The sequence below is a fragment of the Pseudomonas sp. NyZ201 genome (assembly GCF_049860765.1).
Lineage (GTDB): Bacteria > Pseudomonadota > Gammaproteobacteria > Pseudomonadales > Pseudomonadaceae > Aquipseudomonas > Aquipseudomonas bharatica.
On sequence record NZ_CP187557.1, the window covers coordinates 1794280 to 1909622 of the forward strand.

General features: G+C 63.8%; 58 protein-coding genes and 3 pseudogenes (1 of these 61 running past the window's edge). 33 read left to right on the forward strand and 28 right to left on the reverse strand.

All coding sequences use genetic code 11. The annotated features are described in order from the left end of the window. The 4 genes and pseudogenes from ACPFMA_RS08300 to ACPFMA_RS08315 form a co-directional block, all read left to right on the forward strand. Positions 1 to 7717, forward strand: a pseudogene (locus tag ACPFMA_RS08300) (non-ribosomal peptide synthase/polyketide synthase) (its annotated part extends 10976 nt beyond the left edge of the window); the annotation flags it as partial. A 12-nt stretch (positions 7718 to 7729) separates the two neighbouring features. After that, positions 7730 to 9598, forward strand: a pseudogene (locus tag ACPFMA_RS08305) (amino acid adenylation domain-containing protein); the annotation flags it as partial. A gap of 194 nt (positions 9599 to 9792) precedes the next feature. Next, positions 9793 to 11187, forward strand: a complete 1395-nt coding sequence (locus ACPFMA_RS08310; protein WP_425929950.1) for an aspartate aminotransferase family protein — start codon at positions 9793 to 9795, stop codon at positions 11185 to 11187. Positions 11188 to 11239: 52 nt separating this feature from the next. Further along, complete coding sequence (locus ACPFMA_RS08315) at positions 11240 to 11461, forward strand: MbtH family protein (RefSeq protein WP_009403109.1); 222 nt, start codon at positions 11240 to 11242, stop codon at positions 11459 to 11461. 150 nt (positions 11462 to 11611) lie between these two features. Here ACPFMA_RS08315 and ACPFMA_RS08320 read toward each other — a convergent pair whose 3' ends face one another. Together ACPFMA_RS08320 and ACPFMA_RS08325 are read right to left on the reverse strand one after the other, a co-directional pair. Further along, a complete protein-coding gene (locus tag ACPFMA_RS08320; RefSeq protein WP_425929951.1) occupies positions 11612 to 12151 on the reverse strand; it encodes a thiamine pyrophosphate-binding protein in 540 nt (179 codons plus the stop codon). After that, positions 12148 to 13338: a PepSY-associated TM helix domain-containing protein gene (locus tag ACPFMA_RS08325; RefSeq protein WP_425929952.1), complete on the reverse strand. Its 1191-nt coding sequence runs from the start codon at positions 13336 to 13338 to the stop codon at positions 12148 to 12150. The genes ACPFMA_RS08320 and ACPFMA_RS08325 overlap by 4 nt, the downstream gene beginning before the upstream one ends. 225 nt (positions 13339 to 13563) lie before the next feature. Between ACPFMA_RS08325 and ACPFMA_RS08330 the strand changes: the two genes are divergently transcribed. After that, complete coding sequence (locus ACPFMA_RS08330; protein WP_064304817.1) at positions 13564 to 14541, forward strand: TauD/TfdA family dioxygenase; 978 nt, start codon at positions 13564 to 13566, stop codon at positions 14539 to 14541. 152 nt (positions 14542 to 14693) lie between these two features. Here the strand turns inward: ACPFMA_RS08330 and ACPFMA_RS08335 are convergent, their stop codons facing one another. Further along, positions 14694 to 15632, reverse strand: a complete 939-nt coding sequence (locus ACPFMA_RS08335) for a hypothetical protein (RefSeq protein WP_425929953.1) — start codon at positions 15630 to 15632, stop codon at positions 14694 to 14696. Beyond that, complete coding sequence (locus ACPFMA_RS08340) at positions 15629 to 18451, reverse strand: toxin VasX (protein WP_425929954.1); 2823 nt, start codon at positions 18449 to 18451, stop codon at positions 15629 to 15631. The genes ACPFMA_RS08335 and ACPFMA_RS08340 overlap by 4 nt, the downstream gene beginning before the upstream one ends. 377 nt (positions 18452 to 18828) lie before the next feature. Here ACPFMA_RS08340 and ACPFMA_RS08345 point away from each other — a divergent pair, with 377 nt between their 5' ends. The 4 genes and pseudogenes from ACPFMA_RS08345 to ACPFMA_RS08360 all read left to right on the forward strand — a co-directional run. Further along, entirely contained in the window at positions 18829 to 22200 is a 3372-nt protein-coding gene (locus ACPFMA_RS08345; RefSeq protein WP_425929955.1) for an amino acid adenylation domain-containing protein, read from the forward strand. Continuing rightward, positions 22197 to 33005, forward strand: coding sequence for an amino acid adenylation domain-containing protein (locus tag ACPFMA_RS08350; protein ID WP_425929956.1), 10809 nt, complete (start codon positions 22197 to 22199; stop codon positions 33003 to 33005). Before ACPFMA_RS08345 ends, ACPFMA_RS08350 begins: the two co-directional genes overlap by 4 nt. 1 nt (position 33006) lies before the next feature. Beyond that, positions 33007 to 45183 carry a non-ribosomal peptide synthase/polyketide synthase gene (locus tag ACPFMA_RS08355; protein ID WP_425929957.1) on the forward strand — a complete coding sequence of 4059 codons (12177 nt, stop codon included), beginning with the start codon at positions 33007 to 33009 and terminating at the stop codon, positions 45181 to 45183. A 152-nt stretch (positions 45184 to 45335) separates the two neighbouring features. Next, positions 45336 to 49295 (forward strand): annotated as a pseudogene (locus ACPFMA_RS08360) (amino acid adenylation domain-containing protein); the annotation flags it as partial. Between the two features lie 195 nt (positions 49296 to 49490). Here ACPFMA_RS08360 and ACPFMA_RS08365 read toward each other — a convergent pair. The 3 genes from ACPFMA_RS08365 to ACPFMA_RS08375 all read right to left on the reverse strand — a co-directional run bounded on the left by ACPFMA_RS08365 (position 49491) and on the right by ACPFMA_RS08375 (position 56376). Continuing rightward, complete coding sequence (locus ACPFMA_RS08365) at positions 49491 to 51728, reverse strand: TonB-dependent siderophore receptor (protein WP_009403121.1); 2238 nt, start codon at positions 51726 to 51728, stop codon at positions 49491 to 49493. 265 nt (positions 51729 to 51993) lie between these two features. Further along, entirely contained in the window at positions 51994 to 54384 is a 2391-nt protein-coding gene (locus tag ACPFMA_RS08370; protein ID WP_425929958.1) for a TonB-dependent siderophore receptor, read from the reverse strand. Positions 54385 to 54711: 327 nt separating this feature from the next. Then, complete coding sequence (locus tag ACPFMA_RS08375) at positions 54712 to 56376, reverse strand: cyclic peptide export ABC transporter (RefSeq protein WP_425929959.1); 1665 nt, start codon at positions 56374 to 56376, stop codon at positions 54712 to 54714. Between the two features lie 203 nt (positions 56377 to 56579). On the opposite strand from ACPFMA_RS08375, the gene ACPFMA_RS08380 reads away from it, so the two are divergent. Beyond that, entirely contained in the window at positions 56580 to 57440 is an 861-nt protein-coding gene (locus ACPFMA_RS08380; RefSeq protein WP_064303510.1) for a DUF2242 domain-containing protein, read from the forward strand. A gap of 361 nt (positions 57441 to 57801) precedes the next feature. Here the strand turns inward: ACPFMA_RS08380 and ACPFMA_RS08385 are convergent, their stop codons facing one another. After that, entirely contained in the window at positions 57802 to 58842 is a 1041-nt protein-coding gene (locus ACPFMA_RS08385; RefSeq protein ID WP_064303511.1) for an AraC family transcriptional regulator, read from the reverse strand. A 4-nt stretch (positions 58843 to 58846) separates the two neighbouring features. After that, positions 58847 to 59956 (reverse strand): carbon-nitrogen hydrolase family protein, encoded by a 1110-nt coding sequence (locus ACPFMA_RS08390; protein WP_420059353.1) that lies wholly within the window; start codon positions 59954 to 59956, stop codon positions 58847 to 58849. 183 nt (positions 59957 to 60139) lie between these two features. On the opposite strand from ACPFMA_RS08390, the gene ACPFMA_RS08395 reads away from it, so the two are divergent. Together ACPFMA_RS08395 and ACPFMA_RS08400 are read left to right on the forward strand one after the other, a co-directional pair. Further along, complete coding sequence (locus tag ACPFMA_RS08395) at positions 60140 to 62176, forward strand: FAD-dependent oxidoreductase (protein WP_425929960.1); 2037 nt, start codon at positions 60140 to 60142, stop codon at positions 62174 to 62176. A 118-nt stretch (positions 62177 to 62294) separates the two neighbouring features. Next, complete coding sequence (locus ACPFMA_RS08400; RefSeq protein ID WP_425929961.1) at positions 62295 to 63155, forward strand: 1-aminocyclopropane-1-carboxylate deaminase/D-cysteine desulfhydrase; 861 nt, start codon at positions 62295 to 62297, stop codon at positions 63153 to 63155. On the opposite strand, the gene ACPFMA_RS08405 is transcribed toward ACPFMA_RS08400, so the two are convergent. Further along, positions 63152 to 63700: a cytochrome b gene (locus ACPFMA_RS08405; RefSeq protein ID WP_009403131.1), complete on the reverse strand. Its 549-nt coding sequence runs from the start codon at positions 63698 to 63700 to the stop codon at positions 63152 to 63154. The genes ACPFMA_RS08400 and ACPFMA_RS08405 overlap by 4 nt on opposite strands. Positions 63701 to 63811: 111 nt before the next feature. After that, positions 63812 to 64762 (reverse strand): DUF1853 family protein, encoded by a 951-nt coding sequence (locus ACPFMA_RS08410; protein WP_425929962.1) that lies wholly within the window; start codon positions 64760 to 64762, stop codon positions 63812 to 63814. 115 nt (positions 64763 to 64877) lie between these two features. Here ACPFMA_RS08410 and ACPFMA_RS08415 point away from each other — a divergent pair, with 115 nt between their 5' ends. The 11 genes from ACPFMA_RS08415 (at position 64878) to ACPFMA_RS08465 (ending at position 76887) form a co-directional block, all read left to right on the forward strand. After that, positions 64878 to 65768 (forward strand): NAD(+) kinase, encoded by an 891-nt coding sequence (locus ACPFMA_RS08415; protein ID WP_009403133.1) that lies wholly within the window; start codon positions 64878 to 64880, stop codon positions 65766 to 65768. After that, a complete protein-coding gene (locus tag ACPFMA_RS08420) occupies positions 65765 to 66739 on the forward strand; it encodes a metallophosphoesterase (protein WP_170394686.1) in 975 nt (324 codons plus the stop codon). The genes ACPFMA_RS08415 and ACPFMA_RS08420 overlap by 4 nt, the downstream gene beginning before the upstream one ends. Next, the gene (locus ACPFMA_RS08425) at positions 66736 to 67611 is read left to right on the forward strand and encodes a rhomboid family intramembrane serine protease (RefSeq protein ID WP_420059357.1); all 876 of its coding nucleotides are present in this window, start codon (positions 66736 to 66738) and stop codon (positions 67609 to 67611) included. The genes ACPFMA_RS08420 and ACPFMA_RS08425 overlap by 4 nt, the downstream gene beginning before the upstream one ends. Before the next feature lie 13 nt (positions 67612 to 67624). Continuing rightward, the gene (locus tag ACPFMA_RS08430; protein ID WP_009403136.1) at positions 67625 to 67885 is read left to right on the forward strand and encodes a YeaC family protein; all 261 of its coding nucleotides are present in this window, start codon (positions 67625 to 67627) and stop codon (positions 67883 to 67885) included. Next, entirely contained in the window at positions 67882 to 68712 is an 831-nt protein-coding gene (locus ACPFMA_RS08435) for a DUF2797 domain-containing protein (protein ID WP_425929963.1), read from the forward strand. The genes ACPFMA_RS08430 and ACPFMA_RS08435 overlap by 4 nt, the downstream gene beginning before the upstream one ends. A gap of 28 nt (positions 68713 to 68740) precedes the next feature. Further along, positions 68741 to 71398 carry an aminopeptidase N gene (gene pepN, locus ACPFMA_RS08440; protein ID WP_425929964.1) on the forward strand — a complete coding sequence of 886 codons (2658 nt, stop codon included), beginning with the start codon at positions 68741 to 68743 and terminating at the stop codon, positions 71396 to 71398. A 269-nt stretch (positions 71399 to 71667) separates the two neighbouring features. Beyond that, a complete protein-coding gene (locus ACPFMA_RS08445) occupies positions 71668 to 72717 on the forward strand; it encodes a WD40/YVTN/BNR-like repeat-containing protein (protein ID WP_425929965.1) in 1050 nt (349 codons plus the stop codon). A gap of 20 nt (positions 72718 to 72737) precedes the next feature. Next, positions 72738 to 75113, forward strand: a complete 2376-nt coding sequence (locus tag ACPFMA_RS08450; protein ID WP_064303549.1) for an efflux RND transporter permease subunit — start codon at positions 72738 to 72740, stop codon at positions 75111 to 75113. Positions 75114 to 75221: 108 nt separating this feature from the next. Beyond that, on the forward strand, positions 75222 to 75515 hold the full coding sequence (locus ACPFMA_RS08455) for a DUF5629 family protein (RefSeq protein WP_064303521.1): 294 nt from the start codon (positions 75222 to 75224) through the stop codon (positions 75513 to 75515). Next, positions 75481 to 76590: a lactonase family protein gene (locus ACPFMA_RS08460; protein WP_425929966.1), complete on the forward strand. Its 1110-nt coding sequence runs from the start codon at positions 75481 to 75483 to the stop codon at positions 76588 to 76590. Before ACPFMA_RS08455 ends, ACPFMA_RS08460 begins: the two co-directional genes overlap by 35 nt. Positions 76591 to 76707: 117 nt before the next feature. Beyond that, on the forward strand, positions 76708 to 76887 hold the full coding sequence (locus tag ACPFMA_RS08465; RefSeq protein WP_009403143.1) for a hypothetical protein: 180 nt from the start codon (positions 76708 to 76710) through the stop codon (positions 76885 to 76887). A 111-nt stretch (positions 76888 to 76998) separates the two neighbouring features. On the opposite strand, the gene ACPFMA_RS08470 is transcribed toward ACPFMA_RS08465, so the two are convergent. The 9 genes from ACPFMA_RS08470 to ACPFMA_RS08510 form a co-directional block, all read right to left on the reverse strand. Beyond that, a complete protein-coding gene (locus ACPFMA_RS08470) occupies positions 76999 to 77586 on the reverse strand; it encodes a glutathione S-transferase (RefSeq protein WP_425929967.1) in 588 nt (195 codons plus the stop codon). Next, positions 77583 to 81230: an AAA family ATPase gene (locus ACPFMA_RS08475; protein ID WP_425929968.1), complete on the reverse strand. Its 3648-nt coding sequence runs from the start codon at positions 81228 to 81230 to the stop codon at positions 77583 to 77585. The genes ACPFMA_RS08470 and ACPFMA_RS08475 overlap by 4 nt, the downstream gene beginning before the upstream one ends. Beyond that, positions 81227 to 82468, reverse strand: coding sequence for an exonuclease SbcCD subunit D C-terminal domain-containing protein (locus ACPFMA_RS08480; RefSeq protein WP_425929969.1), 1242 nt, complete (start codon positions 82466 to 82468; stop codon positions 81227 to 81229). The genes ACPFMA_RS08475 and ACPFMA_RS08480 overlap by 4 nt, the downstream gene beginning before the upstream one ends. A 159-nt stretch (positions 82469 to 82627) precedes the next feature. Next, the gene (locus ACPFMA_RS08485; RefSeq protein WP_425929970.1) at positions 82628 to 84244 is read right to left on the reverse strand and encodes a BatD family protein; all 1617 of its coding nucleotides are present in this window, start codon (positions 84242 to 84244) and stop codon (positions 82628 to 82630) included. Next, the gene (locus ACPFMA_RS08490) at positions 84241 to 85965 is read right to left on the reverse strand and encodes a VWA domain-containing protein (RefSeq protein ID WP_425929971.1); all 1725 of its coding nucleotides are present in this window, start codon (positions 85963 to 85965) and stop codon (positions 84241 to 84243) included. Before ACPFMA_RS08490 ends, ACPFMA_RS08485 begins: the two co-directional genes overlap by 4 nt. Then, positions 85962 to 87050, reverse strand: coding sequence for a vWA domain-containing protein (locus tag ACPFMA_RS08495; protein WP_279900714.1), 1089 nt, complete (start codon positions 87048 to 87050; stop codon positions 85962 to 85964). Before ACPFMA_RS08495 ends, ACPFMA_RS08490 begins: the two co-directional genes overlap by 4 nt. Then, positions 87043 to 87537 (reverse strand): DUF4381 domain-containing protein, encoded by a 495-nt coding sequence (locus ACPFMA_RS08500; protein WP_009403150.1) that lies wholly within the window; start codon positions 87535 to 87537, stop codon positions 87043 to 87045. Before ACPFMA_RS08500 ends, ACPFMA_RS08495 begins: the two co-directional genes overlap by 8 nt. Next, positions 87534 to 88478 (reverse strand): DUF58 domain-containing protein, encoded by a 945-nt coding sequence (locus tag ACPFMA_RS08505; RefSeq protein ID WP_009403151.1) that lies wholly within the window; start codon positions 88476 to 88478, stop codon positions 87534 to 87536. The genes ACPFMA_RS08500 and ACPFMA_RS08505 overlap by 4 nt, the downstream gene beginning before the upstream one ends. Positions 88479 to 88482: 4 nt before the next feature. After that, complete coding sequence (locus tag ACPFMA_RS08510; protein ID WP_064303528.1) at positions 88483 to 89442, reverse strand: AAA family ATPase; 960 nt, start codon at positions 89440 to 89442, stop codon at positions 88483 to 88485. A gap of 393 nt (positions 89443 to 89835) precedes the next feature. On the opposite strand from ACPFMA_RS08510, the gene ACPFMA_RS08515 reads away from it, so the two are divergent. Together ACPFMA_RS08515 and ACPFMA_RS08520 are read left to right on the forward strand one after the other, a co-directional pair. Further along, positions 89836 to 91206, forward strand: coding sequence for an RHS repeat domain-containing protein (locus ACPFMA_RS08515; RefSeq protein ID WP_425929972.1), 1371 nt, complete (start codon positions 89836 to 89838; stop codon positions 91204 to 91206). Between the two features lie 54 nt (positions 91207 to 91260). Continuing rightward, positions 91261 to 92400, forward strand: a complete 1140-nt coding sequence (locus ACPFMA_RS08520) for an RHS repeat-associated core domain-containing protein (RefSeq protein ID WP_425929973.1) — start codon at positions 91261 to 91263, stop codon at positions 92398 to 92400. On the opposite strand, the gene ACPFMA_RS08525 is transcribed toward ACPFMA_RS08520, so the two are convergent. Beyond that, positions 92395 to 92760 carry a hypothetical protein gene (locus ACPFMA_RS08525; protein WP_425929974.1) on the reverse strand — a complete coding sequence of 122 codons (366 nt, stop codon included), beginning with the start codon at positions 92758 to 92760 and terminating at the stop codon, positions 92395 to 92397. The genes ACPFMA_RS08520 and ACPFMA_RS08525 overlap by 6 nt on opposite strands. A gap of 298 nt (positions 92761 to 93058) precedes the next feature. Between ACPFMA_RS08525 and ACPFMA_RS08530 the strand changes: the two genes are divergently transcribed. Next, positions 93059 to 97924, forward strand: a complete 4866-nt coding sequence (locus ACPFMA_RS08530) for an NAD-glutamate dehydrogenase (RefSeq protein WP_009395515.1) — start codon at positions 93059 to 93061, stop codon at positions 97922 to 97924. Between the two features lie 565 nt (positions 97925 to 98489). On the opposite strand, the gene ACPFMA_RS08535 is transcribed toward ACPFMA_RS08530, so the two are convergent. Genes ACPFMA_RS08535 through ACPFMA_RS08555 form a run of 5 tightly spaced genes read right to left on the reverse strand, consistent with a single transcriptional unit; the run spans position 98490 to position 104654 of the window. Then, positions 98490 to 99335, reverse strand: coding sequence for a hypothetical protein (locus ACPFMA_RS08535; RefSeq protein WP_425929975.1), 846 nt, complete (start codon positions 99333 to 99335; stop codon positions 98490 to 98492). Positions 99336 to 99339: 4 nt separating this feature from the next. Then, positions 99340 to 100980 (reverse strand): AAA family ATPase, encoded by a 1641-nt coding sequence (locus ACPFMA_RS08540; RefSeq protein WP_425929976.1) that lies wholly within the window; start codon positions 100978 to 100980, stop codon positions 99340 to 99342. Positions 100981 to 100997: 17 nt separating this feature from the next. Beyond that, entirely contained in the window at positions 100998 to 102593 is a 1596-nt protein-coding gene (locus tag ACPFMA_RS08545) for a restriction endonuclease subunit S (protein WP_425929977.1), read from the reverse strand. After that, complete coding sequence (locus tag ACPFMA_RS08550) at positions 102586 to 104064, reverse strand: N-6 DNA methylase (RefSeq protein ID WP_425929978.1); 1479 nt, start codon at positions 104062 to 104064, stop codon at positions 102586 to 102588. The genes ACPFMA_RS08545 and ACPFMA_RS08550 overlap by 8 nt, the downstream gene beginning before the upstream one ends. Then, on the reverse strand, positions 104061 to 104654 hold the full coding sequence (locus ACPFMA_RS08555; protein ID WP_425929979.1) for a hypothetical protein: 594 nt from the start codon (positions 104652 to 104654) through the stop codon (positions 104061 to 104063). The genes ACPFMA_RS08550 and ACPFMA_RS08555 overlap by 4 nt, the downstream gene beginning before the upstream one ends. 796 nt (positions 104655 to 105450) lie before the next feature. On the opposite strand from ACPFMA_RS08555, the gene ACPFMA_RS08560 reads away from it, so the two are divergent. Together ACPFMA_RS08560 and ACPFMA_RS08565 are read left to right on the forward strand one after the other, a co-directional pair. Beyond that, on the forward strand, positions 105451 to 105693 hold the full coding sequence (locus ACPFMA_RS08560; RefSeq protein ID WP_425929980.1) for a hypothetical protein: 243 nt from the start codon (positions 105451 to 105453) through the stop codon (positions 105691 to 105693). Between the two features lie 163 nt (positions 105694 to 105856). Continuing rightward, positions 105857 to 106858, forward strand: a complete 1002-nt coding sequence (locus ACPFMA_RS08565; protein ID WP_425929981.1) for a restriction endonuclease — start codon at positions 105857 to 105859, stop codon at positions 106856 to 106858. Between the two features lie 130 nt (positions 106859 to 106988). On the opposite strand, the gene ACPFMA_RS08570 is transcribed toward ACPFMA_RS08565, so the two are convergent. Both ACPFMA_RS08570 and ppsR read right to left on the reverse strand, forming a co-directional pair. After that, positions 106989 to 107792, reverse strand: coding sequence for an HNH endonuclease (locus tag ACPFMA_RS08570; RefSeq protein WP_425929982.1), 804 nt, complete (start codon positions 107790 to 107792; stop codon positions 106989 to 106991). A gap of 149 nt (positions 107793 to 107941) precedes the next feature. After that, entirely contained in the window at positions 107942 to 108760 is an 819-nt protein-coding gene (gene ppsR, locus ACPFMA_RS08575; RefSeq protein ID WP_425929983.1) for a posphoenolpyruvate synthetase regulatory kinase/phosphorylase PpsR, read from the reverse strand. A 188-nt stretch (positions 108761 to 108948) separates the two neighbouring features. Between ppsR and ppsA the strand changes: the two genes are divergently transcribed. From ppsA to ACPFMA_RS08600, 5 genes are all read left to right on the forward strand, one after another. Then, positions 108949 to 111324 carry a phosphoenolpyruvate synthase gene (gene ppsA / locus ACPFMA_RS08580; protein ID WP_425929984.1) on the forward strand — a complete coding sequence of 792 codons (2376 nt, stop codon included), beginning with the start codon at positions 108949 to 108951 and terminating at the stop codon, positions 111322 to 111324. Between the two features lie 434 nt (positions 111325 to 111758). Next, entirely contained in the window at positions 111759 to 112757 is a 999-nt protein-coding gene (locus ACPFMA_RS08585) for an alpha/beta fold hydrolase (RefSeq protein ID WP_425929985.1), read from the forward strand. 45 nt (positions 112758 to 112802) lie between these two features. Beyond that, positions 112803 to 113102, forward strand: a complete 300-nt coding sequence (locus tag ACPFMA_RS08590) for a Rieske (2Fe-2S) protein (RefSeq protein WP_037061725.1) — start codon at positions 112803 to 112805, stop codon at positions 113100 to 113102. Positions 113103 to 113199: 97 nt separating this feature from the next. Continuing rightward, positions 113200 to 113688, forward strand: coding sequence for a ribonuclease E activity regulator RraA (rraA, locus tag ACPFMA_RS08595; protein ID WP_009404503.1), 489 nt, complete (start codon positions 113200 to 113202; stop codon positions 113686 to 113688). A gap of 27 nt (positions 113689 to 113715) precedes the next feature. Next, positions 113716 to 114711, forward strand: coding sequence for a zinc transporter ZntB (locus ACPFMA_RS08600; RefSeq protein WP_064303540.1), 996 nt, complete (start codon positions 113716 to 113718; stop codon positions 114709 to 114711). The last annotated feature ends 632 nt before the right edge of the window (positions 114712 to 115343 follow it).

The window sequence follows — 115343 nt, forward strand, 5'->3', positions numbered from 1 at the left end:
GCTGGCGGAGTTCAAGCGCCTGCTGCTGGCGCTGGTGGAAGGCTTCCACGGCGATATGGCGGCGCTGCCGCTGCTGGGTGACGATGAGCGCGAGTTCCTGACCCGCGGCGTCAACCAGAGCGCCCGCGAATATCCGCTGGAGCGCAGCTATGTGGCGCAGTTCGAGGAGCGGGTTGCGACCCATCCCGAGCGGATTGCGGTCAGCTATCTGGCCGACCGGATCAGTTACCAAGCACTCAACGACGCCGCCAACCGCCTGGGCCATGCCCTGATCACGGCGGGCGCCGGCTTCGACCAGCCGATCGCCCTGCTGGCCGAACGCGGCCCGGATCTGCTGGGCATGATTATTGGCAGCTTCAAGGCCGGCGCAGGTTACCTGCCGTTGGACCCGGCGCTGCCGAACCAGCGCCTGAGCGGCGTGATCGGGCAGAGCAGGGCGCCGGTGCTGGTGTGCAGCGCCGCCTGCGAAGCCCAGGCCCGTGAGCTGCTGCTCGGCAATGAAGCGGTGCAACTGCTGGTCTGGGAACAGGTCCAGCAAAGTACCGAAACCACCAATCCCGGTCGCTACAGCAGCCCGGACAACCTGGCCTACGTGATCTTCACTTCCGGCTCCACCGGCCTGCCGAAGGGCGTGATGGTCGAGCAGCGCGGCATGCTCAACAACCAGCTGAGCAAGGTCCCGTACCTCGACCTGAGCGACAAGGACGTGATCGCCCAGACCGCTTCGCAGAGCTTCGATATTTCCGTCTGGCAGTTCCTCGCCGCACCGCTGTTCGGCGCCCGGGTGGATATCGTGCCGAACGATATCGCCCGTGATCCACAAGCACTGCTGGCGCACGTTCAGCAGCAAGGCATCAGCGTGCTGGAAAGCGTGCCGTCGCTGATCCAGGGCCTGCTGGCCGAAGAACGGGTCAGCCTGGACGGCCTGCGCTGGCTGCTGCCGACCGGCGAGGCGATGCCGCCGGAACTGGCGCGCCAGTGGCTGCTGCGTTATCCACAGATCGGACTGGTGAATGCCTATGGTCCGGCCGAATGCTCGGATGACGTGGCCTTCTTCCGCGTCGATCTGGCGTCCACCGAAAGCACCTACCTGCCCATCGGTACCCCGACCGACAACAACCTGATCTACCTGCTGGACGATGCGCTGGAACTGGTCCCTATCGGCGCCGTAGGCGAGCTGTGCGTCGCCGGTACCGGCGTCGGCCGCGGCTATGTCGGCGACACCCGCCGAACCGTTCCTGTCTTCGTTCCCAACCCGTTCGGCGCCCCGGGCGAGCGCCTGTACCGTACCGGCGACCTGGCCCGGCGCCGTGCCGATGGCGTGCTGGAATACGTCGGCCGTGCCGACCACCAGGTAAAGATCCGCGGCTACCGCATCGAACTGGGCGAGATCGAAGCGCGCCTGCTGGAGCATCCGGCGATCCGCGAAACCGTGGTGCTCGATATCGATGGCCCACGGGGCAAGCAGCTCGCCGCCTATGTGGTCACCCGCAGCGCGCTGGATGTCGATCAGCTCAAGGCTTCGCTGAAAACCAGCCTGCCGGACTACATGGTTCCGACCCACATCGTGCAGTTGCCGGCCATGCCGCTGACGCCGAACGGCAAGCTCGACCGCAAGGCCCTGCCGCAGCCGGATACCAGCCTGTCGCAGACGGCCTATGTCGCGCCTGAAACCGAGCTGGAACGGCAACTGGCTGCGATCTGGGCCGAAGTGCTGAAGATCGACCGGGTCGGTCTCGACGACAGCTTCTTCGAGCTGGGCGGGCACTCGTTGCTGGCGACCCAGGTGATCTCCCGTGTCCGTCAAAGCCTGAAGATCGAGCTGGCATTGCGCAGTTTGTTCGAGGCCCGGGACCTGCGCGGTTTCGCCCGCCAGGTCGCCGCCGCCGAAAGCAGCCAGCAGCAGGCGATCACCCTGGCCGACCGCAGCCAGCCGCTGGCGCTGTCCTATGCCCAGCAACGCCAGTGGTTCCTCTGGCAACTGGAGCCGCAGAGCGCCGCCTACAACATGCCGGCCGCCCTGCGCCTGCGCGGCGCGCTGGATATCGCTGCGCTGGAGCTGAGCTTCGAAAGCCTGGTCGCCCGCCACGAAACCCTGCGCACCACCTTCCGCCAGGACGGTGCCCAGGCCGTGCAGGTGATTCACGCCCCGGCGCCGTTCGTGCTGGAAGCGGAACAGTTGCCGGCGTCCGGGCTGCCCCGTGATGAACAGGTGCGCCTGTTCATCGAGGCCGAGACCCTGCGCCCGTTCGATCTGGAACAGGGGCCGTTGCTGCGCGTGCGCCTGCTGCACCTGGGCGCTGATGAACATGTGCTGGTGCTGGTCCAGCACCATATCGTCACCGACGGTTGGTCGATGCCGATCATGGTCGATGAACTGATGCGCCTGTACGCCGGCTACAGCCAGGGCGAGGCAGTGCGCCTGGCGCCGCTGGCGATCCAGTATGCCGACTACGCGCTGTGGCAACGTGAATGGCTGGAGGCGGGCGAGAAAGCCCGGCAACTGGTCTACTGGACCGCACAACTGGGCGGCGAACAACCGGTGCTGGAACTGCCGACCGACCATCCGCGGCCGCCGGTACAGAGCACTGCCGGCGCGCAGTTCAGCTTCAGCCTCGACCCGCAACTGGCGGCCGCACTGAAAACGCTGGCGCAAGGGCAGGGCGTGACCCTGTTCATGCTGTTGCTGGCCTCGTTCCAGACCCTGCTGCACCGCTACTCGGGCCAAGGCGACGTACGCGTCGGCGTGCCGATCGCCAACCGCAACCGCGCCGAAACCGAGCCGCTGATCGGCTTCTTCGTCAACACCCAGGTGCTCAAGGCCGAGCTGGATTCGCAGACCCGCGTCGTCGAGCTGCTGCAACAGGTCAAGCGCCATGCCCTGGAAGCCCAGGCCCATCAGGACTTGCCGTTCGAGCAACTGGTGGAAGCCCTGCAACCGGAGCGTGACCTGAGCCGCAGCCCGCTGTTCCAGGTGATGTACAACCACCAGAGCGAAGCCGCACACCTGTTGCCGCAACTGGCCGGCCTGCAACTGGAAGCGGTGCCGTCCGATAAGCACACCGCGCAGTTCGACCTGATGCTGCATACCGTGGAGCACAGCGACGGCCTGAGCGCCTCGCTGACCTACGCCACCGCCTTGTTCGAAGCCGACACCATCGCGCGCATGGCCGGGCACTGGCAGCAATTGCTGCGCTCGATCAGCGCCGATGTGCAGCAGCGCATCGGTGAGCTGGCCCTGCTCGACGCGACCGCCCAGCGCCGTATCGTCCAGCAGTGGAACGCCACCGCCGCGCCGTTCCCCGGCGATACCGGCATCCACCACCTGTTCGAAGCCCAGGTGGCGAAGACCCCGGACGCCCCGGCGCTGGTCTTCGCCGGCCAGCAACTGAGCTACGCCCAGCTCAACCGCCGGGCCAACCAGCTGGCGCACAAGCTGCGCGAACGGGGGACGCGTCCGGATGCGCTGATCGGCCTCGCCGTGGAACGCAGCCTGGAAATGGTCATCGGCCTGCTGGCAATCATGAAGTCCGGCGGCGCCTATGTGCCGCTCGACCCGGATTACCCGAGCGACCGCCTGGCCTACATGATCGAGGACAGCGGCGTCGAACTGCTGCTGACCCAGGAAGCCCTGGTGGAGCGCCTGCCGATCCCGGGCCATGTCCGGTCCCTGAGCCTCGATCGCCTGTCGCTGGAGCACTACAGCGACGCCAACCCGGTGCCGGTGAGCCTGGCCGACAACCTCGCCTATGTGATCTACACCTCGGGCTCCACCGGCAAGCCGAAAGGCGCCGGCAACAGCCATCGTGCGGTGATCAACCGCCTGCACTGGGGGCAGAAGGCCTATGGGCTGGAGGCCAGCGACACCGTGCTGCAGAAGACCCCGTTCAGCTTCGACGTCTCGGGCTGGGAGTTTTATTGGCCGCTGCTGTGCGGCGCGCGCCTGGCGGTAGCCCTGCCGGGCGACCACCGTGACCCGGACCGGCTGCTGGCAACCATCCGCCAGTACGGCGTCACCACCGTGCATTTCGTGCCGTCCATGCTCCAGGCCTTCATGACCCATGAAGACGTCGAGACCTGCACCAGCCTGCGCCGGGTGATGTGCAGCGGCGAGGCGCTGCCGGTGGAACTGGCGGCCCAGGTACTCAAGCGCCTGCCCCATGCCGACCTGCACAACCTGTACGGGCCGACCGAGGCGGCGATCGAGGTCACCCACTGGACCTGCAGCCTCGATGACCTGAACGTACCGATCGGCCATCCGATCGACAACATCAAGACCCATATCCTCGAGGACGGCCTGCTGCCGGCCGCGCCGGGTTGCGCTGCCGAGCTGTACCTGGGCGGCGTCGGCCTGGCCCGCGGCTACCACAAGCGTCCGGCGCTGACCGCCGAGCGCTTCGTGCCCGATCCATTCTCCACCGACGGCGGCCGCCTGTACCGCACCGGTGACCTTGCCCGCTATCGCGGCGAAGGCATCGTCGAATACGCCGGGCGTATCGACCACCAGGTGAAGATCCGCGGCCTGCGCATCGAACTGGGCGAGATCGATGCACGGCTGCAGGAGCACCCGGCGGTGCGCGAGGCCAGCGTCATCGATATCGACGGCGCCAACGGCAAGCAACTGGCGGCCTACCTGGTTGCCCGCGATCCGCAGCAGAACACTGACGAGCTCAAGGAAATCCTCAAGGCCCACCTCAAGGTGCACCTGCCGGAATTCATGGTGCCGAGCCACTTCCTCTGGCTGGAGCGCATGCCGGTGAACGCCAACGGCAAGCTTGACCGCCGGGCCCTGCCGAAGCCCGACCTGAGCCAGAACGCCTCGTCCGGCGTGGCCCCGAGCACTCCGCTCGAGGCGGAACTGGCGGCCATCTGGCGCGACGTGCTGAAGCTGGAGCAGGTCGGCGTGACCGACAACTTCTTCGAACTGGGCGGCGACTCGATCATCTCCATCCAGGTGGTCAGCCGTGCGCGGCAGGCGGGGATCCTGTTCACCGCCAAGGACCTGTTCCAGCGCCAGACCATCCAGGGCATCGCCCAGGTGGCCAGCCGCGCGCCGGCGGTGCGCATCGAGCAGGGGGCCCTGAGCGGGCCGACGCCGTTGCTGCCGATCCAGCAGCGTTTCTTCGCCAGCCCGGTGCCCGAGCGTCATCACTGGAACCAGTCGGTGCTGTTCACCCCGACCGTCGCACTGGAGGCAGGACGCCTGGAAGCTGCGCTGCAACGCCTGGTGGCACATCACGATGCGCTGCGCCTGAGTTTCGTCGACGCGCGCGCCAGATTCCGCGATGCGGTCAGCGGTGAACTGTTGTGGGTACGCGATGTGGAGTCTCGCGAGGGGCTGCGTGCCCTGTGCGATGAAGCGCAGCGCAGCCTGGACCTGGTCGAGGGCCCGCTGCTGCGCGGCCTGTTGGTGAACCTGCCGGAGGGCGAACAACGCCTGCTGCTGGTGATCCATCACCTGGCGGTGGATGGCGTGTCCTGGCGCATCCTGCTGGAAGACCTGCAGACGGCCTATAACGGCACCGCACTGGCGGACAAGACCCATTCGGTGAAGGTCTGGGCCGAGCAGTTGCAAGCCTGGGCCGCCACGCCGCAACTGGCCGCCGAACTGGGCTGGTGGCAGGCGCAGTTGCAGGGCGCCAGCGACGAACTGCCGCTGGACCACGCCGACGGCGGCCGCCAGCACCAGCATGAAGTCACCGTCAGCAGCCGCCTCGATGCCGGCCTTACCCGGCAACTGTTGCAGCAGGCTCCGGCGGCTTATCGCACGCAGATCAACGATCTGCTGCTGACCGCCCTGGCCCGGGTGATCGGCCGCTGGACCGGGCGCAGCGACACCCTGGTACGCCTGGAAGGCCACGGGCGTGAAGAGCTGTTCGAGGGCATCGACACCCACCGCACCGTCGGCTGGTTCACCAGCCTGTACCCGGTCAGGCTCAGTGCCGCCGACGACCTTGCTACGTCGTTGAAGACCATCAAGGAGCAGTTGCGCGCAGTGCCGCACAAAGGCCTGGGCTACGGTGTGCTGCGCTGGCTCGGCGACGAGCGGGCGCAACGCACCCTGGCGGCGCTGCCCCAGGGCGAGATCGTGTTCAACTACCTTGGCCAGCTGGACGGCAGTTTCGCCGCCGACGACGCGCTGCTGGCGCCATCCGGCGAAGGCAGTGGCCAGGGCCAGGGCGACGAAGCACCGCTGGAGAGCCTGCTGGCGATCAACGGGCAGGTACTCGACGGCCAGTTGGAAATGCTCTGGAGCTTCAGCGGCGAACTGTTCGAACGCAGCACGGTGCAAGGGCTGGCCGACGCCTACGCCAGCGAACTGCGCCTGCTGATCGAGCATTGCCTGTCGGCCAATGCCGGTGGGGCGACGCCGTCGGACTTCCCCCTGGCCGGCCTCGACCAGCGCCAGCTTGACAGCCTGCCGCTGCCGGCGGCGCAGATCGCCGATATCTACCCGTTGTCGCCGATGCAGCAGGGCATGCTGTTCCACAGCCTGTACGAGCAAGACAAGGCCAGCTACGTCAACCAGATGCGCGCCGAAGTGCGCGGTATCGAGGTCGAGCGTTTCATCGCCGCCTGGCAGGCCGTGGTGGATAACCACGAGGTGCTGCGGGCCAGCTTCGTCAGCAGTTTCGGTCAGCCGTTGCAGTTGATCCGCAAGCAACTGGTGGTGCCGTTCGAACTGCAGGACTGGCGCGGGCGCAAGGACGTCGATGCCGCACTGGTCGAGTTCGCCGAAGCCGATCGCCAGCGCGGTTTCGATCTGCAACACGACGCCCTGTTGCGCCTGAGCCTGCTGCATACCGACGAGGGCGTGCATCAACTGGTCTTCACCTGCCACCACATCCTGCTGGATGGCTGGAGCAGCTCGCGGATGTTCGGCGAGGTGCTCCAGCGTTATCACGGCGAGGCGGTGCCGGCGGCCAGCGGTCGCTACCAGGACTATATCCACTGGCTGCAACGCCAGGACGTGGCGCTGGCCGAGCACTTCTGGCGCGGCCAACTGGCCGAGCTGGAAGCACCGACCCGCCTGGCACCGTGCTTCCGCGCAGCGGGGCAGGGTCATGGCGAGCTGCGCCACGACTTCGCCGTCGAGGTGAGCGCACAACTGGGCGAGTTCGCCCGGGACCAGCGCGTCACCCTCAACACCCTGTTGCAGGCGACCTGGATGCTCCTGCTGCAACGCTATACCGGGCAGGCCACGGTCACCTTCGGTGCCACGGTGGCGGGGCGTCCGGCGGACCTGCCGGGTGTCGAGGAACAGCTCGGCCTGTTCATCAACACCCTGCCGGTGGTCGGCTGCCCGCGTGCCGAGCAGCGCGTCGAGGACTGGGTGCAGGAAGTCCAGGCGCTCAACCTGGTACTGCGCGAGCACGAGCACACCCCGCTCTACGAGGTGCAGCGCTGGGCCGGCTGGGGCGGCGAGGCGCTGTTCGACTCGATCATGGTGTTCGAGAACTACCCGATCGCCGAGGCCCTGCAACAGGCTTCGCCGCGTTCGCCAAGCTTCGCCAAGGTGGTCAACCAGGAGCAGACCCACTATCCGCTGACCCTGGCGGTGGAGGCGGGCGAGCGCCTGTCGCTGGCGGTAGGCTATGACCTGGCGCACTTCGACCGGGCCGCCATCGAACAACTGCTGCGGCACTTCGAGCACCTGCTGCTGACCCTGGCTGCCGACAGCCAGGCGCTGCTCGGCGAACTGTCGCTGCTCGACGAGAGCGAGCGCCAGCACCGGCTGCATGACTGGAACGCCACGGCCACCGACTACAGCGAAGCCTGCATCCACGAGCTGATCGAACAGCAGGTCCAGGCCACGCCGGACGCTGCCGCGCTGATCCTCGGCGAGCTGCAACTGAGCTACGCCGAATTGGACCGCCAGGCCAACCGTCTGGCCCATCGCCTGCGTGACCTGGGCGTCGGCCCGGATGTGCTGGTGGGGATTTCCCTGGAGCGCAGCCTGGAAATGGTGGTCGGCCTGCTGGCGGTCCTCAAGGCCGGCGGTGCCTATGTGCCGCTGGACCCGGCCTACCCGCGCGAGCGTCTGGACTACATGGTTCGCGACAGTGGGATCCGCCTGCTGCTGACCCAGTCGTCGTTGCTCGCCGACCTGCCGATCAACGACGGCCTGACCAGCCTGAGCCTCGACGAACTGATCGACTGGCAGGACCTCGCCGAGGCCGCGCCGCCGCAGGTCCGGGTGAATGCCGACAACCTCGCTTACGTGATCTACACCTCCGGCTCCACCGGCCGGCCGAAAGGCGTGGAAATCCGCCACGGCGCCCTGACCAACCACATGCTGTGGATGCAGGACGAGCTGCAACTGCTACCGAGCGACCGCGTTCTGCAGAAGACCGCCTTCAGCTTCGACGCCTCGGTGTGGGAATTCTGGCTGCCGCTGCTCAACGGTGCGCAACTGGTCCTCGCCAGCCCGGCGCTGAGCGATGACCTGACCCTGCTGTGGCGCGAAGTGGCCGGACAGGCGATCAGCATCCTGCAACTGGCGCCGTCGGTTCTTCAGGCGCTGCTGCCGGAAGTACGTGCAGGTCAGCTGGATTCGCTGCGGACCCTGGCCTTCGGTGGCGAGGCCCTGAGTGCGGCGCTGGTCGGGCAGTTGCGCGAACAGTGGGGCGGCCAGGTCTACAACCTGTACGGCCCGACCGAGGCGACCATCGATACCAGCAGCCTGCTGATCGACGGCCCGCTGGACACCGCGATCGCTGCCATCGGCCGACCGATCGGCAACGTGCGCACCTATGTCCTGGATAGCAATCTGCAGCTGTGTCCGGTGGGCAGTGCCGGCGAGCTGTATGTCGGCGGCGACTCCCTGGCGCGCGGTTACCACCAGCGTCCGGAGCTGAGCGCCGAGCGCTTCGTGCCGGATCCGTTCACCCCGGGCGCACGCCTGTATCGCACCGGCGACCTGGTGCGCTACCGCGCCGATGGCGTTATCGACTACCTGGGGCGGATCGACCATCAGGTGAAGATCCGCGGCCTGCGTATCGAACTGGGCGAGATCGAGGCCCTGCTGCTGCGTTTGCCAACGGTGCGCGAGGCGGTGGTGCTGCCGCGGGAAAGCGCCAACGGCACGCAATTGGTGGCCTGGATAGTGGCGGAGCAGGGCGTGGTCACGGGCGACGAGCTTGTCCACGAACTGAAAGGGCTTCTGGCCCATGACCTGCCGGGCTTCATGGTGCCGACGCAGTGGCTGTTCCTGGAACGGTTGCCGCTCACGCCGAACGGCAAGCTCGATCGCCGGGCCCTGCCGCAGCCGGACATCGGCCACGCCCACGCCGCCTACGTGGCGCCGCAGGGCGAGCTGGAAGAGCAGCTCGCAGCGATCTGGGCCGAGGTGCTCAAGGTGGACAAGGTGGGCATGAGCGACGACTTCTTCGAACTGGGCGGGCACTCGCTGCTGGCGACCCAGATCGTCAGCCGTGTGCAGAAGGAACTGGGACACCACGTGCCGCTGCGCGCCATGTTCGAGCTGAACACCTTGCAGGCCCTGGCGGCCTACATCGAAGGCCAGCAGGACAAACGCATCGACGAGGCCAAGGTGGATCGCCTGTCGGACCTTATGGCCGAGCTGGAGGCCCTGTAAACACGGACCCTGTGGGAGCGGGTTCACCCGCGATGACGATGGTGGATTCACCGGCGCAATCGCGGGTGAACCCGCTCCCACACGGCCCCCGCAAACTGGAAAAAAACCTGTTCCACCCGGTAAATCCCCACCGCGCTGGTGCGTTTCTCCTGCAAGGAAACCCACCTCATCCATCTTTCTTGAGGGTTGCACAGATGTCAGTCGCTATCAGGTTTGCCGAAGGCCAGGAGGCCGGCGAAACGCTCTACCAGTTCGACGAGTCGCCGCTGCTGGCCCGGCAAAGCCGCCAGGAATCCAACGCACGCAGCTATCCGCGGCGGATTCCGCTGGCGCTGAAACGGGCCAAAGGCATCCATGTCGAAGACATTGAAGGCCGGCGTTTCATCGATTGCCTGGCCGGTGCCGGAACCCTCGCCCTGGGCCATAACCACCCGGTGGTGATCGAGGCCATCCAGCAGGTGCTGGCGGACGAACTGCCGCTGCACACCCTGGACCTCACCACCCCGGTCAAGGACCAGTTCGTCCAGGACCTGTTCAGCATCTTGCCGCCGGCACTGGCGACCGAGGCGAAGATCCAGTTCTGCGGCCCGACCGGCACCGACGCGGTGGAAGCCGCGCTGAAACTGGTGCGCACCGCCACCGGGCGCAGCACCGTGCTGTCGTTCCAGGGCGGCTACCACGGCATGAGCCAGGGTGCCCTGAGCCTGATGGGCAGCCTGGGCCCCAAGCGCCCGCTGGGTGCGCTGCTGAGCAATGGCGTGCAGTTCATGCCCTATCCCTACGACTACCGTTGCCCGTTCGGCCTCGGTGGCAAGGCCGGGGTCAAGGCCAACCTAGCCTATCTGCACAACCTGCTGAGCGATCCCGAAGCCGGCGTGCAACTGCCGGCGGCGGTGATCGTCGAGGTGGTGCAGGGCGAGGGCGGGGTGATCCCGGCGGACCTGGAGTGGCTGCGCGGGGTACGCGCCATCACCGAACAGGCCGGGGTGGCGCTGATCGTCGATGAAATCCAGAGCGGTTTCGCCCGCACCGGCAAGATGTTCGCCTTCGAGCACGCCGGGATCATTCCCGACGTGGTGGTGATGTCCAAGGCCATCGGTGGCAGCCTGCCGCTGGCGGTGGTGGTCTATCGGCAGTGGCTGGACAGCTGGGCGCCGGGTGCCCATGCCGGGACCTTCCGTGGCAACCAGATGGCCATGGCGGCGGGGTCGGCGGTGATCCGCTACCTCAAGGAGCACGATATCTGCGCCCACGCCGCCGCCATGGGCGAGCGCCTGGCCGGGCATCTGCGCGAGCTGCAGCAGGACTACCCGCACCTGGGCGATATCCGCGGGCGCGGGCTGATGCTTGGCGTCGAACTGGTGGACCCGCAGGGCGAAGTCGATGCCCTGGGCCATGCCCCGTACTTCCCGCGCCTGGCGCCGCTGGTGCAGCGCGAATGCCTCAAGCGCGGGCTGATTCTCGAACTGGGTGGGCGTCACGGCAGCGTGGTGCGCTTCCTGCCGCCGCTGGTGATCACCGCCGAGCAGATCGACGACGTGTCGGCGATCTTTGCCCGGGCGTTGGCCGCGGCGGTGTCCAGCCTTTAATTTTTCGGCGTCCCCGGACGTCTAGGTACATATCAACTTTCGGAGAACAGCAATGACTTCAGTTTTCGACCGCGACGACATCCAGTTCCAGGTGGTGGTCAACCACGAGGAGCAATACTCCATCTGGCCGGACTACAAGGAAGTCCCGGCGGGCTGGCGCACCGTGGGCAAGAGCGGGCTGAAGAAGGACTGCCTGGCCTACATCGAAGAGGTCTGGACCGACATGCGCCCGCTGAGCCTGCGGCAGAAGATGGACGCGCAGGCGGCGCAATAACGAAACAGCCCCGGTGAAAGCCGGGGCTTTTTTGTGTTGTCTGTCCCGGCCCTATCGCTGGCAACGCCAGCTCCCACAATGACCGCGTACACCGCCGGACCCTGTGGGAGCTGGCTTGCCAGCGATAGGGTCCTGAAGGTCACCGCATTATCATCTGCCAGCCTGCGCTTGCAGCCACTCCACCGTCCGCGGCGAAGCCTGCGCCAACGGAATCGCCGCCTGATGCACCGCCCCGTCCCAGCCCTCCATGGTGATCCACAGCTGCGCATCCACCGGCGTGTTTTTCGGCACCGGCAAGCTCGCCCCCAGCCGATGCGCCGAACCAAAGAAAATTACCCCCGCCGCCCGCAGGCTGCGCGGCTTGCCGATCCTCAAGTAGGTCGCCTTGACCCGCCTGGCGCAGGCTTCGCACAGCTCGGCATTGAAGCTCTTCATAAAGCCGGATGCGCCATCCAGCTCCGGCCCGCGCTCCTTCAGTTCGGCCAGCGTCAGGCTCCAGGGCCCGACCTGGATATCGCCGACCACCCGCTGCCCCAGCCCGCGATCCCCACGAAACAGCGCGGTCTCGGCGAAGTACCGCGGCATGAAGCCCAGCGGAATCAGGATCAGCAGGATATTCAAATGGAAGCGCCACTTGCGCCAGAAGCGCCCGGGCGACGATTCCGGTCGGGCAGCGAGGTCCTTGGTCACAGGGTGTTCTCCACGGTGTTGACGGGGCGCGGCTTGCGCCCTTCCCGGGCTTCGCGCTTGAGCGCGGCGGCGGTGGCCAGGGCGGTGCGCTTGGTCCAGATCAGCAATCCGCTGAGCACCATCAGGCTCAATACCAGGCCGAAGAAGGCCCAGATCGCCTTGATCCAAAAGCCGCCGAAATCCCCGGTATGCAGCGGTCGCATCGACTCGGTGAGCAGCTCCACGCCGGTGCGGTCCGAGAGCAGCCGCGACGCAGCGATCTCGCCGGTGTAGGGATGGATATCCACCAGTTGCGGAATCAGCGGATACCAGCTACGCCCACCCACCTGCAGGGTGCCGTAGGTGTTGCTGGGCATGATGATATTGCTGGTGTCCAGGCTGGGGATCTTCTCCCGGGCGATCGCTACCGCGCGGTCCAGGCTGATCATCGGCGGCGGCTCGCCGTTGGCGGTGAGCGGCACGCTGTTGTGGGCCATCACCAGGGTCGCCGGGGAGTAGCTGGAAATGCTCACCTGGTTGTCCTCCAGCAGCGCCTGGACCAGGAACCAGGTGCCGGTGATGGAGATGGTCGCGATAAACCAGATCGACCAGATGCCGCTGAGCCGATGCAGGTCGCCCCAGAAGATCCTCGCGCCGTGGCGCAGGCGCAGCACCGGGTTGAAGAAGCCTTTCCAGAAGCGCTTGTAGACCACCAGCCCGGTAACCAGCGAGCCAAGCAGCGGCAGGCCGAGGAAGGACACCAGGTACCAGCCCCAGGAATGCCCGTTGGTTGCCGGGATCAGCCACCAGCCGTGCAGGGCACGGGTGAAACGGCGGAAATCGAACGATGGGGCAAAGCCCTGGATCTCGCCGCTGTACGGGTTGACGTAGGCCATGCTGGTGCGTCCGCCGGGCAGGCTGATGGTGGCGTTCAGGGCGAAATAGTCGCCGTCCGGCTGGTACAGCGCCGCGATGATCGCCTCGGGATGCTTCTGCGCCAGGTGATCCTTGATCTCCTCGAAGCTCAGGCGCCGGGCATCCTCCGACGGCGCGGTGGCGCGCATCTCCGGGTAGGCCAGCCACATGATTTCCTTGCTCACCACCGCCAAGGTCCCGGTGACGCAGACGATCAGGACGAAGAACCAGATCGGCAGGGCCAGCCAGCTGTGCACCAGAAACCAGAGTTTCGAGCGGGACTTCTTCGACATGGGTAACGCTCTCGCTGCAAATCCGTGAAGGACATCCATTTCTTTACGAACAGGCACGGGACGTTTTTAGGCAAAACCTGCAGCGAAGATGCAAGCAAATGTTTCTGCGTATGGGGGCGGGCGCCGGCCGGGCTAATTTTCCGTTCCGGCCAAACGTTCCCTCAGCAGACGAGGCGTGCCCTGCCGTTGGGGCTTGGGTGGCCACAGCCTTCAGGGAGAACCTTCATGAGTCATGCGTTGAGTTTGGATATCCGCCCCTTGTTGGCCGGGTCAGGCACCTTGCCCATGCTGATCGAGGCACCGGAGCCGGGCCTGGACCTGATGGAAGCGCTGGGCGAATTCAAGCCACTGGTGGCGCAGCACCTGTACAGCGCTGGCGGCATTCTCTTCCGCGGCTTCGAGGTGGGTGGCGCCGAACGCTTCCGCGAATTCGCCGCCGGCTTCGGCGACCCGCTGCTCAGCTACGAATTCGGCTCGACCCCGCGCAGCAACGTGACCAAGGGCGTCTACACCTCCACCGAGTACCCGGCGCACCAGAGCATCCCCCTGCACAACGAGCAGGCCTACACCCTCGACTGGCCGATGCGCATCTGGTTCTACAGCATGATCGCCGCCGAGACCGGTGGCGAAACGCCGATTGCCGACAGCCGCGAAATCTACCGACGCATCCCGGCGCGGATCCGCGAGCGTTTCGTCGAAAAGAAACTGATGTACGTGCGCAACTACGGCAACGGTCTGGATGTGGAATGGAGCCAGGTGTTCAACACCGAGGACGAAAGCGTGGTCGAGGCCTACTGCCGGGCGCACGCGATCCAGTGCGAATGGAAGGATGACGGCGAACTGCGCACCCGGCAGATCTGCCAATCGGTGGCCACCCACCCGGTCACCCAGGACCGGGTCTGGTTCAACCAGGCGCACCTGTTCCACGTCTCCAACCTTCCGCCGGAAGTGCGCGAAAGCCTGCTGGACGTGGTGGACGAGGAAGACCTGCCGCGCAACGTCTACTACGGCGACGGCTCGCCGATCGAGGTGGACCTGCTGGATGAAGTGCGCGGTGTGCTGGACGACTGCACCATCAAGTTCCCGTGGCTGGAAAACGACGTGATGATGCTCGACAACATGCTCGCGGCCCACGCGCGGTCGCCGTTTACCGGGAAGCGGAAGGTGGTGGTGGCGATGGCGCAGGGGCATTCGGAGCGGTAGCCCTTGTGCTTTATCGCTGGCCAGCCAGCCTCCACAGGTCCGGCGGTGCACGCAGTCACTGTGGGAGCTGGCTTGCCAGCGATTAGGCCATCTGCAGCAACATGGATCTTGTTGTCTGTCAGGCGCTAGAGCATTTCTTCTCTGTGAAGAATTCAGGAATCACCACCCGATTCAAACCCGCATATGACATCGATCTCTTCGGGAAACCGGATCTCGGGGATTGAGTAATCGAGATAGGCGCCGATACTGTCGGGAAACACCATAGTGATCAGCCACAACACCTTTGCAGGTGCCCACAACATTGCCCAGCGTTTGCCTTTCGGGGTGGATAAGTCCTCCCGGAATTGCTTTCCCCACTGTCGGTAGCCATGCAGAAAGGTGTCTTTGCGGGACATCGGTGGAGGCAACGGATCGGGCAGCGGCAGCCCATCCAGCCCGTAGTCCATAAAATGCTCTATGTAGCTCAACAGCTGACGGGCAGACTCACCGCTATCGCGCCATCCCAGATTTCCGCATGAAACCGAAGCCTCTCGTGGAGGTGATTGGGTCCAGTCAACGCCCACCAGCAGAAGAGGGTTGAGAACTGTGCTGCCAGCAGTTCCGCTGGCGATATGCAGATAAGCCACCATGGGATGTATCTCCTGCCAGTCCAGTGTAACCAAGTGCAACTCGCCGGGGATGATGCAATAGATTTTTCCTGTTTTTCTACTAATGCGGACATGTCCGCCCTGTGAGTTTCTGGTAATCAGGTATAACAAGCCTCCCACGGCAGCAGCAACCATCGGAGCCGCAAAAAATGCAATCCACATTTCTCTGGGGTAAGGCCCGGGGATAACGCTATAAATGACTATGTCAGCAATTATTCCAGCCAGAAATAACGCTCCGATTGCACTAGAATACGCGTTTTTTATCATTTTCCCTCCCGAAAAAACCTCCAGGCAAGCTTCATTAGCTCTACGTACACCAAGATCCTCGCTCACGCAGTCCTGGCTTATGTTTTTATTGAAGCTCATGGTCCGGTAGCGCTTTATCGGAATAGCATTCGCCAATACATTTTGAGGAAGTTTTTTTACCCTGGCCCGTGAGTTCATACCGCTTTCCTCACGGGAGCCAAGATTGCCGGGTCAATCGTTTCAGAAAACCATCCAGAAGATTTGAAAAGCAATGGCTCTGGCGCCCCCGGCTGCTGTAGAACCAAGGTTGGCTGTGCTTTTACGTCGGGCCTGTAAAGATATTCGAGCTCGACTTGCGCGTCCTCATGCATGGTTATAATCCAGCCTCTCTCTACTCCCAGATCGTCCGTTAGTGAAGAGTATAGGAAGTGAGTATCCAGGCTTACTGCGTTGCCAGAGTATGCAATTACCTCGTCGGAGCGAAGTCCGGACAACGTCTTTCCGTTCAGGCGCACGTTTAAATCTGCGCGGAAGTCAGTTTTCAGATGATCCTGAAGAGGGAGAATGCAATTTAGACGCAGCTTTCCTGCCGAACCATGCACTTGCTCCCATGCCGCCCTGATTTGAGGACTGTATTGGACACTACGCCAAGCGGACATTTCATCCTCAAGAGAAAACTTCGGTGTTGACTTACCCCAAGCGGAATGCTTCAAGAGGATTTCCATCGGCCCATGCTCTGCATCGCCGGCTAGCCCTACCAGGTAAGCTGTGAGCACTACCGCTGCCACAGCCACAAGCAGCCAGACGACCGGGATCACACCTAAAGTCCAAAGCGCAAAACCTGCCCCCCCGATAGTTGACAGCGCCAATGAACCAGACGCCGCTGTTGCATACGCAATCAGTCCGCCAGAAAGAGAAGCGCCTAGATACAGCCAAGCCTGCTCTGGATTGTCCTCTCCCCAAGCCTTGCCTGCCTTGAACAGGTCAACGATGGAGAGAATGGCTGCCGAACCGGCTCCGAACATCATTGAGCCGAATTTTATACCGCGGATTTTTAAATTTTTGGCTAGAGCTGCATTTCCTTTCATACCTGCGATATGTGAGGCGGTAAAGAGTCCCACCTCGATCGAGGCTCCGATTAGTGCGGTTATCCATCCCATTGTCGCTAAAAAATTTACAAAGCTCTTATCCTTCCTAAGGTCCTCGGTAGAGTTTCTCAACCCCCACATCGCGAGAGCCGCACCCAGCCCCGCAAAAGCGATGCCCGCGGGTTCCTGCAGTTTTCTCCACATACGTAATAGCGGATTTCCCTCAGTTGGCATCGCATGAGGTTCACCCAATATCGTGCTCGGCGTTACTTTCTCCCACTCCCAGATCTCAATGCGCTGAGTGATTGATTGCTGTCTGGTATCTGGCAGCGGGCCTGGGCCTTCATCCAGACGTATATTCCAGCGTTTCTGGATATCCCCAAGTTCCGTGTAACCCTGAAGCTCCAGCGCCCATTTCTTGTATTGCTCCAAGGGGACATCGCGACGGCCCAGTACGATCCCGAATCGCATTTCTGCGACATGCCTGAGCCGCCGCACGTAGACGTCGGAAGTATGAGGCGGTGCACTGGACAGCGTTGGCCACAGGAGGCGAGTCAACAAATCGGTAATTACAGTTCCAGGGCGTTCGTCCAGCACCTTGTCGACCAGATCGTAAATACGCTTCGCGATAGTCAGCGGGTTATTGAGCCTGCTCATCAGTGAGGCACTTCCAGCACTCAATGCACGCCAAAGCGGACTGTCTTCGGGATTTGCTTCAATTTGCTCGCTCAAAGCCGCCAGACCCGCGTCCGTATAGGTGCTCACCGCCAGGCAATCGAGCACCGCCTGTTCATAATCACTCGCGTTGCTGGCACACGATAGATCGAACAACTCCAGTGCCTTGCCCACCAGGCCGGACTTGTTCATCAATCGAGCCCAGACGGTTGCGTCGCCTCCTGTTCGGCTGATTGCCTCATTGAAAACCTTCAACTCCTTCTCGTAGATGGCCGTGAAACCTCGGGCACCATAGAGGTCGACCAATTTGCGCTGGCGCTCCAGCGCCTCGTAAATCTCCTGCTTCTTGCCGCCCTCGTTGTAACTTTTCTCGGCATGCTTGAAGTAGCTGGTCACCAGTGCCGCGCTTTGTAGGCGATGCTTGTTGCTGGCTTGATACCGGTCACGCTTGGCGACATCCACTGCGCAGATCTGGTTGAGTTCGCTGGCCATGCCGAGGAAGTCATTCAGCACTACCGCCAGTGGCTTGATGTCCTTTCGCGGTAGCAGCGCTCTATACATCGCGTTGAAGATGAAGTCGGTGCTCGCCATCCTTTCCGGTAACACGACTTCACTCCAGGGAAATTGCCTGGGCCGCTGACTCAGCCCCGGCGAAAGCAGTTCGCTGGTGGAAGAGCCCAGTAGCACCGCATCGAAGGCATTCCTCTGCTCCGTCCCGCCCTCCGGCCTCACCTCGGTTGCCAAACGCCTCCGCAGCCCGTTGGTGTCCTGCTCGATCTTCCACAAGGTGGCGTGGGTGAGAAGGGTGTCGCTCATCAGCAGGTAAACCGTCTGGGCAACACTGGCTTCCGGAGCCAGGAGATACAGGGTCGAACCCGCAATATCGGGAGGTACATGCCGTCCCGGCGCCTCGTCGTTGTAGTCCGCCTCGCTCCACCAGAGCGGTGCGAAACGCACATCCATGGTGACCTGGTAATGGCGGGTCAGCATGCGACCGTCCCGGAAGTAGAACAGGTAGACGTAGCTGCTGGGCCTCAGCACTCGCAGCCCATAGGCCTTGCCCGCCTTCAGCTCCGGGTAACCCTCCACGCTCAGCGTGGGGTAGATCGCGGCATTGATCGGTTGATCCGAAACGCCGTAGCGCAGCGGATACAGCGGCACGCCGCGCTCACACGGCGGAGGAGAAATTGCACTGAGCGTTTTGCAACCAGGCCGGTCGGGCTGTATGGCCTTCTTGAAAATAGATCGGGTCACTTGGTGAATTCCTAAAAGGGGCTTAAGACGGAAAGTTCTGAAAAGCCTTCTGTAAGGCGGAGTTCGACAGCTAGGAACGGACCAGTTTCTGCTTTGAAGGTAAGGCGCATATCGGACTGGACGGCCATTCAGTGCTTCCTGCGATTTCCAAGGGAATCAATTCCGCAGTGATGCTGAAGACCGGCCAGCTACGGGTATATAGGAAAAGTCTTAACTGGGGCGGTGAAACATCCGTACGTTTGCAGGCGTCGCATCCCGTTTCTCGCTAGATCCCCACCCATCCCCCAATCCCCAATCCTTGCTAAATATTTCCCTCCCAGTTCGTTCTTGTTGATACGACCAAACCACGGTCACGCCGATCAGCAAGGACCCACCGCATGAATGCCGAACAAGCCCGGACACTCGCCCGCCGTTTCGTCGAGTTGCCTGCCGCCAGGCGCAGCCTGTTCCTTGACGCGCTGCGTCGGGAAGAGGTGGACTTCGCCCAGTTTCCGATTCCGTCCTGCGCCGGGCTCGCCGAGCGCGATGGCCTGTCCCATGCCCAGCAACGCATGTGGTTCCTCTGGCAGTTCGATCCGCAGGGCGCGGCCTATAACCTGCCGGTCTCGGTGTGCTTGAACGGTCCCTTCGACCTTGGCGCCCTGGAGCGCGCGTTCAACCGCTTGATCGAGCGCCATGAAAGCCTGCGCACCACCTTTGCCCAGGAGGGCGAACAGGCGATCCAGCAGGTCGCCGCAAGCGGCAGCGTGGATATCGCTTTGCGCGACTTGGGTGATCTCCCCGAGGCGCAGCAGTGGCCCGCAGCCCGCGCAGCGATGGCCACCGAGGCCCTGACCCCCTTCGATCTGCAACAGGGCCCGCTGCTGCGCGTCCGTGTGCTGCGCCTCGCCGCCGAGCAACACGTTCTGCTGCTGACCCTGCACCACATCATCACCGACGGTTGGTCCATGGGCGTGCTGATCGACGAGTGCCTGGCCTGCTATGACGCGCTGGTCACCGGCCAGCCACTGGAGCTGACGCCGCTGCCGGTCCAGTACCGTGACTACGCCCTGTGGCAGCGCGCCTGGCTGGAAGCCGGCGAGCAGGCGCGGCAGCTGGAGTATTGGCGCGCGCACCTGGGCGACGAGCATCCCTTGCTGGAACTGCCTATCGACCGTCCCCATCCGCTGCTGCCGAGCCAGCAGGGCAAGTGCCTGCCGATCGACCTCGACAGCGGCCTGCTGAAAAACCTCCAGGGCCTGGCCCAGCAGCAGGGCGTGACCCTGTTCGTGGTCCTGCTGGCGTCGTTCAAGGCCCTGCTGCACCGCTACAGCGGCCAGCGCGATATCCGTGTCGGCGGGCTGATCGCCAACCGGACCCGCAGCGAAACCGAAGGCCTGATCGGCTTCTTCGTCAATACCCAGGTGCTGCGTACCGAAGTGACCGGCGACACCCGTTTCGACCAGTTGCTGCAGGCCGTGCGCCAGACCGCCCTGGGTGCCCAGGCGCATCAGGAGCTGTCCTTCGATGCCATCGTCGATGGCTTGCAGATCCCGCGCAGCCAGAACCGCAATCCGCTGTTCCAGGTGATGTTCAACCACCGTCCGCTGGTCAATGCCATCGAGAGCCGCCAACTCGCCTGTGGCCTGAACGTGACCGGGCTGACCGCGGAGCAACTGGGCGAGGACCAGCGCCCGCAGGCCGCCGGCAGCGACCTGATGCTGGAAACCAGCGGCGAAGGTGAACAGCTCAAAGCCTCCTTCACCTACGCTACCGATCTGTTCGACGAAGCCACCGTGCAACGCATGGCCGGGCACTGGCGCACGCTGCTGCGCGGGATCTGCGCCAACCCGCAGGCGCGGGTCGATGCGCTGCCGCTGCTGGGTGACGATGAGCGCGAGTTCCTGACCCGCGGCGTCAACCAGAGCGCCCGCGAATATCCGCTGGAGCGCAGCTATGTGGCGCAGTTCGAGGAACGGGTTGAGGCCCATCCTGAGCGCGTTGCGGTCAGCCATCTGGCCGACCGGATCAGTTACCAAGCACTCAACGAAGCCGCCAACCGCCTGGGCCATGCCCTGATCACGGCGGGCGCCGGCTTCGACCAGCCGATCGCCCTTTTGGCCGAGCGCGGCCCGGATCTGCTGGGCATGATTATTGGCAGCTTCAAGGCCGGCGCAGGTTACCTGCCGTTGGACCCGGCGCTACCGAACCAGCGCCTGAGCGGCGTGATCGGGCAGAGCAGGGCGCCGGTGCTGGTGTGCAGCGCCGCCTGCGAAGCCCAGGCCCGTGAGCTGCTGCTCGGCAATGAAGCGGTGCAACTGCTGGTCTGGGAACAGGTCCAGCAAAGTACCGAAACCACCAATCCCGGTCGCTACAGCAGCCCGGACAACCTGGCCTACGTGATCTTCACTTCCGGCTCCACCGGCCTGCCGAAAGGCGTGATGGTCGAGCAGCGCGGCATGCTCAACAACCAGCTGAGCAAGGTCCCGTACCTCGACCTGAGCGACAAGGACGTGATCGCCCAGACCGCTTCGCAGAGCTTCGATATTTCCGTCTGGCAGTTCCTCGCCGCACCGCTGTTCGGCGCCCGGGTGGATATCGTGCCGAACGACATCGCCCGTGATCCACAGGCGTTGCTGGCGCATGTCCAGGCTCAGGGCATCAGCGTGCTGGAAAGCGTGCCGTCGCTGATCCAGGGCCTGCTGGCCGAAGAACGGGTCAGCCTGGACGGCCTGCGCTGGCTGCTGCCGACCGGCGAGGCGATGCCGCCGGAACTGGCGTGCCAGTGGCTGCTGCGTTATCCACAGATCGGTCTGGTGAATGCCTATGGTCCCGCCGAGTGCTCGGACGATGTGGCCTTCTTCCGCGTCGATCTGGCGTCCACCGAAAGCACCTACCTGCCCATCGGTACCCCGACCGACAACAACCTGATCTACCTGCTGGACGATGCGCTGGAACTGGTCCCTATCGGCGCCGTAGGCGAGCTGTGCGTCGCCGGTACCGGAGTCGGCCGCGGCTATGTCGGCGACACCCGCCGAACCGTTCCTGTCTTCGTTCCCAACCCGTTCGGCGCCCCGGGCGAGCGCCTGTACCGTACCGGCGACCTGGCCCGGCGCCGTGCCGATGGCGTGCTGGAATACGTCGGCCGTGCCGACCACCAGGTAAAGATCCGCGGCTACCGCATCGAACTGGGCGAGATCGAAGCGCGCCTGCTGGAGCATCCGGCGATCCGCGAAACCGTGGTGCTCGATATCGACGGGCCACAGGGCAAGCAGCTTGCCGCCTATCTGGTCAGCCGCGAAGCGGTCGATGCCGACCAGCTCAAGGCCGCGCTCAAGGCCCATCTGCCGGACTACATGGTCCCGACCTTCTTCATCCCCCTCGACGCCATGCCCCTGACCCCCAACGGCAAGCTCGACCGCAAGGCCCTGCCGCAGCCGGACGCCAGCCAGGCCCTGGCGCGCTATGTGGCGCCGGTCAGCGAGGTGGAGCAGCAGCTCGCCGCGATCTGGGCCGAAGTGCTGAAGATCGAGCGGGTTGGCCTTGACGACAGCTTCTTCGAACTGGGCGGGCATTCCCTGCTGGCCGCGCAGATGGTCGCGCGGATCAAGAAGCACCTGGGCGTCAGCCTGCCGCTGCGCACCCTGTTCGAAAAGCCGCTGCTGGGCGAGCTGGCCGCCGCCGTTGCCGCGCTGGGCACCACGACGAATGAAGACGACTGGGACGACATGGACCAGTTCATGGATTCACTGGAGGAAACCGAAGCATGAGCGGGACCACCACTGCACGTATTGCCAAACGCTTTGTCGGTCTGTCGCTCGATCAGCGCCGTCAGTTCCTCGCCAAACTGCGCGCCGACGGCAAGGATTTCAGCCTGCTGCCCATTGTCGAAAGCCGCCACGACGTCGCTGCGATCCCGCTGTCCTACGCCCAGCAACGCCTGCTGTTCCTCTGGCAGCTCGATCCGACCAGCGACGCCTACAAGATGAGCACCGCCCTGCGCTTGCGCGGGCGACTGGGCGAGCAGGCCCTGCAGCGCTCCTTCGACTACCTGCTGCAGCGCCATGAAGTGCTGCGCACGGTGTTCAGCACCGACGGCGAGCAGCCGCGCCAGGTGATCCTCCCGGCGCTGGCGCTCGACCTGCAACGCGTCGAGGTCAAGGACGATGCCGAACTGTCTCGCCTGGCCGGCGAGTTCATCGCGCGGCCCTTCGACCTGCTCAAGGGCCCGCTGCTGCGCGCCAGCCTGTTCCGGTTGAGCGAGGACGAGCAGGTACTGGTGGTGTGCATGCACCATATCGTTTCCGATGGCTGGTCGATGGAGGTGATGGTCAAGGAGTTCGCCCAGAGCTATCAGGCCTTTGCCCAAGGCCGCGAGCCGGAGCTGCCGGCACTGGCCCTGCAATATGCCGACTACGCCATCTGGCAGCGCCAGTGGCTGGAGGCCGGGGAGGGCGAGCGGCAACTGGAGTACTGGCGCCGTCAGTTGGGCGACGAGCAGCCGCTGCTGGAAGCAGCCCAGGATTTCCCCCGCCCTCCGGTGCAGAGTTTCCGTGGCGAGCACCTGAAATTCGATTTCGGCGGCGAGCTCTCGCAACGCCTCAATGCTTTCGCCCGCAGCCAGGGCCTGAGCCTGTTCATGCTGGTGCTGGCCGGCTTCTCGCTATTCCTGTCGCGTCAGTCCGGGCAACGCGATATCCGTATCGGCGTGCCCAATGCCAACCGTGGCCGCAGCGAGACCGAAGGGCTGATCGGCTTCTTCATCAACACCCAAGTGCTGCGCTGCCAGGTGGACGAGCGCCTGAGCTATCTCGACCTGCTGGCGCAGATCCGCGAGACCTCGTTCGAGGCCCAGGCCCATCAGGACGTACCCTTCGAGCAACTGGTGGACCAGCTGGCGCCGGAGCGCAGCCTTGGCCACAACCCGCTGTTCCAGGCCAAGTTCAACCAGAACGTGGTGCTCAAGCAGGAACTGTCGCTGAAGCTGCCGGGGCTGGACGTCAGCGAATACCCGATGCACCGCGAGGGCGCGCATTTCGACCTGGCCCTGGATATCACCGATGACGGCCAGCTGATCCATGGCGATATCGCCTACGCCAGCGACCTCTACCAGCGCGCTACCGTCGAGGCCTTTATCCCGCAACTGCTCGGCCTGTTCGAAGCCCTGCTGGCGGCACCGCAGGCCCCGCTGTATCGCCTTGCCGCGCTGCCGCACGTCGCGCCAGCCCCGGCACTGGACACTGCGCCTTCCGTTCTCGCCCAGTGGCAAGCCAATGTCGCCCGGCAACCCGAGGCCATCGCCGCCCGCTGCCTGGGCGACAGCCTGACCTTCCGCGAACTGGACCAGGCCGCCAACCGCCTGGCCCACCATCTGCTGCAACTGGGCGTGGGCCAGGGCCAGCCGGTTGCGGTGCTGATGGAGCGCTCGCTGCCGTGGCTGACCGCGTTGCTGGCGATCCTCAAGGCCGGCGCGGTGTACATGCCCCTGGATGTGAAGGCGCCGGACGAACGCCTGCAACAGATGCTGGCGCGTGCCGGTGCCAGCGCCGTGCTGCGTGCCGAAGGCGACCAGCGCCTGGACGTGCCCGTCAATATCGCCTGGCAACCGGCGCTGTGGCAGCAGCAACCGGCGACCGCGCCGGCCATCACCTTGCACGGGCAGTCCCCGGCCTACGTGATCCATACCTCCGGCTCCACCGGCCAGCCCAAGGGCGTGCTGGTCAGCCATGCGGCGCTGGCCAGCTATGTGCGCGGCCTGCTGGAGCGCCTGCAACCGGCGCCGGGCGCGAGCATGGCGCTGGCCTCGACCATCGCCGCCGACCTCGGCCATACCGTGCTGTTCGGCGCGCTGTGTGCCGGTCGCACCCTGCATGTGCTGCCCGAGGCCCTGGGCTTCGACCCGGATGCCTTCGCCGACTATATGGCGACCCACCAGGTGGGCGTGCTGAAGATCGTTCCCGGCCATCTTGCTGCGCTGCTCCAGGCGGCGCGGCCGGCCGATGTGCTGCCACGGCACCTGCTGATCGTCGGTGGCGAAGCCTGCCCGGCCGGGCTGGTGGAGCGGGTGCGCGCGCTGCGTCCGCAGTGCCGCGTGGTCAACCACTACGGTCCGAGCGAAACCACGGTCGGCGTGCTGACCCATGAAATTCTCGGCAATGTGCCGCAGGTGGTGCCGGTGGGCGAGGCGCTGCCAGGTGCCGTGGTGCGGGTGCTGGACGATGTCTTCAACACCGTGGCCGAGCGCGTGCCCGGCGAGCTGTATATCGGCGGCGCCAGCCTTGCCGAGGGCTATCTCGGCCAGCCGGCGCTGACCGCCGAACGCTTCGTGCCGGATCCCCATGGGCCGGCCGGTGCGCGCCTGTACCGCAGTGGCGACCGGGTACGCCGCAACCGCCAGGGCCAACTGGAATTCATCGGCCGTGCCGACGACCAGGTGAAGATCCGCGGTTATCGCGTGGAGCCGGCGGAAGTCGCCCGGGTCCTGCAAGGCAGGGTGCAGCAGGCGGTGGTCCTGGCCGTGCCGCAGGATGACGACGCCAGCCGCCTGCAACTGCTGGCATGGGTGGTGGCCGAGGGCGTCACCGGCGAAACCTTGCGCCAGCAACTGGCTCACGTGTTGCCCGAATACATGGTGCCGGCGCAGATCGTGCTGCTGGAGCAGTTGCCGCTGACTGCCAACGGCAAGCTGGACAAGCGTGCCCTGCCCAGGCCGGGCGCAGTGCAGCAGCGTTATGTCGCCCCGCAGGGCGAGATCGAGGAAACGCTTGCGGCCATCTGGCGCGAGGTACTCAAGCTGGAGCAGGTCGGCAGCACCGATAACTTCTTCGAACTGGGCGGCGACTCGATCCTCAGCCTGCAGATCATTGCCCGGGCCAAGCGCCAAGGGATCAAGCTCAATCCCAAGCAACTGTTCGAGAAGCAGACCATTGGCCAACTGGCCACGGTCGCCAAACTCATCGAGAAGAAGGCTGCGGCCCCGGTGGTCGAGCAGGTCACCGGCAACCTGCCGTTGCTGCCGATCCAGGCACGCTTCTTCGAAACCGATATTCCCGAGCGCCAGCACTGGAACCAGTCGGTGCTGCTCAAGCCGACCCGCAAGCTGGACAGCGCCACGCTGCACAAGGCCTTGCATACGCTGCTGGAACAGCACGATGCCCTGCGCCTGAACTTCGCCCGGCAGTACTCGGGCTGGCAGGCGGTGTTCGCCCCGCTGAACAGCACCGAGGTGCTGTGGACCCGCGAACTGGCGAACCTTGAAGCCTTGCAAGCGCTGGCCGACCAGGCCCAGCGCAGCCTCGACCTGAAGAACGGCCCGCTGCTGCGCGCCGTACTGGTGGACCTGCCCGAGGGCGAGCAGCGCCTGCTGCTGGTGATCCATCACCTGGTGGTGGATGGCGTGTCCTGGCGCGTGCTGCTGGAAGACCTGCAACAGGCCCTGGCCGGCGCGGCTCTGCCGGCCAAGACCAGTTCATACAAGGCCTGGGCGGAAAAACTGCACGCCTGGGCCAACAGCCCGGCGCTGGAAGCCGAGCGCGACTACTGGCATGGCCTGCTCGACGGCGCCGATGGCGCTCTGCCGCAGGACAATCCCCACGGCAGCCTGCGCACCGACACCGCGGCCCATGCCGCCTCGACCCTCGACGAGGAACTGACCACGCAACTGCTCAAGGTTGCCCCGGCGGCCTATCGCACCCAAGTCAACGACCTGCTGCTGACCGCCCTGGCCCAGGTGCTGTGCCGGTGGAGCGGGCAGCCGTCGGTGCTGGTCCAGCTGGAAGGCCATGGTCGCGAAGACCTGTTCGAGGATATCGACCTCAGCCGTACCGTCGGCTGGTTCAGCAGCCTGTTCCCGGTGCGCCTGGCCCCGGCGGCGCATGTCGGTGCCTCGATCTGCGCGATCAAGGAGCAACTGCGTAGCGTACCGGGCAAGGGCATCGGCTTCGGCGTGCTGCGCTACCTTGGCGACGGCGATTTCGCCCACCGGCTGGCGGCCCTGCCGCAGCCGCGGGTGACGTTCAACTACCTGGGCCAGTTCGACGGCAGTTTCGACCGGGAGCAGGGAACCTTCGTCCTGGCCGGCGAAAGCAGCGGCCAGCCCTTGTGCCCGCAAGGCCCGCTGGGCAACTGGCTGAGCGTCAACGGCCAGGTCTTCGATGGCCAGCTGCGCCTGGACTGGACCTACAGCCGCGAGATGTATCGCGCGGACACCATCGAGGCGCTGGCCCGTGCCTATGAACAGGCACTGGCCGAGCTGATCCGCCATTGCCAGGCAGGCAACCACGGCGTGACCCCGTCGGACTTCCCGCTGGCCGGGCTGGACCAGGCGCAACTGGACCGCCTGCCGCAAGCCGCCGCGACCATCGAGGACATCTACCCGCTGGCGCCGATGCAACAAGGCATGCTGTTCCACAGCCTGTTCGCCAAGGAGGCCGGCAACTACATCAACCAGTTGCGGGTCAGTGTCAGCGGGCTCGAGGCGGCCCGCCTGCACCAGGCCTGGCAGGCGCTGCTGGACCAGCATCCGGTGCTGCGCAGCGGCTTCGTCAGTGATGCCGACCACCCGGTGCAGGTGGTGCAGCGCCGGGTCGAGCTGCCTTTCGTGGAGATCGATGCCCGCGGGCGCGCCGACCTGGACGGCTGGCTCGACGACTGGGCGCGCCTGGAGCGCGACAAGGGGTTCGAGCTGGCCCGCGGCCCGCTGCTGCGTGTGGCGCTGATCCGTACCGAGGATGACCGTCACGAGCTGATCTACACCAGCCACCATATCCTGATGGACGGCTGGAGCAGCTCGCGCATGCTCGGCGAAGTGCTGCAGCGCTATGCCGGGCAGGTGCCGGCGCGCCAGGTTGGCCAGTACCGCGACTACATCCACTGGCTGCAAGGCCAGGATGCCGGGGCTGCCCAGCGTTTCTGGCTGGAGCAACTGGCCGCGTTCGACGCGCCGACCCGTCTGGCCCAGGCCCTCAAGGGCGCGGCGGACGGCGAAGGCTATGGCGAATACCGGGAGGATCTGGACGCCGGGCTGAGCCGGCGCCTGGGCGAGTTCGCCCGCGAGCAGCGGGTCACCCTGAACACCCTGGTGCAGGCCGCGTGGCTGTTGCTGCTGCAACGCTATACCGGGCAGTCCAGCGTCACCTTCGGCGCCACCGTGGCCGGACGGCCCACCGAGCTGGTCGGGATCGAGGAGCAGCTCGGCCTGTTCATCAACACCCTGCCGGTGCTAGCGAGCCCGCGTTGCGAACAGTCCGTGGCGGCGTTCGTGCAGCACGTGCAAGGGCTGAACGTCGCCCTGCGCGAGTTCGAACACACGCCACTGTACGAGGTGCAACGCTGGGCCGGCTGGAGCGGCGAGGCGCTGTTCGACTCGATCCTGGTGTTCGAGAACTACCCGGTGTCCGAGGCGCTGCAACAGGCTGCGCCGGACGGGCTGCGCTTCGGCGAGGTGCGCAGCCAGGAGCAGACCCATTACCCGCTGACCCTGGTGGTGAATACCGGCGAGCGCCTGTCGCTGCGCATCAGCCATGACCGCAGTGCCTTTGGCGTGCAGGCGGTCGAGCAACTGGCGGCGCATTTCAATCATCTGCTGGCGGCGTTGATCGAGGACCCGGCGCGGGCGCTGGGTGAGCTGGTATTGCCAGTGACTGTGAGCCTGGAGCTGGCGGCCTTCCCGAGCGAGCAGTGCATTCACCAGCGCATCGAGGCCCAGGCGGCGCGGGTGCCGGAAGCGGTGGCCGTGAGTTTTGGTGCTCAAGCGCTGACTTATGCACAACTGAACAGCCGGGCGAATCAGTTGGCGCACAAGCTGCGCGAGCAGGGCGTGGGGCCGGATGTGCTGGTGGGGCTGTCGGTCGAGCGCAGTCTGGAAATGCTGGTCGGCATCCTCGGCATTCTCAAGGCCGGCGGTGCCTACGTGCCGCTGGACCCGGATTATCCACAGGACCGTCTCGACTATATGACGCAGGACAGCGGCATCAAGCTGCTGCTGACCCAGGCTGATCTGCTGGGCTCCTTCGAGGGCTACAGCGACCAGAATCCGGTGAACCTGACCTCGCCGGACAACCTGGCCTACGTCATCTATACCTCCGGTTCGACCGGCAAGCCGAAGGGCGCGCTGTTGCCGCACCGGAATGTCCTGCGCCTGTTCGAGGCCACGGATGAGTGGTTCGGCTTTGACGAGCAAGATGTCTGGACCCTGTTCCATTCCTACGCCTTCGACTTCTCTGTATGGGAAATCTTCGGTGCGCTGATGCATGGCGGTCGCCTGGTGGTCGTGCCGCGTGAGGTGACCCGTTCGCCGGAAGAGTTCAACCAGTTGCTGGTGGACGAAGAGGTCACGGTGCTGAACCAGACGCCATCGGCGTTCAAGCAACTGGCTCGCGTTGCAACCGAGCCACTGAGCCTGCGCTATGTGGTGTTCGGCGGCGAAGCATTGGACGTGACCAGTCTGCAACCGTGGTTTGAGCGTTTCGGCGATCAGCAGCCGCGTTTGATCAACATGTACGGCATTACCGAAACCACGGTGCATGTGACTTATCGTCCAATCACCAGGGCGGACCTGGTACAGGCCGAAGTCAGCCCGATCGGTGAGGCCATCTCCGACCTGTCGATGTACGTGCTGGACACCGACTTCAACCCGGTGGCAACCGGCGTCTGCGGCGAGCTGCATGTCGGCCATGCCGGTCTCGCTCGCGGTTACCACAACCGTGCTGCGCTCACTGCCGAGCGTTTCGTGCCCAACCCGTTCGCGAAAGACGGCAGCCGCCTGTACCGCACCGGTGACCTTGCCCGCTTCCGCGAAGCAGGCGTGATCGAGTACGCCGGCCGCATCGACCACCAGGTGAAGATCCGCGGCTTCCGTATCGAGCTGGGTGAGATCGAAGCGCGGCTGCAAGAGCATGAAGGCGTACGCGAGGTGGTAGTGCTGGCGGTCGATGGCCCGGCAGGCCAGCAACTCGCGGCCTACCTGATCCCGGCCAACCCGGGTCAGGCCGACCTGCGCAAAACCCTGAAGGCTCACCTGAAAGCCAACCTGCCGGACTACATGGTCCCGACCCATCTGGTCCTGCTGGACGCCTTCCCGCTGACCGCCAACGGCAAGCTGGACCGCAAGGCTCTACCGAAACCCGATGCGGCCAATCTGCAAGGCGCGTATGTGGCCCCGGTCAGCGAACTGGAGCAGCAGCTTGCATCCATCTGGGCGGATGTCCTGCAAGTCGAAAGGGTCGGCCTGAGCGACAACTTCTTCGAACTGGGCGGCCATTCGCTGCTGGCGACCCAGGTCATCTCCCGCGTGCGCCAGCAACTGAACCTGGAACCGACCCTGCGCAACCTCTTCGAAGCCGCCGACCTGGCTGCCTTCGCCGCGTTGGTCGGGCAGGGCGAGGCCAGCCGTGCCCCGGCCTTCGTCCGCGCCGACCGCAGCCAGCCGCTGGCGCTGTCCTACGCCCAGCAGCGCCAGTGGTTCCTCTGGCAACTCGAGCCCGGGAGTGCCGCCTACAACATCCCGGTGGCCCTGCGCCTGGACGGCGAACTGGATATCGACGCGCTGGAGTCCAGCTTCGCCGCCCTGGTCGCCCGTCATGAAACCCTGCGCACCACCTTCCGCCAGGACGGCGAGCGCGGGGTGCAGGTGATCCATCCGGCGACGCCGTTCGTGCTGGCAGTGGAAACACTGGCCCCGGGCGAAACCCTGGACGCCAGCATCGCCGCCGAGGTGCGCCGGCCGTTCGATCTGCAGCAGGGGCCATTGCTGCGGGTCAAGCTGCTGCACCTGGACGAAAACCGGCATGTGCTGGTGCTGACCCAGCACCACAGTGTTTCCGATGGCTGGTCGATGCCGATCATGGTCGACGAATTGGTGCGTTTCTACGCAGGCTTCAGCCAGGGCCGCGATATCGCCCTTGATCCCTTGCCGTTCCAGTACGCCGACTATGCCCTGTGGCAGCGCCAGTGGATGGAAGCCGGCGAGCAGCAACGCCAGCTCGCCTACTGGACTGCCCAACTGGGCGGTGAACAGCCGGTGCTGGAACTGCCGACCGACCGTCCGCGCCCGGCGATCCAGCAACTGGCCGGTGCCCGCTGCCCTGTCGCCCTGGATTCAGCCCTGGTGGACAGGCTCAAGGTCGTGGCGCGGGAGCAGGGCGTGACCCTGTTCATGCTCCTGCTGGCCTCGTTCCAGACCCTGTTGCAGCGCCACAGCGGACAGCACGATATCCGTGTCGGCGTGCCCGTCGCCAACCGCACCCGCGCGGAAACCGAAAGGCTGATCGGCTTCTTCGTCAACACCCAGGTGCTCAAGGCCGAGTTCGCTGCCGACACCACCTTCAGCCAGTTGCTGCAACAGGTCAGGCATACCGCGCTGCAAGCCCAGGCCCATCAGGAACTGCCCTTCGAGCAACTGGTGGAAGCCCTGCAACCGCAGCGCAGCCTCAGCCACAGCCCGCTGTTCCAGGTGATGTTCAACCACCAGGCCGAAGCTCGGGGCGCGGCGCGTCAACTGCCGGGCCTGAGCGTCGAAGTGCTGGCCGCCGACAGCCAGTCGGCGCAGTTCGACCTGACCCTGAATACCGTCGAGCATGCCGCCGGCCTGGAAGCGGAACTGAGCTATGCCACGGCGCTGTTCGATGCCTCGACCATCGAGCGCCTGGCCAAGCATTGGTGCACGCTGCTGCAAGGCATCTGCATCGACGCCGACCAGCGCATCGCCGAGCTGCCGTTGCTGGACGCCGAGGAACGTCGGCAGATCCTGGTGGAGTGGAACCAGAGCCAGCTCGACTACCCACGCGAGCAGTGCCTGCCAGCGTTGGTTGAAGCGCAGGTACGGGCGACCCCGGAGGCGGTCGCGCTGGTCAGCGCCGATGCCTCGCTGAGCTACGCGCAACTGAACGCCTATGCCAACCGGCTGGCGCACAAGCTGCGCGAGCTGGGCGTCGGCCCGGATGTGCTGGTGGGCGTGGCGCTGGAGCGCGGTCCGCAGATGGTCGTCAGCCTGCTGGCGATCCTCAAGGCCGGTGGCGCCTATGTGCCGCTGGACCCGGATTTCCCGGCGGATCGCCTGAGCTACATGATGCAGGACAGCGGCTTGAAGCTGCTGCTGAGCCAGTCTTCGCTGCTGGGGCAACTGAGCATTCCTGAAGGCGTGCAGGCCCTGTGCGTGGACCAGCACGGCAACTGGCTGGACGCCTACGCCAGCGACGACCTGCCCGCGACTGCCGGCCCGGACAACCTCGCCTACGTGATCTACACCTCGGGCTCCACCGGCCTGCCGAAGGGCGTGACCATCCACCATCAGGCCCTGGTCAACTTCCTCTTCAGCATGGCCGACAAACCAGGGCTGGCGGCGGCTGACCGGGTGCTGTCGCTGACCTCGCTGTCCTTCGATATCGCCGGCCTGGAACTGTACCTGCCGCTGATTCGTGGTGCCGCGGTGGTCTTGCTCAAGCCCCACCAGAACAAGGACCCGCAGGCCCTGTTGCAGGTGATCGCCGAGCAGCAGGCCAGCGTGATCCAGGCCACGCCGTCGAGCTGGCGGATGATCCTCGATGCGGCGCCAGCCGGTGCGCTGAAAGGCAAGACCATCCTCTGCGGCGGCGAAGCCCTGAATGCCGAACTGGCCCAGCGCCTGATCGACCAGGCCGGGCATGTGTGGAACGTCTATGGCCCGACCGAGACCACCATCTGGTCGGCCCGGCATTACCTGACCCGCGCCGATGATGTCTGGCTGGGCAAGCCGCTGGCCAATACCACGCTGCATATCGTCAGCGACGACCTCGACGTACTGCCGGTCGGCGCCCGCGGTGAATTGCTGATCGGCGGCGACGGCCTGGCACGTGGTTACCACCAGCGTCCAGCCTTGACCGCCGAGCGCTTCGTGCCGGATCCGTTCTCCAGCACCGGTGGGCGTCTGTACCGCACCGGTGACGTGGCCCGCTACCTGGCCGACGGGGTGATCGAATACGTTGGGCGCCTGGATCATCAGGTGAAGATCCGAGGTTTCCGCATCGAACTGGGCGAGATCGAGGCCCGGCTGCTGGAACATTCGGCGGTGCGTGAAGCCGTGGTGATCGATATCGATAACCAGCTGGCGGCGTACCTGGTCGCGGAGCAGGACACCCCGGAACTGCGCAGTGCTCTCAAGGCGCACCTGAAAGCCGGCCTGCCGGACTACATGGTGCCCAGCCACTTCACCTGGCTGGACAGGATGCCCCAGACCCCCAACGGCAAGCTCGACCGCAAGGCCCTGCCCAAGCCCGATGCCAGCCTGGTGCAGCGCGCCTATGTGGCGCCGGTCAGCGAGCAGGAGCAGCAGGTCGCGGCGATCTGGGCCGAGGTGCTCAAGGTCGAGCGCGTGGGCCTGACCGACGACTTCTTCGAACTGGGCGGGCATTCGCTGCTCGCCGCCCAGCTCGTTTCCCGTATTCATTCCGGCCTCGGTATCGACGTACCGCTGCGCCTTATCTTCGAGAAACCGCAATTGAACGACTTTATCCAGGCAATCGCCGACAGCGGCCTGTCGCTGACCGAGGACGGCCTGTCCGATATCGAAAAACTGATGAACGAAATGGCAGGAGCCTGAGATGGACAAGACGACCGCACAGCGCATTGCCAAACGTTTCGTCGGCTTGCCCCTGGAGCAGCGCCGGCAGATCCTCGACAAGATGCGCGAGACCGGGCAGAGCTTCCGTCTCCTGCCGATTGCCGTGACCCGCACCGATACCCCGCGCATCCCGCTGTCCTACGCCCAGCAGCGCATGCTGTTCCTGTGGCAGATGGAGCCGGACAACAGCGCCTACAACGTGCCCATGGCGGTGCGCCTGAACGGCCCGCTGGACCAGGCGGCGCTGGGCCGTGCGCTGGAGCAGCTGGTACAGCGCCATGAAACCCTGCGCACCCGTTTCGTCTCCGTGGAAGGCGAGTTCCATCAGGAAATCCTCGACCGGGTGCCGGTGGCGCTGGAGGTGCTCGAAGTTACCGACGAGAGCCGTCTGGCCGCCCTGGTCGAGGCCGAATTGCAGGCGCCGTTCGACCTGCTGGGTGACCGGCTGCTGCGGGTCAGGCTGTTCCGCCTCGGTGCCAGCGAGCATGTGCTGACCCTGTGCATGCACCATGTGGTGTCGGATGGCTGGTCCGGGCAGTTGCTGGTGCGCGAGTTCGTCCAGCTCTACCAGGCGCAGTCGAGCGGGCAGCCGGCGCCCTTGCCGGAACTGGCGATCCAGTACGCCGACTACGCAATCTGGCAGCGCGCCTGGCTGGAAGCCGGCGAGGGCGAGCGCCAGCTGGCGTACTGGAAGGAACAGCTGGGCGATGAGCAGCCGGTGCTGAGCCTGCCGCTGGATCACGAGCGCCCGCTGCAACCGAGTTACCGGGGGGCCGTGCTGCGCGCCGATCTGCCGGCGCAGTTGTCGGAGCAGCTCAAGCAGGTGGCGCGCAACAACGGCGTGACCCTGTTCATGCTGACCCTGGCGGCCATGTCGGTGGTGCTGTCGCGCTACAGCGGCCAGGCGGATATCCGCATCGGCGCACCGAATGCCGGGCGTACCCGCGCCGAGCTGGAAGGCTTGATCGGCTTCTTCATCAACACTCAGGTCCTGCGTGTGCAGGTGGACGAGCGGCAGACCTTCGCCGCCCTGCTGGAGCAGGTCAAGCAGGTGGTCAGTGGCGCCCAGTCCCATCAGGAGCTGCCCTTCGAGCATCTGGTGGACGCCCTGGCGCCGGAGCGCAACCTCGGCCATAACCCGCTGTTCCAGTTCAAGATCAACCAGCAGGTGCTCGTGGCCGAGGACGGCAGCGAGGCCGAGCGGGGTGTCGATGGCCTGAGCGTGGAGAAGTACGCTTCCGGCTCCAGCGATGCGCGCTTCGACCTGGCCTATGACTTCGTCGACGGCCCGGACGGCGTGCGCGGCTACTTCACCTATGCCACCGACCTGTTCGAGGCGGCGACCATCGAGCGTATCGCCGGGTCGCTGCGCCGCGTGCTGGAACACCTCGTGGCCCATGTCGCCGAGCCGCTGCTGGCCTTCCCCGAGCAGGCGCCGCAACTGGCGACACCACAGGCGCCGGCGCTGATCGGTGGCGACTTCATTTCCCTATGGCAGCAAGGCCTGCAAGCCGGCCACGGCAAGCTGGCTCTGCGCGCTGGCGAGCAGACCCTCGACTACGGGCAACTGGAGGCGCAGTCCAACCAGCTTGCCCATTACCTGCAAGGGCAGGGCGTCGAGGCCGGGCAGGTCGTGGCGCTGTGCCAGGAGCGCGGCATCGAATGGGTGGTCAGCCTGCTGGCGGTGCTCAAGCTGGGTGCGGTGTACCTGCCGCTGGACAGTCGCCAGCCGCAGGAGCGCCTGCGCCAGTTGGTGCGTGACAGTGGCGCGGTGCTGCTGATCCAGGCTGCCGAAATGGACCTGGGCTGCCCGGCGCTGAACTGGAATCCGTCGCTGTGGGCCGAACGCGATACCCGCGCGCCCGCCGTGCGCATCCATGCCGAACAACCGGCCTACATCATCTACACCTCCGGCTCCACCGGTCAGCCGAAGGGCGTGGTGATCAGCCATGGCGCGCTGAGCAACTATATACAGGCCGTGCTGGAACGCCTGGACCTGAGCGCCGACGCCAGCCTGGCCATGGTCTCGACCATCGCCGCCGACCTTGGCCACACCATGCTGTTCGGCGCCCTGGCGTCCGGCCGTGCGCTGCACCTGCTGTCCCATGAGCACGCCTTCGATCCGGACCGTTTCGCCGCCTACATGGCCGAACACCGCATCGATGTGCTGAAGATCGTGCCGAGCCATCTGCAAGGCTTGTTGCAGGCAGCGAAGGCGGCGGATGTGCTGCCGCGCGAGTTGCTGGTGCTCGGTGGCGAAGCCAGCAGCCGGAGCCTGCTGGAACAGATCCGCGGGCTGAAGGACTGCCGCGTGCTCAACCACTACGGCCCGACCGAAACCACCGTGGGCATCCTCACCCACGAAGCGGGCGAGCGCCTCGCCGGCTGGCGCAGCGTGCCGGTCGGCCAGCCATTGGCAAACGGCAGCGCGCAGGTGCTGGACGCCTGGCTCAACCCGGTGGCCGAAGGCGTGGCCGGCGAGCTGTATCTCGGTGGCGCGGGCCTGGCCCAGGGGTATCTGGGGCAGCCGGCGCTGACCGCCGAGCGCTTCGTCCCGGCGGCAAACGGCCAGCGCCGTTATCGCGCCGGCGACCGTGCGCGTCTGGTGAACGGCGTGCTGGAATACCTGGGCCGCGCCGACGACCAGGTGAAGATCCGCGGTTACCGGGTCGAACCGGGCGAAGTCGGCCATCTGTTGCAAGGCCTCGACGGCGTGGCCGAGGCGGTGGTCCTGGCCTTGCCGCAGGACAGCGATGAAACGCGCCTGCAACTGGTGGGCTACTGCGTCCCGGCCAGCGGCGTCACCCTGCAAGCCGAAGCCCTGCGCCAGCAACTCGCGGCAAGCCTGCCGGAATACCTGGTACCGGCGCAGATCCTGCTGCTGGAGCGCCTGCCGCTGACCGCCAACGGCAAGCTGGACAAGTGTGCCCTGCCCAGGCCGGGCGCGGTCAAGCAGCGTTACGTGGCACCCAGCGGCGAGATCGAGGAAAAGCTCGCGGCCATCTGGTGTGACGTGCTCAAGCTGGAGCAGGTGGGCAGCACCGACAACTTCTTCGAACTGGGTGGCGACTCGATCCTCAGCCTGCAGATCATCGCCCGGGCCAAGCGCCAGGGCATCAAGCTGAGCCCCAAGCAGCTGTTCGAGAAACAGACCATCGGCCAGTTGGCCACCGTCGCCAGACTGATCGAGAAGAAGGCTGCCGCCCCGGCCCCGGCACAGATCAGCGGGCGCCTGCCGCTGCTGCCGATCCAGGCGCGCTTCTTCGCCACCGCCATCCCCGAGCGCCAGCACTGGAACCAGGCGGTGATGCTCAAACCGAGCGTGCGTCTCGATGCCGCCCATTTGCAGCCGGCCCTGCATGCGCTGATCGAGCAGCACGATGCCCTGCGCCTGAGTTTCCGGCAGCAGTCCGCCGGCTGGCAGGCCAGCTTCGCCCCGGCCAGCAGCGCTGGCGTGCTGTGGGTCCGTGAGCTGGCCGAGGGCGCCGACCTGCGCGAGCTGGCCAACGAGGCCCAGCGCAGCCTGAACCTGGCCGATGGGCCGCTGCTGCGCGCCGTGCTCATCAACCTTGCCGACGGTGAACAGCGTCTGCTGCTGGTGATTCATCACCTGGTGGTGGATGGCGTGTCCTGGCGCGTGCTGCTGGAAGACCTGCAACAGGCCTGCACCGCCCTGATGGCGGGCAAGGCCATCGAGTTGCCAGCCAAGACCAGCTCGCTGAAAGCCTGGGCCGGCCAGTTGCACGACTATGCGGTAAGTCCGGCGCTGGAGCAGGAACTGGAGTACTGGCAGGCGCAGTTGCGCGGGGTCAGTGACGAGCTGCCGTGTGACCATCCCGACGGCAGCCAGGAGCGCCGCCATGCCGTGTCGGTCAGCACCCATCTGGATGCCGACCTGACCCGGCGCTTGCTGCAGGACGCCCCGGCGGCCTACCGCACGCAGATCAACGACCTGCTGCTGACCGCCCTGGCCCGGGTCATCTGCCGCTGGAGCGGGCAGGCCCATGCGCTGATCCGCCTCGAAGGCCATGGCCGCGAGGACCTGTTCGAGGATATCGACCTGAGCCGTACCGTCGGCTGGTTCAGCACCCTGTTCCCGGTGCGCCTGACCCCGGCGGCGTCGCTGGAGGCTTCGCTCAAGGCGATCAAGGAACAACTGCGTGCCATCCCCAACAAAGGCATCGGCTACGGCGTGCTCCGTCACCTGGGCAACGATGCTGCCCGCGAGGCCCTGGGCGCCCTGGCCCAGGGCACTATCGTCTTCAACTACCTGGGCCAGTTCGACGGCAGCTTCACCGCCGAAGACGCGCTGTTCGCGCCGTCCGGCGAAAGCGCCGGCGACGGCCAGGACTTCGCCGCGCCACTGGCGGCGCTGCTGAGCATCAACGGCCAGGTCTACGGCGGCGAGCTGGACCTGGGCTGGAGCTTCAGCAGCGCGGTGTTCGAGCGCGAGACCGTGCAGCGCCTGGCGGATGACTACGCGGCCGAACTGCGCCTGCTGGTGGAGCACTGCACCACGCCGGCAGTGGCCGGCATCACGCCGTCGGACTTCCCGCTGGTGAGCCTGACCCAGGCCGAACTGGATGGCCTGCCGGTGCCCGCCGGCACTATCCAGGACATCTACCCGCTGGCGCCGATGCAGCAGGGCATGCTGTTCCACACCCTCTACGAGGAGGAGGCCGGCAACTACATCAACCAGCTGCGGGTCGAGGTCAATGGCCTCGATGTCGCCCGTTTCCGGGCGGCCTGGCAGGCGGTGGTGGACCAGCACGATGTGCTGCGCAGCGTGTTCGTCAGCGAACTGCAGCAGCCGTTACAGGTGGTGCTGCGTCAGGTCGAAGTACCCTTCAGCGAAGTCGATGCCCGTGGCCAGGCCGACCAGCAAGCCTGGCTCGATGCCTGGGCGGCCGGCGAGCGCGAAGCTGGCTTCGAACTGAGCCGCGGGCCGCTGCTGCGCCTGGCGCTGGCGCGTATCGGTGAGCAGCGTTATCAACTGGTCTACACCTGCCATCACATCCTGATGGATGGCTGGAGCAGCTCGCACATGCTCGGCGAGGTGCTGCAGCGCTACAGCGGCAAGGACATTGCCGGCCAGGGCGCGCGCTATCGCGACTACATCGAGTGGCTGCAACGCCAGGACGGCAGCGCCAGCCAGCAGTTCTGGAAGCAGCACCTGCAACACCTGGACGAACCGACCCGGCTGGTCCAGGCGTTCAGGTCCGGTGTTGCCGGCACGGGCTACGGCGAGCAGTCACACGTACTGGATGCGGCCCTGACCCAGCGCCTCGGCGAGTTCGCCCGCGAGCAGCGGGTTACCCTCAACACCCTGGTCCAGGCCGCGTGGCTGTTGCTGTTGCAACGCTATACCGGGCAGTCCAGCGTGACCTTCGGCGCCACCGTGGCAGGGCGTCCGGCGGACCTGCCGGGCATCGAGGAACAGCTCGGCCTGTTCATCAACACCCTGCCGGTGGTGGGCAGCCCGCGTTCCGAGCAGTCGGTGGCGCAGTTCGTGCAACAGGTGCAAGAGCTGAACGTCGCCCTGCGCGAGCACGAACACACGCCGCTCAACGAGATCCAGCGCTGGGCCGGGCAGGGCGGCGAAGCGCTGTTCGACACTATCCTGGTGTTCGAGAACTACCCGGTGTCCGAGGCGCTGCAACAGACCGCGCCGCAAGGGCTGGAATTCGGTGCGCTGGTCAACCGCGAGCAGTCCCACTATCCGTTGACCCTGGTAATCAACGCCGGCACCACACTGTCCATGCGCCTGAGCCATGACCGGCGTTTCTTCGCCGATACGGCGGTGGTGCAACTGGCCGCGCATCTGGACCATCTGCTGCGCGCGCTGGTGGCCAATCCGCAGGCGGCGCTGGGCGAACTGGCTCTGCCTTCGGTGGTGGACCAGGAAGTAGCTGTCTTCCCGAGCGAGCAGTGCATTCACCAGCGCATCGAGGCCCAGGCGGCGCGGGTGCCGGAAGCGGTGGCCGTGAGTTTTGGCGGTGAGCAGCTGACTTATGCACAACTGAACAGCCGGGCCAACCAGCTGGCGCACAAGCTGCGCGAGCAGGGCGTGGGGCCGGATGTGCTGGTGGGCCTGTCCGTTGAACGCAGCCTGGAAATGCTGGTTGGCGTACTGGGTATTCTCAAGGCTGGTGGCGCCTATGTGCCGCTGGACCCTGAGTATCCACAGGACCGTCTCGACTACATGCAGGCAGACAGCGGTATCAAGCTGTTGCTGACCCAGGCGGATCTGCAGGGTTCGTTCGAGGGCTACAGCGAGCAGAACCCGGTCAACCTGACCTCGCCGGACAACCTGGCCTACGTGATCTACACCTCCGGTTCCACCGGCAAGCCGAAGGGCGCGCTGTTGCCGCATCACAACGTCCTGCGTTTGTTCGAAGCGACCGAGGACTGGTTCGGCTTCGACGAGAAAGACGTGTGGACGCTGTTCCACTCGTACGCCTTCGACTTCTCCGTGTGGGAGATCTTCGGTGCGCTGATGCATGGTGGCCGTCTGGTGGTGGTACCGCGTGAGGTGACCCGTTCGCCGGAGGACTTCAGCCGGTTGCTGGTGGACGAAAAGGTCACGGTACTGAACCAGACGCCTTCGGCCTTCAAGCAACTGGTCCGCGTTGCAACCGAGCCATTGAGCCTGCGCTACGTAGTGTTTGGCGGCGAAGCGTTGGACGTGGGCAGCCTGCAACCTTGGTTCGACCGTTTCGGTGACCAGCAGCCGCGTTTGATCAACATGTACGGCATCACCGAAACCACGGTGCACGTGACCTATCGACCGATTACCAGGGTGGACCTGGTGCAGGCCGAAGTCAGCCCGATCGGTGAAGCGATCCCGGACCTGTCGATGTACGTGCTGGACACCGACTTCAACCCGGTAGCAACCGGCGTCTGCGGCGAGCTGCATGTCGGTCATGCCGGCCTCGCTCGCGGCTACCACAACCGCGCCGCCCTGACCGCCGAGCGCTTCGTGCCCAACCCGTTCGCGAAAGACGGCAGCCGCCTGTACCGCACCGGTGACCTTGCCCGCTTCCGCGAAGCAGGCGTGATCGAATATGTCGGCCGTATCGACCATCAGGTGAAGATCCGCGGCTTCCGTATCGAGCTGGGTGAGATCGAAGCGCGGCTGCAGGAGCATGAAGGCGTACGCGAGGTGGTAGTGCTGGCGGTCGATGGCCCGGCAGGCCAGCAACTGGCGGCCTACCTGATCCCGGCCAATCCGGATCAGGCCGACCTGCGCGAGACCCTGAAAACCCATCTGAAAGCCAACCTGCCGGACTACATGGTCCCGACCCACCTGATCCAGCTGGAATCCTTCCCGCTGACCGCCAACGGCAAACTGGACCGCAAGGCCCTGCCCAAGCCCGATGCGGCCAACCTGCAAGCCGCCTACGCGGCGCCGCAGAGTGCCCTGGAACAGCAACTGGCGGCGATCTGGGCCGATGTGCTCAAGGTGGAAAAGGTCGGCCTGAGCGACAACTTCTTCGAGCTGGGCGGCGATTCGATCATCTCCATCCAGGTGGTCAGCCGCGCCCGTCATGCCGGAATCTTCTTCACCCCGAAGGACCTGTTCCAGCGCCAGACCGTGCAGAGCCTGGCGGCGGTGGCGCGGCTGGCCGAAGCCACCAGCATCGAGCAGGGCGCGGTCGAGGGCATCGCCCCACTGACGCCGGTGCAGCACTGGTTCTTCGACGGCGACATGCCGCAGCGCCATCACTTCAATCAGGCGGTGCTGTTGCAGCCGTCCCGCGCGCTTGATGCCAATGCACTGGAACACGCCCTGCGCGCGCTGCTGGTGCAGCACGATGCGCTGCGCCTGGCCTTCAGCGATGACAACGGCGTCTGGCAGGCCCGCCACGCTGCCCGTCACGATGCCGCGCTGCTCTGGCAGCGCCGGCTGAACCGCGCCGACGAGTTGGAGCCTTTGGTGCAACAGGCCCAGCGCAGCCTCGACCTGCAACAGGGCCATCTGCTGCGCGCCTTGCTGGCCGACCTGCCGGACGGCTCGCAGCGCCTGCTGCTGGTGATCCACCACCTGGTGGTGGACGGCGTGTCCTGGCGCATCCTCCTGGAGGACTTGCAACAGGCGTACAGCGCTCTGGTCGATGGCAAGCCCGTGACCCTGCCGCGCAAGACCAGTGCCTTCAAGCACTGGGGCGAGCGCCTGCGCGACTATGCCCGCAGCCCGGCGCTGGAGCAGGAGCTGGGTTACTGGCAGGCGCAACTGGAGGGCGTCAGCGATGCGTTGCCGCATCATGCTCGCGGCCCGCTGACCAGCCGCCAGATCACCAGCGTGTCCACCCGTCTCGACCGCGACACCACCCGCCAGTTGCTGCAGGACGCCCCGGCGGCCTACCGCACGCAGATCAACGACCTGCTGCTGACCGCCCTGGCCCGGGTCATCTGCCAGTGGACCGGGCAGGACTCGGCGCTGATCAAGCTGGAGGGCCATGGCCGCGAGGACCTGTTCGACGAACTGGACATCACCCGGACCCTCGGCTGGTTCACCAGCATCTACCCGGTGAAGCTCAGCCCCCAGGCGGATCTGGCCGGCTCGCTGAAGACCATCAAGGAACAACTGCGCGCGATCCCCAACAAGGGCATCGGCTACGGCGTGCTGCGCTACCTCGGCAGCGACGAGGCCCGCCGCAGCCTGGCGGCCCTGGCCAAGGGCAATATCGTGTTCAACTACCTGGGCCAGTTCGACGGCAGCTTTGCTGCCGAGGACGCCCTGTTCGTCCCCGCCGGCGAAAGCCGTGGCGACATGCACAGCGCCGAGGCGCCGCTGGACAGCCTGCTCAGCATCAGCGGCCAGGTCTATGGCGGCGAGCTGGAGCTGAACTGGCGTTTCAGCACCGAAGCCTTCGAGCCGGCGCTGATGCAGGACCTGGCCAAGCGTTATGGCGAGGAACTGCGCCAACTGACCGCCCATTGCCTGGGCGCCGGAGTGGCCGGGGCCACGCCGTCGGACTTCCCGCTGGCGCGGCTGGAGCAGGCGCAGATCGACCGCCTGCCGATCGCCATCGCCGAGATCGCCGATGTCTATCCGCTGTCGCCGATGCAGCAGGGCATGCTGTTCCACAGCCTCTATGAAAAGGAGGCGGGCAACTACATCAACCAGTTGCGCGTCGATGTCCGTGGCCTCGATGTGCCGCGCTTCAAGGCAGCCTGGCAGGCGCTGATCGACCAGCACGAAGTGCTGCGCGCCAGCTTTATCAGCGATATGCAGCAGCCGTTGCAAGTGATCCGTCGCCAGGTCGTTGCGACCTTTGCCGAACAGGACTGGCGCGGGCGTGACCATTCCGAGGCGGCGATCAAGGCCTGGGCCGATGGCGACCGCCAGCGCGGCTTCGACCTGGAGCAGGAAGCCCTGCTGCGCCTGACCCTGCTGCGCACCGGCGAAGACAGCCATCACCTGGTCTACACCAGCCACCACATCCTGATGGACGGCTGGAGCAACTCGCGCCTGCTCGGCGAGGTGTTGCAGCGTTACCACGGTGAAGTGCCGGCGCAGAGCGGCGCGCGCTATCGCGACTATATCGAGTGGCTGCAACGCCAGGATGCGGCGCTCAGCCAGCGTTTCTGGAGCGGGCAACTGGCGGTGCTGGACGAGCCGACCCGGTTGGTCCAGGTACTCAGGTCGACCACCACGGCCCAGGGCTATACCGACCGGCACTACGCGCTGGACCAGGCCGAAACCCGCAAGCTCAACGAGTTCGCCCGCGAACAGCGGGTCACCCTCAACACCCTGGTCCAGGCCGCGTGGCTGTTGCTGCTGCAACGCTATACCGGGCAGTCCAGCGTGACCTTCGGCGCCACGGTATCCGGGCGTCCGGCGGAACTGGCGGGGATCGAGGAACAACTCGGCCTGTTCATCAACACCCTGCCGGTGGTCGGCAGCCCGCGCCCGGAGCAGCGCGTGGCGGACTTCGTGCAGCAGGTGCAGACCCTCAACCTGGCCTTGCGCGAGCACGAGCACACGCCGCTCTATGACATCCAGCGCTGGGCCGGGCAGGGCGGCGAGGCCCTCTTCGACACTATCCTGGTGTTCGAGAACTATCCGGTGTCCGAGGCGCTGCAACAGGCGGCGCCGGACGACCTGAAGTTCGGCAGCGTGATCAACCTGGAGCAGACCCACTATCCGCTGACCCTGATCGTCTCGGCCGGCGATGCGCTGGGTGTGCGCTTCAACTTCGATCGCCAGCGTTTCAGTGAGGACGCCATGGCGCGGCTGGTGGAGCATTTCGACCATCTGCTGCGCGCGCTGGTGGTGGATCCGCAGGCGGCGCTGGGTGAACTGGCTCTGCCTTCGGTGGCGGGCCAGGAAGTGGCGGCCTTCCCGAGCGAGCAGTGCATTCACCAGCGCATCGAGGCCCAGGCAGCGCGGGTACCGGAAGCGGTGGCCGTGAGTTTTGGCGTTCAAGCGCTGACTTATGCACAGCTGAACAGCCGGGCGAACCAGCTGGCGCACAAGCTGCGCGAGCAGGGCGTCGGGCCAGATGTGCTGGTTGGTCTTTCGGTCGAGCGCAGCCTGGAAATGCTGGTCGGTATCCTCGGCATTCTCAAGGCCGGTGGCGCCTACGTGCCGCTGGATCCGGATTATCCACAGGACCGTCTCGACTACATGACGGTAGACAGCGGCATCAAGCTGCTGCTGACCCAAGCTGATCTGCTGGGCTCTTTCGAGGGTTATAGCGACCAGAACCCGGTCAACCTGACCTCGCCGGATAACCTGGCCTACGTGATCTACACCTCCGGTTCCACCGGCAAGCCGAAGGGCGCGCTGCTGCCGCACCAGAATGTCCTGCGTCTGTTCGAAGCGACCGAGGACTGGTTCGGCTTTGACGAGAAAGACGTGTGGACGCTGTTCCATTCCTACGCTTTCGACTTCTCCGTGTGGGAGATCTTCGGCGCCCTGATGCACGGTGGGCGTCTGGTGGTGGTACCGCGTGAGGTCACCCGTTCGCCGGAAGACTTCAACCAGTTGCTGGTGGATGAAAAGGTCACGGTGCTCAACCAGACCCCGTCGGCCTTCAAGCAACTGGTCCGCGTTGCAACCGAGCCATTGAGCCTGCGCTACGTAGTGTTCGGTGGCGAAGCGCTGGACGTAGGCAGCCTGCAACCTTGGTTCGACCGCTTTGGTGACCAGCAGCCGCGTTTGATCAACATGTACGGCATCACCGAAACCACGGTGCATGTGACTTATCGTCCGATCACCAAGGCAGACCTGGTACAGACCGAAGTCAGCCCGATCGGTGAAGCGATCCCGGACCTGTCGATGTACGTGCTGGACACCGACTTCAACCCGGTGGCAGCCGGCGTCTGCGGCGAGCTGCATGTCGGCCATGCCGGCCTCGCTCGCGGCTACCACAACCGTGCCGCCCTGACCGCCGAACGCTTCGTGCCCAACCCGTTCGCGAAAGACGGCAGCCGCCTGTACCGCACCGGTGACCTTGCCCGCTTCCGCGAAGCAGGCGTGATCGAGTACGCCGGCCGCATCGACCACCAGGTGAAGATCCGCGGCTTCCGTATCGAGCTGGGTGAGATCGAAGCGCGGCTGCAAGAGCATGAAGGCGTACGCGAGGTGGTAGTGCTGGCGGTCGATGGCCCGGCAGGCCAGCAACTCGCGGCCTACCTGATCCCGGCCAACCCGGGTCAGGCCGACCTGCGCAAAACCCTGAAGGCTCACCTGAAAGCCAACCTGCCGGACTACATGGTCCCGACCCATCTGGTCCTGCTGGACGCCTTCCCGCTGACCGCCAACGGCAAGCTGGACCGCAAGGCTCTACCGAAACCCGATGCGGCCAATCTGCAAGGCGCGTATGTGGCCCCGGTCAGCGAACTGGAGCATCAGCTTGCATCCATCTGGGCTGAAGTCCTGCAGGTCGAAAGGGTCGGCCTGACCGACAACTTCTTCGAACTGGGCGGCCATTCGCTGCTGGCGGTGCAGATGCTGGTGCGCATCCGCGAGCAGTTGCACTGCGAAATCGCCCTGCGCGAGCTGTTCGAGAAGAGCACCCTGCAGGACCTGTGCGCCGTGGTCGCGGCGAAACAGGGGCAGGTCGATCATGCCCAGGACGAACTGACTAAATCGCTGGAGGCCCTCAAACGTCTTAGTGCAGAGGAAATCGACAACCTGCTCGCCTGACTGGAGATCCCAACGTGCAAGAGCTGCTTGACTCCGTGAAATCCCTGTCTGCCCGTGAACGCAAGGCGCTGGCTGCCTTGCTCAAGCGCCAGGGGGTGAATCTGTACGGCGTCACGCCGATCTTCAGGCGCGAACCCGAGGCCTGCGCGCTGCTGTCCTACGCCCAGCAGCGCCAGTGGTTCCTCTGGCAACTGGAGCCTGGCAGCAGTGCCTACAACATTCCGGTGGCCCTGCGCCTGACCGGGATGCTCGATGTCGCTGCCCTGGAGGCCGCGTTCGAGGGCCTGGTCGCCCGCCACGAAACCCTGCGCACCACCTTCCGCCAGGACGGCGAGCAGGCGGTGCAGGTGGTGCATGAGCCGGTGCCGTTCCATCTGCCGGTGGACGATGTCGACGCGGCGGATCTGCACGCCCGGGTCGCCGCGGAACTGAGCGCGCCGTTCGACCTGCAGGCAGGGCCGCTGTTGCGCGTCCGCCTGCTGCGGGTGGGCGCCGAGGAGCATGTGCTGACCGTGGTTCAGCACCATATCGTTTCCGATGGCTGGTCGATGCCGATCATGATCGACGAGCTGGTGCGCCTCTACGACGGCCACCGTCGTGGACAAGCGGTGCACCTGCCGGCCTTGCCGATCCAGTACGCCGACTATGCCATCTGGCAGCGCAACTGGATGGAGGCCGGGGAACAGGAACGCCAACTGGGTTACTGGACTGCGCAGCTGGGTGGCGAGCAGCCGGTACTGGAACTGCCTACGGACCGGCCGCGGCCCTTGGTGCAGAGCCATGCCGGCGCACGCCTGGATATCGACCTGCCGCCAGCACTGGCGCAAAAGCTCAAGGCGCTGGCGCGGCAGCAGGGCGTGACCCTGTTCATGCTCCTGCTGGCGTCGTTCCAGACCTTGCTGCATCGCTATTCGGGGCAAGCCGATATCCGTGTCGGCGTGCCCACCGCCAACCGCAATCGGGCCGAGACCGAGGGGCTGATCGGGTTCTTCGTCAATACCCAGGTGCTCAAGGCCGAATTCGCGGCGGACACCACCTTCGGGCAGTTGCTGCAACAGATCAAGCACACCGCCGTGCAGGCCCAGGCCCATCAGGACCTGCCGTTCGAGCAACTGGTGCAGGCCCTGCAACCGGAGCGCGACCTGGGGCGCAGCCCGCTGTTCCAGGTGATGTTCAACCACCAGACCCAATCGGCGACTCAGGCCCGGCAACTGCCGGGATTGAGCGTGGAAAAACTGCAATCGGGCCAGCACACCGCGCAGTTCGACCTGACCCTGGAAACCCTGGAGCGCGACAGCGGCGTGGGCGCGGCACTGACCTATGCCACGGCGTTGTTCGATTCGGCAAGCGCCGAGCGTTTTGCCCGACATTGGCGCAACCTGCTGGAAGGTATCTGCCAGGATGTCGGGCAGCGGGTGGCCGAATTGCCGCTGCTGGATGCGCAGGAGCGCCAGCAGATTCTCGAGGGCTGGAACCAGAGCCAGCTTGATTACCCACGCGGGCAATGCCTGCCGGCGTTGATCGAAGCGCAGGTACGGGCGACCCCGGAGGCGGTCGCGCTGGTGTCTGCTGACGTGTCGCTGAGCTACGCGCAACTGAATACCCGCTCCAACCGGCTGGCGCACAAGCTGCGTGAACTGGGCGTTGGTCCGGATGTGCTGGTGGGCGTGGCGCTGGAGCGTGGTCCGCAGATGGTCGTCAGCCTGCTGGCGATCCTCAAGGCCGGTGGCGCCTATGTGCCGCTGGATCCGGATTTCCCGGCGGATCGGCTGAGCTACATGATGCAGGACAGCGGCTTGAAGCTGCTGTTGAGCCAGTCTTCGCTGATTGGACAACTGAGCATTCCTGAAGGCGTGCAGACCCTGTGCGTGGACCAGCACGGCAACTGGCTGGACGGCTACGCCACGCATGACTTGCCAGCCAGCGCCGGCCCGGAAAACCTTGCCTACGTGATCTACACCTCCGGTTCCACCGGCCTGCCGAAGGGCGTGACCATCCACCACCAGGCCCTGGTCAACTTCCTCTTCAGCATGGCCGACAAGCCGGGGCTGACGGCGGCTGACCGGGTACTGTCGCTGACCTCGCTGTCCTTCGATATCGCCGGCCTGGAACTGTACCTGCCGCTGATTCGTGGTGCCGCGGTGGTCTTGCTCAAGCCCCACCAGAACAAGGACCCGCAGGCCCTGTTGCAGGTGATCGCCGAACAGCAGGCCAGCGTGATCCAGGCCACGCCGTCCAGTTGGCGGATGATCCTCGATGCGGCACCGGCTGGCGCCTTGAGTGGCAAGACCATCCTCTGCGGCGGCGAAGCCCTGAATGCCGAACTGGCCCAGCGCCTGATCGACCAGGCCGGGCATGTGTGGAACGTCTACGGCCCGACCGAGACCACCATCTGGTCGGCCCGGCATTACCTGACCCGCGCCGACGATGTCTGGCTGGGCAAGCCACTGGCCAATACCACGCTGCATATCGTCAGCGACGACCTCGACGTACTGCCGGTCGGCGCCCGCGGTGAACTGCTGATCGGCGGCGACGGCCTGGCCCGTGGTTACCACCAGCGTCCGGCCTTGACCGCCGAGCGCTTCGTGCCGGATCCGTTTTCCAGCACGGGCGGCCGTCTGTACCGCACCGGTGACGTGGCCCGCTACCGTGCCGACGGGGTAATCGAATACGTGGGTCGCCTGGATCATCAGGTGAAGATCCGAGGTTTCCGCATCGAACTGGGCGAAATCGAAGCGCGTTTGCTGGAGCACCCGGCGGTGCGTGAAGCCGTGGTGATCGCTATCGATAACCAACTGGCGGCCTACCTGGTCGCGGAGCAGGACACCCCGGAACTGCGCAGCGCTCTCAAGGCGCACCTGAAAGCCGGGTTGCCGGACTACATGGTGCCCAGCCACTTCACCTGGCTGGACAGAATGCCCCAGACCCCCAACGGCAAGCTCGACCGCAAGGCCCTGCCCAAGCCCGATGCCAGCCTGGCGTTGGGCGAATACCAGCCGCCGCGCAACGAGCGCGAGCGGCAACTGGCACGAATCTGGACGGAGGTGCTCAAGGTCGAGCGGGTAGGGCTCAAGGACAACTTCTTTGCCCTCGGCGGTCATTCGTTGCTGGTGATCACCCTGGTCAGCCGCTTGCGTGAAGCCTTCGACACCAGTCTCAGCCTGCATGACTTCCTGTTGCTGGAAACCTTCGAGGACCTGGCCGACTTCATCGCCGCAGGCGAGCGCCGGGTGAACAACCCGGTGATCAGCATGAACATCAGCGCCAGCGACAAGGCCCCGTTGTTCTGCCTGCCGCCCGGAGGCGGCGGTACCTACGCCTACTATCCGCTGGCCGGGCACCTGGGCCCGCAGCGCAGCGTGCTCGGGGTGGTCAACAAAAGCTATGTGGTGCCGGGCTGGAAGGAAACCTCGTGGGACGCCATGGTCGGCTACTACGTCGAGCAGATCCGCACGGTGCGCCCGCACGGGCCCTACAACCTGCTGGGCTGGTCCCTGGGTGGGGCGCTGGCCATCGAGGTAGCACATGCGCTGGAGTCGGCAGGCGAGACCGTAGCCTTCCTCGGATTGGTGGATACCCATCTGCCCCAGGGCGAGCAGGCCCTGGCCAATGATGCCGGCGAGGAACCCGAGGCCGGGCCATGGGACGGCCTGGTGAAAAGCCTGCTGGCGTTCGCGCCGGGGATCGGCGAGGCGGTGCTGCTGGACCTGATCGAGGAAGGAACTGCCCGGTTCGAGGATCCGAAGCAGGCGGCGGACTGGGTAATGGTCGAGGTGGCTGCAATCAGCGGCACGGACATCGAGGCCCTGCGGGCGATTCACCGCGACATCGGCGTGCAGGCGGAAATTGCCAGCGGGTACGAGTTGCTCAGCGCGAACATGGCGCTGGGGCGGGCGTTCGCGCTCAAGCCGCTGCGGGTGAAACCGCATTGCTGGTGGGCGGGTGCCAGCCGAAGCGATGAGCAGGTGGCCGCTGCCGAAGCGTTGTTGAAGGCGGGTTGCGGGCTGGAGGAGCTGTGGTCGGAAACGCTGGCGGGGGTGAAGCATGATGATGTGGTGCTGGCGCCGGAGTTGCTCGATAGCATCCAGCTCGAACTGGAAGACATGGAGTAAACCTTAAGGACGACGCGGCCCCTGTGGGAGCGGGTTCATCGGAACGCCGAACCGCCGCGATTGCTGTAGTGAATTCACCATAGCAATCGCGGGTGAACCCGCTCCCACAGGGTACGCGGTGCTCTTCGAGAGGGTATTAAAGAAGGCCAGCCGGGTTAATCCGACTGGCCTTTTGTTTTTCCCGCTGTCGAACGATCAGAAGTCGCCGCGCAGGCTCAGCATGAAGGTGCGTGGATCACCCCAGACGTTGCCGCGGTTGAGGCCCGAGGCGGTGGACCAGTACTTGCGGTCGAAGAGGTTTTCCCCGGTCAGGTTGACCTTCCAGTGCTCGTCGATCTTCCAGCCGATACGGGCATCCCAGATGGCGCGGCCTGGGGAGCCGTAGTCATAGCCACCGGCGAGCTTGTTCTCGTAGCGCGACTGCGCGGAGACGCCGGCGCCCACGGTCAGGCGGTTCCATTCGCCGTCCTGCGGGGTGTAGCTGGTGCTGATGCGTGCCAGGTGCTTCGGCGTGTCGGTGGTCAGCGCGTTGCTTTGCGGGCTGACGATGCGGTTGTAGGTATAACCGGCGAGGACTTCCAGGCCCGGCAGCACTTCGCCGCTGGCTTCCAGGTCGATGCCCTTGCTGCGCTGGACCAGGCCGTTGATCTGGCAGGTCATGCTCGGGTTGCTCGGGCACAGGTGGGTTTCGTCAGGGTCGTTGATGGCGAGGTCTTCCTGCTTGATGTAGAAGACCGCCGCCGACAGGTTCAGGCGCTTGTCGAACAACTCGCCCTTGATCCCGGTTTCATAGTTGGTGCCGATGGCCGGGTCGAGCGGCGAGCCGTCCCAGGTCCGGTCGTTCTGCGGCTTGAAGATGTCGGCGTAGCTGGCGTACCACGACCAGTGTTCGCTGAAGTCGTAGATCAGCCCGGCGAATGGGGTGACCTCGCGGTTCTGCTGGGTCAGGTAGTCGTTGCCGGCACCGAGTTTCTGGTCGTAGTCGTACTTGTACCAACTGACCCGGGTACCCAGGACCAGGCTCAGCGGCTCGGTCAGGTGCAGGCGGGTGTTGGCATAGATGCCGGAGCGTTCGTCGACATACTCGGATACCAGCGACCAGGCCGGACGCTGCGGCTTGGCGAAGGCGTGGTGATCGACGTCGAAGATATTGATCGGGATCGGCGTTGCACGCCGATAGGGCGCGCGGCGCTCGGTCACGTCCTGGCGCGACCAGTTCGCGCCCAGGGTAACCTGGTGGGACTGGCCGAAGGCCTCGAAATGACCGTCCATGAAGCTATCGATACCCACGCTTTCGACGTTGGTATGGCGGAACTCGACGTTCTGGAACACCGAACCGCGTTGGGTGACCGGGTTGATCGCACCGTTACCGTAGGCGGCGACCATGTCCAGGTCGGCCTTGGACCAGGTGAACGAGGTCTTGTTGCTCCAGTTGTCGTTGAAGCGGTGGTTCAGCTCCAGGAACGCCTCGGTCATGTTGGTGTTCAGGTGGTTCCAGTCCTGCACCAGGGCGGTGGAGCGGGAGATATCCAGGGACTGGCCGTTGGAGTAGCGCGGCAGCGCCCAGATCGAATAGCCGTCGATGCGTTTTTCCTGGCGGCGCAGGCTCATGGTCAGGGTGGTGTCATCGGCCAGGTCAGCTTCGAGGACGCCGTACAGCAGCGGCGTTTTGGCGCTGTATTCGTCCAGCCAGGACCCCTTGTCTTCATAGGCGGTGACGAAGCGCCCGCGCAGGGTGCCTTGGTCATTCAGGCGGCCGCTGCCATCCAGGTCGACGCGGTAGTTGTCATAGGAGCCGGCGCGGGTAGTGATGGAGAACTGCGGCTCCGAGGTGGCGCGCTTGCGTACCAGGTTCACCGCTCCGCCCGGGTTGCCGGCGCCGACCAGCAGGCCGGAGGCGCCACGCAGGACTTCGACGCGGTCGTAGATGGCCATGTCCGGAGCCATCCAGCCGCTCATGTTGTAGGCCTGGCCGGGGATGCCGTCGATCATGTAGCTGTCTTCGCTCAGCACGAAGCCGCGCGACTGGTAGACGTGGGAGCCGAAGTTGCGCTGGCTGAAGGACAGGCCGGGGGTCTTGGACAGCACCTGGTCAAGGCTGGTGAGGTTCTTGTCGTCCATCAATTGCCGCGTCATCACCGTCACCGACTGCGGGGTTTCACGCAACGACTGCGCCGCCTTGCCGATGGTCACCGCCCCGGTGGTATAGGAACCGGTGTTCTCGGTGGTAGTGCCCAGCACCTGCGAGTTGATGTTGGTCGGTGCCAGGTTCAGCGTCGCCGGGGCGCCGTTGGCGGCCTGGGCCTCGGTCTCGGCCTCGGCTTCCTGGGCATAGGCCTGGGCAGCGAAGGGCAGGGTCAAGGCCAGGCCGAAGGCGGCCTGGCGCAGCAGCAAGGCCTTGCTCAAGGGCGTAAGTCGGGACGGTGTGTGCATGTGCAGAAGACTCGTTCTAAGGGTTGTGTCGTGAGTGTTGGCGTTGCTGAGTCAACGGCTCGCTTCTGCGCCGGCGTCGTGGCAAGGCCGGGTCTTTCCTGGCGGAGCGCGTTTTGTCGTTATAGAGAACGAGTTGCAGGTGCGAGGATTTAACGGAAATTTCACTTTCCGTTGTTTGCTGCGCAATGGCGGTTTTTGGGCGCAGATCGTCGGATTTATGGCGCCTTGATACCGTCGATTCGTGGCGACAGGGGGCGTCTGAAAATCAGAAATCGCCGCGCAGGCTCAGCACGTAGCTGCGCGGGTCGCCGTAGAGGGTGCCGCGGTCCAGGGCGGCTGCGGCGGTGTAGTAGGTGCGGTCGAACAGGTTGTCGGCGTTGAGGCCGAGGGTCCAGTGGTCATCGAGTCTCCAGGCGATGCGCGCATCCCACACCGCATGGCCGGGCGCGCCGTAGTCAATGCCCTGGCCGCCATCGCTGCGGTAGCCGGACTGGGCCGAGACGCCCGCACCCAGGCTCAGGCGGTGCCAGGCGCCGGGCGGGGTGTAGCTGGCACTGGCACGCAGCAGGTGCCTGGGGGTTTCCGGCGACACCGGTCCGCCGGCGCTGCTGCGGGTCAGGTTGAAGGTGTAGCCGGCCAGCAACTGCAAGCCGGGCAGGGCTTCGCCACTGGCCTGCAGCTCGACGCCGCGGCTGCGCTGGACCGTGCCGTTGATGTAGCAGGTGCCGGCGACATCGTTGGTCAGGCATTTGCCCTCGCTGGCGGGGTCGATGGCGTAGACCCCCTTCTGGCGGATGTAGAACAGCGCCGCCGAGACATTCAGGCGCTTGTCCAGCAGTTCGCCCTTGAGCCCGGTTTCGTAGCTGGCGCCGATGGCCGGGTCGAGGGTCGAGCCATCCACCGAGCGGTAGATGCTTTGCGGCTGGAAAATATCGGTGTAGCTGGCGTACCAGGACCAGTCATCGTCGAGGTCGTAGATCAACCCGGCGAACGGGGTGACACGGCCCTGCTGGTGGTCGGTGAAGTCGCCGCCGCCGATGCGGTAGTCGAAGTCGTAGGTGTACCAGCTGAGCCGCGCGCCGAGGATCAGCGCCAGGGGATCGGACAGGTGCAGGTTGGCCTTGGCGAACATCCCGTAGCGCTCGTCGATCACCTTGTTGATCGACGACCAGGCCGGCCGTGGCGGTTTTGGGAAGGCGTGATGATCGACGTCGTCCAGGTCGATGGGGATTCTCAACGCCACCGGCGCGCGCTTTTCCAGTATCGCCTGGCGCGACCAGTTGATCCCGCTGGTGATCTGGTGCGCCTGGCCGAACAGCTCGAAATGCCCGTCGAGCACGCTGTCCACCCCGGTCCCGTCGATGTCGGTGTGGCGGAACTCGACGCCGCGAAACTGCGCGCCGGTCCCGCTTGTCGGATCCACGGCGCCGCGTGCGTAGGCGATCGACTGGTGGAAGCCACCCTCGGAATGGATCAGCGACAGCTTGCCGGTCCAGTCTTCGTTGAAACGGTGGGTGATTTCGTTGAACACCTCGGTGATCCGTGGCTGGTGCCGATTCCAGTCCTGCACCAGGGCGGTGGAGCGCGGTACGTCCAGGGCGCTGCCATCGGTATGCCGCGGCAGGCCGAAGATCGAATAGCCGCGGACCGTGCTCGACTGATGGCGCAGGCTGCTGGTCAGTACCGTGTCGTCGTCGAGGTCGATATCGACGATGCCGTACAACAGCGGCGCGCTGGTGTGTTTCTGGTCCAGGTAGGAGCCGTCGTCCTCATAGGCGGTGATGAAGCGTCCGCGCACGGTGCCCTGGTCGTTGAGCTTGCCACCGGCATCGAGGTCGAGACGGTAGCTGTCCCAGGAGCCGGCGCGGGCGGTCAGGCTCAGGCGCGGTTCGGCAGTGGCGTGCTTGCGCACCAGGTTGACCGCGCCGCCCGGGCTGCCCGCGCCGATCAGCAGCCCGGCAGCGCCGCGCAGCACTTCGACGCGGTCGTAGATGGCCATGTCGGTGGGCAGCCAGGCGGTGGGGTTGTAGGCCTGCCCGGGGATGCCATCCATCATGTAGCTTTCGTCGTTCACCACGAAGCCGCGCGACTGGTACAGGTGCGAGCCGTAGTTGCGCTGGCCGAAGGTCATGCCCGGGGTCTGCGCCAGCACCTGGTCGAGGCTGGTGAGGTTGCGGTCGTCCATCACCTGGCGGGTCATCACCGTGACCGACTGCGGCGTACGGCGCAGCGACTCGGCGGCCTTGCCGATGGTCAACGATGGCGTGGTGTAGGAGCCGGTGCCCTCGGTGGTCGGCTCGACGGGCTCGGCGCTGATCGAGGTCGGGTTGATGTCCAGGGTTGCCGTGGCAGGGCGCATCGTCAGGGTCAGGGTATCGCCTGCCAGGCTGAAGTCGAGTCCGCTGTTGCGCAGAAGGATCCGCGCCGCCTGCTCCGGCGGGTAGCGGCCGCGCACCTGGGTGCTGGTCTTGCCCTGGATGGCCTCGGGATTGACCAGAACCTGCAGGTCGCTTTGCCGGCCCCATTCCTGAAGTGCACTCCAGAGCGGTTGCGCCGGGATGTCGAAGCTGACGTCCTGGGCCTGCACCTGGCTGCCGAATGCCAGCAGCGCGGTGCTCGCCAGGGGCGCGGGCAAGCGGCGTAGCCACTGCTTCATCAGCCACGCGAGGCGAAGCGAACAGCGTCGTTGCAGTCTGTGCATTGGGCGGGATCTGGAAATCAGTTGATGTCAGGGTGATGGCTTATCACGCGACGTTAATGATATCCATTTCTAAACATTTTCATATTGTCCCGCGCAAAGACTTTCGCCCGCCGGGGCCTGGCGAGGGCGGGTGAGGGGGGGATTTGGGCGACGAATGGTGTGTTATCGGGCAGGCACCACGGACCCTGTGGGAGCGGGTTCACCCGCGATTGCGGTAGTGAATTCACCAGAGTAATCGCGGGTGAACCCGCTCCCACAGGGTCCGCGTCGAATCAGAGAAACTCAGGCAGGAATGGCGCTGTCCTGAACCTGCTCCACGGTGATCCGCCCACCCTGCATGCGCACCAGTTGATCAGCCACCGGGAAGTAGCGGTCATCATGGGAGATCACGATGATGGTCTTGCCCTGTTGCTTCAGTTCCGGCAGCAGCTCGGTGTAGAACACCCGGCGGAAGGCCGGGTCCTGGTCGGCGGCCCATTCGTCGAACACCAGCAACTGGCGCTCGTCGAGCCAGGCACTGATCAGCGCCAGGCGCTTGCGCTGGCCGGTGGAGAGGTCGGTGGTGGTGAAGGCGCCGTCGCGGATGCCGACCTTGTGCGCGATGTCCAGGCGTTCCAGGTATTTCAGCGCATCGGCGCTCACCGGTGCATCGCCTGGCAGCGGGTCATCGAACAGGTAGTAGTCGGCGAAGATGGTGGTGAACAGTTGGCGATAGTCGTCCAGCTGCTCGGCGGCCAGCGCCTGGCCGTTGAACAGGATCTCGCCCTGTTGCGCCGGGTACAGGCCCAGCAGCAGCTTGATCAGGGTGGTCTTGCCGCCGCCGTTTTCGCCGACGATGAACACGATCTCGCCCTGCTTGATGCTCAGGTTGACCGGGCCCAGGTGGAAGGAGTCGACGCCGTCCACCGGCGGGTAATCGTAGCGAAGCTGGCGCAGTTCCAGGGTTTGCATGGCGCCCAGGCTCGACGGTCGGTCGTTGACCAGCAGGTGCGGCTCCGGCGAGGAAAACTGCCACGACAGCTCGGCGATCCGGCGCAGGGCGATCTTCGCCCGGGAGATGATCGGCAGGGCGGTGATCAGGCGCTCCAGCGGGCCCTTCATATACAGCATCACCAGCACGAAGCCGCCCAGCACGCTTTTGTCGGTGGCCGGCCATAGCGCCTGGAAGGCGATGGCGATGCCGATCACGGCGAAGAACAGCATGGAGCCGAAGGTCTCGGCGCTGACGAAGATGTTCGCCGCGCGGATGTTCGAGGTGCAGATGCGCTCGGTGGTGCCGTGGATGCGCTCGTCCAGCAGGTGCTGGCGTCGGCGGCGGTGGATGCGCAGCTCCTTCGCTCCGGCGGAGATTGCCTGGTAATGCTTCTGCAGCTCGTCCTCGCCGTCCCGGGCGCGGAGGATGCTGCGCATCCCGGCCTGGTGCGCCAGGTACTGGGCGCCGGTGCCGGTGATCACGGTGAGCAGGGTCAGGGCCAGGATCTGCCAGGAGAGCAAGGCCAGGTAGCTGAGGCAGCCGAGGGTCACGGTGAAGGCGATGACCATGGGCGCCACCGACAGGGCGAAGTTGCTCAGGGTGGTGACGTCGTTGAGCAGCACCGGGATCAGCCGGTGCGAGCGGTAGCGCTCCAGTTGCTCGATGGGCGCGACGAGGATCTTTGCCGCCAGTTCGCGGCGCAGGTTGGCCACCACGCGCTGGCCGACCCGGTTGCTCAGCAGGCTGGAACCGGTGGAGCAGGCCAGGGTCAGCACGCAGAGGCCGGCGAACAGCAGCGCGACATCGAGGCCGGGCCCGCCGTCCTGGGTCATGGCGCGGTTGATGGTGGCGAGCAGGCCGGTGACACTCAGACCGCTGATGATCCCCAGCACCGTGGACAGAACCACCAGCCACCAGTAGGGCTTGAGGATTCTCAGGGTTTCCCGGGCCAGGCTTTCGGTCTTGAGGGTCATGCGGTTCTCTCGGAATGCGGGCAAACGGGCTCTGCGCCGTCAGGGAGAGGACGAGCCCGGGCGCCGGAAATTTAGCGCGGCGAGGCGCTGCGACCGCGTGTCGGCGAGATGAATTCTGTCGCCGATTCGCGCCCTGGCGGTTTCAGTGCCCGGCCAGCTGTAGCACAATAGGCGCCGTTCGTTTTTCCTCTCCAGGATGTGCAATGTCCAAGTCAACCATCTGCGCTGCGCTCGGGCTGGCCCTTGTGCTGGCGGGTGTCGCCGGTTGTAGCTCGAAGAAGGCCGCCGTGTACGAACACGAGAACTTCGACGATTCGGGCACCTATTCGCGCAGCTTCCCGGTCAGCGAGGCCGGCTCCTGCGAAGCCGCGCGGCGTGCGCTGCTCAGCCAGGGCTACATCATCACCACGGCCGACAAGGGCCAGGTCAACGGCAACAAGAGCTTCCAGCAGACCGGCGAAAGCCATATGCAGATCAGCTTCAATGTCGTCTGCGCCGACGACATGGGCGGCGGCGGGCGCTCCACCGTGTTCGCCAATGCCCTGCAGGACCGCTATGCCCTGAAAAAGTCCAACACCTCGGCAAGCCTTGGCGTGGGTGTGCTGGGCTCGGTGTCGATGCCGATCGGCTCCACCGACGACTCGATGGTCAAGGTGGCAAGCGAGACGGTGACCTCGGCACAGTTCTACGAGCGTTATTTCGCCCTGGTGGAAAGCTTCCTGCCGCCGGCACCGAAGAAGCAGGCCGCTGCGCCTGAAGCGCCGGTGCCGGCCAAGCCGGCTGCCGAGCTGGGCGTGCCGGAACCGGCGGCGCTGGCTGCGCCCCAGGCCGAGGTGCCGGCTGCGGCGCCGGTCGAAACCGCTCCGGTCGCGGCGCCGGCCGCCGAAACCCAGGCTGCGCCGGTGCTGGACGACAGCCAGGGCTCGCAGCCAGTGGCGCCGCCTGCCGAGGCTGCGCCCATCACCGCCGAACAGGTTGCGCCGGTGACTGCGGAGCCGACCACGCCAGCGGTGAACGAACCCGCGCCTCCGGCGACCAACGGTGATCCTTCCGCACCGCTCTAGCCCGCGGGATAAATCCTGTAACACCTGCTACGTTTATTTTCGGACACGCTGTTGTCATTTTTCCTTCACCGGTGCACTTTAGGGTGAATCAGGACACAAACAGACGAAGACACGGAGCAGGAATATGGACGACTATCAGGAAGAACTACTCGAATTTCACGCTTCGGAGCTGGACGTGCCGGAGCCGGCGGATGATGCGACGGAGCTGTGAATCAATAAAAAAGGGCCGGTTTTGAAAACCGGCCCTTTTTTATTGACGACGCGGACCCTGTGGGAGCGGGTTCACCCGCGATTACGGTAGTGAAGTCACCATAGCAATCGCGGGTGAACCCGCTCCCACAGGGTCCGCGTCGCGGTTGAGTTATTCGCCTCTTCGTTGGCTGCGCCTGAACTCCCCCGGTGTCACCCCGCTCCAGCGCTTGAACGCCCGCTGGAATGCCTCCGCCGAAGCGAACCCCAGCAAATACGCGATCTCGCCGAACGCCAGCTCTGTATCGCGGATGTAACTCATCGCCAGGTCCCGCCGGGTGTCGTTGAGGATGGCGCGAAACTGCGTGCCTTCCTCGGCCAGCTTGCGGCGCAGGGTCCAGGTCGGCAGCTGCAGGCGTCGCGCGACTTCCTCCAGGTCCGGCTCGCGGCCGCCATTGAGCAATGGGCCGAGCAGATGGGCGATGCGTTCGCCCAGGCTGCGAATACGGGTGCGCTCCAGCAGTTCCTGTTCGCACAGCTGCAACAGGTGCTGCCAGGTGCTGGGGCAATGCGCCGGGTTGTGCAGCCCGAGCGTCGCTCGGGCAAGACGCAGCTGGTTGTTCTGCGCGCCGAACTGCACCGGGGCCAGGCTCAGCGCCTGGTAGCGCTCGGCGTAGGGCGGGCTGTCGAATTCGATTTCCATGCGCTCGGCCTGCACTGCCTGGCCCGCCAGGTCCGACAGTTGCGCCAGCCAGCCGGACAGCACCGAGTCGACCACGAAGCGGTTGTAGGCGTTGTACGGGCTGATGGAATAGAAACGCAGCCAGGCGCCCTGGCTGTCTTCCTCGAAGCTGGACTGGCCGCGGTAATTGGCGGCGTACAAGGGCTCGAAGCGCAGCAGCGTGCGCGCCGCTTCGCCCAGGGTCGGCGCCTGGGCGGCGGTAATCCCGGCCAGCCCGAGCTGGCCCAGGCGGCTATGGCGCCCCATGCACAGGCCCAGGGCCGGTTCCCGGCTTTGCTCGATGGCGGCATGGCCCAGGTGCATGAAGCGCGGGATCGACAAGCGCCCGCCGGCCTCGGCCAGCCGCGCCGGGGTGAGGCCATAGCGCTCGAGCAGGGGGCGCGGGTCATGGCCGAGCTCGTCCAGCGCCCGTTCCAGGCTCTGGATGAAACCCACCGACAGATCCCCGAGCCGCACCCGTGGCCGGTTCATCGGCCTACAGCCACAGGTTGAGCAGACGTGCGCCGTGGCTGGCGCTGGCGTGGTAGAGGGCATTGAGGTTGGCGAAGCCCAGGCCTTCGCCACGAACCTCCCAGAACTGCCCGCGCAGGAACACGCTCATGCTGGCGATACCGGCCGGTACCGCGGTTTCGCTGAGGTGATACCAGGCCTGTTCCTCGCTGGTTTCGCCGGGTTGCAGATCCAGTTCCGAGGCCCGTTCCTGGTGCCGGTTACCGCGCCACGGCCCTTCCCAACTGCCGACGAAGGCCGGGTTGGCGATGATCTGCGCGTTCTGCACGGCCAGGCGCTGGTAGTTCGACGGGTACCAGGCATCGCTGCCGATCAGCACGCCAAGGCGTCCCGCCGGGGTATCCACCACCTGCGGCGCCTGGCCTTCGCCCGGGTCGATGAAGCGCCGTACGTTGCTGTCCGGATATTGCTGGCGATGGACCTGGCCGAGCACCGCACCCGTGCCGGAAAACACCAGGCTGGCGTTGTACAGGGCGCCGGAGCCGGTGCGCAGCACGCCGTGATCGAGCCAGGGCTCGGGCAGGACGATGGAACCCGCCACCAGGGTCACGCCGAACTCCCGGGCCAGGTCGCCGAACAGCTTCTGGTAATCCGCCGCCATCTGCCCGGCCTTCATGCGCAGGTGCGCATCGCTGCGGCGGTCGTCACCGGTGGCGCTGTACATCGCCAGGCCATAGCGCAGCGGGTTGCTCAGTTCCAGCCACTGGTACGCTTCGCGCAGGCGGGTGACCTGGTACATCTCGCGCTTTTCGCCACGGGCCCAGAGCCAGGTGCCGATATGTTCCGGCAGGATGACCACGGTACGTTCGTTGACCAGGCCCTTGACCCGCGCCTGCTCGAGGTACGCGGCAAGCTTGCGGTGCAGGCGGGTGAGGTTCTGGTAGTCGCCGGGGTAGAGGGTCGGCTCGATGCCGAGCAGGTTGCCCTGGCCGCTGGGGATGCCCTGGTCCAGGGCCAGTTCGACGCGCAGGTCGGACAGGTAATGACCCTCCGGGCGCTGCTCGGCCCAGAGCATGTAGCCACCGAAGGCGGCCAGGAGGACAAGCGCCAGGGCGCCTGAAAGAAGTTTGCGCATGAAGCGGACAAGGCCGGCAAGGAATTCGCCACCAAGGGTAATCGCCCTGGTGCGTTTGGATCAATAACTTGTCATTTTCGGTCATTGAGCGACGGCGGGGGGCGCTTTAATGTCGGCTCCAGACCAATCGACGGGGCCCGCTTGCGAGGTTCCCGCATTCCGTGATTCGCCGTGGAGATCATCATGACCGCCGCCCAGTACCCGCATCTGCTCGCCCCCCTGGACCTTGGCTTCACCACCCTGCGCAACCGTACCCTGATGGGCTCGATGCACACCGGCCTGGAAGAGCGCCCCGACGGCTTCGAGCGCATGGCTGCCTATTTCGCCGAGCGTGCCCGGGGCGGCGTGGGCCTGATGGTGACCGGCGGCATCGGCCCGAACGTGGAAGGCGGGGTGTACTCCGGCGCGGCCAAGCTGACCACGCCTGAAGAGGCGGAAAAACACCGGATCGTTACCCGTGCCGTGCACGAGGCCGGCGGCAAGATCTGCCTGCAGATCCTCCACGCCGGGCGCTATGCCTACAGCCCGAAGCAGGTGGCGCCAAGCGCCATCCAGGCGCCGATCAACCCGTTCAAGCCCAAGGAACTGGACGAGGAGGGCATCGAGAAGCAGATCGCCGATTTCGTCACCTGCGCGCAACTCGCGCAAAGTGCCGGCTACGACGGCGTCGAGATCATGGGTTCGGAAGGCTACTTCATCAACCAGTTCCTCGCCGCCCACACCAACCAGCGCACCGACCGCTGGGGTGGCAGCTACGAGAACCGCATGCGCCTGGCGGTAGAGATCGTCCGCCGTGTGCGTGAGGCGGTCGGGCCGAACTTCATCATCATCTTCCGCCTGTCGATGCTCGACCTGGTGGAAGGCGGCAGCAATTGGGAAGAAATCGTGCAACTGGCCCAGGCCATCGAAAAGGCCGGGGCGACCCTGATCAACACCGGGATCGGCTGGCACGAGGCGCGCATCCCGACCATCGCCACCAAGGTGCCGCGGGCGGCGTTCAGCAAGGTCACTGCCAAGCTGCGCGGCGCGGTAAAGATCCCGCTGATCACCACCAACCGCATCAATACCCCGGAAGTCGCCGAGCAGGTGCTGGCCGAGGGCGATGCCGACATGGTCTCGATGGCCCGGCCGTTCCTTGCCGACCCGGAGTTCGTCAACAAGGCGGCCGAGGGCCGCGCCGACGAAATCAACACCTGCATCGGCTGCAACCAGGCCTGCCTGGACCACACCTTCGGCGGCAAGCTCACCAGTTGCCTGGTCAACCCGCGCGCCTGCCATGAAACCGAGCTCAACTACATCCCGGTGACCAAGGCCAAGCGCATCGCCGTGGTCGGCGCCGGCCCTGCCGGCCTGGCGGCGGCAACCGTGGCGGCCGAGCGCGGGCACCAGGTGGTGCTGTTCGATGCCGCCGGGCAGATCGGCGGGCAGTTCAATGTCGCCAAGCGCGTGCCAGGCAAGGAAGAGTTCTACGAGACCCTGCGCTACTTCGGTCGCAAGCTGGAAACCACCGGCGTCGAGCTGTGCCTGAACAGCCGCGTGGATGCCGAGCAACTGGTGGCCGGCGGTTATGACGAGATCATCCTGGCCACCGGTATCGTGCCGCGTCTGCCGGCGATCCCGGGCATTGACCACGCCAAGGTGCTGACCTACCTGGACGTACTGCTGGAGCGCAAGCCGGTGGGCCGCAAGGTGGCGGTGGTGGGCGCGGGCGGAATCGGCTTCGACGTGTCCGAGTTCCTCGTGCACGAAGGGGTCGCCACCAGCCAGGACCGTGCGGCGTTCTGGAAGGAATGGGGCATCGACGCGGCGCTCGAGGCCCGTGGTGGCGTCGCCGGCATCAAGGCCGAGCCTCATGCGCCGGCGCGCGAGGTGTACCTGTTGCAGCGCAAGAAAACCAAGGTCGGCGATGGCCTGGGCAAGACCACTGGCTGGATTCATCGCACCGGGCTGAAGAACAAGCGCGTGCAGATGCTTAACAGCGTCGAATACCTGGGGATCGACGATGCCGGGCTGCATATCCGCATCGGCGAGGGCGAACCGCAGGTGCTGGCGGTGGACAACGTGGTGATCTGCGCCGGGCAGGATCCGCTGCGCGAGTTGCAGGATGCGCTGGTGGCCGCGGGGCAGTCGGTGCACCTGATCGGTGGCGCGGACGTCGCGGCTGAACTGGATGCCAAGCGGGCGATCAACCAGGGTTCGCGGCTGGCTGCTGAACTCTAAAAAGCACTGCGTCCCCTGTGGGAGCGGGTTCACCCGCGATTGCGGTACTGGACCCACCACTGCAATCGCGGGTGAACCCGCTCCCACAGGGGGCGCGGTCGCTTGTAGAATCGGCGCCATGCTCAATCTTCCTCAAGCGCCTTTGCAGCGTGTCTCCTTTTCCTGGCTCACCGACGCCGGTATCGAACTGGCCATCCTCCGCCTCGACCAGATCGACCCTCTGGTCAGCGGCAACAAGTGGTTCAAGCTCCTCGAACACCTGCGCCTCGCCCGGCAAAACCAGGCCCCCGGCCTGATCAGCCTCGGCGGCAACCATTCCAACCACCTCCACGCCCTGGCCGCCGCCGGCCAGCGCTTCGGCTTCAAGACCGCCGGCCTGCTGCGCGGCAATCCCCAGGACACCCCGACCATCCGCGATCTCCAGGCCTTCGGCATGCACCTGCACTGGCTCGGCTACGGCGGCTATCGTGCGCGCAACGAGCCCGGGTTCTGGGCGCCCTGGCAAGCACGGTACCCCGGCTGGCACTGCATCCCGGAAGGTGGCGGCGGCGAATTGGGCGAGAAGGGCTGCGCGCTGATCGTCGAACAGGCGCGGGCGCAGTTGGCGAACATCGGCTGGGACGACTACGACGCCTGGTGGCTGGCCGCCGGAACCGGTACCACCGCTGCGGGATTGATTGCGGCGGAAGCGGGCGCCCGTCCGGTACACGCTGCCATGGCGGTACCAAAGGGTTACGGCGTGGAGCACGTGCTATCCCATCACCTTCACGACGCCAGCCGCGGCGGCTTCGCCAAGGTCGATCCCGAACTCTTGGCCTTCATCGACGCCTGCGAGCGGGAATCCGCCATCCCGCTGGAGCCGGTCTACACCGGCAAGGCCCTCCTGGCCCTTAAAGAAAAAGCCGGGTGCTTCGAACCAGGCACCCGGCTGATATTCGTCCACACCGGCGGCCTCCAGGGCCGCCGCGGTTTCGCTTAATCCTTGCCGGGCAGCATCCGCACCAGGGTGTTGTCCTTGCGCACATAGTGGTGATACAGCCCGGCCACGGCATGCAGGCCGATCAGCCAGTAGCCGAGGGTGGCGAACCATTCGTGCCAGCCCTTGACCGTGCGCGCCAGGTCCTTGTCCGGCTGCACCAGTGCCGGCAGGTCGAAACCGTAGAAGGGAATCGGCTTGTCGGCGGCGCTGAGGATCACCCAGCCGGCCAGCGGCAGGCCGATCATCAGGGCATACAGCGCCCAGTGCACCAGGTGCGCCAGGCCGGTCTGCCAGGCGGCCGGTGCAGGGACGATGCGTGGCGTCGGCCGCGTCACCTTGAGGAACAGGCGCAGCCAGACCAGCAGGAACACGGTCAGGCCGAGCATGAAGTGCAGGGTTTTCATCAGTTCCCGTTCCGGGCTGTCCTTGGGAAAGATCCCGCGAAACTCGATGCAGGCGTATACCGCCGCCAGCAATACCAGCATCAACCAGTGCAAGGCCACGGACAGGCTGCCGTAGCGCTCCCGGGTATTGGTCAGACTCATACAGAACACTTCCTCGTCAGGTCACGGAATGGGCGCTCTTGGTGGCGCTGTCCTACAGGGTAGATAGCTTGGAGCTACTACGGCAGATACAACGAGGAAAAAAAGCCCGGGTCAAGCCGGCTGCGTCAAGTGTGGCCACTGTTCGGCAACCAGAAAGGCCCGTTCGGCTTCCTGCCAGTCGCCGTCTTCCCCGGGTTCCAGGCGCACCATCAGTTGGGCCTGGGCGCGCGGGTCGAGGGCGGCCAGCCAGTCGCGCAGTTGCCCCGTGCTCCACACCTGCGCCGCTGCAACCCGCGCCGGGCCGAGCCAGGCCTGGCGTGGCAGCGGTTGCCAGCGGCCTTGCCCGTGGGCGCTATGAAAGTCGCGCCAGTCACGCTGATGCAGCCAGTGGCCGCGCAGATGCTGTGGATCTGCGCCCAGCGGCGAGCCGGCCGAGGCATGCCAGGGGTAGAACAGGTAACCGCCGAGCCACAACCGCGCCCGCACCTGATCGAGCCCCAGGCCTTGCAGGGCCTCGCGGCTTTCCGGGCGCGCGGAGATGGGCAACTGGTGCTCGGCCAGGTGCGCCAGCTTGCGATCCAGCCGGTCATGGCAACCAGGCCCCAGCCAGTGCGCCGGGTCGGCACCGTCGCCGTGTTCCGGCCCGAGATAGAACTTGATCGCCAGTTCCAGGTGATGCACGCCTTCGCGGTCGCGCAGGACGATATCCAGCTCGCCAAGGGTGTGCCCGCCCTGGCGGATCGGCAGGTTGGCGGCCAGCAGTTCAACGCCTGGTGCCTGGTGCAGGGCGAACTGCCAGAGCCGTTCGTAATACAGGCCCAGGCGCCGGCTCGCCGAACGCGCCAGCCAGTCCAGCAGCAGCGCCGGATCGCGCTCCAGGCCCAGCAGCCAGTGGCGCAGCTTGTCGGGGTCGTCCACCCAGCCACTGCCACTCAACGGATGGCGTTGCGGCCATGGCGCGCGGTCCAGCAACGGGGCGGACGACAGCGCCCAGGCCAGGTCGCGGACCGCGGGCTGGCGCAGGTGACGGGGCAGGGCGTTGAGGGCAGCGAACGGATTCATCCTGCGAGCATAGCCGCGTTTGCCCGGCGTCGTTTGCCGCAGGGCAGGGCACTGGCCCATAATCGGGCCTTTGACCGTGCGTACTTTTGACCGTCGTTAGCCAAGCAGGAACCCCATGGAGCAATTTCGCAATATCGGTATCATCGGCCGCCTCGGCAGCTCCCAGGTGCTCGATACCATCCGCCGCCTGAAAAAATTCCTGCTGGAACGGCATCTGCACGTCATCCTCGAGGACACCATCGCCGAGGTCCTGCCCGGCCACGGCCTGCAGACCTCCTCGCGCAAGCTGCTCGGCGAAGTCTGCGACCTGGTGATCGTGGTCGGCGGCGACGGCAGCCTGCTCGGCGCCGCCCGCGCCCTGGCCCGGCACAACATCCCGGTGCTGGGGATCAACCGCGGCAGCCTGGGCTTCCTCACCGACATCCGCCCGGACGAACTGGAAGTGAAGGTCGCCGACGTGCTGGACGGCCATTACCTGGTGGAAAACCGCTTCCTGCTGCAGGCCGAAGTGCGTCGCCACGGCGAGGCCATCGGCCAGGGCGATGCCCTCAACGATGTGGTCCTGCACCCGGGCAAATCCACGCGGATGATCGAATTCGAGATCTACATCGATGGCCAGTTCGTCTGCAGCCAGAAGGCCGACGGCCTGATCGTCGCCACCCCGACCGGCTCTACCGCCTATGCCCTGTCCGCCGGCGGGCCGATCATGCATCCCAAGCTGGACGCCATCGTCATCGTGCCGATGTACCCGCATACCCTGTCCGGCCGGCCGATCGTGGTCGACGGCAACAGCGAACTGAAGATCGTCGTGTCCCAGGACATGACCATCTATCCGCAAGTCTCCTGCGACGGCCAGAACCACTTCACCTGCGCGCCCGGCGATACCATCACGGTGAACAAGAAACCGCAGAAACTGCGCCTGATCCATCCGCTGGACCACAACTATTACGAGGTCTGCCGGACCAAGCTCGGCTGGGGCAGCCGCCTGGGTGGTGGAGGCGACTGATGCTCGATCCCGCGCGCAGTTTCGACCTGATCGGCGATGTTCATGGCTGTGCCCACACCCTCGAACGCCTGCTCGATGCCCTCGGCTACAAGCGCCACGGCGGGGTGTGGCGGCACGCCCAGCGCCAGGCCCTGTTCCTGGGCGACATCATCGACCGTGGCCCGCGCATCCGCGAGGCCCTGCATATCGTCCATGACATGGTCGAGGCCGGCCAGGCCCATTGCATCATGGGCAACCACGAGTACAACGCCCTCGGCTGGACCACCCCGGCGCCACCCGGCAGCGGCAAGACCTTCGTGCGCGAGCACACGCCACGGCATGCCCGGCTGATCGACGAGACCCTGACCCAGTTCGCCCAGCACCCCGGCGACTGGCACGATTTCCTCGGCTGGTTCTACCAGTTGCCGCTGTTCGCCGATGCCGGGCGCTTCCGCCTGGTGCATGCCTGCTGGGACGGGCGGGTGATCGATTCACTGCGCCAGCAGTACCCCGACGGCTGCATCGACCAGGCATTCGTCCAGGCCTCGGCCGAACCCGACAGCTTCGCCCACCTGGCCTGCAACCGCCTGCTGCGCGGCACCGACATGCGCCTGCCGGACGGCCTGACCCTGACCGGCGGCGACGGCCTGACCCGGGCGTTCTTCCGCACCAAGTTCTGGGAAGAAGATCCGCAGACCTACGGCGATATCGTGTTCCAGCCCGATGCCTTGCCTGAATCGGTGGCTCGCGCGCCCTTGTCCCATAGCCAGAAGAATGCCCTGCTGCGCTACGGCGAGGACGAACCGCTGCTGTTCGTCGGGCATTACTGGCGCAGCGGCAGGCCGGCGCCGATCCGCGCCAACCTGGCCTGCCTGGACTACAGTGCAGTGCTTTACGGCAAGCTGGTGGCCTACCGGCTCGACGATGAAACCCGGATCGACCCGCACAAGTTCGTCTGGGTCGATGTGGAACGGCCGGAGGCCAGCCAATGAATGGGGTTCCAATCCTGCAACTGCCGTTGAATGTCGACCTCAGCGGCTTCGTCCAGATGCTCCGGCGCCTGCAGGTGGCGCACCGGGTGACCGAGGAGCACGGCGAGCAGGTGCTCTGGGTCGATCAGGCACGGGCCGAGGAAATCCGTCGCCTGTACGAGGCGCACCCGGAAGGCGACGCCGACACCCAGGACCTGCCCCTGACCGCGCAGCCCGATGCCATGGTCCGTCCGGGCCTCGGCGAGCAGTTGCGCACCAGCAAGGTTACCGCCTTCGTGCTGCTGGCCTGCCTGATCGTCGCCGGCCTCACCAGCCTTGGCGAAAACCTCGCGACCATGCGTTGGCTGACCTTCCTCGATTTCCGCGTGGCGGGCGACTACCTCTACTTCACCCCGCTGGACACCAGCCTCCAGGCCCACCAATGGTGGCGCCTGTTCACCCCGATGCTCCTGCACTTCAGCGTGCTGCACCTGGCCATGAACGGCGTGTGGTACTGGGAACTGGGGCGGCGCATCGAATGGCGCCAGGGCCCGTTCAGCCTGCTCGGCCTGACCCTGGTGTTCGCCCTGGTGTCCAACGTCGTGCAATACCTGTTCAGCGGCCCGACCCTGTTCGGTGGCCTGTCCGGCGTGCTCTACGGCTTGCTCGGGCACCTGTGGATCTACCAGCGCCTGGCCCCCCATCCGCTGTACCGCATGCCCCGTGGCGTGCTGGTGATGATGCTGGCCTGGCTGGTGCTGTGCCTGACCGGCGTGATGTCCGTGATCGGTTTCGGCGCCATCGCCAACGGCGCCCATGTCGGCGGTCTGTTGGTCGGATGCCTGAGCGGGCTCTTGGGCGGGGCGCTGGCCCGGCGTAAACTGACGGCTTGACTTGGGAGACGCTATGTCCACTTTTGCGCAAATGATCGAAAACATCACCCCGGAAATCTACCAGAGCCTCAAGCTGGCCGTGGAAATCGGCAAATGGGCCGATGGCCGCAAGCTCACCGCCGAGCAGCGCGAGCTGTCGCTGCAGGCGGTGATCGCCTGGGAGATGCAGAACCTTCCGGAAGACCAGCGCACCGGCTACATGGGCCCGCAGGAGTGCGCTTCGAAGTCCATCAGCGTGCCGAACATCCTGTTCAAGTCGGATGCGATCCATTGATCGAACTCGGCCGTGGTTCCATTCGCAAGATGGCCGCGCGTCTCGAGACGCCGGTCGTGCAATACGCCTTCCGCCTGGGTGAACTGGAAGTACCGGTCAACCCGCTGATCGGCCAGACCGTGCGCCTCGAATACCTGGGCGCCATCCATTGCAGCCACTGCGGCAAGCGCACCAAGACCAGCTTCAGCCAGGGCTACTGCTACCCCTGCATGACCAGGCTCGCCCAGTGCGACCTGTGCATCATGAGCCCCGAGCGCTGCCATTACGACGCAGGCACCTGCCGCGAGCCGTCCTGGGGCGAGCAGTTCTGCATGACCGACCATGTGGTCTACCTGGCCAACTCCTCGGGGATCAAGGTCGGCATCACCCGCGCCAGCCAGTTGCCGACCCGCTGGCTCGACCAGGGCGCCAGCCAGGCCCTGCCGATCCTGCGGGTCGCCACCCGCCAGCAGTCCGGCCTGGTGGAAGACCTGCTGCGCAGCCAGGTGCCCGACCGCACCAACTGGCGCACGCTGCTCAAGGGCGACGCCGAGGCGCTGGACCTGGTGGCCGTGCGCGACCAGTTGTTCGACAGCTGCGCCGATGGCATCCGCGGTTTGCAGGAGCGCTTCGGCCTGCAGGCGATCCAGCCGCTGGTCGATGCCGAGGTCCTGGAGATTCGCTACCCGGTCGAGGCCTATCCGGGCAAGATCGTCAGCTTCAACCTGGACAAGAACCCGGCGGCCGAAGGCACGCTGCTGGGGATCAAGGGCCAGTACCTGATCTTCGACACCGGCGTGATCAACATTCGCAAGTACACGGCCTACCAGTTGGCCGTGCATCAGTAAGCGTGAATCAGTAAAAAAGGACCGCCACATGCGCACCGAACAGCCGCAAGTGATCTACCTCAAGGACTATCAGGCGCCCGAGTACCTGATCGACGAAACCCACCTGACCTTCGAGCTGTTCGAGGACCACAGCCTGGTCCACGCGCAGTTGGTCATGCGCCGCAACCCGGCACGTGGCGCCGGCCTGCCGCCGCTGGTGCTGGACGGCCAGCAGCTCGAACTGCTGAGCGTCGCCCTCGACGACCAGGCCCTGGCGGCAGGCGACTACCAGCTCGACGACAGCCACCTGACCCTGCAGCCGAAAAGCGAGCGCTTCACCCTCGACACCAGCGTGCGCATCCATCCGGAAAGCAACACCGCGCTGGAAGGCCTGTACAAGTCCGGCGGCATGTTCTGCACCCAGTGCGAGGCCGAGGGCTTCCGCAAGATCACCTACTACCTCGACCGCCCGGACGTGATGAGCGCGTTCACCACCACGGTGATCGCCGAACAGCACCGCTACCCGGTCCTGCTGTCCAACGGCAACCCGGTGGGCAGCGGCCCGCAGGAAGATGGCCGGCACTGGGCGACCTGGGAAGATCCGTTCAAGAAACCCGCCTACCTGTTCGCCCTGGTGGCCGGCGACCTGTGGTGCGTGGAAGATAGGTTCACCCGCCAGTCCGGCCGCGACGTGACCCTGCGCATCTATGTCGAGCCGGAAAACATCGACAAGTGCCAGCACGCCATGACCAGCCTGAAGAAGTCCATGCGCTGGGACGAAGAGGTCTATGGCCGCGAGTACGACCTGGACATCTTCATGATCGTCGCGGTCAACGACTTCAACATGGGCGCCATGGAAAACAAGGGCCTGAACATCTTCAACTCCAGTTGCGTGCTGGCCCGCGCCGAAACCGCCACCGACGCCGCGCACCAGCGGGTCGAGGCGGTGGTGGCCCACGAATACTTCCACAACTGGTCGGGCAACCGCGTGACCTGCCGCGACTGGTTCCAGTTGTCGCTCAAGGAAGGTTTCACCGTGTTCCGCGATGCCGAATTCAGCGCCGATGTGAACTCGCGCACGGTCAAGCGCATCGAGGACGTCGCCTACCTGCGTACCCACCAGTTCGCCGAGGATGCCGGGCCGATGGCCCACGCGGTGCGGCCGGACAGCTTCATCGAGATCTCCAACTTCTACACCCTGACCGTCTACGAGAAGGGCTCGGAAGTGGTGCGCATGGTCCGTACCCTGCTCGGCGCCGAGGGCTTCCGCAAGGGCAGCGACCTGTACTTCGAACGGCATGACGGCCAGGCAGTGACCTGCGACGACTTCATCAAGGCCATGGAAGACGCCAACGGCGTCGACCTGACCCAATTCAAGCGCTGGTACAGCCAGGCCGGCACGCCGCGCCTGGCGGTCAGCGAGTCGTGGGATGGCGCTGCCGGCACCTACAGCCTGACCTTCCGCCAGAGCTGCCCGCAAACCCCGGACAAGGTCGAGAAGCTGCCGTTCGTGATCCCGGTCGAACTGGGCCTGCTCGACGCCCAGGGCAACGACCTGCCGCTGCGCCTGCAAGGCGAAGACGCTGCCGTTGGCACCAGCCGCGTGCTCTCGGTGACCGAGGCCGAGCAGACCTTCACCTTCGTCGATATCGCGGCCAAACCGCTGCCGTCGCTGCTGCGCGGTTTCAGTGCGCCGGTCAAGCTGTCGTTCCCCTACGACCGCGACCAGCTGATGTTCCTCATGCAGCACGACAGCGATGGCTTCAACCGTTGGGAAGCCGGCCAGCAACTCTCGGTACAGGTACTGCAGGAACTGATCGGCCAGCAGCAGAAGGGCCAGGCCCTGGTGCTGGACCAGCGACTGGTCAGCGCCCTGGACAGCGTGCTGGGCAACGACAGCCTGGACCAGGCCATGGTCGCCGAGATGCTCTCGCTGCCGAGCGAGGCCTACCTCACCGAGATCAGCGAAGTGGCGGATGTCGATGCCATCCACGCCGCCCGCGAGTTCGCCCGCAGGCAACTGGCGGAGCAACTGTTCGACAAGCTGCTGGCGCGCTACCAGGCCAACCGCGAGATCTCGCGCAACACCGCCTATGTGGCCGAGGCCGAGCACTTCGCCCGGCGCAGCCTGCAGAACATCGTGCTGTCCTACCTGATGCTCAGCGGCAAGCCCGAAGTGCTGGCGGCGACGCTGGAGCAGTTCGACGCCTGCGACAACATGACCGAACGCCTGACCGCCCTGGCGGTGCTGGTCAACTCGCCGTTCGAGGCCGAGCGGGCCAAGGCGCTGGAAGCCTTCGCCGAGCACTTCAAGGACAACCCGCTGGTCATGGACCAATGGTTCAGTGTCCAGGCCGCCAGCACCCTGCCGGGCGGGCTGGCGCGGGTCCGCAAGCTGATGGAGCATCCGGCGTTCACGATGAAGAACCCGAACAAGGTGCGTGCCCTGATCGGTGCCTTCGCCGGGCAGAACCTGGTCAACTTCCACGCGGCGGACGGCTCGGGTTATCGCTTCCTCGCGGATATCGTCATCGAGCTCAACGCCCTCAACCCGCAGATCGCCTCGCGGCAACTGGCGCCGCTGACCCGCTGGCGCAAGTACGACGCCGCGCGCCAGGCCCTGATGAAGGGCGAGCTGCAGCGCATCCGCGATTCGGGGCAGTTGTCCAGTGATGTGTTCGAAGTGGTGAGCAAGAGCCTCGCCTGATTTGCCAGCCTCTCGGGCCTCATCGCCGGCAACGCCGGCTCCCACAGGTATCGCGTACACCGCAGAACCTTGTGGGAGCCGGCGTTGCCGGCGATGAGGCCATCAGCAACACCAAAACCTTCCGATAACAAAAGATAACGTCTCGTTCGTTGTCAGCCCTTCGCAATCCCCCTTAGGATGGCCATCAGCTATTGCAGGGCTCTGGAACACGCTTTTCGCAGTACCTGCATCTGGATTCACCCACATAACAAGAACCGGGGGACAGATCGATGACCGAGCCTCTTCTAGCGCCGCAGCACGCAACGGTGCGTGCTCGACCATGGGCATTGGCAGCCGGCATGGCCGTGCTGCTGGCCATGGGCTTCCAGGCAGACAGGGTCGAGGCCGCAGCCTCGCCGGAGGCGGAGGTCTGGTCCACGCTTTCCGCCAAGTCCGACAAGGGCCTTTTGCTGGACGTGACCCGTGCCGGCGCGCGACTGGTGATGGTCGGCGAACGCGGTCATATCCTTTTCTCCGACGACCAGGGTAGGACCTGGACCCAGGCCAAGGTGCCGACCCGCCAGTTGCTCACCGCCGTCACCTTCGTCGATGACAAGCATGGCTGGGCCGTCGGCCATGACGCGCAGATCCTCGCCAGCAGCGATGGCGGCGCGACCTGGAGCAAGCAATACGAAGACCTTTCCCGCGAAGCGCCGCTGCTCGATGTGTGGTTCGAGAACCCGCAGCACGGCCTGGCCATCGGTGCCTATGGCGCCATGCTCGAAACCACCGATGGCGGCCAGCACTGGCAAGACGTCGGCGACCGCCTGGACAACCCCGACGGCCTGCACCTGAACGGCATCGCCCGGGTCAAGGACGCCGGCCTGGTCATCGTCGGCGAGCAGGGCAGCCTGTACCGTTCCAGCGATGACGGCCAGACCTGGGAAAAGCTCGAAAGCCCCTATGAAGGCTCGTTCTTCGGCGTGATCGGCACCGCTCAGGCGAATACCCTGCTGGCCTACGGCCTGCGCGCCAACCTGTACCGTTCCACCGATTTCGGCAGCACCTGGCAGCCGATCAGCTTGCAGGCTGCCCGCGGTCCGCTTCAATTCGGCCTGGCAAGCGCTACGCTTCTCGATGATGGCAGTCTGGTATTGGTGGGCAATGGTGGCACCGTCCTGCGCAGCAGCGACGATGGCCAGACCTTCAGCGTCTTCAACCGTCCCGACCGCCTGGCCCTGGCTGGAGCCAGCGGCCTGTCCGACGGCAATCTGATCCTGGTGGGGCAGGGTGGCGCGCACTATGCCACCGCCACCGGTGCCGAGAGGGCGCAACCATGACCGTTCGGGAGTCGTTCAGCATGAATCAGCACCATCAGGACAAGCCGACCACCCTCGAGCGCCTGATTTTCAACAACCGCCCGGCAGTGATCGCCATCTGCCTGCTGGTGAGCGTGTTCCTGTTCTGGCAGGCCACGCTGATCCGCCCGTCCACCAGTTTCGAAAAGATGATCCCGCTGGAGCACCCGTTCATCCAGAACATGCTCGAGCACCGCAATGACCTGGCCAACCTCGGCAACACCGTGCGCATCTCGGTCGAAGCGGTCAACGGCGATATCTTCGACAAGGACTACATGGAAACGCTGCGGCAGATCCATGACGAGGTCTTCTACATTCCCGGCGTCGATCGCTCCGGGCTCAAGTCGCTGTGGAGCCCGGCGGTGCGCTGGACCGAAGTGACCGAGGAAGGCTTCTCCGGCGGCGAGGTGATCCCCAACACCTACGACGGCTCGCCGCAGAGCCTCGATACCCTGCGCGACAACGTGCTCAAGTCCGGGCAGATCGGCCGCCTGGTGGCGAACAACTTCAAGTCCAGCATCGTCGATGTGCCCCTGCAGGAGTCCTACCCGGACCCGCAGGACCCGGGCAAGCAGATCAAGCTCGACTACCAGCAGTTCTCCCACCAGCTGGAAGAGAAGATCCGCGACAAGTACCAGGCGCAGAACCCCAACGTGAAGATCCATATCGTCGGCTTCGCCAAGAAGGTCGGCGACCTGATCGACGGGCTGATGATGGTGGTGGGCTTCTTCGGCATCGCCTTCGTTATCACCTGGGTCCTGCTGTACTGGTTCACCTGGTGCATCCGCAGCACCATCGCGGTGTTGATCACCACGCTGGTGGCGGTGGTCTGGCAGCTCGGCCTGATGCATGTGGTGGGCTTCGGTATCGATCCGTATTCGATGCTGGTGCCGTTCCTGATCTTCGCCATCGGCATCTCCCACGGGGTACAGAAGATCAACGGCATCGCCCTGCAATCCAGCGATGCCGACAACGCCCTGACCGCCGCGCGGCGGACCTTCCGCCAGCTGTTCCTGCCGGGGATGATCGCCATCCTGGCCGACGCCGTGGGCTTCATCACCCTGCTGATCATCGATATCGGGGTGATCCGCGAGCTGGCCATCGGTGCATCCATCGGTGTGGCGGTGATCGTCTTCACCAACCTGATCCTGCTGCCGGTAGCGATTTCCTATGTCGGCATCAGCAAGAAGGCCATCGAGCGCAGCAAGAAGGACGCGACTCGCGAGCACCCGTTCTGGCGCCTGCTGTCGTCCTTCGCCAGCGCCAGGGTAGCGCCGGTGTCCATCGTCCTGGCCCTGCTGGCCTTCGGCGGCGGCCTCTGGTACAGCCAGAACCTGAAGATCGGCGACCTCGACCAGGGCGCCCCGGAGTTGCGCCCGGATTCGCGCTACAACAACGACAACGCCTTCATCATCGACAACTACTCGACCAGTTCCGACGTGCTGGTAGTGATGGTCAAGACCCCGACCGAAGGCTGCTCGGTGTACGGCACCATGGCGCCGATCGACGAGCTGATGTGGACCATGGAGAACACCCCCGGCGTGCAGTCGGCGATTTCCCTGGTGACCGTGTCCAAGCAGATGATCAAGGGCATGAACGAGGGCAACCTGAAATGGGAAAGCCTGTCGCGCAACCCTGAAGTGCTGAACTCCTCGGTGTCCCGTGCCGACGGCCTGTACAACGGTGACTGCTCGCTGGCGCCGGTGCTGGTGTTCCTCAACGACCACAAGGCGGAAACCCTGGATGGCGTGGTCAAGGCGGTCAAGGCCTTTGCCGACGAGCACAACCGCGAGGGCCTGGAATTCCTCCTGGCGGCGGGCAATGCCGGGATCGAGGCGGCCACCAACGACGTGATCAAGTCGGCCGAGCTGACCATCCTGGTCCTGGTGTACATCTGCGTGGCCGTGATGTGCATGATCACCTTCCGTTCCTTCGCCGCGACCTTGTGCATCGTCCTGCCGCTGGTGCTGACCTCGGTGCTGGGCAACGCCCTGATGGCCTTCATGGGTATCGGCGTCAAGGTCGCCACCTTGCCGGTGGTGGCGCTGGGCGTGGGCATCGGCGTGGACTACGGGATCTACATCTACAGCCGCCTGGAGAGCTTCCTGCGTGCCGGCCTGCCGCTGCAGGAAGCCTATTACCAGACCCTGCGCTCCACCGGCAAGGCCGTGCTGTTCACCGGCCTGTGCCTGGCCATCGGCGTGTGCACCTGGATCTTCTCGGCCATCAAGTTCCAGGCCGACATGGGCCTGATGCTGACCTTCATGCTCCTGTGGAACATGTTCGGCGCCCTGTGGCTGCTGCCGGCCCTGGCGCGCTTCCTGATCAAGCCGGAGAAACTCGCCGGGCAGAAGGGCAACTCGATCTTCGCCCACTGACCCGATCGCTGGAAGGAACCTCACCGGGGGCCAGACGTCACAACGTCTGGCCCCCGGTGCATTTGGGCTATCATTTGCGCCTTTTCCCCAGACCATGGCTGCCATCCGATGACCACCCTTGCCAATGCCCTGCAATCCTGCGACATGCTGCTGATCGACGGCCTGCATTGTTTCGACTTCGTCCACGACGACAGCGGCCTGCGTGCCGAATGCATGGATGGCCGTGCGCTCAAGCGCTGGGTGTTCAGCCCGGCGCAGGTCGCGGCGGCTCGCGCCGAGGGCGGCGACTGGCTGATCGACAGCGACAGCGGCGAGCACCGCCTGGTGTGCATGGGTGCCCTGCGGGCCCCGGAGGATGATGAAGACGATGAAGAAGACAGCCATGAGCCTGCTGCTCGCTAGTGGCCTGGGGATGACGGCGCACGCTCACGAATTGCTGGTCGGCAGCTACACCGACGGCGCCAGCCAGGGTATCTATCGCTACCGTTTCAGCGATGGCCGCATCGAGGCCGCGCCGCTGCAGGTCACGGTAACGGGCAATCCTTCGTGGCTGACCCTGTCTGCCGACGGGCGCCGACTGTTCGCGGTCAACGAGGCGGCGGCGGGGCAGGTGTCGGCGTTCAGCCTGGATGCCGGGCATGTGCTGACAGCGTTGAACCAGGTCGGCAGCGACGGCGCCGAACCGACCCATAGCAGCCTGAGCCGGGACGGGCGGTTCCTGTTCGTCGCCAACTATGGTGGCTCCAATGCCGAAGGCGGCAGCCTCAGCGTACTGCCGGTACTCGCCGACGGCAGGCTCGGCCAGCCGTTGCAGCACCTGCGGCATGCCGCCAGCAAGGTCGATCCCGAGCGCCAGGCCACGCCCCATGTGCATTCGGTGGTGTCGTCGCCGGACGGGCGTTTCGTCTTCGCCAGCGATCTGGGCGCGGACAAGGTCTTCGCCTACCGCTACGAACCTGAGCAGGCAGAACCGCTCCAGGCCCTGGGCGCGGTAGCCTTGCCGCCCGGCAGCGGCCCGCGGCATCTGCTGTTCAGCGCTGATGGCCGGCATGCCTGGCTGACCCTGGAGATGGGCGCGGCGGTAGCGGTATTCGATCATGAGGATGGGCACCTGACCCTGCGCGGCACCCAGCCCCTTACCGACAATACTGATCCCGCGGCCAGGGCCGGCGGCGCCCTGCATGCTTCGGCGGACGGGCGCTTTCTCTACGTCAGCAATCGCGGCACGGCCAACGAACTGGTGGTGTTCGCCATCGATCCGCTCGATGCTGGGCTGAGCCTGGTGCAACGGCGTTCGGTGGAAGGGGATCACCCGCGGGAATTCGCGCTGGATCCGCAGCAGGGTTTCGTTTTGGTCACCAACCAGAAGAGCAATGAAATCGTGGTGATCCGCCGCGATCCGGCAACCGGGCTGCTGGGCGACGTGGTGCAGAGGTTTGCCCAGCCGGCGCCGTCGGACGTGAAGTTCCTCGACTGACTATCGACGGCCTCGATAATCGTTAGTGCCGCAATGAATTTTTCCCGGAAGGCCCCGGGGCGTAGTTTTGAACCAAGCCAGACGGCTTCTCAACTCAACGACTCCGAGGCCAGACCGATGAACTTCAATCTCTTTCCCGTAATCGCCGCATCCGCCATTTCCGCGTCCGTTGTGCAGGCTGCCAATGCCCATGTCGAGATCAGCCAGCGCAAGGCCGCGACGCCCAGCTATACCAGCGAGTACCTGCGCCAGAGTGCCAATTTCTATGCGGCGCTGGATCACAAGGCTTCGCACTGAATTTTGGGTGTACACGGACCCTGTGGGAGCGGGTTCACCCGCGATTGCGGTAGTGGATTCACCGACGTAATCGCGGGTAAACCCGCTCCCACAGGGTCCGCGTAAAGCCCGCTAGGGTTGTTTGGCCATGATCGCCTTGAACAGCTCCGATTCCAGCCAGCCTTGCAACCAGGCCCTGAGCCTCGGGTAGGGCGCCTCGGCGAACCATTGCGGTTCGACCCCGGCGAACTGGCGGATAAACGGCAACAGGGCGGCATCGGCCAGGCTTGGGTGGTCGGCGAGCAGGTAAGGCTGCTCGCCGAGCAGCCCCTCCAAGTCCGCGAGGATCACCTGCGCCTGCTGCCGATAATGCTCCCGGGAGTGCTCCGGGTAGCGCTCGGCATATTTGTAGTGGTTCAGGTGAAGCTTGAACTCGCTGTCATTGCGCGCGATCAGCGCATCGATCCGCGGATCGCCATCGAGTCGCCAATCCTGCGGATCATGCTGCGCCAACGCCCAGCGCATGATATCCAGGCTTTCCTCCAGCACCCGACCTTCGACGCTGAGCACCGGCACCGTGCCCTTGGGCGACAGCGCCAGCATCTGCGCCGGCTTGGCCTTCAGGCTGACTTCCTCGATGTGCACCGGCACCCCGGCGTAGCGCAGCGCCAGGCGTGCGCGCATGGCGTAGGGGCAGCGGCGGAACGAATAGAGGATCATCCCGCCACCTCAAGATGGCTCAGGCCATTGCCCTGGCGGCGCACCTGGATCTGCACGCCGATCCGTTCATGCATCTCCTGCACGTGGGAAATCACGCCGACCTTGCGCCCCTGGGCCTGCAGGCCGTCGAGGGCGTCCATGGCCAGTTGCAGGGATTCGGGATCGAGGCTGCCGAAGCCTTCGTCGATGAACAGCGATTCGATACGCAGGGTGCTGGACGCCATCGACGCCAGGCCCAGCGCCAGCGCCAGGGAAACCAGGAAGGTTTCGCCACCGGACAGCGAATGCACCGAGCGCAGTTCGTCGCCCATCTCGGTGTCCAGCACCAGCAGGCCGAGCTGGCTGCCGCCGCGCTTGAGGCGGTAGCGCTTTACCAGCTGGCGCAGTTGCTGGTTGGCATGGTGCACCAGCAGGTCGAGGTTGTAGCTCTGGGCGATCTTGCGGAAGGTATCGCCGCTGGACGAACCGATCAAGTCGCTCAGGCGCGCCCAGCGCTGCCATTCCTCGCGGGCCTGGGCGATGCGCTCGGCCAGGCTCTGGCTGGCCTGCTGGCGGCGCTGGTCCTCGGCTTGCTGTGCGCGTAGCTCGGCGCATTGGTGCTCTTGCTGGTCGAGTTGCTGCTGGCTGGCAAGCAGGGTTTGGTCCAGCTCTTCGACGCTTTGTTCGGTGAGCTGCTGCTTCTGGTGCTGTTGCAGGCGCTCGTCACGTTCCTGGAGACGCACGCTGCATTGCTCGACGGCTTTCTCGGCCGACTGCAGGCGCTGGCGCAAAAGCGCGACCTGTTCGTCGTCCATGCCGAGCAGGGCGTCGAGGCCCTGTTCGTCCAGTTCGGGATGGGCCTGGCGCCACTGGTCGATGGCGGCGTCCAGTTGCTGGCGTTCCTGGTCCAGCGCCTGGTGCTGCTCTTCCCGGGCCTTGAGTTCGCTGGCCAGGGCGGCGGCCTGGGTGCGGGCATCCTGCATCTGCTGGGCCAGGCCCGCCTCGCTGGCGCGGGCCTGTTCCACCGCCTGCTCCAGGGCGCGCTGCCAGTGATCGGCGTCGGCATGCTCGCCGATCAGCCCGGTCAGGGCCTGGCGTGCCTGTTGCTGCTGGGTTTCCAGCGCGGACAGTTGCTGGCTGCGCTGCTCCAGCGCCTGCTGGCGTTCCTGCTGCTTGGCCTCGAGGCTTTCCCGCTGCTTGAGGCGTTCGGCCAGTTCCTGCTGCTCGTCCTTTTGCTGGTCAAGCAGTTGCAGGCGGTCGCTGAGTTGCTGGTCGAGGCTGAGGAAGGTTTCCGACGGGGTTTCCCGCACGGCGGCGAAGATGTCCGCCGGCAGCAGGGTTTCGAAGCGGGCCAGATCCTGGTCCAGGCGCTGCTGGTCGGCATTCAAGCCGTCCTGCTGCTGGTTCAGTTGCAGGGTGGCCTGGCGGTGGGCTTCGTTGGCGTCTTGCAGCTGCTGCTGAAGACGCGCGGCGTCCTGTTGCAGGGTCAGCAGGGTCTGCTGGCGCTGCTGGTCGCGCTCGATATCGTCGTTGAGGCGTCGCAGTTGCAGGTCCAGCCAGGGGCTGCGGGCGGCGCTGTCGTGCTCGGACAGTTGCGGCCACAGGGCCTGGGCCTGCAGGTCCGCGTCCAGGGCCTGGAGCTGGTTGTTCAGCTCTTCCTGCTGAACCACGGAGTCCTTGAGCTGGAGGTTGATGCCGCCCACTTCGACGCGCAGGTCTTCGAGCTTGCGGGACAGGTCGTCGACCACCTTCTGCGCGGCGGCTTCCTCGCTTTCGTCATGGCGGGCGAGGTTTTCCAACAGGGCTTCCGGCTGGTGATACGGATGCTCCAGGCTGCCGCAGACCGGGCAGGGCTGGTCGTCCTGCAACTGCGTGCGCAGTTCCTCGACGCTGGCATTGCGCGCCAGGCGCTGGCGTTCCAGCAACTGGCGGGTCAGGGTCAGGGCCTTTTGCGCTTGCTCCAGTTCCTGCTTGCCCTGCAGGCCGGTGGCGATCAGTTGCTGGCGCTGCTGCTGGGCCGTGGTTTGGCGCTCACGCAGGGCATTCAGGCGCTGTTCGATTTCCTGCTGGCGGCTCCACAGCCGGGCCAGGTCCTCGAAGCCGCGTTGCAGCTTGCGGTTGTCCTGCAACAGGGTGCCGAGCAGGGCGATCTGTTCGGCGAGGGCTTGCGGCTCGGCGGCACTTTCCTGGAACAACAGATCAAGCGACTGGCGCAGCTGCGCGCACTCCTGCGCCCGGGCTTCGGCGGCCTGGCGCAGGGCCGGCAGCTCTTCGCGACCCTTGCCCAGGCGGTTGGCGGTGAGCATTACCTGCTGCAATTGCCCGCGATAGGCATTCCAGGCGCTGCCAAGGTCGGCAAGGCCGGCAGTCTGCTCAAGCCGGGCGGCGATGCTGGCGAGACTCTGCTCGTGGCGCTGCTGGTGTTCGACCAGGGTGTCGAGCTGGTTGCGGCCTTCACTGAAGGCGTGTTGCGCCTGTTGGCCCTGCTCGCGTTCACGGGCCAGGTCCTGTTCCAGACGGGTCAGGTTGTGCTGGATCTCGAAGGCCTGGCGCAGGTTCGGGGCGCTCTCGCTCTGCACGGCGAGGGCGTGTGCCAGCGCCTCCTTGGCGCCGCCGAGTTCCTGCTCCAGACGCAGTTGGCGCTCGCCCAGTTCCGCTTGTTGCCGGCGTTGCTGTTCCAGCGCGGCGGCCAACGGGGAGAACTGGTTGAGTACCTCCTGGCGGCGGGCGAACTGGTGACGCTGCGGCGCCAGTTGTTCCAGGCGCTTCAGGTCCAGGCGTTCGGCGGCCAGGCCGTCCCACTCCTGGCGGGCGCTGGCAAGGGCCTGGGCGGCGGCTTGCTGCTGGTCCTGCAGGGCCAGCAGCTCGTTGAGCCAGGCGCGTTGCTGTTCGAGCTGGCGCAACTGGCCCTGTCCGGCCTTGAGGGCTTGCTGGGCCTCGGCCAGGCGCTGGTCGAGCGCCGCGCGTTCTTCTTCGCTCATCGGCAGCACGCCGCTGGCTTCATGCTCCAGCGACCTGTAGACCTCGGCAGCGTCCCGGGCCTTGATGAAGGCACGCTGGCCGAGCTGGGTATAGATCGCCGTGTTGGTGAGCTTTTCCAGCAGCTCGCTGCGTTCCTTGTCGTCGGCCTTGAGGAAGGCGCTGAACTCGCTCTGCGCCAGCATCACCGCACGGGTGAACTGGGCGAAGTTGAGGCCCAGGCGCGACTCGATCAGTTGTTCGTATTCGCGCTTGCTCTGGTTGCTCAGCAGTTGCTGGCTGTCCAGGTCATGCAGGCTCTGGCGGCTGCCTTGCAACTTGCCGGTGGCCTTGTCGCGGGCGCGGTTGGCTTCCCAGCGGGCGCGGTAGCGGCGGCCGTCGATGCCGACGAAATCCACCTCGGCAAAGCAACTGCCGGTGCCGCGACGCAGCAGGGTGCGCGGGTCGTTGGTGAGGATTTCGCCCTCGGCGTCGGGCACCTTGGTTTCGCGGCCGATGTTTTCCAGGCGCGGCACCGAGCCGAACAGCGCCAGGCACAGTGCATCGAGCAGGGTGCTCTTGCCGGCGCCGGTCGGCCCGGTGATGGCGAACAGGCCGGCACTGGCCAGGGGTTCGGCGGTGAAATCGATTTCGAAAGGCCCGGCCAGGGAGGCCAGGTTCTTCAGGCGGATGGCGAGGATCTTCATGGCTGTTCCTCCTGCTGCTGGACTTCCTGCAACAGCAGGGCGAAATCGGCCAGGGTGCTGTCATCGGCGGCGCTGCCGTAGGCCTGTTCCCAGGCGCGGGCGAACAGGTCCTGGGGGCGCAACTGGCCCAGTTCCACCAGGCGCTCTTCTTCCTCGCCATCGGCGCCGATGCGCCCGGCGTATTCGGCGCTGATCCGTACCAGGCGCACGGCCTTGCCTTGCAGGGCGGTTTCCAGCTGCTGGCGCAGGTCGGGTTGCGGTTCATCCAGTTGCACCCGCACTTCCAGCCAGGGCTGGCGGTGCGGGTCGTCGAGCAGATCGACCACCGGCAACTCGGCGAGCTGTTCGAGAATCTCCGCCAGCGGCGCCGGCCCGATCCGCTGCAGCGCCACGGCGCGCGGCACGCTGCGGCTTTCGACGCTGACCAGCTTGTTGCCCTTGAGCTCCACTTCGAGGATCTGGTGCGGGTATTTGATTTCCGAGAACGACAGCGGCAACGGCGAGCCGCTGTAGCGTATGCGCTCCTCGCCATTGACCTTCTGCGGCTTGTGCAGGTGGCCGAGGGCGACATAGGCGATGTCCGCCCCGAACAGGCTGGCGGGCAGGGCCTCGGCGTTGCCGATGATCAGGCTGCGCTCGGAGTCCTCGGACACCGAGCCGCCGGCCATATGGGCGTGGCTGATAGCGATCAGCGCCTGCTTCGGCTGGCGCCGCTCCAGGGCCGCGGCGATCAGTTTCTCGTGGACCTGGCCAATGCCGCGCAAGTAATCCTCGCCCAGGTGCGGGCCGGTGACTTCGGCCGGGCGCAGGAAGGGCAGGGCCAGGCACCAGGCCTCGACCTTGCCCTTGGCGTTGGTCAGCGGCACCAGCAGGCGCTCGCTGTCGAGCTGGCCTTCGTCGAGCCACTGCACGCGGCCCAGGGCATGGGTGCGCAGGCTGCGCATCAGCGGGCCGGGCAGTTCGATGCGCGAACCGGAATCGTGGTTGCCGGCGATCATCACGATGGTCAGGGCTGGTTGTTGCTCGTGGGCCTTGACGATGAAGTTGTACAACTGTTCCTGGGCCTTCACCGGCGGGTTCACGGTATCGAAGATGTCACCTGCGATCAGCAGGGCATCGGGGCTGCGCAGCTTCAGCTGGCCGAGCAGCCAGTCGAGGAAGCAGGCATGTTCGAAATCGCGCTCCTGGCCGTGCAGGGTTTGCCCCAGATGCCAGTCGGAGGTGTGAAACAGACGCATGGATAGTCCTGTGACGGGGGCAGGATGGAAAACCGGTAATGGTACCTGAAATGTTGGAGTGCGGACCCTGTGGGAGCGGGTTCACCCGCGATTGCGTTGGTGAATCCACTATCGCAATCGCGGGTGAACCCGCTCCCACAGGGTCCGTGGCGCCTGGGATTATTTGGGATAAAGCGGCGGCAAGCTGCCGTTCTCGCCTTGGGGCGGCTGGGGCTGTTCGGCGGCAGGAATGGTACTGATCGCCTTCCACAGGTCCTCGCCTTGCCAATACTGCCCGGCCTCGCTGTACAGCGCGCTGTTCAGCCCGTCCAGGGCATCGGACAAGGGCACGAAGCGCGCGGCCATGTCGGCCAGGGTCTGCGGTTGCTGGCGTGCCCAGGCATCGAGGGCCTGGCGGGTGGCCTGGGGGTCGTTGGCCAGGCAGGCGCGCTTGAGGTCGTCGAGCAGGGTCCGCGGGCAGGGGCCGGCCTGGATCACCCGGGCCACTGCCGGCTGCGAGCGCGCCCGCCACCACAGGGCGAAGCCGGCCAGGGTGGTCAGGGCGAGGATCAGCGTGCTCAGTTGCCATGGCCAGAGCAGGCGGCTGCCCTGGTCTGCGCTCAGGCCCGGGGTTTCGGTCAGCGCAGGGTTGTCCTGCACCTTGAGGCTGCGCGCCGGCAGGCTGCTGTGTTCCAGATGGTCTTCGCGGGTGTTCCACCACGTCACTTCCAGGGCGGGCAGCTCCAGGTTGCCGCTGTGGGTCGGAACCAGCGCCTCGCGCTCTTCGCGGCTGCCGATCAGGCCGCGCTCGTCGATCTGGTTGCGCAGTTGCGGCTGGTCCGGGTAACGGCGCAGGCCGGCGATTTCGCTGACCGGCAAGGGCGTGAGCTGGGTACTGGACAGCCCCTCGGCCTTGAGCAAAACGCTGCGGGTCAGGGAGTCGCCGATCTGGATCGGACTCTGCGCCGGGTCCGGGCTCCAGTGTTCTTCCAGGGTCAGGCTGCGTGCCGGCAGCCAGGGCGTGCCGGCCGGGTAGCTGGGCGGAATCGGCCGGACCTGCAGCGGCAGCTCCCGCGAGGCCACCCGCACCTGGGTATTGCCGGCGGCATTCGGGCTGTCGCTGTCAGCCCCGGCGCTGGTGGCGCTGAAGGTCAGCGAGGGGACGGTCACGGCACCGCTCTGCTGTGGGTACAGGGCGTAGCGCATTTCGATCACGCCGTGGCGGATGCCGTTGATCAGCTTTTCATAGGTGCGCGATTCACCCAGCGGCTCGATCTTCACCCCTTCCATTTGCAACGGGCTGAGGCTGCTGTCGTCGTACAGCGATACCGAGTGGTAGATGCGCAGGGTCAGCACGGCCTGGGCCTGCACGTAGACGCTGGCCTGGTCGAGGCTGGCTTCGATGAAGACCGGGGCGAGAAGGGTCGCCGGGGTGTCTTCGGCAGCCTGCACCTGCAACTGGATCGGCGCGCTGTGCAGTTCGCCCAGGCTCAGCGCGGGGATTTCCAGGGTGCCGGCACGGCGCGGCATCAGGGTCACCACCCAGCGCGTGGTGGCTTCGTTCTGCCCGTCGAGGGTATTGAGGCTGTTGAGCTGGCGGGTGCCACGGACCTCGAAATCCGCTTGCAGCGGCGTCAGGTCCGGCTTGCCGAACTGGGTGACATCGCGGATTTCCAGGGTCAGCTCCAGGGTTTCGGCGGTGCTCAGCTGGCTGCGGTCGACACTGGCGGCCAGCTCCTGGGCCTGGGCCTGCAGGGCGAAGAAAAGGCAGAAGACGAAGGCGCAGGCGCGGCTCATCGATGGGTTTCCTGAAGTTGTTGCTGTTCGTACCAGAATTTGCGTCGCAGCAGTTGCGATGGATTGTCCGGAATCTGCCGCAGCCATTGCTCCAGGGCCTGGCGCTGCTCGGCGTCGAGCGTATTGCCGGTAGGGCGCTGGGGCGGCCGGGTGGTGGACTCGTCGTCATCGCCGGCGGGGTTCTGCGGCGCCTGCACGGCGCCCGGATCCTGCTGCTCCTGGGGCTCTTCGCCGGGTTGTGCGGTTTCCTGCTCGCTGCTGCTCTGCTGCGGATTGTCGCTGCTTTCGCCGGGCAGCGGCTGGGCGTTCGGCTGCTCCTGCGGTGCTTGCGGCTCTTCGGCGGGTGGGGTCTGTTCCTGCTCGCGCTGTTCCAGCAGTTGCTCGACCAGGGCCTTGTTGGTCAACGCCGGTTGCAGGTCGGGCTGGCGCTCCAGGGCCTGTTCATAGGCATCCACCGCCGCTTCCAGCTCGCCGCCGAGGGCCAGGGCATTGCCGCGGTTGTAATGGCCGGCGGCGCTGTCGTCGAGGGCGAACTGGCGTGCCGCTGCGGCGTAGTCGCCGGCCTGGTACAGGGCCCAGCCTTTCCATTGCGGGTCCTGGAAGTGCTTGGCCGCTTCCGCCGGGCGCTGCCGTTCCAGCAGGTGCTGGCCCTGCTGGTCGGGGCGGCGCCACAGTTCGTTGAATTCGAAGGCATAGGAGGGTTGCGGCAGGCACAGCAGCAGCGGCAGGCAGAACAACCAGCCGCGTCGCCCGGCACAGGCGGCCAGCAGCAACAGCGGCAGGAGCAGCCAGTAGCCCTGGTCGGCCCAGGTATCCAGTTGCACGGTCTGGCCATCGCTGCTCAGCGCCCGGGGCTGGTCGAACAGGCCCAGGCCGCGCAGGTCGAGGTCGTCGATACGGGCATGCCGGTAGCGGCCGCCGAGCTGGCTGACGAAGGGCTTGAGGCTGCTGCTGTCCAGGCGCGGCACCAGGATCGCGCCGTCGGCATCCTTGAGGAATTCGCCGCTGGCCTGCCGCACCGGCGCCCCTTCGGCGCTGCCGATGCCGAGCATCAGCAGCGGCGGCCCGTTGCGCCCCAGGGCCTGGGCGATGCCCTGGCGTTCCGCGTCGGTCAGCGACGAGGCGATCAGCAACAGCCGGCCCTGGCCCAGGCCCGCCTGGGAGAGCAGCGCCAGGGCCTTGGCCACGGCCAGGTCGGCGCGCTGCCCGGCCAGCGGCATGATCCCCGGCTCCAGCGCTTCGAGCAGGTTGCGGCTGGTGCCGAGGTCGTCCGACAGCGGCACCAGGGTATGCGCACTGCCGGCGTAGACGACAATCGCGGTCTGGCTGTCGCGGCGGTGTTCGAGCAGGTCGAGGATCTTGCGCCGGGCCTGTTCCAGGCGGGTGGGCGGGGTGTCCTCGGCGAGCATTTCCGGGGTCAGTTCGAGCAGGATCACCAGCGGGTCGGCGGGGCGCTGGCGGGTTTCTTCCAGGCGCTCCCAGCTCGGCCCGAGCAAGGCCAGCACGCCGAGCATCCAGGCCAGGCCGAGGGCGATCCACGGCAGCTTGCTGTCGTGGCCGCTGCCACCGCCGAGCAGCACGCCATGGAACGCCGGCGGCAGGATCATCTGCCAGCGCCCGGCGCGCTTCTGCCGGTGCCAGAGTTTCCACAGCAGCCAGCCGAGCAGCGGCAGGGCCAGCAGCCACAGCGGGCGCATGAAGTGCGGCCAGAGTTCGCTCATCGACGCCTCCGCAGACGCAGGCGCTTGAGCCGCTGGCGCCATTCCGGGTGCGGCTGGAGGAAGTCCGGGCGGCGCAACAGGCGCTGGAGCAGCCGTTGCAGCAGGTGGTCGGGCCAGCGTTCGCGGATCACCAGGGCCAGGCTCAGCAGCATCGCCCCGGCCAGCGGCCAGGCATACAGGGCTTCGGCGGTACGCGCCTGGGTGGGTTGCTGCTCGACCGGTTCGAGCAGGTCGAGGGTGTCGCCGATGCTTTTCAGCTCGGCACCGTCGCGGGCGCGGAAATACTCGCCATGGGTGATCTGGGCGATCTCGCGCAGCGAGGCTTCGTCGAGGTCCAGGCTCGGGTTCAGGCCGATCTGCCCGGCCGTGCCGCTTTCCTCGGCACTGGCGCCGATGCCGATGGTGTAGATGCGGATGCTTTCCTGGGCGGCCAGGCGCGCGGCGGTGAGCGGGTGGATCTGCCCGCCGTTGTTGGCGCCATCGGTCACCAGGATCAGCACCCGGCTGTCGGTCGGGCGCGCGCGCAGGCGCTTGACCGCCAGGCCGATGGCGTCGCCGATGGCGGTGTTCTTGCCGGCGATGCCGATCTGGGCGTCGTCGAGGAAATTGCGCACGGTGCGCCGGTCGAAGGTCAACGGCGCCTGCAGGTAGGCCTGGCTGCCGAACAGGATCAGGCCGACGCGGTCGCCTTCGCGCTGCTGGAGGAAATCACCGAGCAGGTCCTTGACCAGCGACAGGCGGCTGACCTCTTCGCCGTCCCAGCTCATGTCCGGGTAATCCATGGAGCCGGAGACGTCTACCGCCACCAGCAGGTCGCGGCCGCTGGCGGCCACCGGCAAGGGTTCGCCCAGCCACTGCGGGCGGGCCGCGGCGCACAGCAGCAGGAGCCAGACCAGCACGAAGGGCGCCTGCTGGCGCAGGGTCGGCAGGTTCAGGCGCGCGCGGCGGCCGGCCAGGCCTTCCAGTTCGTCGAGGAAGCTGACCTTGAGCACCGGTTCGCCGCTGTCGGCCGCCGGCAGCAGCAGGCGCGCCAGCCAGGGCAGCGGCAACAGGGCGAAGACCCACGGCCAGGCCAGTTCAAACATGCTTGCGGATCCAGGTTTCGACCGCCTGGTTGAGGCCGGCGATGGCTTTGTCGTCGAGGCGGCATTCGGGCTTGTAGGTGCCTTCCACCAGCACCATCCAGCGGGTCAGCCCGGCAGCCGGGCAGCGGTTGTCGAGAAAGGCCAGCCATTGGCGACCGTTGAGGGTATGGCTGTGGCTGTCCGGGTAGTGGTTGCGGCACAGGCGCTTGAGCAGGGCGTTGATCTGCTGCAGCCAGGCGCCGGCATGGGCGCCGTCGTAGGGCTTGGGCAGTTGCGCCAGTTCCGCCAGGGCGGCGATGCGGATCGGGTCCAGCGGCTGTTCGGCGCGCGGTACCCTGGCCTTGCGCGGCCGCCAGTGACGCAGGCGCCACAGGCCCCAGCCGAGCAACGGCACGAGCAGCAGCAAGGCCCACCAGCCCGGCGCAGGCGGCCAGGCGCTGACAGGGGGCGGGGCAATCAGCGGTTGCAGTTGCGCCAGTGGATTCATCGCGGTTTGCCTGCCCGTTGTGGGTCCAGGTATTCGCGCAGTTGTTCGATCATTTCGCTCTGGGTGCTCAGGGGCATCAACACTACCCGCAGCTTTTGCGCGAGCATTTCCCAGCGCTCGATGCGCGCCTCGCTCTGCTGGCGATAGCTCTGGCGCAGGTTGCTGTCGAGGGTATCGAGTTCCAGTTGCGCGCCGCGCTGGGCGAAGCGCAGCAGGCCGGCGGCGGGCAGGGCGTGGTCGAGAGGGTCGGACAGCGGCAGCAGGAGCAGGTCGCAATGCCGCGACAGCAGGCTCAGTTGCTGTTCCACGCCAGGATTCAGGGCGCGCTCGTCGCACAGGATGATCGCCAGGCTGCCCGGGCGTAGCACCTCGCGGGCGCGACGCAGCGCGGTGCCGAGGTTGTCGCCCTGGGGCACCGCCTCGGTATGCAGCGACTGGTTGACCCGGGCCAGGCGGTTGAGCAGTTGCAGCAGGCTCTGCTTGCTGCGCCGGGGCTTGATTTCGTGGTGTTCGTTGTCGCCGAACACCAGCCCGCCGATACGGTCGTTATGGCCCAGGGCAGCCCAGCCGAACAGCGCTGCGGCCTGTGCGGCGAGCACCGACTTGAACATCAGCCCGGAGCCGAAGAACAGCCGCCGGCTCTGCTCGACCATGATGAAGATCGGCCGCTCGCGCTCCTCGTGGAACAGCTTGGTGTGCGGCTCCTGGGTGCGTGCGGTCACCCGCCAGTCGATATTGCGCACGTCGTCGCCGGCCTGGTACACCCGCACCTGGTCGAAATCCACGCCGCGCCCGCGCAGCCGCGAATGGTGCAGGCCGACCAGCGGGCTGCGTTGGCCGGGAGCGGAAAACAGCCGGACCTCGCGCACCCGATGGCGCATCTCGATCAGCTCGCTGAGGCCGATGCGGATGCCGGGGGCGGCCAACAGTTGACTGGGCATGGGCTCAGGCAACGGCGACGACGTCGAGGATGCGCTGGATCACCCGGTCCTGGTCGATCCCGGCAGCCTCGGCCTCGAACGACAGGATGATGCGGTGGCGCAGCACGTCGAACAGCACCGCCTGGATATCCTCGGGGCTGACGAAATCGCGCCCGGCCAGCCAGGCATGGGCGCGCGCGCAGCGGTCCAGGGCGATGGAGCCGCGCGGGCTGGCGCCGTAGGCGATCCAGTCGCCCAGCTCGGCGTCGTACTTGGCGCCGTTGCGCGTGGCCATGACCAGTTGCACCAGGTATTCCTCCACCGCATCGGCCATGTACAGGCCGAGGATCTCCTTGCGCGCGGCGAAGATCGCCTGCTGGCTGACCCGGCGCTCGGGCTTGGTTTCGCCGTTCAACGCCTCGCCGCGGGCCTGTGACAGGATGCGTCGCTCCACCGCTGCATCGGGGAAGCCGATCTTCACATGCATCAGGAAGCGGTCGAGCTGGGCTTCCGGCAGGGGATAGGTGCCTTCCTGCTCGATCGGGTTCTGCGTGGCCATCACCAGGAACAGCGGCGACAGCTCGTAGGTGCTGCGGCCCACGCTGACCTGGCGCTCGGCCATGGCTTCGAGCAGGGCCGACTGGACCTTGGCCGGGGCGCGGTTGATCTCGTCGGCCAGCACCAGGTTATGGAAGATCGGCCCTTGCTGGAACACGAAGCTGCCGGTTTCCGGGCGATAGATCTCGGTGCCGGTGATATCGGCCGGCAGCAGGTCGGGGGTGAACTGGATGCGATGGAACTGCGCCTCGATACCGTCGGCCAGTTCCTTGATGGCCTTGGTCTTGGCCAGCCCGGGGGCGCCTTCGACCAGCATATGGCCGTCGGCCAGGAGCACGATCAGCAGACGCTCGACGAGTTTTTCCTGGCCGAGGATCTGGGTGGAAAGAAAGGTGCGCAGCGCGATCAGCGCTTCACGGTGTTCCATCGTGACGGTTCCTGGAGTGACGCCGGGGCGGCATGCAGCGCCCGGACAGGGGCTGATACTTTAATCCATCCAGGGGGGCGGCGACTAACGGTACGGGGGAAATCTTTTACCGGGGAGGGGCGGATTCCTGGCGTCAAGGTACTGTGTCAAGAACCTTATGCGGCCCCTGTGGGAGCGGGTTCACCCGCGATTACGTCAGTGAATTCACCATCGCAATCGCGGGTAAACCCGCTCCCACAGGGGCCGCGCCGGGCACAGGTTCTGCGGCTGACCCGTAACCCTGTGGGAGCCGGCGTTGCCGGCGATGAGGCCGGCCAGACCTGTCATTTCTGCCAGTTGGCCCCGGCGAATGGCAGGAGTACAACCGCTACAACGAATTGCTGGAGCCGTCCGGTGAACCCTTCGGTGCATACCCACACCCCGGTACTGAACGCGATCGACGGTCGCGGGCTGGAGGTGCGCCGGGTGGATTATCACCGGGCGCAGGCGGGGCAGGCGGCTGGGCGGCGGGTGCAGGCCAGCCGCTTCGATGCCGCTGCCCGGCAGCGCGAGCAGTGGGATGCGCGGCTGTTCGAGGGGCAGGGCGCGGCGAGCCAGCGGCAGTTGACCAGCCTGTCCGGCAGGGCGCTGCTGGACGAAAGCGGCGATGCCGGCTGGCAACTGCTGTTGCCAGGCGACGCCGGGCAGGTGCTGGAGCGCTGGGATACCCGGGGCGGACACTGGCAGACCGGCTATGACGAGCGCCTGCGGCCGCTGTCGATTCGCGAGGCTGGCCGGCTGGCCGAGCGCTTTATCTACGCAACGGAAGAGGATGTGAATCGCCGGGGCCGGCTGCTCCGGCATGACGATGAGGCGGGCAGCCGGACGGTCATCGGCTACAGCCTGGGCGCTGAAGAATCCGGGGAAACCCGCTGTTTTCTTGAATCGCTCGAACTGCCGGACTGGTCGCAGGCGCCGTCCCTGGAGCCGGGCGAGGGTGAAACCACCCGCCATGCACATGGCCCGCTCGCCTCGGAAAAGCTCGAGCAGATCGATGCCCGCGGCAATCGCCAGGTGTTCCGCTACGGGTTGAATGGCCAGTTGTCTGCTCTGACGGTGAATCTTGCCAGCGGCGCGGAGCATCGGGTGCAAGCCGATATTCGTTACAACGCCCAATTGCAGATCGAATCCCGCACGGCCGGGAATGGCGTGGTCAGCCGGTTGCACTACGATCCGGCCAACGGTCGTCTTGTGCGCTTCAGTGCCAGTCGTCCGGGGCGCTCGATGCTCCAGGACCTGGTCTACGCGCATGATCCGCGGGGCAATGTGCTGCAGATCGAGGATCACAGCCAGCCCGTACGGCATTTTGCCAACCAGCGGGTCGACCCGGTCTGTACCTTCCTCTACGACTCGCTTTGCCAACTGATCGAGGCCAGCGGACGCGAGGCGGCGGGCGTCGTTTCCGGCCCGGACTTGCCGGAGCTGGCGCCGGATACCAGTCAGTTGCTGAATTACAGCGAGTTCTACGACTACGACGCCAGCGGCAATCTGGTTTCCCTGAGGCATGTCGGCCAGCAGCAATGGACCCGCACCTTCGAGGTGGCGGCGTACAGCAACCGTGTATTGCCCGCGCCCGCAGACCCTGCGACCGGGTTCGATCCGAACGGCAACCTGCTCGAACTGGCGCCGGGCCAGCCGCTGCAATGGAGTGCCCGCGACCGACTGCTTGCTCTGCGCCAGGTGACGCGTGCGAACGCCCAGGACGATGAGGAACAGTATCGCTAGGGCGGCGACGGCCTGCGCGTACGCAAGGTCGCGGCGCGGCTTGTGGCCGGGCGCATGCAGCACGGCGAAACCCGCTATCTGCCCGGCCTGGAACTGCATACCCGGCAAGGGGAAGCCTTCGCGGTGCTGCAGGTCGAATCCTGCCGTTGCCTGGTCTGGAGCGAAGGCCAGCCCGAGGGCATTGCCGGCCCGCAATGGCGCTACGGCGTTAACGACCTGTACGACAGCAGCGCGCTGGAGCTGGACGGCGAAGCCCGCATCATCACCCACGAAGGCTATTACCCCTTCGGCGGCACGGCCTGGTGGGCGGGGCGTTCGGCGCTGGAGGCGGGTTACAAGACCAGCCGCTATTCAGGGCGGGAACGGGACAGCAGCGGGCTTTACCACTATGGGTTGCGCTACTACGCGCCGTGGCTGGCGCGCTGGATCAATCCGGATCCGGCAGGGGATGTGGATGGGCTGAATCGCTATGCGATGGTGCGGAACAACCCGGTGACGCGGGAAGACCGGCATGGGCTGGTCGGGGCCGACAAGCAGGCCGTGGTTGCAGAGCCGGCGCGCCGGCAATTCGTGAGTCAGCATTTCACCCACGAAGTCGAGGGTCACACGGTGCGTTCCACCTATGTCGATCAAAATTATGTCGAGAGCCGGTTCACCAACACCTACGAGCCCGACCGATGGCTGATGGAGCACAACTACAAGAAAACCGACACCCGCTCGTTCTTTGCCAGCGATGTGGCGCTTCATCAACTCGAACTCGTCTACGGCAGCCTGGACAGGGTGCCCCGGCCCTCTACCATCGTGCGTAGCAACGTCGTCAACCTCGAGGCAAGGGATACGCTTGCCGGCCTGGCAAGCGGGTCCGAAAAGCTGAAACGGGTGTTTTTCGACGAAACCCCCAATGGCAAGACTACCCGGCATTTGATGCAGGCCATGAAGCTGGAGCCTGCCGCGGTCACGGTGGATTTCCAGCCAGGCATCTTCAAGCCGCAGATGTACATTACTGTCCATGTCGCCAACGCCATGCCGGATGCCGGTCGCCTCGTTCGCTCAGGCAATGGCGATGGTCATTCACCTCAAGCTGCTCAGCAGGCGCGTAGCGACTCCCGGCAAGGGGCAGATGAGTGGCGCGACTTCCCTATCGCCGCAGGCGTGCAGGTCCACTACAGGAAACGCAGTGAGACCTGGCTATGAGGCTGAGTGCTCGACGACCAGCGTCCCGACCCCCTTGAGAAGTACCTTCAGCACCGCCTCGATCTCTTCCAGGTCATCGCCCAGCGCGCTCTCGATATCGATCTCCAGCACATCATCCCCGCCAAACAGCTCGGTCGCCCCCGGCGCCGTCTCGATCAGCAGGCGGGCGGCGCTGAGGGTCACCTTGATATCCCGCAATGCTTCGCTTTCATCCTCGATCATCAGGCCGACCTCGTCTTCATCGGGGTAGCGGCTAAGGATGAGCAGGCGCCCATCGGTGTTGTTGCTGCCGAGGGTAGCGAGGTTGTCTTCTTCGTCATCGCAAGCGTTGCCGAAGATCAGCGCGGAAGTCAGTTGCATGATGCAGCTCGATCAAGGAAATGAAACGCAAGTGTGCCAGCGTTTGCCCCCGGGATGAATCTCCGGCTGCACCTGCCTGTCCGAATATGTCGCAGCGTCGGAAGCGGCGGCGGGCGGGCTGTCGTTAAGCTGCGTTGTCAAAGGATGACCGTACGGTCCCGGACGACCCAGGTTCCAGCAGCACCGCTCTTTCTCATTTCTCCCTCCGCCGCGCCCGCCATTGGCTATGGTTGATGCGGGACATGGCGGACACGCGCGACGCTTCATTCAAAAACAAAGCCCAAGCGGAGTACCACAGATGGCGTTTTTCACCGCAGCCAGCAAAGCCGACTTCCAGCACCAACTGAAAGCCGCCCTGGCGCAGCACATCAGCGAGCAGGCACTGCCACAAGTGGCGCTGTTCGCCGAGCAATTCTTCGGCATCATCTCTCTGGACGAACTCACCCAGCGGCGCCTGTCCGACCTGGTCGGCTGCACCCTCTCTGCCTGGCGCATCATCGAGCGCTTCGACCATGCCCAGCCCAAGGTCAACGTCTACAACCCCGATTACGAGCGTCATGGCTGGCAGTCGACCCACACCGCCGTGGAAGTCCTGCACCATGACCTGCCGTTCCTCGTGGACTCCGTGCGCACCGAACTGAACCGTCGTGGCTACAGCATCCACACCCTGCAGACCACCGTCCTCAGCGTGCGCCGCGGCAAGGACGGCGAACTGCTGGAAATCCTGCCCAAGGGCACCCAGGGCGAGGGCGTGCTGCAGGAATCGCTGATGTACCTGGAGATCGACCGCTGCGCCAACAACGCCGAGCTCTCCGTACTGGCCCACGAACTGACCCAGGTGCTGGCCGAAGTGCGCGTCGCCGTGGCCGACTTCGAGCCGATGAAGGCCAAGGTCCGGCAACTGCTGGAACTGGTCGAGCAGACCCCGTATCCAGCGGTCGCCGGCGAGAAATCCGAGGTCAAGAGCTTCCTCGAATGGCTGGTGGGCAACCACTTCACCTTCCTCGGCTACGAGGAATTCGTGGTCAAGGCCGACGCCCAGGGCGGCCAGCTGGTGTATGACGAGCAGTCCTTCCTCGGCCTGACCCGCCTGCTGCGCGCCGGCCTCACCGCCGAAGACCTGCGCATCGAGGACTACGCCGTCGCCTACCTGAACGAGCCGCTGCTGCTGTCCTTCGCCAAGGCCGCCCACCCGAGCCGCGTGCACCGCCCGGCCTACCCGGACTACGTGTCGATCCGCCAGCTCGACGCCGACGGCAAGGTGATCAAGGAATGCCGCTTCATGGGTCTCTACACCTCCTCGGTGTATGGCGAAAGTGTCCATCAGATCCCGTACATTCGCGACAAGGTCGCCGAAGTCGAGCGCCGTTCCGGCTTCGACGCCAAGGCCCACCTGGGCAAGGAACTGGCCCAGGTGCTTGAAGTGCTGCCTCGCGACGACCTGTTCCAGACCCCGGTGGACGAGCTGTTCAACACCGTGATGTCCATCGTGCAGATCCAGGAACGCAACAAGATCCGCGTGTTCCTGCGCAAGGACCCTTACGGCCGCTTCTGCTACTGCCTGGCCTATGTGCCGCGTGACATCTATTCCACCGAGGTGCGGCAGAAGATCCAGCAGGTGCTGATGGAGCGCCTCAAGGCCAGCGACTGCGAGTTCTGGACCTTCTTCTCCGAATCGGTACTGGCCCGCGTGCAGTTGATCCTGCGGGTAGATCCGAAGAACCGCATCGATATCGACGCGAAACAGCTGGAAAACGAAGTGATCCAGGCCTGCCGCTCATGGCAGGACGACTACGCCGCACTCACCGTCGAAGCCTTCGGCGAAGCCCAGGGCACCAACGTGCTCGCCGACTTCCCGAAAGGCTTCCCGGCCGGCTACCGCGAGCGCTTCGCTGCGCACTCGGCGGTGGTCGACATGCAGCACCTGCTCAACCTGTCGGAGAAAAAGCCGCTGGTGATGAGCTTCTACCAGCCGCTGACCCAGACCGGTAAGCACATCCTGCACTGCAAGCTGTACCACGCCGACACGCCGCTGGCGCTGTCCGACGTGCTGCCGATCCTGGAAAACCTCGGCCTGCGCGTGCTCGGCGAGTTCCCGTACCGCCTGCGCCACACCAATGGCCGCGAGTTCTGGATCCACGACTTCGCCTTCACCTACAGCGAAGGCCTCAACCTCGACATCCAGCAGCTCAACGACACCCTGCAGGACGCCTTCGTCCACATCGTCAACGGCGATGCGGAAAACGACGCCTTCAACCGCCTGGTGCTGACCGCCGGCCTGCCATGGCGCGATGTCGCCCTGCTGCGTGCCTACGCCCGCTACCTCAAGCAGATCCGCCTGGGCTTCGACCTCGGCTACATCGCCAGCACCCTGAACAACCACACCGACATCGCCCGCGAGCTGACCCGGCTGTTCAAGACCCGCTTCTACCTGGCGCGCAAGCTCACCAGCGAAGACCTCGAAGACAAGCAACAGCGCCTGGAACAGGCGATCCTCAGCGCCCTCGACGATGTCCAGGTGCTCAACGAAGACCGCATCCTGCGCCGCTACCTGGACCTGATCAAGGCCACCCTGCGCACCAACTTCTACCAGCCGGACGCCAACGGCCAGAACAAGTCGTACTTCAGCTTCAAGTTCAACCCCAGGCTGATCCCGGAACTGCCTAAACCGGTGCCGAAGTTCGAAATCTTCGTCTACTCGCCGCGTGTCGAAGGCGTGCACCTGCGCTTCGGCAACGTCGCCCGCGGCGGCCTGCGCTGGTCGGACCGCGAGGAAGACTTCCGCACCGAAGTCCTCGGCCTGGTCAAAGCCCAGCAGGTGAAAAACTCGGTCATCGTCCCGGTCGGTGCCAAGGGCGGCTTCCTGCCGCGGCGCCTGCCACTGGGCGGCAGCCGCGACGACATCGCCGCCGAGGGCATCGCCTGCTACCGCATCTTCATCTCCGGCCTGCTCGACATCACCGACAACCTCAAGGACGGCGGCGTCGTGCCACCGGCCAACGTGGTCCGGCATGACGACGACGACCCGTACCTGGTGGTCGCCGCGGACAAGGGCACCGCCACCTTCTCCGACATCGCCAACGGCATCGCCATCGACTACGGCTTCTGGCTCGGCGACGCCTTCGCCTCCGGCGGCTCGGCCGGCTACGACCACAAGAAAATGGGCATCACCGCCCGTGGCGCCTGGGTCGGCGTACAGCGTCACTTCCGCGAGCGCGGCATCAACGTGCAGAAGGACGTCATCACCGTGGTCGGCATCGGCGACATGGCCGGCGACGTCTTCGGCAACGGCCTGCTCATGTCCGAGACCCTGCAACTGGTCGCGGCCTTCAACCACCTGCACATCTTCATCGACCCCAACCCGGACCCGGCCACCAGCTTCGCCGAGCGCAAGCGCCTGTTCGACCTGCCGCGTTCGGCCTGGAGCGACTACGACACCAGCATCATGTCCGAGGGCGGCGGCATCTTCCCGCGCAGCGCGAAAAGCATCGCCATCACCCCGCAGATGAAAGAACGCTTCGCCATCGAAGCCGACAAACTCACCCCGACCGAACTGCTCAACGCCTTGCTCAAGGCCCCGGTCGACCTGCTCTGGAACGGCGGTATCGGCACCTACGTCAAATCCAGCGAGGAAAGCCACGCCGACGTCGGCGACAAGGCCAACGACGCCCTGCGCGTCAACGGCAACGAACTGCGCTGCAAGGTGGTGGGCGAGGGCGGCAACCTCGGCATGACCCAGCTCGGCCGCGTCGAATTCGGCCTCAACGGCGGTGCCACCAACACCGACTTCATCGACAACGCCGGTGGCGTGGACTGCTCCGACCACGAGGTCAACATCAAGATCCTGCTCAACGAAGTGGTGCAGGCCGGCGACATGACCGAGAAGCAGCGCAACCAACTGCTCGGCAGCATGACCGAAGAGGTTTCCACCCTCGTCCTCGGCAACAACTACAAGCAAACCCAGGCCCTGTCCCTGGCCGCGCGGCGTGCCAAGGAGCGCATTGCCGAATACAAACGCCTCATGGCCGACCTCGAAAGCCGCGGCAAACTCGATCGCGCCATCGAATTCCTGCCCTCGGAAGAGCAACTGGCCGAACGCATCGCCGCCAACCAGGGCCTCAGCCGGGCGGAGCTGTCGGTACTCATCTCCTACAGCAAGATCGACCTCAAGGAAGCGCTGCTCAAATCCCTGGTACCGGATGACGACTACCTCACCCGCGACATGGAAACTGCGTTCCCGCCGTCGCTGGTGCACAAATTCGCCGACGCCATGCGCCGCCACCGGCTGAAACGCGAAATCGTCAGCACCCAGATCGCCAACGACCTGGTCAACAACATGGGCATCACCTTCGTCCAGCGGCTCAAGGAATCCACGGGCATGAGCCCGGCCAACGTCGCTGGCGCCTACGTCATCGTGCGCGACATCTTCCACCTCCCGCACTGGTTCCGGCAGATCGAAGCGCTGGACTACCAGGTGCCGGCGGAAGTGCAGCTCACCCTGATGGACGAACTCATGCGCCTCGGCCGCCGCGCGACCCGCTGGTTCCTGCGCAGCCGTCGCAACGAACAGGACGCCGGCCGTGACGTCGCCCACTTCGGGCCACAGATCGCTGCCTTGGGCCTCAAGCTCGACGAACTCCTCGAAGGCCCGACCCGCGAACGCTGGCAAACCCGCTATCAAGGCTTCGTAGAGGCCGGCGTACCGGAACTGCTGGCCCGGATGGTCGCCGGCACCACGCACCTCTACACCCTGCTGCCGATCATCGAAGCCTCCGACGTCACCGGCCAGAACCCGGCTCAGGTGGCCAAGGCATTCTTCGCGGTGGGCAGCGCGCTGGATCTCACCTGGTACCTGCAGGAAATCAGCAACCTGCCGGTGGAAAACAACTGGCAGGCCCTGGCTCGGGAAGCGTTCCGGGATGATATCGATCTCCAGCAGCGGGCCATCACGATCTCCGTATTGCAGATGGCGGATGCGCCGGAGGATATGGATGCGCGGGTAGCGTTGTGGATGGAGCAGCATCGGGTGATGGTGGAGCGGTGGCGGGCTATGCTGGATGACCTGCGGGCTGCTACCGGGACTGACTATGCCATGTATGCAGTGGCTAACCGGGAGCTGGTGGATCTGGCGTTGAGTGGGCAGGCGGCGGTTTTGCCGTCTTGATGGTTTAAGGTGAGACAGGAAGGCCCTGGCAGTGATGCCGGGGCCTTTTTTTAGGTTTTAACTGCTAATCGGTAGCAGGCTTGGCTGCACTGAAGAACGTTGAATTAAGCTATTATCTTATTGATTTATTTGATTAATCTAATTTGCATTGTCTCTAGGATACTATTTTGGAGCACCCTCCCATGAAATAGCATTTTCCACTCTTCGGCTCTGTTTGCGACGAGCAGCCCGAGGAATTGGGGATAGGGGCTAGGGGCAGACCACAATGTCTTCGACCAGGAGAGTGATCTGACGATCACACTTCAATGTTGAACAGGTGGCTTCTGATGCTAGTGGCAATCGCCAGTACAGCCATTTTGATGGTCTGAGGCGAAATACATGGGCCCTGGCAATGATGCCGGGGCCTTTTAATTTTGTTGAGAGAAAGTCATATGGCTATAGAAAGCCTCAGCGTAATGCTGCACTCACGTTGACCCTTTACTCTCAATCTCCATGATTAAGAAATGCCAAACAACATATATGGCGTGCTTTTGGTACAGTCTTTGGCTTTTACGATGCTTAATGTTTATGCTGCATCCATATTTCTATCTATAAAGAGGTCTGACGCGCCAAGCTTCTGAAGTTGTACGCGAACTGCGCGGCTGAATGCTGCGTCTGCACGAGTCTTTGCTTTCAGCATTTCAATTTGTCGTACAATTGCTTTCATTGAGGCTTGATCGCCCTGCACATCCAGATCTTCGACGCTGATTTGGATGGTTTCGTAGAGGTCCTTTGCCTCTTTCATTGCCGCAAACCGGGCTTCTCTCATGCGCTCTAAATTTAGTCCGTAGATAACGGCGGAGTCTCTAATTCGCCGCGCTTGCAATCCAACGCAGAAGAAGCTTTTCACAAAAAGGCCGCGATCATCGAAGTCAATAAAATCTAAGTCGTTTTTTACCAAGGGGTCGAGCAGTAAGGGTAATTCATCGTTAGTGCAACGATCGTCCCAGGTTGCTTTTTTACTACCGTCCAGTAATGGAAACCAGCTTCCCTTGCCTACAGTGATCTCGCTATCTTCATCCCTATTGAGACGGTTGCAGTTCTGGGCTGAAAGGCGAAAGTTTTCCCAGTTGAAGGCAAGCCACGCATATCCCTGTTCGTCTACTAATCCGTCACTACGCTTAGCCTCTGACTTAGGACGAAAGTGATCGACATCAAAGTTTGCACCAGCGTCCTTCGCCTCAGAGTACCAGCACTTCCCATGTGACATCTTTGAAAGGTACTTTGCGAAGCCGCGCCATATGTGTGACTTGCTCTTTATGTAATTTTTTCTTTTGTCAATCGGTAGGTTTTCTAATTCTTCCTGAGCACGCAATGCGACTTCAAGTATCTTCTGAGGGATAACATCGGCATTTCTGGCGATATAAATCATTTGCTCAGAACCTCTTTTCCAGCAGAGTATTGATGACCACCTTCATTGCTTCGCGCCTTTTTGCCGCTTTGTCCGGAGTTAGCGGCGGTTTTTCGGCATAGCGCAAATCCTGCCAAGCCAGAAGGAATTCATTGTAAAGTGGTTCTCTGTTTTCGAACGAAAAACCTAGTCGATTAAGTTCGTCGTTAAGAACGGCCAAATCGTCATCCTGGGCAGGGGAGCGCGCTTGAATATGTGCCAGTTCGTTGCGTTCATCTACAAGTTTCTGAGTTTCTAAGTCCAAGGTTGTATTGAGCCCGAATACCTCTGTCAATGTTGACATGAATCCAATGCCTCGGGGATCAACATGTGGCTCTCTTGAGTGAATCCTGTAGTTATCATCTCTCCACATTACCTGCACTTGCTGCCTTTTGAGCTCGGCTATTGCTAGTGGGTGATGCGTAACCATAAGCAAATGGCTAGTTTCGTGGTTCGGAACAAAATCGCGTAGGAATTGCAGGTATTTTATAGCCCAAGACGGATTTAAATGGGTGTCAGGCTCATCTAACAAAAATAGCGAGTCTTTGCCACCCGTGAATCGTAACAACCCTAGCACTGTTAGTAGCTGTTGTTCGCCTTCGCTTAGCTCGCGAAATGTCAACGCGTCGTCGCTACTGGAAACTTTTACACGTATGCTGACTTCTGAAATTATTTCTGAAAGCAGCGTGCTTTCCAGCATCTTGAATAGTTCAGCAGCGGTCAAACCATCAGCAAATTCACGTAGGGAATCTAAACTCGGCAGAAATAAATGGAAGAATTCATTCTTGTTTCCTTTCCCTGTTGAAGTCATTCCCTCATTTCGCTCAATTTTAACTGGGGCTATTACATGAGGATATAGAGCATCTAAGAATTTTCTGACTACGCCAAACGCTCCCCAGAAAAGCTCTTTCTTTTTATCAGGTTGAGTCCAGGCTGCCCGCCTCATCACGAAATGGATGCTGTCCAGCCCCTCGATGCCGAGATGTTCTCGGAGAAAGCTGCTCTGAGTTTCATTCTTATCGGTAAGAAAGAAAGCAAGTAATACAAACTGGCTATGATTCGGCTTGGCGTAGAATAATGGACGAATATCGCCCGTGAGATCAACTTTGCTTTCTAGTAATTTTTTATAAAAGGCTGTGCGGTGCCTTTGAAAGTATTTTTCAAGTCTATCGCTTGGGCCTGAGTAGTACGCAAAAACGTACTTAGGCAAGTAAGGTGCATTACCGTATTTGTCTCTTTTGATTTTTGAAAAGGGAACGGTTAAGCTAAATTTTTCGTCGGCCAGGTCAGAGGGCCAAGCAGATAGTAGATCTAAGACCTTGATTTCGTACTGTTTAGCCAGAGTGCCTCGGCTAGGCTCTCCATCAACTGTGACCTCTAGCCACTTTTCACTAGGACTTCCCTCGTGAGGTTTTTGTCCGAGCCTATAAACTAGATGATAAGAGAATGGAGGAGCTTCACCCAAGTCTAAATTTCGGAAAATCGATACCAGTGCTTCCAGTACATTGGACTTGCCGGAGCCATTACGTCCGACAATAACAGTCATCAAATTATTCTCGTCGAATTCAACTAGAACATCCTCTAGATTTTTGAAACGCGATCGAATATGTAACTTATCGATTTTCATCAGCCATCCCTAGCGGTTTACTTTTTCGCTGTCAAGGCAAACCAGTCCTGCCCGTCGCCATCTCGGTACTGTTTTACAATTTTCTCTGAGTTCAACGCCGCTCGAATGTCAAGAAAGAATTGTTCAATTTGCTCTACGCTGGCGTCAGTAGGATAACCAGCGGCGGACAGAAGCTGTTGACCACTTAAAGGCCCTCCTGATTCTTTTAACGCATCTACTACTGTTCTAGGTTGGTCGCTTAGAAACTTAGCCTTCATGCTTTTTTTACCACTTTTCTTGGGGGTTGACCGTTGAGTCAACGGCTTTCTTCCAGCCTCTATTCTTTCCAATAATGATACTGCACTGTTCTTACCACTAATTAAGTCTGGATTCTTCGCTCGCCAGTCGCTTGTGAGTTCGCCGCTGAAGGCTCGAGTGAAGATACTGTGCAGAAGGTGGTCAATATTCTCACGGGCGTCAGAAATTTTTTCTTCAATCTGGTCGGCGAAAGCGAGAAGCTTTTCAGTGCGTCGAACTATTTCATTTTGCACTTCTATAGGTGGAACAGGGAATAAAAAATTTCTACACTGAGATAAAGAAATATTTATCTGGCCTGCCGAGCCCTTTGTGTCGTGCATTATATTTTTTAGATTTTCTCCTCCTTCTAGTATGATGTTTAGCCAGCCGGATGATATTTCATTGCTCGGTCGAAATAATACAATCGCCTGGTTGATATTCCATTCTGGGTACGTGTTCGGAATTATGGCAATCTTACCCAGGGGAGGGCCTACAATGTTCATAATGACATCACCAGGCAATGTAATTGACTTTGATGCAGAGCTTTTATGTACAGAGTGTTCAATAAACTGGGGTTTATAGTCAAAGCTAATTTTTTGATCTACTATGTTGTAGACCTTTAAAAACGGAATTCCGGTTGGTGAAAATCCATTTTTTGGTGTTCCTCCACTTTGAACTTTCTCACAAACATCTATTGCTTTCCGCAAAGGCCACGGCGAGTGCTCAGTATTCGACCAGTTCTCTGTAAGTCTACCAGATGCAGCGGCTGTGAACACGGATTGGCGGAAGCATTTAATTTTAAGAGGAATTGCGTCAATTTTAGATCTGATCGAATCAATTTTTTTGACTAAGTTTTCCAACTTTTTGGAAATGTAAATCTGCTCGCTAAGAGGGGGCAGCGTAAAAGGAGCAGCTTTGGCTTTAGGTGTGCCTAAGCGCGGCATTCCCATGCCGTGAGAGGCCTCTTTCACGTAGTCAAGAAACGCTGGCGACTTTAAAGAAAAAAATAGAAAGTCACGATCAATTAGTCCGGCCGATATGGGGATTATTTCAGTTGAGCAATAACCATCCTGATCTGCCTTTATGACTTTATTTAAATAAGGGCGTAGCTTTCCGTACAGGATCTGCCCAGATTTAAATTTGTTTTTTGAGCTTTTAGGGTTTCGCTCTTCTACAGTTCTAACTGCTGTTATTCTTGAGGTGTCTCGCTCAATATCTTCAAGCTCAATCAATAATGCTGATGGAGTCATATCCTGTGGTTGGACGGTGGTTACTCTTCCATATTCAACTACTTCGCCAAGTGTTACGGTAAGCCAAGAATCCGGAGTTTTAGGCATGTCTAGTCTCCAGTTCTTGCATGATTTGCTCAAGTTCATGAAGTGCCTCGGTAAGCTCGCTCATTATTTCTCCTGCGAGTACTTCCGGTGATGCTATGTCGGTTGCGTTGAGGCTGTCTGAATTTTTTAGCCAGCTGATATCCAATGAGTCACCTCGCTCTCGGATTTCTTCACGAGTAAATACTCGAAAACGACTTAGTTTACCAATGCCGTCTACATTTTCCGTTCGAGGACTGTTTCCATTTGGGTCGTTTCCGTATGCTTCCTCAAAAGCCTTGAGATGGCTGGCTTCAAAAATGGTGCGTTTTCCGAAGTTGGGCATATTGCTACGCAAGTCATACACCCACACTCGTTGAGTGAAGGGCTCCTGGTGTTTGATATTTTCTATGCGTTTTTTTTGGAAGAAGAGTACATTTGTCTTTACTCCTTGAGCATAAAATATTCCAGTAGGAAGCCTGAGGATAGTATGCAAATTGCACTTTTCCATTAACTCTCGGCGAACTTCAGTCCCAACGCCTGCATCGAATAGAACATTATCTGGCACTACAACCGCGGCCCTCCCGCCGGGCTTTAGCCCGTGATAAATATGTTGAAGGAAAGCGAGCTGTTTATTGCTTGTCTTGTATGTAAGGTCTTCCCGTGTCGGGCCGCCGCCGCCCTTGGCGGTGCCAAAAGGAGGGTTGGACAGAATTAGGTCAGCTTTGGGCAGGTCTACTCCGGTTTGAGTAAGAGTATTGCCTAATCGTATAGCACCCTCGTTATTTCCTTCAATTCCATGCAGTAAACAATTCATCAGTGCTAGTCGGCGAGTACCCGGAACTAACTCAACACCGACAAAAGCTTCGTTGCGCTGGAAGTGCCGGCTGTGCTCGTCCAGATCTTCGTGATTGTTACTGTTTTGCTTAATGTAGGTATCTGCCGCAATTAGAAATCCAGCTGTTCCAGCGGCCGGATCTTGAATAATTTCACCAGGCTTTGGTTGGATGACACGGATAATGCTATCGATCAATGGGCGCGTTGTGAAATATTGGCCCGCGCCTGATTTTGTTTCACTTGCATTTTTTGCAAGCAGGCCCTCATATAAATCTCCAAGGCCATCTTGGTGAGCGCTAAACCAATCAATAGCGTCAAGATTCTTAATTAGCTGATCGAAGTGATGTGGTTCAATGAGGCGAGTCTGTGCATCTGAATATATGGCAGCGATCAGCGGGTCGGCACTCGAGCCTAGGTTTGCTAACATATGTCTGTAGTAGTCTAAGCGGCATGCACCGGACTTGCTGGTGAGGTCAGTCCAGCGGCAGCTCTCTGGTAGCTTGTGTTTGAAATTTGAGTTGTTCTTGACTTGTTCATATTCCATTTTTATAAATAGTAGTAAAACAAGTTCGGTTACGTAGTCGCTGTAGTTGATGCCGTCATCGCGCAATACGTCGCACAGGCTCCAAAGTTTATGGACGATGTCGATGTTAGTCATGCGGTACTCAATTTGGGTGTCGGATAGCATAAGCTACCAGGTTGGATTATCTTGTAATGGTTTTTTCGTTTTTCAGCGATTATACGCTGTAGATAAATCTGTTTGAACGTGGTGATGACTTTAATAAAGTGTGTGTTTTGAGTTCTTTGTTTATTAATTTTGCTTTGAGGGAATATTTTTTCATGGCCGATTAATTGATTAGGTGCTATGGCTTGCGTGACTTGTTTGTCGCGGAATTGATCGATTTTAATACGGTTAGCTAGTAAGTGTTCATTGTTGGTAGGTGACAAGTAACGCAAGCGGTATCGCTCAGCTTTGGTCGGTTTTAGCTGGTCGGCGCTTATTTGAGCGATCGGTATAGTGAGGGCTTTCTTGTCGTGGCAACATAATGAGTAGGGAAAAGAATCTCTATTTGCCACCGTCGCTGAAAAACTATCTGATTTTTTAAAGATACTCTCGGTAGAGTCGGCTATTCCCAATACGCGACCCCATGCTCCGACAAATCGTAGGAGTACTGATGGCAATTGCCCAAAATTCCAGGTGAAATTTGGTAATCTGGACAACTGCAAAACCAAATCAGCTTTAGTCATGACGAAAGAGTCTCACGTGAGTCAAACGGACTCTCTTTATTTTGACCTAAAAGAGAGCGATTATGGAGCTTGCTCTGCTTTTTGTCTAGGTTGAGCACCGCTTTTGAGGCTCGAACCTGAGCTTTGGATCCCAGATCAAGCTATCGTCGAGGGCTGATGGCACGTTCTACTTACCATTCGATGAGGTCAAGCTACGGCATAGGCTCGAAATCGGTCATACAATGGTTCGAAAGGGGGGCGGGTGTAGAAAGTCAGTGCCCATCGGTGGGGATTGGCCTGGGTATGGCGCTGTGGATGCTCAATTGGAGAGCTTTAGAGTAGTGATCGAGAATTTAGATTCTTGAAGGGTTTAGCGCTTTGCGGATTTGTGGCTAGCTGGTTTCGAGGGCGTGCGTTGATTGATGGCTTAGCTGGTGCGCCAGCAATCCGCGATACATGGAAACATCTTGATTGTCTTTAACGTGGTGAGGCATTACTTTAATGTCACGTTTTGTTTAATATTGCTGATTTCCCACTTTATTGTAGGCAATTTCCTAAGCATACTTATCGGTCAAGCCTGGTGGTTGCGCCTCAGGGAAATTCTGCTTAGTCTTCGCCAGTCGTCGCAAAATCGACGACCGGATTAGCAGTCCGAACAAAGGTAACCACTAGCAACCTCCTATGGCGGCTGTGCGTGTGGGCGCCTTTGTGCGCGCCGGGTTTTTCCTTTGTCTCGGTCTGCTACCCACGTACAGTCGCCACCCTTCGTATAGCAGCGATGTGTGGCGATAAATTCGATTACAAAGGAAGAATCGCCATGAAAAAGCTTGTCCCCGATCCACCCCCTGTTCTCTGCGTCGGCCCCGGCCTCTCCCACGAGGAAGCGATCAAGCGAGCCGCGGAACATCTCAACAGAGCAATCCTTGACTCTGCTTACCTTCCTGACCCGCCCGGTGCTCGCCACAAGGAAATGCTCGATAGCGCACGGCTGAACATGAGAATTTCCAAGGCGCTGTTGGCGCTTGCGGTAGCTGCTTCTCCTGTGACTGTGACCGTGTAGGAAGCTCCGTGGAGGCCGGCGACTGATAGCTTGATGCTCAGCATCGCCGGGCTCCATGGCCTTTAGATGGATAAAGATATCGTCCACCTCGCTGTTCAATTCACAAAGATGACCCTCATTGCTACAGTCTCGTCTCGACTTCATGGACGTATTGAGTATTAGCATGCCGGCGATGTGGATGATTCGGGGTGATGGCGGCCGTCTTTATGACGATTTCAGGGATCGTAATCTCGCCGCAATTGGGTGGGCTCAGTTAGCGCAGGTTGCGAAGCCTGGAGTGTCCCGAAAGGCATTGATTCAGGCCTATAAAGAGGTTCAGCCTGGGATCAAGGACGCAAGTGCCGTATCAGGTGCCTCACAGGTTTTCCGATTTGTTAACGAGATCAGCGTAGGCGATACGGTCGTCACCTATTCTCCTGCGAACCGTACCTATCTGGTGGGTCGTTTCACCGGGGCGTGTCAGCTTCGCCCTGATCTGGCGGACGAAGGTATGTCTTTCACCAGGCCCGTCGACTGGTACGTGGAGGAGGTTGATCGCGACAAATTAACCGGTGCGAGCAGAAACAGTCTGGGGTCCACGCTGACTGTGTTCAACGTCGCAGAAGAGGCGCAGAAAGAGTTACTGGCACTTGCGACTGGTAAGAAGATTTCCGGTACTCCCAAAGATCCGATTGAAGATGTGGAAACCTTGGAAGACCCGTTGAAGGGTGTCCAGGAAATAGCTTTCGAGCGGATCAAGGATCAGATCAACGCCCTGGATTGGTCTGAAATGCAGGAGCTGGTTGCCGGAATCCTGCGTGCCATGGGCTACAAAACTCTCGTATCACCGGCCGGGGCTGATCGTGGAAAAGACATCATCGCTTCTCCTGACGGTTTTGGATTTGAGCCGCCTCGGATTGTAGTAGAGGTGAAGCATAGAAATGCCCGCATGGGGAGCAACGAGATTCGTAGCTTCTTGGGCGGTCGGCACAAAGACGACCGGGGGCTTTATGTGAGTACCGGAGGTTTCACAAAAGAAGCTTTATATGAAGGAGAGCGGGCGAACGTTCACCTGACTATGTGGACGCTAGACGAACTTGCTCGAACGCTGATGGCTCATTATCCGGCGACGGATCCTGAGACCAAGCGCTTGGTGCCGTTGACCTACTTTTACGTTCCTGCGTGAACGGATTCCCAATCCCTGGTCGTTGATCTCATTCCAATCAAAAAAGACGTCCTCGGACGTCTTTTTTGATATTTGCTGGCGTGGGGAAGGGCGCTGCCAAGCTGTCAGACGATCACGATCTGATGCGGCGTTAAGCGTCGACTACCCACCGCCAACGCACCATCCCTTTCAACTCATCAAGACTCAACGTCATATCCCGCTTCCGATGCACTACCGCGTGGCAGTTTGCACACAGCGTCACGAGGTCAGTTTCAGGAACCACCTCTTTCTCTCCGCCGAAGTCCGAAATCGGCACCACATGGTGGACGTGGATAAAGCCCTTCGCGTGCTCGCCGTAGGCTTGCTCGAAATCAAACCCACACGCCTTGCACTCAAGCCCGTGGATAGCGATAGCTTTCGTTCTTAGGTCCTTTCGGCGTTCGTAACGGGTTCCAAAGTAAGTGATCGGGTTTCCTTCCTGAGCCGACTCAAATATGAGCTGATCTTCCTCGGTGTCTTGCGCTGCAGTACTGACCTGTGCCGACAACAGCGTTGTGTGGTCGAGGATAGAGTCATAGCCTTCCTGGGAAATGCGCCGAACTGCTATGCGCCAATAGTTGTTCACTAGGTTGGCCGGGATGGTCTCCAGGTACCCTCCGTTGATTTTCGCAGGCACAGCACGTTCAAACGGGGTGAAGTTTTCGATCAGGGCGAAAGAGTTACCTTTGTTATCACGCCGGTCTGGGTAGACCTTGCCGATACGAGCAATACCGAAATAATGCGGAGCGCGACTGAGTCGGGCGGAGGCGAAGGCTTTGTCCTTCATACGGCCCTTGTAATAGACCACCTCGGTTCCCTCGACAACCAAACCTCGGTAACGCTTGGGGAAGTGATAGACGGAGCCTGTTTGGTCTTCCCACTGTGAGGTGTCGTTTTCGGTGATGACGACAGGCATTTCCATTCCCTCTTTGGTGATGGCAAAAGCCTATCAAAAAAGAGGAAATTTCCTACAGCCTGTTTGCGGATTTATACGTTCGTAGGGGGACCGCTTTGCGGTCCTTCGCGGGCAAGCCACGCTCCTACCTGGAATGCGGCGTTACGGGGTCACTTGAAGCGCCGCTCCACCCCTTTCTCCACCAAAATCTTCGCCGAAATCTCCTCCACCGAAAAATGCGTGGAGTTGATATGCGGAATATTCTCCCGCCGGAACAGATTCTCCACCTCCCTTACCTCGAACTCGCACTGCGCAAAGCTCGCATACCGACTATTAGGCTTCCGCTCATGCCGAATAGCCGTCAACCGGTCCGGATCGATAGTCAGGCCAAACAGCTTGTGCTGATGATTCTTCAACGCCGCCGGCAGTTGCAGCCGCTCCATATCGTCCTCTGTGAGGGGATAGTTCGCCGCCCGAATCCCAAACTGCATAGCCATGTACAGACAAGTCGGCGTCTTGCCGCACCGCGATACCCCCACCAGGATGAGGTCCGCCTTGTCGTAGTAGTGCGTGCGCGCGCCGTCGTCGTTGTCCAGCGCGAAGTTCACCGCCTCGATCCGTTCCATGTAGTTGGAATTCCCACCGATCGAGTGGGATTTGCCTACGGAATACGACGAGTGGGCCGTCAGCTCCTGTTCCAGCGGGGCGAGGAAGGTGGAGAAGATGTCGATCATGAAGCCGTTGGAGGTGGCGAGCACCTCGCGGATGTCCTGGTTGACGATGGTGTCGAAGATGATCGGGCGTACGCCGTCACGCTCGGCCGCGGCGTTGATCTGCTGCACCATCACCTGGGCCTTGTCGACGCTGTCGATGTACGGGCGGGTGAACTTGTTGAACGGAATGTTCTCGAATTGGGCTAGAAGACTTTGCCCGAGGGTCTCCGCGGTGATGCCGGTGCCGTCGGAAATGAAGAAGGCGGATCGTTTCATTTGCGCCATGGGCCTTAAGCTGGTGACGATTCTTGGATATGATAGGTTCGGTTTGCCGAACGCCATCGTAACGACATCGTCGGCATTCTCACTTATTTTCCAGGTCCAGGCCACAAGCGCCCGGCCAGCCCCAGCGGGGATTCGCCGGCGTCCTGAGCTTTTCCAATACAGTTAGTGGAGAGATCACCTTGGTAGAGTACGTAGTTTCCCTCGATAAGCTCGGCGTCCATGATGTGGAGCATGTGGGGGGCAAGAACGCATCCCTGGGCGAGATGATCAGTAACCTCGCAGGTGCCGGTGTTTCGGTACCGGGCGGCTTTGCCACTACGGCTCAGGCGTACCGTGACTTCCTCGAGCAGAGTGGCCTGAACGACAAGATCCATGCCGCACTCGATGCGCTGGATGTGGACGACGTGAACGCCCTGGCCAAGACCGGCGCGCAGATCCGCCAGTGGGTGATGGAAGCCGAGTTCCCGGCGCGCCTGGACGCTGAAATCCGTACCGCCTTCGCCGCTATGGCCAACGGCAACGAGAACATGGCCGTGGCCGTGCGTTCCTCCGCCACCGCCGAAGACCTGCCCGATGCGTCCTTCGCCGGCCAGCAGGAAACCTTCCTTAATATCCGTGGCGTGGATAACGTGATCCGCGCGGCCAAGGAGGTGTTCGCCTCCCTCTTCAACGACCGCGCCATTTCCTACCGCGTGCACCAGGGCTTCGACCATAAGCTGGTGGCCCTGTCTGCCGGCGTGCAGCGCATGGTGCGTTCGGAAACCGGAACGGCCGGGGTGATGTTCACCCTGGATACCGAATCGGGCTTCCGCGACGTGGTCTTCATTACCGGTGCCTACGGCCTGGGTGAGACCGTGGTGCAAGGCGCGGTCAACCCGGACGAGTTCTACGTCCACAAGAACACCCTCGAAGCCGGCCGCCCGGCCATCCTGCGCCGCAACCTGGGCAGCAAGGCGATCAAGATGGTCTACGGCGACGAAGCCAAGGCCGGTCGTTCGGTCAAGGTGGTGGATGTGGACCGCGCCGACCGCGCGCGTTTCTGCCTGACCGACGCCGAAGTGGCCGAGCTGGCCAAGCAGGCGATGATCATCGAGAAGCACTACCAGCGTCCCATGGACATCGAGTGGGCCAAAGACGGCGACGACGGCAAGCTGTACATCGTCCAGGCCCGTCCTGAAACCGTGAAGAGCCGCGCCAGCGCCAATGTGATGGAGCGCTACCTGCTGAAAGAGAAGGGCACCGTGCTGGTCGAAGGCCGTGCCATTGGTCAGCGCATCGGCGCTGGTAAGGTCCGTGTGATCCACGACGTATCGGAAATGGACAAGGTCCAGCCGGGCGACGTGCTGGTTTCCGACATGACCGACCCGGACTGGGAACCGGTGATGAAGCGCGCCAGCGCCATCGTGACCAACCGCGGCGGCCGTACCTGCCACGCGGCGATCATCGCCCGTGAGCTGGGTATTCCGGCGGTGGTCGGTTGCGGCAACGCCACCCAGGTGCTGAAAGACGGCCAGGGCGTGACAGTTTCCTGCGCCGAAGGCGATACCGGTTTCATCTTCGAAGGCGAGCTGGGCTTCGATGTGCGTCAGAACTCGGTGGACGCCATGCCCGAGCTGCCGTTCAAGATCATGATGAACGTCGGCAACCCGGACCGCGCCTTCGACTTCGCCCAGTTGCCGAACGCAGGTGTGGGCCTGGCCCGTCTGGAATTCATCATCAACCGCATGATCGGCGTGCACCCCAAGGCACTGCTGAACTACGCGGGCCTGCCGCAAGAGCTGAAGGACAGCGTCGACAAGCGCATCGCCGGCTACAACGATCCGGTCGATTTCTACGTCGAGAAGCTGGTCGAGGGCATCAGCACCTTGGCCGCGGCGTTCTGGCCGAAGAAGGTCATCGTGCGTCTGTCGGACTTCAAGTCCAACGAATACGCCAACCTGATCGGCGGCAGGCTGTACGAGCCGGAAGAAGAGAACCCGATGCTGGGCTTCCGCGGTGCGTCGCGCTACATCAGCGAGTCGTTCCGTGACTGCTTCGAGCTGGAATGCCGTGCGCTGAAGCGTGTGCGCAACGAGATGGGCCTGACCAACGTCGAGATCATGGTGCCGTTCGTGCGTACCCTGGGCGAAGCCAGCCAGGTGGTCGACCTGCTCGCCGAGAACGGCCTGGGCCGCGGCGTCAACGGCCTGCGCGTGATCATGATGTGCGAGCTGCCGTCCAACGCCATCCTGGCGGACGAGTTCCTCGAATACTTCGACGGCTTCTCCATCGGCTCCAACGACCTGACCCAGCTGACCCTGGGCCTGGACCGCGACTCCGGGATCATCGCCCACCTGTTCGATGAACGTAACCCGGCGGTCAAGAAGCTGCTGGCCAACGCCATCCAGGCGTGCAACAAGGCCGGCAAGTACATCGGCATCTGCGGCCAGGGCCCTTCGGACCACCCGGATCTCGCCAAGTGGCTGATGGAGCAGGGCATCGAAAGCGTGTCCCTGAACCCGGACTCGGTGCTGGAAACCTGGTTCTTCCTGGCCGAGGGTCAGGCTCAGGCTTGATGCGCTAGTTGGATCGGCGCCGGCATTCTCTCGGGGATGCCGGCGCTTTGCTTTTTATTCAGGGTGTGTTTTTAGGATGGTTCAGGTAGTCCGCAGTGGTTGCGGGGTGCATGCCTTTGGATCTTCAGCGTTCTTAAGATCGAGCGCCGCCCGCGCGGCGCATCGCCGGCAATGCCGGCTCCCACATTTGCCTGGCCATAGATTGGCCGCTTTGTTTGTACGGCGCGATATATAGCCGAGCCTTCAAAGGCTGACAGCGGAAATCTCACAGGCCATGGCACGTTGAAATAAATGTGGGAGCCGGCGTTGCCGGCGATGCGCCGCGCGGGCGGCGCTCGATCTCAAGGGCGCTAAATATCCCAAGCCAGCCACCTCTCAGCCATAATGCGATCCCCTGGCAACCCCCAACTTGCCCTTTCTCTTACAAGAACCCTATGCAAAGCAGCAGCTCCCTATTTCCCGTGGCCCTGCTCAGGGCCGAACGTTGCGGCGACCTGAGCGAGGACGTGTACCGCCTGAAGGCCGGCAACAGCCCAGACCCGAGCGTCGAGCTGGCGCTGACCCGCCTTGGCCTGGCCGACCAGGAACAGGCCCGGGGCGTGCCGGTGATCCTTCTGCACGGCAGTTTTTCCAACCGGCGCTTCTGGTTTTCGCCAAAGGGCGTTGGCCTGGGCGCCACACTGGCGCGGGCCGGTTTCGATGTGTGGATTCCGGAAATGCGCGGCCACGGCCTGTCGCCGCGCAATCGCGACTATGCGCGCAATCGCGTGGCCGACTACGCGGGCTACGATCTGCCGGCCATCGCCGCCTTCGTTCATGAGCAGACCGGGCAGCCGGCGCACTGGCTCGGCCATTCCCTCGGCGGCACCACCCTGGCGGCGGCCCTGGGCGGGCGTTACCTGGACGAGTCGCTGATCGCCAGCGCCGCCTTCTTCGGCACCCAGGTCAGCCGTACCTATTGGCCGCTGAAGATCCCGCCGGTGGAGTGGGGCAGTCGCCTGCTGCTCAAGCGCTTCCCGCATATTTCCGGCTCGCGGCTCAAGCGTGGGCCGGAAGACGAGCCGATCGGCCTGGCCATCGAGAGCATGCGCTGGTTCGGGCTGTTCGGGCGTTTCGGCGAGAAGGACCGCGACTGGTGGGCCGGCCTGGCCGAGGTTCGTGTGCCGGTATTGGCCGTGGGTGGGGCAGGGGACTTCCAGGATCCGGTCTGGGCCTGCCGCAAGCTGTTCGAGCAGATCGGCAGCGAGGACAAGCGCTTCGTCACCCTCGGCGTGGCCCACGGATTCGACAACTTCGGACATGTGGATATGCTGGTGAGCAAGGCGGCGCAGGCGCAGGTCTGGCCGTTGGTGGAGCGCTGGCTGCGCGATCCGTTGTCGATGGTCGAGCGTCCGGCGTCGACGGAAGTTTCGCAGGAAGTGGTTAGCGGCTAAGATGTGACGCTTTTCGGATAACTGGTCATTTTCTGGGTTCTTTTCATGTTCGTTGCCCTCGAGCGTCTGATCAATCTGCACGACGGATATCGCAAGACCTTCCGCGTCAACGGCCAGGCCCTGTTGCTGCTGGTGGTGGATAACCGGCCGGTGCTGCTCGAAGACCGTTGCCCGCACCAGGGAGCGCCGCTGGCCGCGGCAACCCTGGAGGGCGATGTGCTGAGGTGTCCGCGGCATGGGCTGAGCTTCAGCCTGGCCTCGGGGCGCGCCTTGCAGCCGGGCTGCGCGGCGCTGAACCTGATCAGCCTGGCCTATGAAGGTGACCGTATCGGCATTGACCTGTAGGCTGGATCTGGTCTAAAGCCGTATTGCCAGGTTTCGTCCGTTTCAGTGATCGTGAATTCCGACATCCATTCATCTTGGTACTGACAGGAGTTTTCCCATGCATTACGTAACGCCCGATTTGTGCGACGCCTACCCTGAGCTGGTGCAGGTGCTGGAGCCGATGTTCAGCAACTTCGGCGGTCGCGATTCGTTCGGCGGCGAAATCGTCACCATCAAGTGCTTCGAAGACAACTCGCTGGTCAAGGAGCAGGTCGAGCTGGATGGCAAGGGCAAGGTCCTGGTGGTCGATGGTGGCGGTTCGCTGCGCCGTGCTCTGCTGGGCGACATGCTCGCCGAGAAGGCGGCGAAGAACGGCTGGGAAGGCCTGGTGATCTACGGGTGCGTGCGCGACGTGGACGTGCTGGCGCAGACCGACGTCGGCGTGCAGGCCCTGGCCAGCCACCCGATGAAAACCGACAAGCGTGGCATCGGCGACCTGAATGTCGCGGTGACCTTCGCTGGTGTCACCTTCCACCCGGGGCAATACGTCTATGCGGACAACAACGGCGTGATCATCTCGCCCAGCCCGCTGAAGATGCCCGAGTAATCACGCAGACAGGACGATGGGGTAAGGATGTTCGAGGAAGAAAACGCGCAATGGGGGCTGGTTCATGCCCTGGTGCTCGATGGCAGGGGCGGTGCGCGTTCCATCGCTCGGACGCAGCTCGACGGCCTGGAACTGCAGCCGGAGGAAAGCCTCTGGCTGCACTGGGACCGCGGCCACCCGCAGACCCAGACCTGGCTGCGCCAGGACAGCGGGCTGAACGAATTCTCTTGCGACCTGTTGCTGGAAGAAAACACCCGCCCGCGCATGCTGCCGCTGCCCGATGCGCAGATGCTCCTGTTCCTGCGCGGGATCAACCTCAATCCTGGTGCCGAGCCTGAAGACATGGTCTCGGTGCGTATCTTCGCCGAAGCGCAGCGGGTGATCTCGCTGCGCCTGCGGCCGCTGCGGGCCACCGACGAGCTGTTGCAGCAACTGGATGAAGGACGCGGGCCGCGTACCGCGTCGGAATTGCTGCTGAGCCTGGCCCAGTTGCTCACCGACAAGATCCAGGCGGTGGTTTCCGACCTCTCGGAACTGGTCGATGACCAGGAAGAAAAGCTCGAGGCCGACGAACGCTACACCCCGGAGCACGGCGCCCTGCAGCAGATGCGCCGCCGCGCCGCGGGCCTGCGCCGTTTTCTCGCGCCGCAGCGGGAAATCTACGCGCAACTGGCGCGCAACAAATGCCCGTGGTTCGTCGAGGATGATGCCGACTACTGGAACGAGCTGAACAACAGCCTGATCCGCTACCTCGAAGAGCTGGAACTGACCCGCGAGCGGGTGGCGCTGGTGCTGGAAAGCGAGGACCGGCGGCTCAACGAGCGGATGAACCGGACCATGTACCGGTTCGGCATCATCACCTGCATTTTCCTGCCGATGAGTTTTGTCACCGGGCTGCTGGGCATCAATGTTGGCGGGATTCCCGGGTCGGAAAGTCCCTATGGCTTCCTCTATGCCAGCCTGCTGGTGGTGGGCCTGGCCCTGGGTCAATGGTGGCTGTTCCGCCGGTTGCGGTGGGTTTGACGCCATGCTGATCAAAGCACACCGCGAACCCTGTGGGAGCTGGCTTGCCAGCGATAGCAACAGTGGCCCCACCACCGTAATCGCGGGTAAACCCGCTCCCACAGTGACCGTGTCGAACACAAAACCCGCGGCTGGCCGAGAAACCTGTGGGAGCGGGTTCACCCGCGATTACGATAGTGGCCGCACCACCGCAATCGCTGGCAAGCCAGCTCCCACAATGACCGTGGCGCACACAAAACCCGCGGCTGGCCGAGAAACCTGTGGGAGCGGGTTCACCCGCGATTACGATAGTGGCCGCACCACCACAATCGCTGGCAAGCCAGCTCCCACAATGACCGTGTCGCACACAAAACCCGCAGCTGGCCGAGAAACCTGTGGGAGCGGGTTCACCCGCGATTACGATAGTGGCCGCACCACCACAATCGCTGGCAAGCCAGCTCCCACAGTGACCGTGTCGAACACAAAACCCGCGGCTGGCCGAGAAACCTGTGGGAGCTGGCTTGCCAGCGATAGCAACAGTGGCCTCACCACCGCAATCGCGGGTAAACCCGCTCCCACAGGGTCCGAGGCGGCCGCAAAACCTGCTTCAGGCCAAATTGTTCATGTGACCCGCAACAACGCGACCTCGTCTC

Bases quoted from the DNA above. Each gene is read 5' to 3' on its own strand.
- ACPFMA_RS08310 (WP_425929950.1), top strand. From the start codon at position 9,793: ATGTCAGTCGCTATCAGGTTTGCCGAAGGCCAGGAGGCCGGCGAAACG.
- ACPFMA_RS08315 (WP_009403109.1), top strand. From the start codon at position 11,240: ATGACTTCAGTTTTCGACCGCGACGACATCCAGTTCCAGGTGGTGGTC.
- ACPFMA_RS08325 (WP_425929952.1), bottom strand. From the start codon at position 13,338: ATGTCGAAGAAGTCCCGCTCGAAACTCTGGTTTCTGGTGCACAGCTGG.
- ACPFMA_RS08330 (WP_064304817.1), top strand. From the start codon at position 13,564: ATGAGTCATGCGTTGAGTTTGGATATCCGCCCCTTGTTGGCCGGGTCA.
- ACPFMA_RS08335 (WP_425929953.1), bottom strand. From the start codon at position 15,632: ATGAACTCACGGGCCAGGGTAAAAAAACTTCCTCAAAATGTATTGGCG.
- ACPFMA_RS08345 (WP_425929955.1), top strand. From the start codon at position 18,829: ATGAATGCCGAACAAGCCCGGACACTCGCCCGCCGTTTCGTCGAGTTG.
- ACPFMA_RS08350 (WP_425929956.1), top strand. From the start codon at position 22,197: ATGAGCGGGACCACCACTGCACGTATTGCCAAACGCTTTGTCGGTCTG.
- ACPFMA_RS08355 (WP_425929957.1), top strand. From the start codon at position 33,007: ATGGACAAGACGACCGCACAGCGCATTGCCAAACGTTTCGTCGGCTTG.
- ACPFMA_RS08365 (WP_009403121.1), bottom strand. From the start codon at position 51,728: ATGCACACACCGTCCCGACTTACGCCCTTGAGCAAGGCCTTGCTGCTG.
- ACPFMA_RS08370 (WP_425929958.1), bottom strand. From the start codon at position 54,384: ATGAAGCAGTGGCTACGCCGCTTGCCCGCGCCCCTGGCGAGCACCGCG.
- ACPFMA_RS08375 (WP_425929959.1), bottom strand. From the start codon at position 56,376: ATGACCCTCAAGACCGAAAGCCTGGCCCGGGAAACCCTGAGAATCCTC.
- ACPFMA_RS08380 (WP_064303510.1), top strand. From the start codon at position 56,580: ATGTCCAAGTCAACCATCTGCGCTGCGCTCGGGCTGGCCCTTGTGCTG.
- ACPFMA_RS08385 (WP_064303511.1), bottom strand. From the start codon at position 58,842: ATGAACCGGCCACGGGTGCGGCTCGGGGATCTGTCGGTGGGTTTCATC.
- ACPFMA_RS08390 (WP_420059353.1), bottom strand. From the start codon at position 59,956: ATGCGCAAACTTCTTTCAGGCGCCCTGGCGCTTGTCCTCCTGGCCGCC.
- ACPFMA_RS08395 (WP_425929960.1), top strand. From the start codon at position 60,140: ATGACCGCCGCCCAGTACCCGCATCTGCTCGCCCCCCTGGACCTTGGC.
- ACPFMA_RS08400 (WP_425929961.1), top strand. From the start codon at position 62,295: ATGCTCAATCTTCCTCAAGCGCCTTTGCAGCGTGTCTCCTTTTCCTGG.
- ACPFMA_RS08405 (WP_009403131.1), bottom strand. From the start codon at position 63,700: ATGAGTCTGACCAATACCCGGGAGCGCTACGGCAGCCTGTCCGTGGCC.
- ACPFMA_RS08410 (WP_425929962.1), bottom strand. From the start codon at position 64,762: ATGAATCCGTTCGCTGCCCTCAACGCCCTGCCCCGTCACCTGCGCCAG.
- ACPFMA_RS08415 (WP_009403133.1), top strand. From the start codon at position 64,878: ATGGAGCAATTTCGCAATATCGGTATCATCGGCCGCCTCGGCAGCTCC.
- ACPFMA_RS08425 (WP_420059357.1), top strand. From the start codon at position 66,736: ATGAATGGGGTTCCAATCCTGCAACTGCCGTTGAATGTCGACCTCAGC.
- ACPFMA_RS08430 (WP_009403136.1), top strand. From the start codon at position 67,625: ATGTCCACTTTTGCGCAAATGATCGAAAACATCACCCCGGAAATCTAC.
- pepN (WP_425929964.1), top strand. From the start codon at position 68,741: ATGCGCACCGAACAGCCGCAAGTGATCTACCTCAAGGACTATCAGGCG.
- ACPFMA_RS08445 (WP_425929965.1), top strand. From the start codon at position 71,668: ATGACCGAGCCTCTTCTAGCGCCGCAGCACGCAACGGTGCGTGCTCGA.
- ACPFMA_RS08450 (WP_064303549.1), top strand. From the start codon at position 72,738: ATGAATCAGCACCATCAGGACAAGCCGACCACCCTCGAGCGCCTGATT.
- ACPFMA_RS08455 (WP_064303521.1), top strand. From the start codon at position 75,222: ATGACCACCCTTGCCAATGCCCTGCAATCCTGCGACATGCTGCTGATC.
- ACPFMA_RS08460 (WP_425929966.1), top strand. From the start codon at position 75,481: ATGAAGAAGACAGCCATGAGCCTGCTGCTCGCTAGTGGCCTGGGGATG.
- ACPFMA_RS08465 (WP_009403143.1), top strand. From the start codon at position 76,708: ATGAACTTCAATCTCTTTCCCGTAATCGCCGCATCCGCCATTTCCGCG.
- ACPFMA_RS08470 (WP_425929967.1), bottom strand. From the start codon at position 77,586: ATGATCCTCTATTCGTTCCGCCGCTGCCCCTACGCCATGCGCGCACGC.
- ACPFMA_RS08475 (WP_425929968.1), bottom strand. From the start codon at position 81,230: ATGAAGATCCTCGCCATCCGCCTGAAGAACCTGGCCTCCCTGGCCGGG.
- ACPFMA_RS08480 (WP_425929969.1), bottom strand. From the start codon at position 82,468: ATGCGTCTGTTTCACACCTCCGACTGGCATCTGGGGCAAACCCTGCAC.
- ACPFMA_RS08485 (WP_425929970.1), bottom strand. From the start codon at position 84,244: ATGAGCCGCGCCTGCGCCTTCGTCTTCTGCCTTTTCTTCGCCCTGCAG.
- ACPFMA_RS08490 (WP_425929971.1), bottom strand. From the start codon at position 85,965: ATGAGCGAACTCTGGCCGCACTTCATGCGCCCGCTGTGGCTGCTGGCC.
- ACPFMA_RS08495 (WP_279900714.1), bottom strand. From the start codon at position 87,050: ATGTTTGAACTGGCCTGGCCGTGGGTCTTCGCCCTGTTGCCGCTGCCC.
- ACPFMA_RS08500 (WP_009403150.1), bottom strand. From the start codon at position 87,537: ATGAATCCACTGGCGCAACTGCAACCGCTGATTGCCCCGCCCCCTGTC.
- ACPFMA_RS08505 (WP_009403151.1), bottom strand. From the start codon at position 88,478: ATGCCCAGTCAACTGTTGGCCGCCCCCGGCATCCGCATCGGCCTCAGC.
- ACPFMA_RS08510 (WP_064303528.1), bottom strand. From the start codon at position 89,442: ATGGAACACCGTGAAGCGCTGATCGCGCTGCGCACCTTTCTTTCCACC.
- ACPFMA_RS08520 (WP_425929973.1), top strand. From the start codon at position 91,261: ATGCAGCACGGCGAAACCCGCTATCTGCCCGGCCTGGAACTGCATACC.
- ACPFMA_RS08525 (WP_425929974.1), bottom strand. From the start codon at position 92,760: ATGCAACTGACTTCCGCGCTGATCTTCGGCAACGCTTGCGATGACGAA.
- ACPFMA_RS08530 (WP_009395515.1), top strand. From the start codon at position 93,059: ATGGCGTTTTTCACCGCAGCCAGCAAAGCCGACTTCCAGCACCAACTG.
- ACPFMA_RS08535 (WP_425929975.1), bottom strand. From the start codon at position 99,335: ATGATTTATATCGCCAGAAATGCCGATGTTATCCCTCAGAAGATACTT.
- ACPFMA_RS08540 (WP_425929976.1), bottom strand. From the start codon at position 100,980: ATGAAAATCGATAAGTTACATATTCGATCGCGTTTCAAAAATCTAGAG.
- ACPFMA_RS08545 (WP_425929977.1), bottom strand. From the start codon at position 102,593: ATGCCTAAAACTCCGGATTCTTGGCTTACCGTAACACTTGGCGAAGTA.
- ACPFMA_RS08550 (WP_425929978.1), bottom strand. From the start codon at position 104,064: ATGACTAACATCGACATCGTCCATAAACTTTGGAGCCTGTGCGACGTA.
- ACPFMA_RS08555 (WP_425929979.1), bottom strand. From the start codon at position 104,654: ATGACTAAAGCTGATTTGGTTTTGCAGTTGTCCAGATTACCAAATTTC.
- ACPFMA_RS08560 (WP_425929980.1), top strand. From the start codon at position 105,451: ATGAAAAAGCTTGTCCCCGATCCACCCCCTGTTCTCTGCGTCGGCCCC.
- ACPFMA_RS08565 (WP_425929981.1), top strand. From the start codon at position 105,857: ATGCCGGCGATGTGGATGATTCGGGGTGATGGCGGCCGTCTTTATGAC.
- ACPFMA_RS08570 (WP_425929982.1), bottom strand. From the start codon at position 107,792: ATGCCTGTCGTCATCACCGAAAACGACACCTCACAGTGGGAAGACCAA.
- ppsR (WP_425929983.1), bottom strand. From the start codon at position 108,760: ATGAAACGATCCGCCTTCTTCATTTCCGACGGCACCGGCATCACCGCG.
- ACPFMA_RS08585 (WP_425929985.1), top strand. From the start codon at position 111,759: ATGCAAAGCAGCAGCTCCCTATTTCCCGTGGCCCTGCTCAGGGCCGAA.
- ACPFMA_RS08590 (WP_037061725.1), top strand. From the start codon at position 112,803: ATGTTCGTTGCCCTCGAGCGTCTGATCAATCTGCACGACGGATATCGC.
- rraA (WP_009404503.1), top strand. From the start codon at position 113,200: ATGCATTACGTAACGCCCGATTTGTGCGACGCCTACCCTGAGCTGGTG.
- ACPFMA_RS08600 (WP_064303540.1), top strand. From the start codon at position 113,716: ATGTTCGAGGAAGAAAACGCGCAATGGGGGCTGGTTCATGCCCTGGTG.